This window comes from Thermoflavimicrobium daqui (assembly GCF_003313465.1).
Classification (GTDB): domain Bacteria; phylum Bacillota; class Bacilli; order Thermoactinomycetales; family Thermoactinomycetaceae; genus Thermoflavimicrobium; species Thermoflavimicrobium daqui.
On record NZ_KZ845663.1, the window covers coordinates 1 to 115,343 of the forward strand.

At 38.4% G+C, this 115,343-nt stretch carries 113 protein-coding genes, 11 tRNA genes, 1 rRNA gene, 1 pseudogene and 2 riboswitches (1 of these 128 running past the window's edge); of the genes and pseudogenes, 23 read left to right on the forward strand and 103 right to left on the reverse strand.

Annotated features, from left to right (window positions below; translation table 11 throughout):
• Positions 1-437: ribosomal RNA gene (locus tag DL897_RS00005) — 16S ribosomal RNA — on the reverse strand; the annotation flags it as partial.
• 478 nt (positions 438-915) lie between these two features.
• Here DL897_RS00005 and DL897_RS00010 point away from each other — a divergent pair.
• The 5 genes from DL897_RS00010 to DL897_RS00030 all read left to right on the forward strand — a co-directional run bounded on the left by DL897_RS00010 (position 916) and on the right by DL897_RS00030 (position 5,546).
• Entirely contained in the window at positions 916-1,368 is a 453-nt protein-coding gene (locus tag DL897_RS00010) for a MarR family winged helix-turn-helix transcriptional regulator (protein WP_113657098.1), read from the forward strand.
• 144 nt (positions 1,369-1,512) lie between these two features.
• Entirely contained in the window at positions 1,513-3,216 is a 1,704-nt protein-coding gene (locus DL897_RS00015; RefSeq protein ID WP_420824094.1) for an MDR family MFS transporter, read from the forward strand.
• A 192-nt stretch (positions 3,217-3,408) separates the two neighbouring features.
• On the forward strand, positions 3,409-3,741 hold the full coding sequence (locus tag DL897_RS00020) for a hypothetical protein (RefSeq protein ID WP_113657099.1): 333 nt from the start codon (positions 3,409-3,411) through the stop codon (positions 3,739-3,741).
• Between the two features lie 25 nt (positions 3,742-3,766).
• On the forward strand, positions 3,767-4,612 hold the full coding sequence (locus DL897_RS00025) for a YtnP family quorum-quenching lactonase (protein ID WP_113657100.1): 846 nt from the start codon (positions 3,767-3,769) through the stop codon (positions 4,610-4,612).
• A 229-nt stretch (positions 4,613-4,841) separates the two neighbouring features.
• Complete coding sequence (locus tag DL897_RS00030; RefSeq protein ID WP_113657101.1) at positions 4,842-5,546, forward strand: hypothetical protein; 705 nt, start codon at positions 4,842-4,844, stop codon at positions 5,544-5,546.
• 451 nt (positions 5,547-5,997) lie between these two features.
• Here DL897_RS00030 and DL897_RS00035 read toward each other — a convergent pair.
• From DL897_RS00035 to lysA, 20 genes are all read right to left on the reverse strand, one after another.
• Positions 5,998-6,072 (reverse strand) — tRNA-Gly (locus DL897_RS00035).
• 16 nt (positions 6,073-6,088) lie between these two features.
• A tRNA-Asp gene (locus DL897_RS00040) sits at positions 6,089-6,165 on the reverse strand.
• A gap of 7 nt (positions 6,166-6,172) precedes the next feature.
• Positions 6,173-6,248 (reverse strand) — tRNA-Val (locus DL897_RS00045).
• A gap of 36 nt (positions 6,249-6,284) precedes the next feature.
• A tRNA-Glu gene (locus DL897_RS00050) sits at positions 6,285-6,360 on the reverse strand.
• Positions 6,361-6,363: 3 nt separating this feature from the next.
• A tRNA-Thr gene (locus tag DL897_RS00055) sits at positions 6,364-6,439 on the reverse strand.
• Between the two features lies 1 nt (position 6,440).
• Positions 6,441-6,515, reverse strand: a tRNA-Asn gene (locus tag DL897_RS00060).
• 4 nt (positions 6,516-6,519) lie between these two features.
• Positions 6,520-6,593 (reverse strand) — tRNA-Gly (locus tag DL897_RS00065).
• Between the two features lie 9 nt (positions 6,594-6,602).
• Positions 6,603-6,678, reverse strand: a tRNA-Lys gene (locus DL897_RS00070).
• Positions 6,679-6,685: 7 nt separating this feature from the next.
• Positions 6,686-6,760 (reverse strand) — tRNA-Gln (locus DL897_RS00075).
• Positions 6,761-6,769: 9 nt separating this feature from the next.
• Positions 6,770-6,854 (reverse strand) — tRNA-Tyr (locus tag DL897_RS00080).
• Positions 6,855-6,861: 7 nt separating this feature from the next.
• A tRNA-Ala gene (locus tag DL897_RS00085) sits at positions 6,862-6,937 on the reverse strand.
• A gap of 216 nt (positions 6,938-7,153) precedes the next feature.
• Positions 7,154-8,089: an alpha/beta hydrolase gene (locus DL897_RS00090; RefSeq protein ID WP_113657693.1), complete on the reverse strand. Its 936-nt coding sequence runs from the start codon at positions 8,087-8,089 to the stop codon at positions 7,154-7,156.
• A 257-nt stretch (positions 8,090-8,346) separates the two neighbouring features.
• Positions 8,347-8,982 (reverse strand): SMC-Scp complex subunit ScpB, encoded by a 636-nt coding sequence (gene scpB / locus DL897_RS00095; protein WP_113657102.1) that lies wholly within the window; start codon positions 8,980-8,982, stop codon positions 8,347-8,349.
• A complete protein-coding gene (locus tag DL897_RS00100) occupies positions 8,972-9,739 on the reverse strand; it encodes a segregation and condensation protein A (RefSeq protein ID WP_113657103.1) in 768 nt (255 codons plus the stop codon). The genes scpB and DL897_RS00100 overlap by 11 nt, the downstream gene beginning before the upstream one ends.
• A 372-nt stretch (positions 9,740-10,111) precedes the next feature.
• The gene (ribH, locus tag DL897_RS00105) at positions 10,112-10,585 is read right to left on the reverse strand and encodes a 6,7-dimethyl-8-ribityllumazine synthase (protein ID WP_145962176.1); all 474 of its coding nucleotides are present in this window, start codon (positions 10,583-10,585) and stop codon (positions 10,112-10,114) included.
• A gap of 12 nt (positions 10,586-10,597) precedes the next feature.
• On the reverse strand, positions 10,598-11,791 hold the full coding sequence (locus DL897_RS00110) for a bifunctional 3,4-dihydroxy-2-butanone-4-phosphate synthase/GTP cyclohydrolase II (RefSeq protein WP_113657104.1): 1,194 nt from the start codon (positions 11,789-11,791) through the stop codon (positions 10,598-10,600).
• Between the two features lie 186 nt (positions 11,792-11,977).
• Positions 11,978-12,622, reverse strand: a complete 645-nt coding sequence (locus DL897_RS00115) for a riboflavin synthase (RefSeq protein ID WP_113657105.1) — start codon at positions 12,620-12,622, stop codon at positions 11,978-11,980.
• Between the two features lie 57 nt (positions 12,623-12,679).
• Positions 12,680-13,765: a bifunctional diaminohydroxyphosphoribosylaminopyrimidine deaminase/5-amino-6-(5-phosphoribosylamino)uracil reductase RibD gene (gene ribD / locus DL897_RS00120; RefSeq protein ID WP_113657106.1), complete on the reverse strand. Its 1,086-nt coding sequence runs from the start codon at positions 13,763-13,765 to the stop codon at positions 12,680-12,682.
• A 339-nt stretch (positions 13,766-14,104) separates the two neighbouring features.
• Positions 14,105-14,243: riboswitch (FMN riboswitch) on the reverse strand.
• A 61-nt stretch (positions 14,244-14,304) separates the two neighbouring features.
• Complete coding sequence (locus tag DL897_RS00125; RefSeq protein WP_113657107.1) at positions 14,305-15,294, reverse strand: COX15/CtaA family protein; 990 nt, start codon at positions 15,292-15,294, stop codon at positions 14,305-14,307.
• Positions 15,295-15,457: 163 nt separating this feature from the next.
• Positions 15,458-16,792, reverse strand: a complete 1,335-nt coding sequence (gene lysA / locus DL897_RS00130) for a diaminopimelate decarboxylase (RefSeq protein ID WP_113657108.1) — start codon at positions 16,790-16,792, stop codon at positions 15,458-15,460.
• Between the two features lie 202 nt (positions 16,793-16,994).
• Positions 16,995-17,181, reverse strand: a riboswitch (Lysine riboswitch).
• Positions 17,182-17,347: 166 nt separating this feature from the next.
• On the opposite strand from lysA, the gene DL897_RS00135 reads away from it, so the two are divergent.
• The gene (locus DL897_RS00135; RefSeq protein WP_113657109.1) at positions 17,348-17,821 is read left to right on the forward strand and encodes a hypothetical protein; all 474 of its coding nucleotides are present in this window, start codon (positions 17,348-17,350) and stop codon (positions 17,819-17,821) included.
• A 190-nt stretch (positions 17,822-18,011) separates the two neighbouring features.
• Here the strand turns inward: DL897_RS00135 and DL897_RS00140 are convergent, their stop codons facing one another.
• The 24 genes from DL897_RS00140 to spoIIM form a co-directional block, all read right to left on the reverse strand.
• Positions 18,012-18,752 (reverse strand): YqjF family protein, encoded by a 741-nt coding sequence (locus DL897_RS00140; RefSeq protein WP_113657110.1) that lies wholly within the window; start codon positions 18,750-18,752, stop codon positions 18,012-18,014.
• 21 nt (positions 18,753-18,773) lie between these two features.
• Positions 18,774-19,334 (reverse strand): stage V sporulation protein SpoVABEA, encoded by a 561-nt coding sequence (gene spoVAEA, locus DL897_RS00145; protein WP_113657111.1) that lies wholly within the window; start codon positions 19,332-19,334, stop codon positions 18,774-18,776.
• A gap of 84 nt (positions 19,335-19,418) precedes the next feature.
• Positions 19,419-19,841, reverse strand: a complete 423-nt coding sequence (locus DL897_RS00150; RefSeq protein ID WP_113657112.1) for a stage V sporulation protein AB — start codon at positions 19,839-19,841, stop codon at positions 19,419-19,421.
• Positions 19,828-20,448, reverse strand: a complete 621-nt coding sequence (locus tag DL897_RS00155; protein WP_240627220.1) for a stage V sporulation protein AA — start codon at positions 20,446-20,448, stop codon at positions 19,828-19,830. Before DL897_RS00155 ends, DL897_RS00150 begins: the two co-directional genes overlap by 14 nt.
• A gap of 202 nt (positions 20,449-20,650) precedes the next feature.
• The gene (locus DL897_RS00160; protein WP_113657114.1) at positions 20,651-22,120 is read right to left on the reverse strand and encodes a DnaJ domain-containing protein; all 1,470 of its coding nucleotides are present in this window, start codon (positions 22,118-22,120) and stop codon (positions 20,651-20,653) included.
• Positions 22,121-22,292: 172 nt separating this feature from the next.
• Entirely contained in the window at positions 22,293-22,943 is a 651-nt protein-coding gene (locus DL897_RS00165) for a tetratricopeptide repeat protein (RefSeq protein WP_113657115.1), read from the reverse strand.
• A 167-nt stretch (positions 22,944-23,110) separates the two neighbouring features.
• A complete protein-coding gene (sigF, locus tag DL897_RS00170; protein ID WP_113657116.1) occupies positions 23,111-23,887 on the reverse strand; it encodes an RNA polymerase sporulation sigma factor SigF in 777 nt (258 codons plus the stop codon).
• Between the two features lie 10 nt (positions 23,888-23,897).
• Complete coding sequence (gene spoIIAB / locus DL897_RS00175) at positions 23,898-24,356, reverse strand: anti-sigma F factor (protein WP_113657117.1); 459 nt, start codon at positions 24,354-24,356, stop codon at positions 23,898-23,900.
• A complete protein-coding gene (gene spoIIAA, locus DL897_RS00180; protein WP_113657118.1) occupies positions 24,353-24,706 on the reverse strand; it encodes an anti-sigma F factor antagonist in 354 nt (117 codons plus the stop codon). Before spoIIAA ends, spoIIAB begins: the two co-directional genes overlap by 4 nt.
• Before the next feature lie 163 nt (positions 24,707-24,869).
• On the reverse strand, positions 24,870-26,027 hold the full coding sequence (locus DL897_RS00185; RefSeq protein ID WP_113657119.1) for a D-alanyl-D-alanine carboxypeptidase family protein: 1,158 nt from the start codon (positions 26,025-26,027) through the stop codon (positions 24,870-24,872).
• A gap of 106 nt (positions 26,028-26,133) precedes the next feature.
• Entirely contained in the window at positions 26,134-26,772 is a 639-nt protein-coding gene (locus DL897_RS00190) for a hypothetical protein (protein WP_113657120.1), read from the reverse strand.
• Positions 26,773-26,802: 30 nt separating this feature from the next.
• Positions 26,803-28,446 (reverse strand): gamma-glutamyltransferase, encoded by a 1,644-nt coding sequence (gene ggt / locus DL897_RS00195; RefSeq protein WP_113657121.1) that lies wholly within the window; start codon positions 28,444-28,446, stop codon positions 26,803-26,805.
• The gene (locus DL897_RS00200; protein WP_113657122.1) at positions 28,436-29,608 is read right to left on the reverse strand and encodes a CapA family protein; all 1,173 of its coding nucleotides are present in this window, start codon (positions 29,606-29,608) and stop codon (positions 28,436-28,438) included. The genes ggt and DL897_RS00200 overlap by 11 nt, the downstream gene beginning before the upstream one ends.
• Positions 29,609-29,623: 15 nt before the next feature.
• On the reverse strand, positions 29,624-30,085 hold the full coding sequence (pgsC, locus tag DL897_RS00205) for a poly-gamma-glutamate biosynthesis protein PgsC (RefSeq protein ID WP_113657123.1): 462 nt from the start codon (positions 30,083-30,085) through the stop codon (positions 29,624-29,626).
• A gap of 12 nt (positions 30,086-30,097) precedes the next feature.
• Positions 30,098-31,315 carry a poly-gamma-glutamate synthase PgsB gene (gene pgsB / locus DL897_RS00210; protein ID WP_113657124.1) on the reverse strand — a complete coding sequence of 406 codons (1,218 nt, stop codon included), beginning with the start codon at positions 31,313-31,315 and terminating at the stop codon, positions 30,098-30,100.
• A gap of 563 nt (positions 31,316-31,878) precedes the next feature.
• Complete coding sequence (locus DL897_RS00215) at positions 31,879-34,143, reverse strand: immune inhibitor A domain-containing protein (protein ID WP_113657125.1); 2,265 nt, start codon at positions 34,141-34,143, stop codon at positions 31,879-31,881.
• A gap of 414 nt (positions 34,144-34,557) precedes the next feature.
• Positions 34,558-35,883, reverse strand: coding sequence for a pyrimidine-nucleoside phosphorylase (locus DL897_RS00220; protein WP_113657126.1), 1,326 nt, complete (start codon positions 35,881-35,883; stop codon positions 34,558-34,560).
• 72 nt (positions 35,884-35,955) lie between these two features.
• Positions 35,956-36,777 (reverse strand): purine-nucleoside phosphorylase, encoded by an 822-nt coding sequence (locus DL897_RS00225; protein ID WP_113657127.1) that lies wholly within the window; start codon positions 36,775-36,777, stop codon positions 35,956-35,958.
• Between the two features lie 69 nt (positions 36,778-36,846).
• Positions 36,847-37,653, reverse strand: a complete 807-nt coding sequence (locus tag DL897_RS00230; RefSeq protein ID WP_420824103.1) for a purine-nucleoside phosphorylase — start codon at positions 37,651-37,653, stop codon at positions 36,847-36,849.
• A 34-nt stretch (positions 37,654-37,687) separates the two neighbouring features.
• Positions 37,688-38,869: a phosphopentomutase gene (gene deoB, locus DL897_RS00235; protein ID WP_113657128.1), complete on the reverse strand. Its 1,182-nt coding sequence runs from the start codon at positions 38,867-38,869 to the stop codon at positions 37,688-37,690.
• 156 nt (positions 38,870-39,025) lie between these two features.
• Positions 39,026-39,244, reverse strand: a complete 219-nt coding sequence (locus tag DL897_RS00240; RefSeq protein ID WP_113657129.1) for a DUF4227 family protein — start codon at positions 39,242-39,244, stop codon at positions 39,026-39,028.
• Positions 39,245-39,409: 165 nt separating this feature from the next.
• Entirely contained in the window at positions 39,410-40,534 is a 1,125-nt protein-coding gene (ald, locus tag DL897_RS00245) for an alanine dehydrogenase (protein WP_113657130.1), read from the reverse strand.
• 106 nt (positions 40,535-40,640) lie between these two features.
• Positions 40,641-41,135, reverse strand: coding sequence for a ferric iron uptake transcriptional regulator (gene fur, locus DL897_RS00250; protein WP_113657131.1), 495 nt, complete (start codon positions 41,133-41,135; stop codon positions 40,641-40,643).
• A gap of 163 nt (positions 41,136-41,298) precedes the next feature.
• Positions 41,299-41,967 (reverse strand): stage II sporulation protein M, encoded by a 669-nt coding sequence (spoIIM, locus tag DL897_RS00255; protein ID WP_113657132.1) that lies wholly within the window; start codon positions 41,965-41,967, stop codon positions 41,299-41,301.
• A 163-nt stretch (positions 41,968-42,130) separates the two neighbouring features.
• On the opposite strand from spoIIM, the gene DL897_RS00260 reads away from it, so the two are divergent.
• On the forward strand, positions 42,131-42,670 hold the full coding sequence (locus DL897_RS00260; protein ID WP_113657133.1) for a DUF420 domain-containing protein: 540 nt from the start codon (positions 42,131-42,133) through the stop codon (positions 42,668-42,670).
• 518 nt (positions 42,671-43,188) lie between these two features.
• Positions 43,189-43,938 (forward strand): hypothetical protein, encoded by a 750-nt coding sequence (locus DL897_RS00265; RefSeq protein ID WP_113657134.1) that lies wholly within the window; start codon positions 43,189-43,191, stop codon positions 43,936-43,938.
• A 57-nt stretch (positions 43,939-43,995) separates the two neighbouring features.
• Here the strand turns inward: DL897_RS00265 and DL897_RS00270 are convergent, their stop codons facing one another.
• From DL897_RS00270 to DL897_RS18775, 5 genes and pseudogenes are all read right to left on the reverse strand, one after another.
• On the reverse strand, positions 43,996-45,345 hold the full coding sequence (locus DL897_RS00270; RefSeq protein ID WP_145962177.1) for a hypothetical protein: 1,350 nt from the start codon (positions 45,343-45,345) through the stop codon (positions 43,996-43,998).
• A gap of 155 nt (positions 45,346-45,500) precedes the next feature.
• Positions 45,501-45,614, reverse strand: coding sequence for a hypothetical protein (locus tag DL897_RS18435; RefSeq protein ID WP_206186462.1), 114 nt, complete (start codon positions 45,612-45,614; stop codon positions 45,501-45,503).
• Positions 45,615-45,623: 9 nt separating this feature from the next.
• Positions 45,624-45,977, reverse strand: a complete 354-nt coding sequence (locus tag DL897_RS18535; protein WP_113657136.1) for a type I restriction-modification enzyme R subunit C-terminal domain-containing protein — start codon at positions 45,975-45,977, stop codon at positions 45,624-45,626.
• Between the two features lie 49 nt (positions 45,978-46,026).
• Positions 46,027-46,539 (reverse strand): annotated as a pseudogene (locus tag DL897_RS18540) (DEAD/DEAH box helicase family protein); the annotation flags it as partial.
• A complete protein-coding gene (locus DL897_RS18775; RefSeq protein WP_276308534.1) occupies positions 46,514-46,639 on the reverse strand; it encodes a hypothetical protein in 126 nt (41 codons plus the stop codon). The pseudogene DL897_RS18540 and the gene DL897_RS18775, both read right to left, overlap by 26 nt.
• 380 nt (positions 46,640-47,019) lie before the next feature.
• On the opposite strand from DL897_RS18775, the gene gltX reads away from it, so the two are divergent.
• Positions 47,020-48,468 (forward strand): glutamate--tRNA ligase, encoded by a 1,449-nt coding sequence (gene gltX, locus DL897_RS00290; RefSeq protein ID WP_113657138.1) that lies wholly within the window; start codon positions 47,020-47,022, stop codon positions 48,466-48,468.
• Between the two features lie 595 nt (positions 48,469-49,063).
• Here the strand turns inward: gltX and DL897_RS00295 are convergent.
• The 4 genes from DL897_RS00295 to DL897_RS00310 form a co-directional block, all read right to left on the reverse strand.
• Positions 49,064-52,834 (reverse strand): AAA domain-containing protein, encoded by a 3,771-nt coding sequence (locus DL897_RS00295; protein WP_113657139.1) that lies wholly within the window; start codon positions 52,832-52,834, stop codon positions 49,064-49,066.
• Positions 52,835-53,513: 679 nt separating this feature from the next.
• Positions 53,514-54,710, reverse strand: a complete 1,197-nt coding sequence (locus DL897_RS00300; RefSeq protein ID WP_113657696.1) for a threonine synthase — start codon at positions 54,708-54,710, stop codon at positions 53,514-53,516.
• A 219-nt stretch (positions 54,711-54,929) separates the two neighbouring features.
• A complete protein-coding gene (locus DL897_RS00305) occupies positions 54,930-56,099 on the reverse strand; it encodes an endonuclease Q family protein (RefSeq protein ID WP_113657140.1) in 1,170 nt (389 codons plus the stop codon).
• Positions 56,096-56,641 (reverse strand): NUDIX hydrolase, encoded by a 546-nt coding sequence (locus DL897_RS00310; RefSeq protein WP_113657141.1) that lies wholly within the window; start codon positions 56,639-56,641, stop codon positions 56,096-56,098. The genes DL897_RS00305 and DL897_RS00310 overlap by 4 nt, the downstream gene beginning before the upstream one ends.
• 141 nt (positions 56,642-56,782) lie before the next feature.
• Between DL897_RS00310 and mciZ the strand changes: the two genes are divergently transcribed.
• Positions 56,783-56,941: a Z-ring formation inhibitor MciZ gene (mciZ, locus tag DL897_RS00315; RefSeq protein WP_168188575.1), complete on the forward strand. Its 159-nt coding sequence runs from the start codon at positions 56,783-56,785 to the stop codon at positions 56,939-56,941.
• A 559-nt stretch (positions 56,942-57,500) separates the two neighbouring features.
• Positions 57,501-58,325, forward strand: coding sequence for an EcsC family protein (locus DL897_RS00320; RefSeq protein ID WP_420824095.1), 825 nt, complete (start codon positions 57,501-57,503; stop codon positions 58,323-58,325).
• Positions 58,326-58,389: 64 nt separating this feature from the next.
• On the opposite strand, the gene DL897_RS00325 is transcribed toward DL897_RS00320, so the two are convergent.
• The 6 genes from DL897_RS00325 to DL897_RS00345 form a co-directional block, all read right to left on the reverse strand.
• The gene (locus tag DL897_RS00325) at positions 58,390-59,556 is read right to left on the reverse strand and encodes a M20/M25/M40 family metallo-hydrolase (protein ID WP_113657143.1); all 1,167 of its coding nucleotides are present in this window, start codon (positions 59,554-59,556) and stop codon (positions 58,390-58,392) included.
• Positions 59,557-59,674: 118 nt separating this feature from the next.
• A complete protein-coding gene (locus DL897_RS18060; protein WP_168188576.1) occupies positions 59,675-59,827 on the reverse strand; it encodes a hypothetical protein in 153 nt (50 codons plus the stop codon).
• A 46-nt stretch (positions 59,828-59,873) separates the two neighbouring features.
• Positions 59,874-61,415: an acyl-CoA carboxylase subunit beta gene (locus DL897_RS00330; protein WP_113657699.1), complete on the reverse strand. Its 1,542-nt coding sequence runs from the start codon at positions 61,413-61,415 to the stop codon at positions 59,874-59,876.
• Positions 61,416-61,426: 11 nt separating this feature from the next.
• Positions 61,427-61,852 (reverse strand): methylmalonyl-CoA epimerase, encoded by a 426-nt coding sequence (gene mce / locus DL897_RS00335; protein ID WP_338067062.1) that lies wholly within the window; start codon positions 61,850-61,852, stop codon positions 61,427-61,429.
• Positions 61,849-62,259: a cobalamin B12-binding domain-containing protein gene (locus tag DL897_RS00340; RefSeq protein WP_113657144.1), complete on the reverse strand. Its 411-nt coding sequence runs from the start codon at positions 62,257-62,259 to the stop codon at positions 61,849-61,851. The genes mce and DL897_RS00340 overlap by 4 nt, the downstream gene beginning before the upstream one ends.
• Before the next feature lie 16 nt (positions 62,260-62,275).
• Entirely contained in the window at positions 62,276-63,925 is a 1,650-nt protein-coding gene (locus DL897_RS00345) for an acyl-CoA mutase large subunit family protein (RefSeq protein ID WP_113657145.1), read from the reverse strand.
• Between the two features lie 392 nt (positions 63,926-64,317).
• Between DL897_RS00345 and DL897_RS00350 the strand changes: the two genes are divergently transcribed.
• On the forward strand, positions 64,318-64,503 hold the full coding sequence (locus DL897_RS00350; protein ID WP_113657146.1) for a hypothetical protein: 186 nt from the start codon (positions 64,318-64,320) through the stop codon (positions 64,501-64,503).
• Positions 64,504-64,808: 305 nt separating this feature from the next.
• Here DL897_RS00350 and lipB read toward each other — a convergent pair whose 3' ends face one another.
• The 7 genes from lipB to DL897_RS00385 form a co-directional block, all read right to left on the reverse strand.
• Complete coding sequence (gene lipB / locus DL897_RS00355; RefSeq protein ID WP_113657700.1) at positions 64,809-65,492, reverse strand: lipoyl(octanoyl) transferase LipB; 684 nt, start codon at positions 65,490-65,492, stop codon at positions 64,809-64,811.
• Between the two features lie 37 nt (positions 65,493-65,529).
• A complete protein-coding gene (locus DL897_RS00360; RefSeq protein WP_113657147.1) occupies positions 65,530-66,831 on the reverse strand; it encodes a dihydrolipoamide acetyltransferase family protein in 1,302 nt (433 codons plus the stop codon).
• Between the two features lie 194 nt (positions 66,832-67,025).
• A complete protein-coding gene (locus tag DL897_RS00365) occupies positions 67,026-68,009 on the reverse strand; it encodes an alpha-ketoacid dehydrogenase subunit beta (protein WP_113657148.1) in 984 nt (327 codons plus the stop codon).
• Positions 68,010-68,030: 21 nt separating this feature from the next.
• Positions 68,031-69,020, reverse strand: coding sequence for a thiamine pyrophosphate-dependent dehydrogenase E1 component subunit alpha (locus DL897_RS00370; protein ID WP_113657149.1), 990 nt, complete (start codon positions 69,018-69,020; stop codon positions 68,031-68,033).
• Between the two features lie 14 nt (positions 69,021-69,034).
• Positions 69,035-70,459, reverse strand: a complete 1,425-nt coding sequence (lpdA, locus tag DL897_RS00375) for a dihydrolipoyl dehydrogenase (protein WP_113657150.1) — start codon at positions 70,457-70,459, stop codon at positions 69,035-69,037.
• A gap of 429 nt (positions 70,460-70,888) precedes the next feature.
• Positions 70,889-71,986, reverse strand: a complete 1,098-nt coding sequence (locus DL897_RS00380) for a Glu/Leu/Phe/Val family dehydrogenase (RefSeq protein WP_113657151.1) — start codon at positions 71,984-71,986, stop codon at positions 70,889-70,891.
• 480 nt (positions 71,987-72,466) lie between these two features.
• Positions 72,467-74,512 (reverse strand): sigma 54-interacting transcriptional regulator, encoded by a 2,046-nt coding sequence (locus tag DL897_RS00385; RefSeq protein ID WP_113657152.1) that lies wholly within the window; start codon positions 74,510-74,512, stop codon positions 72,467-72,469.
• A 187-nt stretch (positions 74,513-74,699) separates the two neighbouring features.
• On the opposite strand from DL897_RS00385, the gene DL897_RS00390 reads away from it, so the two are divergent.
• The 3 genes from DL897_RS00390 to DL897_RS00400 all read left to right on the forward strand — a co-directional run bounded on the left by DL897_RS00390 (position 74,700) and on the right by DL897_RS00400 (position 76,772).
• A complete protein-coding gene (locus DL897_RS00390; RefSeq protein WP_113657153.1) occupies positions 74,700-75,044 on the forward strand; it encodes a DUF2627 domain-containing protein in 345 nt (114 codons plus the stop codon).
• Between the two features lie 162 nt (positions 75,045-75,206).
• Positions 75,207-76,175, forward strand: a complete 969-nt coding sequence (locus DL897_RS00395; RefSeq protein WP_113657154.1) for a superoxide dismutase — start codon at positions 75,207-75,209, stop codon at positions 76,173-76,175.
• 360 nt (positions 76,176-76,535) lie between these two features.
• Positions 76,536-76,772, forward strand: a complete 237-nt coding sequence (locus tag DL897_RS00400) for a hypothetical protein (protein WP_113657155.1) — start codon at positions 76,536-76,538, stop codon at positions 76,770-76,772.
• 237 nt (positions 76,773-77,009) lie between these two features.
• Here DL897_RS00400 and spo0A read toward each other — a convergent pair whose 3' ends face one another.
• The 17 genes from spo0A to accB form a co-directional block, all read right to left on the reverse strand.
• A complete protein-coding gene (spo0A, locus tag DL897_RS00405) occupies positions 77,010-77,789 on the reverse strand; it encodes a sporulation transcription factor Spo0A (RefSeq protein ID WP_113657156.1) in 780 nt (259 codons plus the stop codon).
• A gap of 95 nt (positions 77,790-77,884) precedes the next feature.
• Positions 77,885-79,216: a SpoIVB peptidase gene (gene spoIVB / locus DL897_RS00410; protein WP_113657157.1), complete on the reverse strand. Its 1,332-nt coding sequence runs from the start codon at positions 79,214-79,216 to the stop codon at positions 77,885-77,887.
• A gap of 344 nt (positions 79,217-79,560) precedes the next feature.
• Positions 79,561-81,243: a DNA repair protein RecN gene (recN, locus tag DL897_RS00415; RefSeq protein ID WP_113657158.1), complete on the reverse strand. Its 1,683-nt coding sequence runs from the start codon at positions 81,241-81,243 to the stop codon at positions 79,561-79,563.
• Positions 81,244-81,254: 11 nt separating this feature from the next.
• On the reverse strand, positions 81,255-81,701 hold the full coding sequence (gene ahrC / locus DL897_RS00420) for a transcriptional regulator AhrC/ArgR (RefSeq protein ID WP_113657159.1): 447 nt from the start codon (positions 81,699-81,701) through the stop codon (positions 81,255-81,257).
• A 20-nt stretch (positions 81,702-81,721) separates the two neighbouring features.
• Positions 81,722-82,579 carry an NAD(+)/NADH kinase gene (locus DL897_RS00425; protein WP_240627221.1) on the reverse strand — a complete coding sequence of 286 codons (858 nt, stop codon included), beginning with the start codon at positions 82,577-82,579 and terminating at the stop codon, positions 81,722-81,724.
• Between the two features lie 25 nt (positions 82,580-82,604).
• Positions 82,605-83,150 (reverse strand): hypothetical protein, encoded by a 546-nt coding sequence (locus DL897_RS00430; protein ID WP_113657160.1) that lies wholly within the window; start codon positions 83,148-83,150, stop codon positions 82,605-82,607.
• Positions 83,151-83,265: 115 nt separating this feature from the next.
• Positions 83,266-84,078, reverse strand: a complete 813-nt coding sequence (locus DL897_RS00435) for a TlyA family RNA methyltransferase (RefSeq protein ID WP_113657702.1) — start codon at positions 84,076-84,078, stop codon at positions 83,266-83,268.
• Between the two features lie 11 nt (positions 84,079-84,089).
• Entirely contained in the window at positions 84,090-85,982 is a 1,893-nt protein-coding gene (dxs, locus tag DL897_RS00440) for a 1-deoxy-D-xylulose-5-phosphate synthase (RefSeq protein WP_113657161.1), read from the reverse strand.
• A gap of 743 nt (positions 85,983-86,725) precedes the next feature.
• On the reverse strand, positions 86,726-87,616 hold the full coding sequence (locus DL897_RS00445; protein ID WP_113657703.1) for a polyprenyl synthetase family protein: 891 nt from the start codon (positions 87,614-87,616) through the stop codon (positions 86,726-86,728).
• 5 nt (positions 87,617-87,621) lie between these two features.
• A complete protein-coding gene (gene xseB, locus DL897_RS00450) occupies positions 87,622-87,873 on the reverse strand; it encodes an exodeoxyribonuclease VII small subunit (protein WP_113657162.1) in 252 nt (83 codons plus the stop codon).
• Positions 87,866-89,233 (reverse strand): exodeoxyribonuclease VII large subunit, encoded by a 1,368-nt coding sequence (gene xseA / locus DL897_RS00455; RefSeq protein ID WP_113657163.1) that lies wholly within the window; start codon positions 89,231-89,233, stop codon positions 87,866-87,868. Before xseA ends, xseB begins: the two co-directional genes overlap by 8 nt.
• A gap of 220 nt (positions 89,234-89,453) precedes the next feature.
• The gene (nusB, locus tag DL897_RS00460) at positions 89,454-89,900 is read right to left on the reverse strand and encodes a transcription antitermination factor NusB (RefSeq protein ID WP_113657164.1); all 447 of its coding nucleotides are present in this window, start codon (positions 89,898-89,900) and stop codon (positions 89,454-89,456) included.
• A 47-nt stretch (positions 89,901-89,947) separates the two neighbouring features.
• On the reverse strand, positions 89,948-90,178 hold the full coding sequence (locus tag DL897_RS00465; protein ID WP_113657165.1) for a DUF2273 domain-containing protein: 231 nt from the start codon (positions 90,176-90,178) through the stop codon (positions 89,948-89,950).
• 11 nt (positions 90,179-90,189) lie between these two features.
• The gene (gene amaP / locus DL897_RS00470; protein WP_113657166.1) at positions 90,190-90,750 is read right to left on the reverse strand and encodes an alkaline shock response membrane anchor protein AmaP; all 561 of its coding nucleotides are present in this window, start codon (positions 90,748-90,750) and stop codon (positions 90,190-90,192) included.
• Between the two features lie 29 nt (positions 90,751-90,779).
• Positions 90,780-91,190, reverse strand: a complete 411-nt coding sequence (locus DL897_RS00475) for an Asp23/Gls24 family envelope stress response protein (RefSeq protein WP_113657167.1) — start codon at positions 91,188-91,190, stop codon at positions 90,780-90,782.
• Between the two features lie 4 nt (positions 91,191-91,194).
• Entirely contained in the window at positions 91,195-92,550 is a 1,356-nt protein-coding gene (gene accC, locus DL897_RS00480; RefSeq protein ID WP_113657168.1) for an acetyl-CoA carboxylase biotin carboxylase subunit, read from the reverse strand.
• A 20-nt stretch (positions 92,551-92,570) separates the two neighbouring features.
• Positions 92,571-93,098: an acetyl-CoA carboxylase biotin carboxyl carrier protein gene (gene accB, locus DL897_RS00485; protein WP_113657169.1), complete on the reverse strand. Its 528-nt coding sequence runs from the start codon at positions 93,096-93,098 to the stop codon at positions 92,571-92,573.
• A gap of 862 nt (positions 93,099-93,960) precedes the next feature.
• Here accB and DL897_RS00490 point away from each other — a divergent pair.
• Positions 93,961-94,554 carry a TetR/AcrR family transcriptional regulator gene (locus DL897_RS00490; protein ID WP_113657170.1) on the forward strand — a complete coding sequence of 198 codons (594 nt, stop codon included), beginning with the start codon at positions 93,961-93,963 and terminating at the stop codon, positions 94,552-94,554.
• A 54-nt stretch (positions 94,555-94,608) separates the two neighbouring features.
• Positions 94,609-95,814 (forward strand): MFS transporter, encoded by a 1,206-nt coding sequence (locus DL897_RS00495; RefSeq protein ID WP_168188577.1) that lies wholly within the window; start codon positions 94,609-94,611, stop codon positions 95,812-95,814.
• A gap of 89 nt (positions 95,815-95,903) precedes the next feature.
• Here the strand turns inward: DL897_RS00495 and DL897_RS00500 are convergent, their stop codons facing one another.
• The 10 genes from DL897_RS00500 to DL897_RS00545 form a co-directional block, all read right to left on the reverse strand.
• The gene (locus DL897_RS00500; RefSeq protein ID WP_113657172.1) at positions 95,904-96,536 is read right to left on the reverse strand and encodes a C40 family peptidase; all 633 of its coding nucleotides are present in this window, start codon (positions 96,534-96,536) and stop codon (positions 95,904-95,906) included.
• A 243-nt stretch (positions 96,537-96,779) separates the two neighbouring features.
• Positions 96,780-97,343 carry a SpoIIIAH-like family protein gene (locus DL897_RS00505; protein ID WP_113657173.1) on the reverse strand — a complete coding sequence of 188 codons (564 nt, stop codon included), beginning with the start codon at positions 97,341-97,343 and terminating at the stop codon, positions 96,780-96,782.
• A 57-nt stretch (positions 97,344-97,400) separates the two neighbouring features.
• The gene (spoIIIAG, locus tag DL897_RS00510) at positions 97,401-98,021 is read right to left on the reverse strand and encodes a stage III sporulation protein AG (RefSeq protein ID WP_113657174.1); all 621 of its coding nucleotides are present in this window, start codon (positions 98,019-98,021) and stop codon (positions 97,401-97,403) included.
• 16 nt (positions 98,022-98,037) lie between these two features.
• Positions 98,038-98,682, reverse strand: a complete 645-nt coding sequence (spoIIIAF, locus tag DL897_RS00515) for a stage III sporulation protein AF (RefSeq protein ID WP_113657175.1) — start codon at positions 98,680-98,682, stop codon at positions 98,038-98,040.
• A gap of 5 nt (positions 98,683-98,687) precedes the next feature.
• Positions 98,688-99,875: a stage III sporulation protein AE gene (spoIIIAE, locus tag DL897_RS00520; protein ID WP_113657176.1), complete on the reverse strand. Its 1,188-nt coding sequence runs from the start codon at positions 99,873-99,875 to the stop codon at positions 98,688-98,690.
• 12 nt (positions 99,876-99,887) lie between these two features.
• A complete protein-coding gene (gene spoIIIAD, locus DL897_RS00525) occupies positions 99,888-100,277 on the reverse strand; it encodes a stage III sporulation protein AD (protein WP_113657177.1) in 390 nt (129 codons plus the stop codon).
• Positions 100,278-100,292: 15 nt separating this feature from the next.
• Positions 100,293-100,499 carry a stage III sporulation protein AC gene (gene spoIIIAC / locus DL897_RS00530; RefSeq protein ID WP_093229696.1) on the reverse strand — a complete coding sequence of 69 codons (207 nt, stop codon included), beginning with the start codon at positions 100,497-100,499 and terminating at the stop codon, positions 100,293-100,295.
• A gap of 11 nt (positions 100,500-100,510) precedes the next feature.
• Positions 100,511-101,029, reverse strand: a complete 519-nt coding sequence (gene spoIIIAB, locus DL897_RS00535) for a stage III sporulation protein SpoIIIAB (protein WP_113657178.1) — start codon at positions 101,027-101,029, stop codon at positions 100,511-100,513.
• Entirely contained in the window at positions 101,026-102,000 is a 975-nt protein-coding gene (gene spoIIIAA / locus DL897_RS00540; protein ID WP_113657179.1) for a stage III sporulation protein AA, read from the reverse strand. The genes spoIIIAB and spoIIIAA overlap by 4 nt, the downstream gene beginning before the upstream one ends.
• 260 nt (positions 102,001-102,260) lie before the next feature.
• Positions 102,261-102,677, reverse strand: coding sequence for a CD1247 N-terminal domain-containing protein (locus DL897_RS00545; protein ID WP_113657180.1), 417 nt, complete (start codon positions 102,675-102,677; stop codon positions 102,261-102,263).
• A gap of 128 nt (positions 102,678-102,805) precedes the next feature.
• Between DL897_RS00545 and DL897_RS00550 the strand changes: the two genes are divergently transcribed.
• The 3 genes from DL897_RS00550 to DL897_RS00560 all read left to right on the forward strand — a co-directional run bounded on the left by DL897_RS00550 (position 102,806) and on the right by DL897_RS00560 (position 105,763).
• Positions 102,806-104,074, forward strand: a complete 1,269-nt coding sequence (locus DL897_RS00550; protein ID WP_113657181.1) for an MFS transporter — start codon at positions 102,806-102,808, stop codon at positions 104,072-104,074.
• A gap of 328 nt (positions 104,075-104,402) precedes the next feature.
• Complete coding sequence (gene comA / locus DL897_RS00555) at positions 104,403-105,194, forward strand: phosphosulfolactate synthase (RefSeq protein WP_113657182.1); 792 nt, start codon at positions 104,403-104,405, stop codon at positions 105,192-105,194.
• Between the two features lie 113 nt (positions 105,195-105,307).
• A complete protein-coding gene (locus tag DL897_RS00560) occupies positions 105,308-105,763 on the forward strand; it encodes a DUF441 domain-containing protein (RefSeq protein ID WP_113657183.1) in 456 nt (151 codons plus the stop codon).
• 131 nt (positions 105,764-105,894) lie between these two features.
• Here DL897_RS00560 and DL897_RS00565 read toward each other — a convergent pair whose 3' ends face one another.
• The 4 genes from DL897_RS00565 to aroQ all read right to left on the reverse strand — a co-directional run bounded on the left by DL897_RS00565 (position 105,895) and on the right by aroQ (position 109,283).
• Positions 105,895-107,073 carry a conserved virulence factor C family protein gene (locus tag DL897_RS00565; RefSeq protein WP_113657184.1) on the reverse strand — a complete coding sequence of 393 codons (1,179 nt, stop codon included), beginning with the start codon at positions 107,071-107,073 and terminating at the stop codon, positions 105,895-105,897.
• Between the two features lie 89 nt (positions 107,074-107,162).
• Positions 107,163-107,720, reverse strand: coding sequence for an elongation factor P (efp, locus tag DL897_RS00570; protein ID WP_113657185.1), 558 nt, complete (start codon positions 107,718-107,720; stop codon positions 107,163-107,165).
• A gap of 24 nt (positions 107,721-107,744) precedes the next feature.
• Positions 107,745-108,821: a M24 family metallopeptidase gene (locus DL897_RS00575; RefSeq protein ID WP_113657186.1), complete on the reverse strand. Its 1,077-nt coding sequence runs from the start codon at positions 108,819-108,821 to the stop codon at positions 107,745-107,747.
• Positions 108,822-108,833: 12 nt separating this feature from the next.
• A complete protein-coding gene (gene aroQ / locus DL897_RS00580) occupies positions 108,834-109,283 on the reverse strand; it encodes a type II 3-dehydroquinate dehydratase (protein ID WP_206186463.1) in 450 nt (149 codons plus the stop codon).
• Positions 109,284-109,580: 297 nt separating this feature from the next.
• On the opposite strand from aroQ, the gene DL897_RS00585 reads away from it, so the two are divergent.
• Both DL897_RS00585 and DL897_RS00590 read left to right on the forward strand, forming a co-directional pair.
• The gene (locus DL897_RS00585) at positions 109,581-110,525 is read left to right on the forward strand and encodes a DUF1385 domain-containing protein (RefSeq protein WP_113657704.1); all 945 of its coding nucleotides are present in this window, start codon (positions 109,581-109,583) and stop codon (positions 110,523-110,525) included.
• Between the two features lie 39 nt (positions 110,526-110,564).
• Complete coding sequence (locus DL897_RS00590) at positions 110,565-110,918, forward strand: hypothetical protein (RefSeq protein ID WP_113657188.1); 354 nt, start codon at positions 110,565-110,567, stop codon at positions 110,916-110,918.
• 40 nt (positions 110,919-110,958) lie between these two features.
• Here DL897_RS00590 and DL897_RS00595 read toward each other — a convergent pair whose 3' ends face one another.
• The 5 genes from DL897_RS00595 to DL897_RS00615 all read right to left on the reverse strand — a co-directional run bounded on the left by DL897_RS00595 (position 110,959) and on the right by DL897_RS00615 (position 114,218).
• On the reverse strand, positions 110,959-111,312 hold the full coding sequence (locus DL897_RS00595) for a protease complex subunit PrcB family protein (protein ID WP_113657189.1): 354 nt from the start codon (positions 111,310-111,312) through the stop codon (positions 110,959-110,961).
• Between the two features lie 24 nt (positions 111,313-111,336).
• The gene (locus DL897_RS00600) at positions 111,337-112,248 is read right to left on the reverse strand and encodes a patatin-like phospholipase family protein (RefSeq protein WP_113657190.1); all 912 of its coding nucleotides are present in this window, start codon (positions 112,246-112,248) and stop codon (positions 111,337-111,339) included.
• Between the two features lie 82 nt (positions 112,249-112,330).
• A complete protein-coding gene (mntR, locus tag DL897_RS00605; protein ID WP_113657191.1) occupies positions 112,331-112,777 on the reverse strand; it encodes a transcriptional regulator MntR in 447 nt (148 codons plus the stop codon).
• A gap of 77 nt (positions 112,778-112,854) precedes the next feature.
• Complete coding sequence (locus tag DL897_RS00610; RefSeq protein WP_113657192.1) at positions 112,855-113,412, reverse strand: NADPH-dependent FMN reductase; 558 nt, start codon at positions 113,410-113,412, stop codon at positions 112,855-112,857.
• Positions 113,413-113,738: 326 nt separating this feature from the next.
• A complete protein-coding gene (locus tag DL897_RS00615) occupies positions 113,739-114,218 on the reverse strand; it encodes a hypothetical protein (RefSeq protein ID WP_113657193.1) in 480 nt (159 codons plus the stop codon).
• Between the two features lie 312 nt (positions 114,219-114,530).
• On the opposite strand from DL897_RS00615, the gene hutH reads away from it, so the two are divergent.
• Positions 114,531-115,343, forward strand: partial view of a histidine ammonia-lyase gene (hutH, locus tag DL897_RS00620; protein ID WP_113657194.1) — the 5' portion only. Its footprint extends 720 nt past the window's final position; only the first 813 of its 1,533 coding nucleotides appear in the window; its start codon is at positions 114,531-114,533; its stop codon lies off the right edge, out of view.

The following is a 115,343-nucleotide window of genomic DNA, read 5'->3' on the forward strand; positions in this document are numbered from 1 at the left end:
ACAGAGTTTTACAACCCGAAGGCCGTCATCACTCACGCGGCGTTGCTCCGTCAGGCTTTCGCCCATTGCGGAAAATTCCCTACTGCTGCCTCCCGTAGGAGTCTGGGCCGTGTCTCAGTCCCAGTGTGGCCGGTCACCCTCTCAGGTCGGCTACGCATCGTGGCCTTGGTGAGCCGTTACCTCACCAACAAGCTAATGCGCCGCGGGCCCATCCCTAAGTGGTCGAAACCTTTTACGATTCGCTCATGCGAGCGAAAAGATTATCTGGTATTAGCCCCGGTTTCCCGGAGTTATACCAGTCTTAGGGGCAAGTTGCCCACGTGTTACTCACCCGTTCGCCGCTAGGAGTTCTCCCGAAGGAAAACTCCCCGCTCGACTTGCATGTATTAGGCACGCCGCCAGCGTTCATCCTGAGCCAGGATCAAACTCTCAAAAAAGTTCTTAGCGATAGCTTAGTACTTCTTGTCCCGGAATCTACGATTCTGGGGCTACCGCTAGTAGTTTGATTGCTCATCAGAATTAACGAGTCATGTTCACTCTTTAGTTTTCAAGGAACACTTTCTGTTGTTTCACCGCTTTCTTGCGGCGACAATGAATACTTTACTACAAATAAAAAATAAAGTCAACACCTTTTTTTAGGTTTCTATACATTGATTAATTCACTGAACTTCTAACTAAATCAATCTAAAACAAAACACTCTTTTTGCTTTTATTAATTGTTCTATAATCAACAAGTAGGACATGCTCTATATTAACTAAAACTAATCCTTTAAATCATTTGTTAATATCTTTCTACATGATGTGCTACTATAGAGCTAGTTACGTAAACAAAATTTTTACATAAAACGTAAACAACGATATGGAGAATGATCTTTATCTATATAAAGTTGACTAGAAGAAAGGTAGTGAAGAATTATGGGGGAAAATAAAACATGGTTTGATCCACAAATTCAAAAAATTGAACAGATCACGGAAAGAATGGATCAGTATTTGTGTAAGCAATTAGAAAATCCTGAACCTGAGCATAAATTAACACCCAATAAGTTTATTTTATTACGTACCCTCTTATTTAAAGGAAAATGCATGGTTGCTGACTTATCTCGCGAAGTCAATTTAACATCTGGAGCTACAACTATTGCCTTAAATCGTTTAGAACAAGAAGGCTTAATCATTCGAAACCGTGATCACATCGATCGGCGAATTGTTTGGGTAGATTTATCAAATGAAGGAAAACAGCTCGTAAAAAGTATATTAAAAAACCGTCAAAAGTTTATTAAACAAATCCTAAATGTTTTAACTGAGCAAGAGCAGGAAACATTTATCAGTCTATTAAACAAAATCTCTGTTAAACTTTTACAACAAAAATAGCACTTATTTCATATTGAAATTAACATTAATAATTTCTATAATAATTTTTTACAAAAATATCTTTATCACAAAGTTAATTTAGTGTTAAGATATTCGAGTGAAAAAATTTCCAAAGAATTTTACTTACAACAGGAGTGATATGATTTGTCTCAGAAAAGCCTCGCTTCACAGGAAGCAATACCTCACTCGAATAAACAAACAGAACATTCTAAACGAGGGGTTTTAATTGTTGGACTACTCGTTGCTATGTTATTCGCTGCCTTAGATGGAACCATCGTGGGTACAGCTATTCCACGCATCGTTGGTGAATTGGGCGGATTAAGCTTAATGACTTGGCTCACAACAGCTTATATGCTTACTTCTACAACGGTTGTCCCAATCGCGGGAAAACTGGCAGATTTATTGGGACGTAAAGTTGTCTATGTGTCTGGTTTAATGATTTTTATTGCCAGCTCAGCTTTATGTGGAGCTGCTCAGTCTATGGAAGCATTAATCTGGTTTCGTGCTCTTCAAGGTATCGGCGGCGGTATTATGATGCCACTTGCTCTGATTGTGATCGGAGATATCTTCACGGGTAAAGAACGTGCCAAATGGCAAGGAATTTTTGGAGCGATTTTTGGTCTAGCTTCTGTTATTGGTCCGCAGGTTGGTGGATGGATTGTTGATGCAATAAATTGGAGATGGGTATTTTATGTCAATTTACCAGTAGGCATTCTTGCAACCATCCTCATCTTTATCGGGCTAAATGGAAAGAAGACAACCGGTCCTGTCAAAGTGGATATGGGTGGTATTATCACCATGGTAATCGGAGTTGTTAGCCTACTACTCGCACTTTCATTTGGTGGCAAAGATTATGATTGGGACTCTTGGCAGATTATTGGGCTGTTTAGTCTATCCGTCCTCTTTTTAATCTTGTTCTTTATCATCGAATCCAAAGTAGATGAACCCATTCTCCCTCCATACTTATTTAAAAATCGAACCTTTTCCTTAATCAATGCGATTGGCTTTCTAATGACTTTAGGTATGTTTGGAGCCATCACCTTTATACCATTTTATATGCAAGGAGTACTCGGAGTTAGTGCTTCTGATTCCGGAACAGTGATGACTCCAATGATGATTAGTATGATTCTCACGAGTATCTTAGGAGGACAGCTGGTTTATAAAGTGGGGATTCGCTCCCTTATGATCACGGGTATGGCTATTACAACACTCGCATTTGGTCTTCTTACTACACTGGATTTGGATAGTTCCAAATTCTTAGCTATGGGATATTTAGTAGTAATGGGAATAGGCATGGGTTTTGTTATGCCAAATCTTACTCTTGCTTTACAAGAATCCTTTTCTAAAGAGGAACTGGGTGTCGTCACCTCTTCCAGTCAGTTCTTCCGCAATATGGGTGGGACATTCGGTGTAGCAATCCTAGGAACCGTACTCAATGAGAAATCAACCCAGCTATTAAACGAAAAAATGGGTCCTATTTTCGAGCAGATTCCTAAGCAAATGCAAGCGATGATTGAGCCGATCAAGAAAATGATTAATACCGATCCCCAAGGACTCTATTCCATGCTATTCAACTCACAATCGCTACAAAAAATACCTATTACGATGCAGAAAACCATGCTCCCGATTTTAAAAACCAGTCTAGTCAGCTCATTACATGTTGTTTTCTGGTGTAGTCTGGCTTTTGCTGCTGGCGGTTTCCTTATCACTTTCTTCATTGGAAAGATTACTCTGACACAGGAAAATAAAAAAAGGAAGGATAAAAAGGCAAAAGCCGACTTTTCGTCTCCTAAAGATGAAAAGTCGGCTTCTTTTATAAGATGGTTTGGGCATCCTGTATCGTTTTGAGTAAAAGAATGTTATCCTAAAAAATAAAAAATGCTATTCTAGAAATAGAATGGATCAATTGAATATTTTCTTTTAATCCATTTAGAATACGAAGCGGCCTCCTTCTTCTGTCGCTCATCGCTTTTAAGCTCATTCTCAATATTAGGTGCAATTTGGATTTTAGGATATTAACCATCGAGGAGAGAGAATATTATGAGTTTAAGTCAAGAAACACCCACTCAACAACATATTAAAATCATAGTAAACGATCAAGCTGGAAAGCCTTTTTACGGAATGATTCATGTAGATGAAATTTTAGAAGATCATATGATAACTCGTACCAGCATTTATCGATATAATCTAGGTTCTTATCATACAGTGGTGCTTATTGGAGTTCCCTATTTAGTTAGTGTCGAAAACATTGTCTTAGGAGAAATAATGGTTGAACCTCATCAACAATCCGACGAAATCCTCACTTTTACTTATACTATAGAGCAAGACGGTGCAAAACGCAGAAAAGAATGGAGTCATTTCGCCCGTTTCTAATCGAACGCCATAGAGGAGGATACAAATGGAGCAGCTTAAAGTCGGAAAATTTTCATTAACTTGGCTCAATGGAGGTGTCACTCATCTCGATGGAGGCGCTATGTTTGGAGTTGTTCCCAAACCACTCTGGAGCCGTAAATACCCTGTCAATGAGAAAAACCAAATTGAACTTCGAACGGACCCCATTTTGATTCAATATGAGGGAAAGCACTTTCTCGTTGAATCAGGTATTGGTATAAATAAGCTGGACACCAAAAAGAAACGCAACTTTGGTGTAACTGAAGAGTCCCATATCGAACAAAGTTTAGCCGAACTAGGACTGAAGACAAGTGATATTGATGCGGTCTTGATGACTCATTTGCACTTTGACCATGCGAGTGGTTTAACAAAGTGGCAGAATGACAAACTCGTATCCACTTTTACAAACGCGATTATATATGCCTCTAAAGTAGAATGGGAAGAAATGCGAAATCCAAATATCCGTTCACGCAATACCTATTGGAAAGAAAATTGGGAATCCATTCAAAATCAAGTCGAAACCTTTTCAAAAACAAAAGAAATAATCCCAGGACTTCAAATGATTCATACAGGTGGACATAGTGCGGGGCATGCAATCCTCAAACTTGAAAGCGAAGGCGAGAAACTGATACATATGGGTGATCTGATGCCAACCCATGCTCATCAAAATGTCTTATGGGTACTCGCATATGACGATTACCCCATGACCTCGATTGAGCAAAAACAAATCTGGATTCCGAGTGGACTCAAACAAAATGTGTGGTTTTCTTTTTACCATGATGCTTTTTATCGCGCAATCCAATGGGATGAAGAAAGCAGAATCATAAATAGTGTACCACGAACGAGGTCATAATTTCTTGAATTCCATCGTATCATCATTATAGTCCCGCCAAAATCGGCGGGATTTTTCTTTTCTAAAAATCCAAAAAAGCGTAGAAAGAGATAGATAATCTGATGTCCTCTGTCCACTTCTTTATATGTAGTAAATCGACATTACCGACCAAATAATATATATCTATACATTACAAAAATGTAGAAAATTGGTATTTTTGTGATATGATAGTCACTAAGGAGGGGACTAGATGGATAATCAAGATAAATTTGAACTAGTTCTAAAGAAATTGGATGGTTTACAAAAAGACTTTGAGCAATTTAAACAGTCTGCGGCTACAAAAGCAGAGCTACAAACACTACGGGAATCAGCGGCAACAGTGGATGACAAGACGGAAGCAAACTATGTGGTTCTAAAATCTCTCTTGGATGGTATGGAAAACCGAATAAACTCCAAATTCCAGCAAATCGATACTAAGTTCGAGCAAACCGATACTAAATTTGCACAAATCGACGCTAGATTTGAGCAAATCGACGCTAGATTCGAACAAATCGACGCTAGATTTGAGCAAATCGACGCTAGATTCGAACAAATCGACGCTAGATTTGAGCAAATCGACGCTAGATTCGAACAAATCGATGCTAGGTTTGAGCAAATTGATTCTAGGTTTGAGCAAATCGATGCTAAGTTTGAGCAAATTGACACTAGGTTTGAACAAATCGATGCTAAGTTTGAGCAGGTTGATGCTCAGTTTCATATGGTGTTCCAACAGTTAAAACAACTAGATGAAAAAGTCACCAATGGCTTTAACCAAATTAGTCATTGTCTTCAGGATATGCAAAAAGTTCTAATACTTATATCTGAGAGACAAGATCGACAAGATGAACGATTAAACCAGCAAGAAAAAGCCATCTTCATTATCCAACAGAAATTGAGAAAGTTAAGCGGGGAATAGCCCCGCTCTTCTATTTTTCAAAGCATATTTATCGTAAATTCTTAATATTAATTTTTCATTGTTTTTTTATTCTAGTTTTCCTCTTTTTCATTTCCTATAAATGTAAAAAATGATAATTACTATGATATAAACACTCCTATATAACGTTACAAAAGAATCATTTTGTTACCAAATATGTAAACGAGGCATTTCCCGTCCATTAAAAGATGAAGATTTTAACAGGATCGTTTAGTAAAACACTATTTACAAAAGACAGACTACAAATGTTGGAAAGGATATTCGTATTTTGTACAGGAAGTTTAAGCATGACACATTCATATTCATCTTGAACATTGGTTATAGATAACCTTGAATTTACTAGAGAGATGATACCAAAATTGCTCGTCGTTCCCTTCAACCCCTATATATAGCAAAAACTACTATCCTCACGTAAGATAGTAGTTTTTATATCTGGAGCGGAAGACGGGATTCGAACCCGCGACCCTCGCCTTGGCAAGGCGATGCTCTACCCCTGAGCCACTTCCGCATATCTTATTATATTATGGCGGAGCTGACGGGATTCGAACCCGCGATCTCCTGCGTGACAGGCAGGCATGTTAGGCCTCTACACCACAGCTCCTTAGGTATGGTGGACGGTGACGGGATCGAACCGCCGACCCCCTGCTTGTAAGGCAGGTGCTCTCCCAGCTGAGCTAACCGTCCATATAACAGGCTAGAGATCATCTAGCCAAATAAATTTGGTGACCCGTAGGGGATTCGAACCCCTGCATGCCAGCGTGAAAGGCTGGTGTGTTGACCGCTTCACCAACGGGCCAAGTGGAGCTTCCAACCAGGCTCGAACTGGTGACCTCTTCCTTACCATGGAAGCGCTCTGCCGACTGAGCTATGGAAGCATGGCTCCCCAGGCAGGACTCGAACCTGCAACCTACCGGTTAACAGCCGGGCGCTCTACCATTGAGCTACTGAGGAACAGTGGAGCGGGTGAAGGGAATCGAACCCTCGCATTCGGCTTGGAAGGCCGATGTTCTACCACTGAACTACACCCGCATCTTCTATTGGTGAGCCATGAAGGACTCGAACCTTCGACCCTCTGATTAAAAGTCAGATGCTCTACCAACTGAGCTAATGGCTCTAACACTTGGCTGGGGAGGTAGGGATCGAACCTACGCATCACGGAGTCAAAGTCCGTTGCCTTACCACTTGGCTACTCCCCATTGCAGTTTTGGTGGAGGGAGTAGGATTCGAACCTACGAAGGCGATGCCAGCGGATTTACAGTCCGCCCCAGTTGGCCACTTTGGTATCCCTCCATATTTTTGGTGGAGCTAAGCGGGATCGAACCGCTGACCTCCTGCTTGCAAGGCAGGCGCTCTCCCAGCTGAGCTATAGCCCCATGTCTCGCAGCCGTTCGTAAAATCAACTGCTGACGATTACATACTATATCATGCTTATGAAAAAAATGCAACCCCATTTATAGATAAAAGTCTATTGATATGATTAACAATAGTTTGATTATTATCCCAAGCCTACTTCTACAAGAATTCAGTAGTGTTCATTAAGCAACAGTATGATTTAAAATCAACACTACTGATAGAAGTAGGCTTCATTTTCATATTTTTATACCCGATCGAACATGTTGATTGAGCCAACGAACAATATCATGGTATACCTCATCCCGATTTAACTCATTTAAAATTTCATGTCTACCATCTTTATAAAACTTATAATTTAAGTCTTCCATTCCAATCTCTTTATAACTGTAATAAGCTTGAAGCACTCCTTTGGTATACTCTCCAACCGGATCCTTTTCTCCTGAGATTAAAAAAATGGGTAAGTCTTTTGGAATTCGTTTCATCTCATCCCGTTGTTCCATCAATTTCATTCCTGTTAATAAATCATAAAAAAAGCCAACCGTTGCAATTTCACCACAATAAGGATCTTTAATAAATTGATCTACTTCTTCTTCATCTCGCGTTAACCAATCAAATTCAGTTCGATTAGGTCTAAATATCTGGTTATATCGGCCAAAGGACAATTGATAAAAGAGCTTACTTTTCTTGGTTTTTCCGCTATATCTCATGAACAATTTAGCTAAGGCACGTCCCATATTACCTAATGCACCAGGATCTCTGCCCGTTCCTGATAAGATCAATCCACTTAACTCTTTGCCATATTTTTGAATATATCTTCTTGATAAAAATGAGCCCATACTATGCCCGAACAGAAATATCGGAAGATCAGATTGTTCCTTTTTAATTAGCCCAGTAAGCACATACAAATCATCGACAACAAGCTCCCAACCATTTTCATTGGCAAAATGACCTAGCTTTTCTTTACAGCCTGCCGTGGAGCCATGACCACGATGATCATTTGCATAAACAATATATCCTTCACTATTTAAGAAGTTTGCAAAATGATGATACCGCTTTGCATGTTCTGCCATTCCATGTGCAATTTGCACAATGCCTTTTGCTTCTTTATTATTTATCCACTTATATGCAGCGATGTGGGTCCCATCAATAGAAGGATAAGAAAATGAAATCATCTCCACTTTCTTTAAATCCCCTTCCTAACTTAAAGTACTAGTCATATTTATACCTATTATTTGTTCCCTTTAGCAAAAAACATTCTATTTATAAGATAAACGAATTGGAAATAACTGTCCAAGGTTTCTATTTAGAATAAATTCAAAAATAATTTATGCCATTCGTCTAGGTCTTTTTAAACCTTTGGATCAAACGATGCGACATACTCTAACATATTTAAGCCCAGCATTCTATAAGAGAATTGCTAGGCACTCTTCTAAACTTCTACCTCTTCTTTCAAGTCAGTTTCCTCACTTCTCGTTGTCATTTCACTTGACATATCAACACCCAACCGCTTAAATAAATCTTGCCGGTCTTCTTCCCATTCTCGCCAATTGAAAATAGAATCAGCTGGCGGTAACTCAGCAATATGATTCAAACCGAAGTATTCCAAAAACTCTTTCGTGGTTCCATATAAAATCGGTCTTCCTGCTCCTTCTGCTCGACCTACTTCGCGTACTAATCCCTTACGTTGTAACACTTGAACAGTACGATCACTTTTTACCCCACGGATTTCTTCGATCTCCATCCGTGTGACAGGCTGTCTGTAAGCAATAATCGCTAGTGTTTCTATAGCTGCCCGTGATAATTGTGATCTTGTAGGTGCTTGTGCTAATTTTTCCAAATAAGGAGCATGCTCAGGGAGTGTTGTTAATTGATAAATCTGTGCTACTTTCGTAATTTGTATCCCCCGGCGTTCTAGCTTCCATTCGACTTGCATTTCATTAATAAGTAAACGGATTTCATCTTTGGCTAAACCGATGACATCAGCAATCTCCTTTAAACTTAATCCTTCTTCTCCAGCGGCAAATAACAGCCCTTCGATAACTTGTTTCTTCTCTTCAGCTACCAATGGCTTCTCTCTCCTCTTCTACTTGAAACGACTCGATAAAAATCTCACCAAATAGTTGGTCTTGATAACAGATGACACGTTTCAATTTCATTAATTCCAGAATCGCTAAAAAGGTTGTAATAACACGTTCTTTGTTTACTTCATCCCAACATAATAATTTGGAAAAAATCAACTTCCCTTCTAGTCTTAATTGTCGATCAATCTCATCCATACGAGCGCTAACCGATATTTCTTCTCGTTCTACTTTAGTTATGGGTTCTGCTCGTTTCTGTGTTTTTAATACCTCCACAAGTGCTTGAAATAAATCATCAACCGTTAGACCATAAACTGGATTGACCTCTTTTGTATAAGGGGACAAGTCCATGGGCGCACGAGTATATACCTTGCTCCGTTCGATCTCTTTTTCTTTTAGTACTTCGCCTAAACGCTTATATCTTTTATACTCTAATAAGCGGTCTACCAATTCTTCACGTGGATCAATAAACCACTCTTCTTCCGCTCCTATCTGCTCTTCATCCAATATATCTTGTTTCGGTAATAACATTCGACTCTTGATAGCTAAGAGTGTAGCAGCCATTACCAAAAATTCACTAGCTACTTCCAGTTGCCATTCTTGTGCTTCTTTTATAACCTGCATATATTGTTCGGTTATTTTCGCTATGGGTATCTCATAAATATCTACTTCTGCTTTCTCAATTAGATGAAGTAACAGATCGAGTGGACCTTCAAACATTTCTAACTTAATCTGAATATCCACCGTTTTCGCTCACGACTTTCTATCTCTATTTCGAAGTTGCCAAAAGCCCATCACAATGCTTTGAGCTTATTGCCTTAGCTACTGATTAGGCATTTCAACAGCATTTCGCTCTATATATAGGGTATAAGAAGTTTATGTATCAATGAATTAACATGCTCTATTTTATCATTACTTCATTTATTCGTGAATCATAGCATTTGCTGGCTCAATTTATAAACAAAATTTCTACCTATAAAGTGGTTTTCCTTTTCCGTTTCACTCTCGTTGCTTAAAACCCAAGCAAAAGTCGTTCAACTAGAAAAGGAAAACCATTTTGTTAATCATTTTGTAAGATCGATTTTACAAATATCTTTCTCGTTTTTTCTAACTTTTTTACTTTGCTAACTCTCTTTGTAAGTTAGCCATTTCTATCGCACTAACCGCTGCTTCCCAGCCCTTATTTCCAGCTTTTGTTCCAGCGCGTTCAATGGCTTGTTCGATATTTTCAACGGTAATTACACCAAAAATCACCGGAACTCGATTTCGTACACTTGCAGCAGCTATCCCTTTAGCCGCTTCATTACAAACATAATCATAGTGACTAGTAGCTCCGCGAATAACCGCTCCAAGTGTGATAATCGCATCATATTTTCCTGATGCTGCTAACTGATCTGCCATATAAGGAATCTCAAAAGCTCCAGGTACCCAAACAAGATCAACAGTCTCTTCATCTGCTCCATGACGTTTTAAAGCATCTTTGGCTCCTTCAAGCAATTTTGTTGTAATAAAATCATTAAATCGACTGATTACCACTGCAAACTTGAGCCCTGACGCAACCAATTTACCTTCATATACTTTTCGGATCATTTTTTGTCCTCCCTATAAATGTAGTAAATGTCCAAGCTTCTCTTTTTTGGTCATCATATAGTTACGATTGGTCTCATGAATCGGTAACTGTATAGGGACTACTTCTACCACTTCTAAGCCATATCCCTTTAATCCTGTGATTTTTCGTGGATTATTTGTAAGTAAACGCAGTTTGCGTACTCCTAAATCCTGAAGAATCTGTGCACCAATCCCATACTCTCGTAAATCATCACGAAAACCTAATTTTAAATTGGCTTCAACTGTATCTAAGCCTTCTTCTTGGAGTTTATATGCTTTAAGCTTATTGAGTAAACCAATACCACGACCTTCTTGACGCATATACAGTAATACTCCGCTGCCTTCCTCATCAATCTGCTTTAATGCCGCATGCAATTGTGGTCCACAATCGCATCGTTTGGAACCAAAAACATCTCCCGTTAAGCATTCAGAGTGAACTCGAACCAAAACAGGTTTATCTGGATGAATGTCTCCTTTTATACATGCAACATGTTCTTTTTTATCGATCTGATTCGAGTAACCAATCATTTGAAATTCACCAAACTCGGTTGGCATCTGAACAGATACCACGCGCTCGATCAGTTTCTCCTTACGATTTCGATATCGAATTAGGTCTTGAATGGTAATTAATTTTAACTGAAATTGTTCTGACATTTTTATTAAATCAGGGACTCTTGCCATGGTTCCATCTTCTTTAATCACTTCACATATCACACCAGCTGGATAGGCTCCACATAAGCGAGCCAAATCCACCGCTGCCTCAGTATGCCCTGCTCGACGCAGCACACCACCGGTTCGAGATACCAGCGGAAAAACATGACCGGGTCGTCGGAAATCTTGTGGCTTCTTAGTTGGATCGATTAATTGTTGGATTGTTTCGGCACGTTCATATGCTGAAATTCCCGTCGTGGTACTTTCTGCATCGACGGATACAGTAAACGCTGTGCCATGACGATCTGTATTATGATGAACCATTAAAGGCAAATCCAATTCCGCAACCCTCTCTTCAGTGAGAGGCATGCATACAAGACCACGACCATATGTAATCATAAAGTTGATCACCTCTGGTGTTGCCTTCTCAGCTAAAGCGACCAAGTCACCTTCATTTTCACGGTCTTCATCATCTACCACAATGACCATTTTTCCTTGTTTCAAATCTTCCAGTGCTTCCTCAATCATATGAAACATTACGTTTTCTCCCACCTTTCTTTAGAGATTGCTTGCTGTATCACTTCATCATTCGTATAAACTTGACTCTTCCATAGCAGCTCTCCTGAAAAGACATTCTTCTCTCTTTAAAAGGGAAAGTTGATCCTACAATAATGATTCCCTCAGAGTTCATAGGTTTGAACGAATTTTGCAACATACACTTCTTTACATAAAGCCACTATTTTTTAGCATTTCTGTTGTTAGAGGCTGAGAGATTCTTGTTTCTTTTCCTGCCCATTTCGCTAAATATTTGGCAATCATATCACATTCGATATTGACTAGATCACCTGGTTTTCCAAAGTAAAGCTGAGTATGAGTAAGCGTGTGTGGAATGATCGAGACACTAAAAGAGTTCGAATCTACACTTACTAAAGTCAAACTAATCCCATTAACAGCAATAGACCCTTTCTCTACCATCCAATGTGTAAGCTCAGGTGCTACTCGGAAACGAAATAATACCGCATTTTCATTTGGTTTACGTTCGAGTAAAGTACCAACACCATCTACATGTCCTTGTACAAAATGCCCTCCCATCCGCTGCCCCGCTGCAATCGCCCGTTCCAAATTCACAGGTGAAGATGCTTGCAGCATATGAAGCTGTGTCCTTTTGACAGTTTCAGGCATCACATCTGCACTAAATGAATGATCATCTAGCTCTGTGACAGTTAAACACACACCATTTACAGCAATACTGTCGCCAATCTGCGTTCCTTCTAATACCTTTCTACAAGAAATCGTTAACTGAAGAGTCATGCCTGAGTGACTTAATCGCTTTACTGTACCTACTTCTTCAATCAATCCAGTAAACAATCATCCCACTCCTTTCTACTCGAAATTATGTTACATGGTTTAATTATCAACGGATGTTTAAATATAACCGATGATACAAAGATCATCGCCGAATCGCTCAATTGTTATATCCTTTAACTCTTTCGATTCTTTCATCTTCTCTGGATTTTCTCCCTCAATCGAGGTGGGACTATTTCTCCCTCCAAGCAGCTTTGGGGCAATAAAGGCGATTACTTTTTGTACATGATTTCCATGTAAAAAAGATGCATTGACTTCTCCGCCACCCTCAACCAATAAAGATAAAATGCCATGATCACCTAAAGTCTGTAATACAACCTCTAGATCTACTTGGGATCCTGCTCCTGTCGATATCACTTTGACTCCTTTTGCTATAAGCTCCTGCTCTTTTTGTTGATCCTTTGCATCCGTTGTAAAAATCCAAGTCTTTGCTTCTGTTACATCGGTTATATTCGAATCGATAGGAGTACGCAAATGGCTATCTACAACTACCCGAATGGGCTGAATTCCTCCTACTTCTAGCCGAGCAGTTAAACGCGGATTATCTGCTAAGACTGTGCCCACTCCCACTAAAATCGCATCATGTTGATGACGTAGTTGATGAACTTTTTGCCGAGATTTCTCATTGGTAATCCACTGACTGTCTCCAACATGCGTCGCAATTTTACCATCTAATGTCATGGCAGTTTTTAGTGTGACAAATGGATATCCAGTATGTCGATGATGAAAATATGCTTCATTCAATCGAATACATGCTTCTTCGTATACAGGTTGTATAACCTCGATTCCTGCCTCTTGTAGACGTTGTATTCCTTTTCCCGCCACCAATGGATCGGGGTCCAATGAACCTACAACAACCCGCTTAACACCACTTGTTATAATTTTTTCTGTACATGGAGGTGTACGGCCATAGTGATTACAAGGTTCTAATGTCACATAAAGAGTAGATCCTTGTGCCTTTTCTTGAGCCATATTCAAAGCATGAACTTCAGCATGAGCGGTTCCTGCTTGGAGATGACTACCTAAGCCGACCAAACGACCATCTTTCACAACACAAGCTCCAACCATCGGATTTGGTGCTGTTTGACCTGCTGTTGACTTAGCCAATTGCCATGCTAAATGCATCCAGTCTTCATGAGTTTGCATGAATAACCCCCTTTTTATTTCGGGTACGAAAAAAGCCCTGATACAAAATATCAGGGCTTGGTTGATCGATGGGAAAATTAGACATAGCTAAATAAACACTCAACTCTCATTTTTTAAATGAATAGATCTACATAGAATGCTACCATTTCCCACTCGAATTTACACTTAGAGGGGGAACCTTATCAAAGGTATGGCGAATAAAAGCACTCATTCATCTTATTACCAATAAAGTAACAAGATGGGTTTTGTGCCCATTTTGTTAAAGCATTCACAAAGATTATTTATAAACATTCTATGCACCTTATCCAATTAAAAAATAACAAGTGTGCTAGCCTAATCAACATCCTTCTCCCATCCAGACTTTTACTGTCGGCTCCGGAGTTTCACCGAATCCACCGCTACAAGCGGGTCACGGGCTAAGACAATAAAGATTGTCATCACCGCCGGTCGGGATTTGCACCCAGCCCCGAAGGATGATTCATGAATAAATCTTTCAGTTTGAGTATATCTTATCTTAATCTTTGATGAATGTCTATATTTTATGACTGCAAAACAGGTGTTTCTTTGTCAAGTGATTTCGTTTTTCTAGATTTAGTCCATCCTGCTTGCATACACAGATAGCAAAGAATGGAGAAATAGATGGATATGATCGTGGTGTGTAATAGTGCTAGTAGCACTTGTCCTCCAGAGAATACAGTCATAATACCGCTTGCTGCTTGCAGTGAGATAAAGATAAAAGCAAGCCAAGCTCCTTTGTGCAAATCTTCACGATGTCGATAATAGCGAATGATCCCCCATAGCAGAACAAGAGTTAAAAACCATAGAGAAATTCCAGCATACCGATGTAACATATGAATTCCTTCTAAGTTCCCTAAACTAGGGAAATATTGCTTTCCACAAGTGGGAAATTCGAACCCACAAGCCATCGTAGCTTGCATGTGTCGAACAAATGCCCCTGTATAAACGACAACATATGAGTAAATAGCTAATCCCCAAACTGCGTATTGAAAACGATGCGATACAGGTTTTTCAGATTTGATTTTGGCTGTCTCTGCTTCTGGTTTTTTACCATGTTTTAATTGAAATAGATGAACAGCTAGCAAAACGACACTAGCAAAACAAATAAGCGAAAAACCAAAGTGCAAAGATAAGGCTGCTTTTTTAGCAAATGCCCCACGAAAGACAACTGTTAATGCTCCTAAGGCACCTTGTAAAAGTACAAAAAAGACACTCATGAATCCAAAGATTTTTACTCGTTTACTTCTTGGAAATGATCGCCATGCCCAAATAGTCAAAATGACTATCAAGAGTCCTACTCCTCCTGAAACAATCCGATGACTATATTCAATGATGGTTTCCATCGGAAAAGAGTTAGGAATGAGTGCACCATGACAGAAAGGCCAAGAGTTTCCACAGCCTTCTCCTGAGCCAGTTTTGGTTACAACAGCTCCAACAATTAACATCAGATACGAACCTATTGCTGTCAATACAGCAAAGATCCTAAGTGCACGATGCTTATTCGTGACCATAACATATCTCCCTTCTATCAGGGTAATCTTCGTTACTCATGATAACACATTCCCAAATTAAAATCCTACACAGCCTTCAAATGGCACAAAAATGTGACAAAAAATAAACCCCTATTTAAGAGATAGAGGTTTAAGAGGAATTTAGATTAATGAAAAATCTTTTTTAAATCGTTACTTTTTCTTTCTTAGGGATCAATCGTTCCGGAATATGATCATGTGAAATAATATCTTGAAGTGTCTCACGCTTAACCACAATCTCAGCTGTTCCTTCTTTAACAAACACCACCGCTGGTTTCTGAACACGATTATAGTTACTAGCCATCGAATAATTATAAGCACCCGTACAATTTACTGCCATAATATCTCCTGACTGAACTCCTGGAAGTGGTATATCCCATATTAAAATATCGCCTTCTTCGCAAGCTTTTCCAGCAATGGTCACCATTTCAGTTGCAGGCTCTGTAGCGCGATTGGCTATTAACGCTTCATATTTTGCTTGATACAAGGCGGGGCGAAGATTATCAGACATTCCTCCGTCAACTGCAATATATTTACGGATACCCGGAACCTCTTTAACCGTTCCAATTGTGTATAAAGTAGTTCCTGCTTCTCCTACGATATAACGTCCCGGCTCTACCCAAATTTCTGGGATTAGTGGCAAATCACTTAAGTATGTTCTTACTGTACTAGCAATTACTTGTACATAATCTTGGGGTGACTTCGGAGTATCTTCATCTATATATCGAATTCCGAACCCGCCGCCTGTATTAAATATTTGAGTGAGGACTCCCCACCGCTCATAACTCGTTTTAATCAATTGACTCATTTTAACAATAGTTGCAGAAAAAGCATTTGTTTCAAAAATTTGCGAACCAATATGACAATGAAAGCCCATAAAATCTAGTTGACTACATGTTAAGGCTAGTTCTACCCCTTTCAATGCTTGACCACTCTCCAAGCCAAAGCCAAACTTTGAGTCTTCTTTTCCCGTTTGAATATATTGATGTGTATGTGCTTCTACTCCTGGTGTAATACGTAGAATCACACGTGCTCTTTTTTGTTTTTCCTTTGCAATCGCTTGAAGCAACATTAACTCATCAAAATTATCTACCACAAATAGATAAATTTCTGCATCGAGTGCAAATTCTATCTCTTGTGGTGTTTTATTATTTCCATGAAAATAAATACGTTCAGCAGGAAATCCGGCTGATAAAGCGGTAAATATTTCTCCTTGAGAAACGACGTCTAACATCAATCCTTCTTCATCTACGATTCGACACATAGCCATTGTAGAAAATGCTTTGCTGGCATATGCAACTCGAAACCGCAATCCCGTATTTTGAAACGCACATACAAATTGACGCATTCGATCACGAATTAAAGTCTCATCCATCACATAGAGAGGGGTTCCATACTTTTGTGCTAAGTCAACAGTATCACAACCACCAATTTCTAAATGACCAAGCTTGTTGATCCGGCTTGTTCCGTGTAAGTACATTTCATTCACCCTGTCCTTATCATAGTTTCTAGTCACCCAATAATCGATAATCGCCCTATATTACAGATAATCAACAAACTGCCAATATATAAATCATTCATTTAATAAAATAAATAAAAAGATTCCATTTACATTTAATAAATAAAAAATACTCTCCGAAAATATGGACAGTATTTTACATAAAACCATTTCCCATATTTTCGTTGAAGATAGCGCTTCACGATCCATCTGTATCGTGACAGTTCTGCTCCTTTTCGGAAACAGACCCAGTTTGTCTATACAGAGAATATGGACAAACTTCGGCGACTTTTCCTTTCTTCAAACCCTCATTGATCCTCTCTGTATCTCCGATTTGAATACTCATAAAAGCCGCAACCTCCACTTCAGCGAAAGAGGTTTCATATATCAAATTATTAGTAAGAGTCTATCTGATCTTCTTCAGAAAGTCAATCTTTTTTCATTAAAAAGAGAAGAAATATCCCTAAAAAAAGGAAAATAACACTTTACCTCGAATGTAAAAAATAGGTGTCAATTTAAAGTTCGGGGTGATCAAGTATGTCAGAAATTAAAGCAATGTTATCGGCTTTATTACATGGACAGGAGTTAATCCATGCAAAATTAGAAGGAATGCAAAAAGAGACTGACGACAAATTCAATAGTATGCAAAAACAGTTTGATGATAGATTTAACAGTATGCAAAAGCAATTTGATGATAGATTCAACAGTATGCAAAAGCAGTTTGATGATAGATTCAATAGTATGCAAAAGCAGTTTGATGATAGATTCAATAGTATGGAAAAGGATATCCACAGAATTAAAGGAGACATTTATACCCTACAAAAAGACATCCAAGAGATCAAAGGGGATGTTAACGAATTAAAAAGCAGTGTATCCAAACTCGAACAAAACATGGAGCAAGTAAAAAAACATATGGTTACACAAGATGAATTAGATGCTGTTAAACTAGTAACTGCTGTGGGATTAAGACAAACCGCTACCACATTGGATAATATTCCAAAGAAAAAGTAAAGAACAAGGAATGATGATCCTTCGTGTATAAGATCACCTACTTAATCCGTACCTCATCGTTTTTGAGCTTTCGTCTTCAAATATCAGTCTATCGAACATCTTATAGATTAGCACTTAAAAACCATTGTTACTTTTTGAAAAAAGTCGATCCTTCAGCTTGATCTAAGAGCGATCTATAATTTTGGTCGAACTACCCATGATATTTATCCACTTTTTTTAAAGGCCAGAACCATACCTTTTGTTGATCACTGTAGTGGGCTAATGTATACGAATCAGATATCCAAAACTTAGGCAAAAGCTGCTGCTGAATCGTCTTTACTTTCACTTGTTGAAGCTGCCACGGCTGGTGATGGATCTCCGCCCGGTATAGATTGAGCCCTTTACAACTATAAAAGCAATAGCGTTCAATCAACCAATGATCAAGTGTTCCTTGTTTTGCCACCCAAAAGCCAGAACTAGGTTGATAGTGTACACACAGCTTTGCCTCTTCTGAGCTCTTTTCTTGCCGATGTGAGCTAAAAATATATTCATTTCCTTGCTTCTGCAAGCTCATCTTTGCAAAATAATAAGGTAAATGTGCCAAATGCTTAGCTAATAAAACGATTAACTTCCGACTAGCATCACAGCTAAAGAAGTATACACCTGGTTTTTTCCCTTGATCCGTTACATAAGTTCTGACATTGATTTGTGGAAAACGCGTATAAGAAAAAGTAGGCAATCCTCTAGGACGTATTTGCCCCATCCAAAAAGGAACGATCGTTAACCAAGCTTGTCCATTCCAACAATCTAACTCCAACGAGTCAGGAATATACTTCATCATTCGTTCAGGTAAGATTGGATAATGTAGGAATAAAACTTTCTCCCACTCTTGTGTCATGATCCAGATTCCTTTGGATAATGGCCAAGGTCGATGATCCGTTTGCTGAAACATGTTCCACTTCCTTATCCATATTCATCTATACATGTTTAAAATGAGCTGAACCGCCTTCGTTGTAATAGGAGCTCCATAACGAGTTAAATCCTTTCTTTTCATTTTTCCTATATCACCAATTCCTATCACAACAGGCACTTGTATTCGATTTAAAACCTCGACTGTATCACCATAAATTCGGCGCGGTCGTTCACGCTCAACCTCTCCTCTTTTATTTACACAATAACTAACAACATTTCCATTAGAGTCTACAGACATATGGATTGGAGTACCTAAGCCTTTCATACAGTCAGAAGCGACCGCTAATACACCTAATACTTGAATTTCAGGATGGGTGGCTACATAACGTAATGCTTTTTCACCATGCCCCTCTTTATCATTACCACAATCATCAAACATCACAATCACTGGATCATGAACAGCTTGTTTGATAAGTGCTACCAAAGTATCTCCAGATAACGGTGTCGGATTACCTGATGATAACGATATACAGCGTCCTCCTATTTGACGAGCCACTTCCTCTAATGTCTCTTTTGCAATTTGGTCTCCATCTGTAACTAAAATAACTTTTCTCTTACCCATATCCTCCGTCCTTTAACCCCTTACATTTTGATCCAAACTCGAGTCACATTAAGCCTAGGCGTAATAAAGGTATTTTTATATATTCTACCAAACATAGAACCAGAGCCATTGAAATAGGGAACCCACAATTTTTCCAAATGCCATAGCCATTAATAAATAAAGCAAATAATTTTGCATATGTAAGCGCTTAGCTAAAATAGGTATCACATTTAATACTTCTGTTAAAGCTGCTGCTAACATTCCAATAAAAATTCCCATCAACAAACCCACAAGAACCATAAACAAGCTTGGTACAGTAAGGTTCCAATCTCTTAAATCAAACCAAGTAAATGCCAGAACACCACAAATTACAGCATACTCATAAGAATGGATTTTTGATGCTGTCTTTGTCAGTTGTATAAGACGTGGGATAATATCAAGTACCGTTATAAAGGCTACAAAGCCACTGCCAACCGCAAATCCCCAAGCTAATCCCAAAAAAAGAATGAATATATTATGAAGAAGCATCATGATCCCTGCGTTCTAATTTTTGTTTTTCATCCTCAATCACAAATTGATCAATCGCTTCCTGATACAAAAACATTTCTAACTCCATCGGACTTGGCTCTTCATTAAAGCGGCGTTTAAATAGATGATTAAAAAAGATAATCATCCCCAACCCAATACCAATTGAATAAGAAATTTGTAATAGTAAAGGACTAGGGTTATGTATTCCTGTAACCAAATAATAAATGCGCTCATGAACTTCTTTCATACTAACATCTGTATGAAAATTCATGATTGCAAGCCCTGATCCAGTAAACAAAAAGATCCAAACTAAAATGACCGTAAATATTTTTGGAATCCGACTTGGAGTTATTACTTCGATAATGGTTTGTTGGGGACCAATATTTTGTAAATATACATCTGGAACTTGTTTATGAATTAACTGAATCACATCTTTTAATTCGATTAAAGAATAGTTTCCGTGAGATAAATCTACAGTACATATAGGAATTCGTAGTAAATGTTTAAAAGAATCATCTACTACCAAATACGCAATATCCTGCAAAAGGAGCTGTTGCCCAGACTGTACCTGAACTTTTTTCTTTAGTCGCAGATAAATGGTTTCCACGGGCAACCTCCTTCCTATTAGTTTAATTAGGTATAGTATGTACAAAAATCATGCATATAAATAATCATCCCTTTAACAAGAAATCTTTTCTTTATTTCACTTTTTAAAAATAAAAAAGTGGCTCAAAAATCGTTAGCCACTTTTCAGTTATTTAATTTCATTTCTAATATTCAGTTATTGGATACACCCTACTTTTTCACAATTAGATTCTCCCATTTGAGGTATTTTCCGCTTTATCTGCAACCTGAGATGGTGGCTGATTGGATGGAGTAGGGTTTGGATTTGAACCGGGAGCTTGACCCGTTTGGTCGCCACCTGAGTTACCTCCAGGTGGCGGATCAGTCGGGTCGGGATCACCAGAGTTGGGATCACCGGGGTTAGGATCACCGGGCTTGGGATCACCGGGCTTGGGATCACCGGGCTTGGGGTCACCGGGTTTGGGATCACCAGGCTTAGGGTCACCGGGCTTGGGATCACCGGAGTTGGGATCACCGGGCTTGGAGTCATCTGATTGAGAATCATCCGGCTTAGAGCTCCCCGGATTTTGTACAGATCCGTTATTACCTCCATTATTCCCGATATCATGATAATCTGGGTTAGAGTTTTTGATAGGTTCTTCTTTCTTTTCTTCCTCAGAATCTCCCGTGTTATTTCCATTTTGTTGTGGAATATAAATCTTCTCTGTTTTCGTTGGTGACTTATTGATTACACCATAATAAATAACAGTCAAAGTTAAAAGTCCCATGAGTATCAGTGAAGTTTTATACCACCACGTTTTTATCTTTTTATTTTCTGGCTCTACCTTATCAACAGTCGGTTGTACTTGGATCTTTGGTTTAGTTTCTTGAGCATGAGAAAGCCGTTCGTTTAGAATCCTTTTTGCTCTCTCACTACCTTGATCAGCAGCTTGAACAAGCCATCCAACACCTTCTGTCGAATTTTTTTGCAGGATATCTCCATCGATTAGCCTTCTGCCGAGTTCAACCATAGCTGGAGTATATTTACTTTCTGCTGCCTGTCTTAACCAATGCTCTCCTTCTTTTCTATCAAATGGTAAAACAGTCCCTTCAAGAAAATACACCGCAAGCTGAAACATAGCAGCATGATATCCTTGTTTTGCGGCTTTAATTAGCCACTCAATTCCCTTTATCTGATTGACCTCGCCAGTATCTCCTTCAATTAACTTGACACCAAGTTGATACATTTCTTTTGGATCCAGTTCTTTTATTTCCGTATTTGTTTCTTCATGATCTATTTTTGTTTGTTCTATGGGTTGCTTTTGTTCTCCATGATTCTCTTTCTCTTCTAATAAATCTTTTTCTGTTTGATTTATATCTTGACCTTTCTCAGACTCAAGATCTTTCTGTACTTCGTTTTTCTGGATTTTATCCTTCGGATCCTCTAGCTTCCCTTCTTCTTTCTCTATATCTTCATTTAAAACAATAGATAGGGAAGTTAATTTTTTATCGTAAAGCTTCCGCTTTTCTTCATCCAACAATTGATCTTGTATATTTTCTAGTAAACGCAGCATTCGCTCTGCTTCTACTCTCCGTTCAAAATCTGGAGAATTAATGCGCTGGTGCCAAATACGTTGCTGCTTGTAGATAGATTCCTGAATTTCCTCTTTGGATGCCGAAGGAGATATCTCTAAAATATGATAGTAGTTTTCCATTTGGTACTTCCCCTTCAGTTATTCATAATCGTTCCAATGATATATTACCAAAAAAATTACGCTTGTATAGCTTTTAACTATATTCTTTCTTGATATTCCCGAAAACAGTCAATCTCAAGCCGATTATGTTACTATAACTTGTAAAACATCAATCTGCAATACTTCTTTTAGCTTAATCTAAAAAAAATCGAATTATTTCCATGTCAAAATAAACTCCCATTACTAAAAATAATATCATCATACCAACTATTAACAAAATAACTTTAATGATACTCCATTTCTCACTTTTATTCAAAATAGAGTTGGACTTTACCATCAGCTTTTCCTCTACCCTGCTTTCTTGTATATCTTTTGACTTTTCTCCTCGACTCTCCAACTCCTTTATCGCTTGAGTATATCCATTTTCCGCAGCACGCCTTAACCACTTTTCTCCCTCTTCGGGATCATAAACAAGTAGATTTCCTTGGAAAAAGCAACTGCTTAAGCGATACATCGCTCTACCATCTCCGAGCTTAGCTGCACGAATAATCCAGCCAATAGCATCCGCAGGCGATGGATCCATTTGCTTACCATCAAGTAAGCGACAACCTAATTGACTCATCGCCTCGATATGTCCTCCTCGAGCAGCTAACCAAAGCCATCTTTCTCCTTCATTCCATTTTTTTGCTTGATTCACTTGGGAAAAATAGTACTGAGATAGTGCAAACATCGACTCGACATCTCCTCTAATCGCTAGCATGAGTAATTTTTGTTCTTCTGCAAATGGATCTATCTGTAAACATGACTCTTTAGACATTCTAGCTTTTTCACTTTCTTGGGTCATGATAAAATATTCCACCTATCTATAAAATAGTTATATGCCCAAAAAATTCACTATACAAAAACAGTTATTTCCTTCTAGCTACTTTTAGAACTAGCCGTTTGGCATATCCATATCATATGATTTTCCCATAAAAAGCTTGAAAACAAAAAACACCTCATAAAGAGGCGTTACGAAGAATCTTGTGTCATATCTAGCTCCAGTTCCTGACGCATACGTGAAATAATCTTTTTTTCTAAACGTGAGACTTGAACTTGTGACACCCCTAACCTTTCTGCTACTTCTGCTTGGGTTTGATCTTTATAAAAACGCAAATATACAATTAAACGTTCTCGATCGTTTAAACGATGAATCGCATCCTTTAGAGCAATTCTATCAAACCAAGAGGTTTCAGATTCATCAGCGATTTGATCCATTAATGTAATAGGATCACCATCATTTTCGTATACATTTTCATAGATCGATGTAGGTGCTCGATTGGCTTCTTGAGCGAATACAATTTCTTCCGGATCTACTCCTAATTCTTCTGCTATCTCATGAATGGTTGGTATGCGATCTAAGCGCTTTGAAAGCTCATCTCTGATTTTTTTGATACGATTTGCCATTTCTTTAAGCGATCGACTTACTTTCACGATTCCATCGTCACGTAAAAAGCGCTGAATCTCTCCAATAATCATAGGCACAGCATATGTAGAAAACTTCACGTCAAAAGAAAGATCAAACTTATCTATCGCTTTTATCAGACCAATACACCCGATTTGAAACAAGTCTTCCGCCTCATACCCACGATTCAAAAAGCGCTGTACGACCGACCATACTAACCGAATGTTGTGATGAACTAGGCGATCACGAGCTTCCAAATTTCCTGATTGACTTGCTTTGATTAAATTACGTACTTCTTCATCAGACAAGTGATGGAGTTTATTGTTACGTACATCAGCATCCATGACGAATCCCTCAATTCGCCATCTTTTGTTGCTGATGGCTTTTCAAAAATTTCACCATATAAATGGTTGTACCTTTTCCCGGCTTTGAGTGAATTGTTACTTCATCCATAAAGTTCTCCATGATGGTAAACCCCATCCCAGATCTCTCCAATTCAGGTTTGGAAGTATATAAAGGTTGTCGTGCTTCACTTACATCCATGATACCAGTCCCTTGGTCCGTTATTTGGATGCTGATACGTGATCCGTCAATTTCGGCACGAATATAAATCATGCCTTCCTGATTCTCATATCCATGAATGACGGCATTGGTCACTGCTTCAGAGACAACGGTTTTAATATCGGTCAGCTCTTCCATCGTAGGGTCAAGTTGCGAAACAAATGAGGCTACAGCAACACGTGCAAAAGCTTCATTTTCTGAACGACTTGGAAATTTAAGTTCCATAAAATTCTTATGTACATTTTGTTTCATGATGCCACCCCACATGCCGAAACTGCAGTTTGCTCATCTTCAAATGTAGGTAATATCTTAAATAGTCCAGACATTTCCATCAGTCGATATACAGAAGGTTGAATGGAACAAAGCACCATTTTCCCTCCTAATTGTGATACTTTTTTATATCTTCCCAAGATCATACCTAGACCTGAGCTATCCATAAAGTCTAAATTCTTTAGATTAAGTACCAAGTGAAAGTAACGATCTTTTCCCAGCTCATCCTCAATCTGATATCGTACCTGTTCTGCAGTATGATGATCAAGTTCTCCATTTAATCTAACAACAAGCACATTGCGACTATGCTTCATTTCAAGATTGAGACTCATATCAGCAGCTCTCCTTTCCATCTATTCCAACCTAATATTTCTATAAATATCCTTTTCTTTCCTTCTTAAACATTTGAATATTGAGATGGACCTTTAATAAATGTCCTATCATCGTACGATCCAAAAAAGCCTACCACTATTTATTATGGTAGGCAAATGAAGATCAAGAAATGAAAAAGATTTTACGTAAGGTCTTTTTAAAGTTTGACCAGAAAGTAGCTTCCTGAATATCTTGTACAGAGACAAGCTCCCATTCTGTTACGACCCGCCCTTCTTTACTGATCTGTACCTTACCAAGGACTTGACCTTTTTTAATCGGGGCAGATACCTCTTGCCAAATGATTTTCTTATGATAAGCTTTTGGGTCTTCTCCCTTACGAATTAAAATACCCATCGGCTGATTAGCACGGAATTCAACCCATTCAGGGTCTCCTTTAGGAATTTGTCTTTGTGCAATCAGATCCCCTTTTTTATAAACAGTAAAATGGGTATATTGATTAAAAGCATAGTCTAGCATTTGTGATACTTCTTTATTTCTGATTTTTGCATTAGGCTCTCCCAAAACCACGGCAATTGCTCGCATTTGATCTCGCTGTGCTGTTGCTGTAAGGCAAAAGCGTGCTTCAGAAGTAAAGCCTGTTTTAAGCCCATCTACTCCTAGATAAAACCGAACTAGTTTATTGGTATTAACCAACCAAAATGGCTTTGGTGAATCTTTTCGCAAATAGTCTTGATAAACCCCTGTAAACTTCGTTATCTCTGGATGTTTAAGTAGCTCTCGAGACATAACCGCAATATCATAAGCAGAGGAAAAATGGTTATCCGCAGGTAAACCATTGCTATTTGCAAAATGGGTATCTTTCATTCCAAGCTCACGGGCTCGCTTATTCATTAATTCAACAAAATGTTCCTCAGTTCCAGCGATATACTCAGCTATGGCCACAGAAGCATCATTAGCGGAAGCGACAGCAATCCCTTTTAGCAAATCTGTGACACTCATCTGTTCGCCTGGTTGCAAGAAAATTTGTGATCCTCCCATGGATGCAGCCTTTTCGCTAACTCGTACTTGATCCTGCCATTTGATTTTCCCTTGGTCAATCGCTTCCATGACTAATAACATAGTCATTACTTTAGTAATACTAGCTGGTGATAATTTTTCATGACTATTTTTTTCAAATAGAATCTTTCCGGAGTGAGCATCCATTAATACTGCTGACCGAGCCTCAGTAGCAAGCATAGGACTAGGCTCTGCAAATGCAGTATTGTTACATAACGAGAAAATAGTTAACAACGTCCATATCATTATGCCAAAGCGTTTCATCCCTATTCCTCCTATCCATGTGTCCATAGTCTGATCTAGAAATAGGGATATTATTCCAATTAACATAAAAACCCTTGGTTATATTACCAAGGGTTTTTTATTTCTATTATTTCGTTTGCGGAGCATTCTCAGTATTAGAAGGTTGTTCCTTTACTAATTTAATTCCTTTTTTCTTCATAAGCTGAACTGTTTTGGGATTTCCCCACTGACGTTCACCATCAAGTATATGCTCTACGAATACCAAAGAAGCTAGGTCATCTAAAATATCATGAGAATCCCGCTTGCCAAAGTTTTTTTTAGCTAAAGCAATATCATCTTTTAACGATTGAATAAATTCACGTCCATCAGGGGTCTTCGAGTATTCAGGTTTATTAATAATTGCTTCAACTTTAGCAAACTCCTGATTGGTATTATTAATTTTATAACCCCATTCTGGTCCAAATACAAGAAAGTTTGCATATTCATGAAGACGCTCCATCGACTTCATAATCGTATTAAAATCAGCTTGAGTAAAAAGTCCCTCGCTTTTATCAACAAGTGTCCCTTGTACTAACTTTTGCTTATATGCTTCAATCGCCTTGATCTCTTCTGGACCTAACGTTTCAACATCACGAAAGTTAGTTAAAAAAATAAGGAGACCAGCGACAATTAAACTAGGAATGATTATACCTAGTATTTGTTTACGGGTTAGTTCCCTTTTTATCTTTTTTTGTTTACGCAGTCGTTCAGCTCTTGTTAAATCCATTTATCTATTCTTTGACCTCCCTTCATCATCTCAATCAGAAACTTTATAAGCTCCTCCACGTCGGAGATCATATCCACCATCCACAACACCGACATTCGGATCAATTCGGATTCCCTGAACTCCACCATAAAAGTTACCTATATTTTTATATTCAAAAGAATAGCCCATTTTCTGCAACTTTGCTTTTTCAGCTACTGGAATATCTTTCTCTAAAAATACCGTTTTCCCATCAACCATAAAACGTGGCTGGTTAATCGCTTGTTGCATAGGCTGCTTAAACTCGATTAAGCGAACGATAACCTCTGTAAGTATAGGGGTAATACGCTGCCCACCTGCACTTCCGATCGCAAGGACTGGCTTGTTATTTTTAACTAAAATAGTAGGTGCTGTATAGCTCAATGGCTTCTTACCGAGTTGAGCGCTATTCGGGCTTTTCTTATTCGTACTAAAATTAGCTAGCTGATTATTTAAAAAGAAACCATCCACATAAATTCCGGAGCCAAAAAAGTTACTTAAGGTATTGGTAGCTGATACGACTGTTCCTTCTTGGTCTACTACAACCAAATGCGTGGTATTATCATGATCTTCTTTATCTGCAATCGTATCCGTCTCTACCTTGTATTTCTCAGAGATTTGGGTTCGGTTAATCGAAGAAGATAGTCTTTGGATATATCCATCAGTAGTCATATCTTTAACAGGAACATTAACAAAGTTTGGATCACCTAGATATTTGATACGAGAAGAGTTGGCTCGTTTATTCACTTCACCCATCAAATGAATAAAGTCAGCCGACATATCCTTTACCGTATGGATCTTTAAATCCTCTGTCATTCGTAAAGATTGGAATAACATAATGCCACCACTAGGTGGACCGGGAGTATAAATTTTATAATCTTTATATTTGTGTACAAAAGGCTCTTTTTCTGTAGGTTGATATTTTTGTAGATCTGTAAGTTTTACCCCTTTAGTTTGTTGCTCAATCTTCTTAGCAAGTGCTCCACTGTAAAAAGCCTGGGCTCCACCGTCTCTAATCAGCTTCAAAGTCTCCGCTAACTGTTTTTGTTGTAATAACTGCTTAGGAGCAATCGGACGCCCCCCTGGATATAGATGAGGTATCTGCGCTACAGGCATGCGGGCCTGAGCTCCTTGTAAGCGATATGTGAGTTGTGAAGAAACTTCAAATCCTTTCTCAGCCAAATCAATGGATGGTTGAATTAATTGTTTCAAAGGAAGTTTACCATATTTCTTATGAGCCATTTCCATTCCTTTGACAAACCCGGGAATACCCACACTATTTTCAGGGATCTCTCCTGTGAAAGGAGCATGTTCACGGTAGTCCAAAATAGCAGGTTTATGCTTCTTATTTGCTGGATAAACTAGCATTGTCCCCCCACCACCAATACCGGAACCATATAACTCTACCACACCAAGAGCATAAGAAACAGCTATCGCTGCATCTACGGCATTACCACCTTGCTCAAGAACTTCCATGCCAATTCGTACCGCTTCAGGGTGCCCAGCCGCTACTCCATATTTCTTGGTACCTTTTTTTTGAATGGTTTTTTCAAAGGCAGCTGATTGATCTTGATAGGTGTACTTTTGATAAAAAAAGGCTCCCACTAAACCAATGGTAACAATGATGGAGAGAATCACGTGAAAACGTTTATTTGGCATGCTTGTTCCCTCCAGTCGCTAATTTTACATGACCAATTTCCCTTATAATTTTATCTCCTTCTCGTTTCCAAACTTGATTCCATTTATTGGTATACATCATTTCATCCGTAATCTGAGCGAAAATCTTTTCACGGCGATATACATTGGTCCAACCGGTTACAGGTCGTGGACGCCCCTCACGGATATACATAGGATGTATTTCGATCCGCGCTTTTCCATCTCGTCCAATTTTGTATTGGGCTAACACCGATTCACGTGTACGTGACCATCCTTGGTCAAAGATAAAATTACCGAGACTATAGAAGATAACTCCATTTTTATATACTTCAACTGATTCCAATACATGGGGATGGTGTCCTACGATAATGTCTGCCCCTGCATCAATAAGTGCATGTGCCAAATCTTTTTGTCGCGGATGATAGCTACTATCATATTCCAATCCCCAATGTACATGCACAATAACTAAATCAGCATTTTTCTTTGCTTTTGCAACTAAAGGAAAGAAAATAGATGGTTTTGCAAGAGCGATTCCTGAACGATTCTTCTGTGCCCCAAATCCTTTCGGTAATACATCTGAGATTCCTAGGGTAGCAATTTTTACTCCATTTTTAGTCTTATAAGAAATTTTTGTTGCATTACCTAAATCACTTCCAGCTCCGACTGTATCTACATCCACTTTGTTAAAGGTTTTAATTGTATCAACCAATCCTTGTTTCCCGAAATCTTTCATATGGTTATTCGCTAAGCTGACCACTGAAATGCCAGCTTTTTTAACCGCTGTCGCCGCTTCGGGTTTTGTATTTAAGTGGATATACTTATCGGCTTTGGGATAATTCTCCCCCAAAGTAATTGGGTTTTCAAAGTTAGCAGTCACAAAATCAGACACCTTAAAAAATGGAGTTGCATATTCAAATAGATAATCATAGCCTTTATTTGGTATAACAACATCTTGTATATTTCGTCCAAACATCATGTCTCCCACCAGTGATACGGTTAACTGATCTTGAGGATTTTTCTTCACTTGAATCGCCTCTGGCTGATCCAACATATTAAGTAAAATAATTCCAACAAACGTAATCACTGCTGCGATACTTGTATGTAAAACCGCCTTCTTTTTATGCCTTTTATTAAAGCGAAGCATCCGTTGTTTCCAAGTTAACATCCATACAATTCCTTTCTAGAACATATGGTAAACGAACATAATCAAAAATGTACAAGCACTAAGCAACAATGTGCTCCACATCGTTGGAACGAGCCCTTGCTTTTGAATGGTATTGGCAATAAGTCCTGGAACAATAATTCCAATTCCTCTAAATTCAGCAAGCTCAAAGGGGAACAGAGGGAATACTTTAGCAACCAATAAGTCAAATATTAATTTCAGCACAATTCCTACCGATAACATTGCTGTAAACTTTCTTCGACCATAGAGAATGGTAAAGCGACTTACTACTTTCGTTACAATTAGAAAAGTAAGGTAAGAAAGGAGTAAAACTGTTCCAATAAAGATAGGTTGATCAAATACCAATCCCATATATCCTGGAACAATCAAGCCAGCTGGTACAACACCTGTCTTTTCTGCATAGAGAAGACTAAGGACTACCCCGATGATTAGAGAGATATATAAGTCTGAACCAAACAATCCATTTTCCTCCTAACCGACATATTTCGTACTCTTTCTTTGTCGATTTTTTAGTTCTTTTACTTTTTTATTGGCTTCTTCAAATAGTTCACATAACGGCTCTGCTGCACCGTGAATATTACCAACACCATAGATCATCCGCCCAGCCATTCTTTCTTTTATCGCCTGATATATTACCTTTGTCGGTTGGTCTTCCAAATCAAGAACTTCACGTGCTTTGATTTTTCCAGCTTTATACGCTTCTACAATAGGTGATGTTGTCGTACCGATCACCATCAAACAGTCAATTTGCATATGAGGGAGTACATCGTTTGCAAACTGCTCTGTTCGGTCAACACGGTCAGGACGACAGTTCATAATCACAATGGGATCCTGCGTCGGATAACCAAGCATTCCTACACGTTCCCAAATATTTAAAGTGGATGTCGCGTCATTTGCAGCAAATCCATTAACAAAATAAGATGGATTCTCTGTCATATCTAAGGTAAGAATACGCATTGCCCCTGGATCTGGATGGGCATTTAACATACCATTAAAAGCAGTTTCTTCATCAATTCCCAAAGCTTCCGCCACAGCTAAAGCTAAAGATGCATTTTCAGGGAAAATCATATAATCAAATTGACGTAAGTACTCCTCAGAAATTCGAGAATTATCAGCAACATAGACTCGTGTTCTTCGTTTTTTTGCTAATTTTTTATAATATTCTACATAAGGACCGTTATTAATAATTAAGTGTCCTTTGTATGGAATAGTAGCGGTAAAAGCTTCTGCAACTTCGTCTAAAGTAGGGCCCATGACATCCATATGATCCTCCAACACATTAACAATCACACCAACAGTAGCTTGAATCATATTTTCTTGAAAAATAATTTGGTAGTCGGGATTGACAGCCATACATTCACTAACAAGGCACTCTGCTTTTAACTTGGCTGCTTCAGCTACTACCACTTTTTGCTCTCGGATGTTCGGTCCTTCTAATCTTCTTATAATCGGCTTTTCTTCTTCCTTAAACCAATAAATCATACGGGCTGAAGTTCCCGTCGTTTTCCCCACTGTGCGATATCCGGCTTCCACCATAATTCCCGTAATCAAACGAGTGACTGTCGATTTGCCTCGAATTCCATTGACATTAATTCGAATGGGAATCGAGTTAATATTCTTTTGATGTTTTCGCTTTTCTAATATTCCTAGTACGAAAAGAACCCCTAAAAATAGGGGAATGATCCACATAACCGATTCATCTCCTATCTATTTCATTCATCCTTTAACAAAAACCACTGCACTATAGAGCATGTTGCATAAATGGAACCAAAACCTAGATCATTCCTAGATGAAGCCGCAAATCGTTTTTGTGTAGGATCGACTTTTGCGCCAAACCTTTAGCGGGAGTGAGTGGGGAAACGATGAGCGGCTGATTAAGAGGGCAACCTCCACTATCAATATAATTCGATTAGGGAGAAGTAATCTTCAGACAAAGATACAAAAATATAAAAATGGCTAATCGAATGAAATTATTATACCAACCCTTATATAGTATAGATTTATATCTATCTCTAATCTATGTCTGATTTTCGAAAATTGATTTGTAAATTTATAACAAAATAATATATATTACTATATACAAAAGAATATTAGTATGCTATACTATTTAATTGGAAAATTTACCCATTAAGGTTTATTTTCATTATTTATTCCATATTTAAGTATTTAAAAATCCTAAAAAAACCCGTACCACTATAAGAATGATACGGGCCTTGTATGACACTCTACCTTTTAAGGTAGACCTATATGACTTATTTCGTTTTTGAAACAGTGATTAAAGCACTATTAAAAATCTTTTCTAGCTTCACATCCATTTTCAAACCAACTTTAGGTAGAATTTTTCCACCACTCGGGTTATAAGGAGTAGAATAGTCATTTTTATCATCAAAACGAGTAATCCCTGGCAACCCTGGATAGTTTAAAGTATTTCCATTTTGAGAGAGTGTTAGTGGAGCTGTTTTAAATCGACTAAATGCTGCGTCTTTAATTTGGACTCGAGTAGTACCAGCAGCTTTATTACTCCAGAATATACCTTGTTGATGAGCATCTACCACTCCTAAGAAACCTTCTCCAGGATGTTCTCCAGTCCGGTTATCGGTTCCATATCGTCCATCATAATACCAGATAACTACTCCAGGATCATAGGAGATTTTTTGTCCTGCAAAACCAACATTTTTTAGTCCCTTGTCCACTCCATTATGTGTGCGATACTCTACTAAATAATAACTTGGGAAGTAAGTAGGAGAGCCATCAAAAACGGTAAACCCTTTTAATTCAAATTTTGCTTCTCCTTCAACATCATCAACCAATACTTCTTGGCCATTCACTTTCACAGCGATGTTATCAATATAAGCTGCATCCATAGCGAGACCAGGATCCGTTGCATAATGGAATTCAACGCGAACCTTTTTCCCCTTAAATTCGGAAAGATCCAATTCCTGTTTTTCCCATTCTTTTTTCACATCGGAATATGCTTTTATTTGTTTAGGTTCATTACTATTTTCTTCATATACATTCACATATAAATAGTCATAGTTTTCCTCAATCGCTCTCCAAAGATCGAATGAAATGGTTGCAGTATTTGCTTGGGTTAAATCAATAACTGGAGAGATCAAGCGGTTATTTAAGGCATCTCCTTTTCCAGAGAAATACGCCTTTTTACCTAATGGTTTTACAGGTGGTGCTAGTGGCTGATCAGGTAAGTCAATTTTCAAAATCTTACCTTTTGATGAATTTTTAACCGCTTCATTTAGTGTGAATGCTTTCGTTCCTTTTAAATCTTCATATTTTATCGTTTTTGCAGATGGCCAGTTTCCACCATATGTATTATAGAAATACAATTTGGCCCAAGGACTAAAACCGGTAGGCTCTGATCCGGGAATTTTTCCTGCCCAACTACCATGAGACATGATCGACCAATCTTCAATTGGCGAGCCTGTCCCAGTATAGCCTGTATCATATTCATCAGGTAGCCCTAAGTTATGACCATATTCATGAGCAAAGACACCGATTGCTCCATCTTCAGGTTGAATAATATAATCAAATGCTTTTAAATTGGTGCCTGGAATGGTTGTAGGTGCTGGTAAGGTCCAACGGTGAGACCAAATTGCGTCATCTCCTTGAGCGCCGCCCCCCGCTTCTTCACCCATACCAGCATGGATAACAAATAAGTTATCAAGCATACCGTCTGGTTCCATCACATTTCCATCTTGGTCTAAATCATAAGGATCACGTTGATCATATTTCGCTTCATTTCCAGCGATTTGTTTCCCAATTGTTTCTAATGTTTCCTTAACTAACTCACGTGGTCTTGCATCATTGTCACCATTCAAATGCCCACCATAATATTTAGCAGTCTCTTTGGCTGAAATCCATGGGGTTACAGTTCCATCAAGATGCCAATAGCCTGCAGATTGCTGTAAATAATATTGTTTAACTGTATCCCCTTTTTTTCCATTTGGAAGTGTAATGCCATTATTGCCAAAAATTAGATCTTGGAAATGTTTCTGATTATAATCGGTATACCAGTTATCGGTTTCGTCTTTTTTAATTTGATTATGTTTTACATCACTAAACTCGATCAGAGCAACGACACTATTATCTACAAATTGTTTTTTCCTTGAACTAATCCGATCCTCATCAGGAGTACGTGTAATTTTATTAGCTGTTCGCTTTTGCAAAGCCTTTTTTGTCTTCTGTGCTTTTTTACCGAAAGATGTCTTAGTATCAATTCCACCCGTTGATGCTCCGGGAACTTTGCCGCGATTCACATAAGCTTTGATTGCTTTTTCGACTTCTTTCGGTGTGGCATCTTTTTTTAATTTTCCTTTTTTAATAAGACTTTTAATAAGTGCATCTTCATTTACGATACCCCAGTCAATCGCATTCTCTTTTGGCATGTGGGAACTCGTTGGTTCCGAACTTGGAGTATTAGCAGATGCTGATATAGGAACTGTAACCATGGTTCCTATCACAAAGGAAGTTGAAAGTAAACTTGCAAGCGCTTTCCTTTTCAACTTATTTCCCCCTTATATATTAAATTAAAATAATAGGATTATTTTTATTATAGGGAACTGAAATTATTTGTCAATATAATTAATTATCTATATATACATTAAATAACAATTTATGGTGTAAATTATTATATTTAAATAAATTGGATAGCCTAAGTATTAGAATACAAGATAAATAGAACTTTGGATAAAAAATCTCTTACTTTCGACTCAATCACCATTCTACTGTTTTTAGATATCCTGCTGCAAAGTGGCTTATGATGTGGTAGGCATCAAATAAAAAAATCCATCACAGTAAAAACCATGATGGATCAATAAAGAAAAAAGTATCCAATGCCCACATAACAGAAAAAAACAAAAAAGCAATCATCTTCTACAATAAGAAGGAGATTGCTTTTATTTTTCCATCCTTCATTATTATAGTTTAGTCATTCCACTTGCTGTTACAATACAGCGGATGAGTTTAGGTGGAGTGACAGGCTGGTTATTAATTTTGACAGCTTGTAATAAGCGTTTTGTAACTTCAGGAACTTCTTCAACACGATTCACATGTAAGGTAGCAATTGGCTCTCCTTTTTTAACTGCATCTCCTACTTTTTTATGTACGACTACCCCTACAGCATGATCAATTTGATCATCTTTCGTTTCTCTACCTGCTCCTAATTTCATCGCACAGAGCCCGATTTCTTCTGCCTCAATTTGCTGAATAAATCCATCTTCCTCAGCTAGGACAGCAATCTGTTCTCTGGCTTGGGGTAATAACTCAGGATGATCAATCTGAGCAGGATTACCGTGTTGACCTTGGATCATCTCTTTTAATTTTTCCAGTGCACTTCCATCTTCGATACATTGTTCTAAGAGTGCCCGAGCTTCTTCAACAGTTTGGCAACGACCCGCTAACAGTAGCATTTGACTTCCTAACACTAAAGTTAGCTCTGTTAAATCAGCTGGTCCAACACCTTTTAATGTATCAATCGCCTCGATCACTTCTAAAGCATTTCCAACAGCATGCCCTAGCGGTTGGCTCATATCGCTAATAACTGCAATCGTATTTCGGCCGACAAGCTGACCGATCTCAACCATCGCCTTTGCTAGCTTAATCGCATCTTCTTCCTCTTTCATGAATGCTCCGTCTCCAGTTTTCACATCCAGTACGATTGCATCCGCTCCTGTCGCTATCTTTTTACTCATGACAGAGCTTGCAATGAGCGGAATGGATTCAACCGTTGCCGTCACATCGCGTAACGCGTATAGCTTTTTATCAGCAGGAGTTAGATTGGCTGTCTGCCCACCCACAGCCAATTTTTTTTCATTGACCAGTGCCAGAAATTCTTCTGTAGTTAGCTCTGTCGAAAACCCTTCGATCGATTCCAATTTATCGATCGTTCCACCTGTATGTCCTAAGCCACGTCCGGACATTTTCGCCACAGGAACACCTGCTGCAGCTACAAGGGGGCCTAATATCAATGTAGTGGTATCACCCACGCCACCCGTACTATGTTTGTCCACTTTAATTCCTTTGATCGCAGATAAATCGATTTGATCGCCTGATTGAACCATCGCCATCGTAAGATTAGCTGTTTCTTGAGGGTTCATCCCTTGAAAACATATAGCCATTGCCCAGGCAGCTATTTGATAGTCTGGTATAGATCCGTTGGTATATCCTTGGATAAGATATTCAATTTCCTCTTTACTTAAACTTTGTCCATCTCTTTTTTTATGAATAATCTCTATGGTATTCATCATTGAAAACTCCCTAACTTAAATGGATAGAAGGGGACTTGAAAAGTAACACCCTATCCATTTTGATTTAATCTATTCAAATTCTTGGATAATACCTTTTAATAAGCTTTTAAAACGGGGTTTTACCCGATTAGCCACTTCGACAACTTGTTCATGAGTAAGTACTTCTAACTCTTCACCGATTGCCATATCCGTAATGCAAGAAATACCTAAAACTTTCATACCCATATGGCGAGCAGCAATCACTTCTGGGGCTGTTGACATACCAATCGCATCCCCACCAACTTCTCTCATCATGATCAGTTCGGCTGGAGTTAGATAGGTTGGACCACTTGCTGCCACATAGACTCCTTGTTGAATGTTACATCCTTGTATATCAGCTACTTTTTTGGCTAAGTCAATTAATTCTGGAGTATAAGTTGTAGACATATCCGGGAAGCGTGGACCAAGCTTAGCATCATTCGGTCCAATCAAAGGGTTAGAGCCTGTCATGTTGATATGATCTTCAATCAGCATAAGATCTCCTGCTTGAAAACTTTTATTCATTCCACCAGCTGCATTGGTAGCAATAAGCGTATGTGCTCCTAAAGATTGCATCACATACACAGGAAAAACCACTTCTTGTAACGAGTACCCTTCATAAAAATGAAACCTTCCCTGCATAGCTACGACTGCTTTACCACTAAGATTGCCGATTACTAGCTGTCCTGCATGCCCCTCCACGGTTGAGATCGGAAAATGAGGAATTTCTCCATAAGGAATCGCCACACGATTTTCAATTTCCTCACCAAGCTCTCCTAGTCCTGATCCTAAAATCAATCCAACTTCTGGAGAAAGCGGAGTAAGACTTTGAATCTTCGCTCGGGCTTCTTCTATTTTTTGTTTTAAAGTCAAGAACAACTCACTCCCATTGATTAACCGTTTTTATGAATTAGAAGTCATAGGTTCATCCTTTTATCATGCTTATAAGCTTTTTAAAATACCGCGAACCAAGCCAATAAACTTCTCTTTCACCTGCTCTGCCGTTTCCATCACTTCTTCATGACTTAAAGGTTGTGGTAAAATTCCTGCTGCCATATTGCTAATACAAGAAATTCCTAACACGCGGATTCCTGCGTGACGAGCCACAATTACTTCTGGAACAGTAGACATCCCAACTGCATCTCCGCCTATCTTACGTACCATGCGTATTTCGGCAGGGGTTTCGTAAGTTGGACCTAAAAAGCCAGCATAAACCCCCTCTTGAATCGAGATACCTTGCTGTACTGCCACTTGCTTAGCCAGTTCGCGCAGCTTTGGATCATAAGCTTGTGACATATCAGGAAAACGTGGACCTAATTCAGGATCATTAGGGCCGATGAGTGGATTTCTAAACATGAGATTAATATGGTCGCGAATAATCATTAAATCTCCAGGTTCAAAAGACTCGTTTACCCCACCTGCTGCATTGGTAACTAAAATCGTTTCTACACCAAGTTCTTTCATCACACGAATGGGAAACGTGACCGATGATAACTCATGTCCTTCATACAGATGAAAGCGTCCTTGCATAACAACCACGGATTGACCTTCTAATTTCCCCAATACCAGCTGCCCTACATGTCCTTCCACAGTTGAGACCGGAAAATGCGGGATTTCTTCATAAGGAATTTTCACTGGTTCTTGAATCTCTTCTGCCAGCACTCCTAAGCCTGATCCCAAAATCAAACCAACACGAGGTGTCACTTTACTTTTGCTTTCAATTGCCTTAGCAGCTTCTTTGATCTGCATACGAGTAATTTGCATCTGCTCTTCCCCCATTTTTTTATTTTAAATGTGATAAAAAACTTTCCCCGATTTTAGGAGCTTGTACACTGAAATTTTCAGCAATAGTAGCACCCAAATCAGCAAAGGTACGACGAATTCCCAAGCTTTGGCCAATCGGTGATAGACTGCGTCCATAGATTAATAGTGGTGTATATTCTCTCGTATGATCTGTTCCATGATGGGTAGGATCATTTCCATGATCCGCAGTAATGATTAATAAATCATTCTCTTGTAGAGCTGCGAGTATTTCTGGAACACGTGTATCAAACTCTTCTAGAGCTTTAGCATATCCTACTGGATCACGACGATGACCGTATTTCGAATCAAAATCAACTAAATTGATAAATGCAAGACCATGAAATGGTTCTGCTAAAGTATCAAGCAATTTATCGACACCATCCATATTTGATTGGGTGTGAATGGCACGAGTAATCCCACTGCCAGCAAAAATATCGGAAATTTTCCCGATCGCGATTACATCTTTTTTAGCTTCCGCCAGACGATTTAAAACGGTTTTCTCTGGAGGCTCCACGGAATAATCCCGACGATTTGCTGTGCGTGTAAAATGACCCGGCTTACCTACAAATGGGCGGGCAATGACCCGGATGACGGAATACTTTTCATCTAATGTTAATTCTCTAGCTACTTCACAGATATGGTACAACTCTTCTAAAGGAACAATTTCTTCATGAGCAGCAATTTGAAACACACTGTCAGCAGAAGTGTAAACAATCACTGCTCCTGTTTTCATATGTTCTTCGCCTAGTTCATCGATAATTTCAGTACCTGAGGCTACCTTATTACCTAACACCTTACGTCCGATACGCTTTTCGAATTCCTGAATTAGTTCTTTTGGAAACCCTTCTGGGTAAGTTTTAAAAGGGATTTCAGTAAAAATACCCATCATTTCCCAGTGACCTGTGGTTGTATCTTTTCCTTTTGAAATCTCAGCCATTTTACCAAAATAAGCCTGTGGTTCAGCTACAGGCTCCAAGCCCTGAATCGGCTCAATATTAGCCAAACCCAATTTCATCATATTTGGCATCGAAAGACCATTTTGATGCTCGGCAATGTGCCCTAATGTATGTACTCCTTTATCATTAAACTTCTCTGCATCAGGTAAGGCTCCAATTCCTACACTATCTAGCACGATTAGCGCAATGCGAGAAAAGTGTTGCATTAGCATCTCCTCCTTTAATCATAAAAAAACGAACAGCATTTAGTCAGATTTGTTAAAATGCACATTGAGTCTCTAGTCTAATTCCTGACCTCAGGTTCGTTTTATTAGTCTTTCATATCTTATTTTATTTAATCAAGGTGAAAATTAAAATGGATTTCATTCCCCAAGTAAATAAAATAGCTCTAAGCGTTGCTGAACATCTTCTAATTCTTTTTTAGCAAATACTCGAATCGCATCCTCTTGTATTTTTTTATTAGGTTGAGTTGCATCAAAATAAGTAGAAATGAATGAAATAATTTGATAGAATAATAAAGTAAATAGTATAAATAAGATAAAAAATTTGATCCATTCTTTCAATCGTGTTGAAAATATCATAGGCTACTCGTCCCCACTTTTTTCTTGATGTATCCATATGAAAAAATGGGGCGAAATATGATTCGTTAAAAAGGATCATCTTTTCGGAAGTGGGTGTTGAGAAAGGTACCGAAAAAATGATCCTAAACAAATTGTGATTGACTTGGATGAATGAGAATTTCCGATTTATAGCTCTGCAATCACTTGCTCAAATGGAATATAAGGTAAGTTTAGACTTTCAGCCACTGCTTGATAAGTTACTTTTCCATTTAATACGTTAACACCACGGGAAAGCGGTTTGTTATCCGTTAGAGATTGTTTTAAACCTTTGGTTGCAATTTCTACAGCATAAGGGATCGTCACATTGGTAAGTGCAATCGTAGCAGTTCTTGGGACAGCTCCTGGAATGTTTGGTACAGCATAATGAACTACACCATGTTTGACATAAGTTGGTTCACTATGGGAAGTTACACGGTCGACTGTTTCAATGGAACCACCTTGGTCAATCGCTACGTCAACAATGACAGACCCTGGGGTCATCGCTTTGACCATTTCTTCTGTGACCAAGCGAGGAGCTCGTCTGCCAGGAATAAGTACTGCACCCACTAATAAGTCTGCCTTCTTAACTGCTTCAGCAATATTATAACTATTGGACATCAAAGTTCTCAAACGTCCACCAAACTGGTCATCGAGTTGGCGGAGACGGTCAGGATTTACATCCAAAATGGTTACATTCGCTCCAAGACCGAGTGCCATTTTTGCAGCGTTTGTTCCAACAACTCCTCCTCCGATAATTACTACTTCACCAGGTAATACTCCTGGAACACCTCCAAGTAGTACGCCTTTACCTCCGTGAGGCTTTTCCAAAAATTGAGCACCAATTTGAACAGACATACGACCAGCCACTTCACTCATAGGTGTGAGAAGAGGCAGAGATTTATTATCCAGTTGGATTGTCTCATAAGCAATCGCTGCCACTTTATTATCCATCAGCGCCTGGGTCAGCTCTGGTTCTGGAGCCAAATGTAAGTATGTAAAGAGAATCAGATTTTCACGGAAATATTGGTATTCACTTGGTAATGGCTCTTTGACCTTCATAATCATTTCCGCTTGAGCCCAAACTTCTTTAGCAGTCGGTAAAATTTTCGCACCATGTTTTACATAATCTTCATCCGTAAAACCGCTTCCATTTCCAGCACCAGCTTGAATAATCACTTCATGACCAGCACGAACTAAGGCATCAACGCCAGCAGGAGTCATAGCAACACGATTTTCGTTGTTTTTAATCTCGGTAGGTACACCAATGATCATTAAAAAAACTCCTTTACTACATAAAATATTTTTTATAATTTACAAAAACTATTCTACTCCATTTAGTAATAGTTTGCAAAGAAAACATGAGACCTATACAACGATCTCATGTTACCTTTGTTCCTATTATCTTCTTTTTTGAATCGGTTACTTTGTTTTTTACTTGATCTTTACACCGAAAACATATGCCATGAAAGGTCAAATGGTGATCAATAATGTGAAAATCAAATTCTTTTTCCACCCTATTTTCAATTGGGGTTAACAAGTCTTCCATAATTTCATCTACAGCGCCACAATTTAAACACAGTAAGTGGTGATGATGATGTTCTGCTCCTTCTTGCCGAAACTCATAACGAGTGACACCATCACCAAAATTTAACTTATGAATAATTTGCAAGTCGCTAAGTAGCTCCAGTGTCCGATAAACCGTAGCCAATCCGATTTCTGGAGCCTTATCCTTCACCAACAGGTAGACATCTTCCGCGCTTAAATGAGCTTCTTCATTTTCCAAAAGTACACGGACAGTCGCTTCCCGTTGGGGGGTTAATTTGTAGTTATGGGCGGATAACTGCTGTTTGATTTGCTTCACCCGTTCTTCCACATTCACACCCCCCTATACTTCTCACTCCATTATATTGGAGAAAAGATAGGGAAGTCAAATAGACAAGACAAACTATAAAGTAATAATCATTATAATCACAAAGACCAACTTCTAAACCTGCCCATACATTCAGTGATTACTAAAAGTCATCATCACTTGATCCTTACGAGCCGTTCGGTACCGTGATCCAGCTAACTTGTGGAATCATCTCTTTCATCATCCACGGCGAAGCATAAGCTTCTATACCCGCAGCTATGATCAACAAAAGTCCCATTCCTGTAGCAAGAAATGAAAAAGAGATAAACTGTGGATAGATCGTGCCACGATGTTGAATCAAACGGTTACGTACTAGAAGTAAAGAAAAGCTAATTCCTGCTACTGAAACAATAATTAGCGCAGGAACCGCTAATAAATTTTGGGGAGCTACTGAAACACAAGCAAACCATAATCCATCCCAAGATAGCTGGTTAACTAAAAAACCGACTGTAAATCCAATCACCAAGCCTTTGATGAATATCAAAATCAATATGACAGGAATTCCAATAACGGATAGCCCTAAAATCCAAATTAGACCTACTGTTTTTAAATAATCCCCAACAGCATGCTGAAATGCAATAGATGGCTCGGCAATACTATTTTCTTTCAACTGCCGAAAAAAATAACCTAGATAATTAATCAATCCATTTTTTTGATTCAGATCTAATGTATTTACAATGATCGCTCCAAAAATGACTCCCATCATAAAAAGAACAGAGACAAATATATAAAGTGATTTTTGATTTTGCATATGGCACTGAATCGTTTGACTCCACCAACTCTTATTTTTGAGCATCTTGATCGATCCTCCCTACTGACCTCTTTCTCCAAATCTATGATCAGTAGACAAAAAATAGACTTAACTGATAGAGAAAGAAACGTTCCGTGACAAATTCATGAAATAGTGGATTTAGACTCCCTTTCTTATGTAAACTATGTGAAGAAAGGGTGAAAAAAATATGAATGAACAACTTCCAAAACAACGAAATTATACTCCTTGGGTTGTAGGACTAACCATTTTAATTAATGCCATCGTAGCTATATTAATGGTCATACCTAAAGCACAAGGGTTTGATCACTTCGATTTAACGATCTTACCCATGTTAAATGCCATATTTAATAGTTTTACCACTGTCTTTTTGCTAGCTGCACTCTACTTTATTAAACAGAAAAATATCACCATGCATCGCCGTTTTATTTTTGCTGCTTTTTCTACCACTGCTCTTTTCCTAGTTACTTATTTGATTTATCATGCTTTGGCTCCCTCAACATCTTATGGCGGTACAGGTCCACTGAAGTACTTTTATTACTTTGTGTTAATTACTCATATCGTCTTAGCAGTTCCAACCGTATTTCTTGCCCTCATGACCACAGCTCGCGGACTGAATATGCAAAAAGAAAAACATCGTAAGATTGCTCGCTGGACGATGCCAATTTGGCTATATGTAAGTATCACAGGTGTATTGGTCTATATCCTTATTTCTCCTTATTATGGTTAAAGTTTGATGGATAAAATAGGCTTCTTATGCTACTAAAACAGCATAAGAAGCCTATTTTTATAGAGATTGACCTACAAATCATCCCCTCATATTCATTTTTTCGTTCATATACAATTTATTTTTTATTTTTTATATAATGAAGATAAAATATGATTAGTATCTCATTGATGTGCATATTGCATAACTTGATTCCAAACCTAGATCATTTCTAGATGAAGCCGCGAATCGCTTTGGAGTAGGATCGACTTTTTCCCACAGGGACAAGAAGCTACTAAAAGATTTGCTCTTGAGACAAATCTATGGGCTGATTAAGGCTACGAGAATGAATGGGGAAGCGATAAGAAGGCCCCTCATTTATCTATCCTTTTTAGAATATTACCTACCTATGTTATATATTTCATTAAAAAATCTAGTTTATTTCCTAGGTAAAAAGCGAATCATTTTTATAGTTCAACTTTTTATTCGATGTTAAATTGATCATGTACCTTAGTTTTAATGCAAAGGAGTGCCCATTTTTCATGCAAAATAGCTCGAGATTTTTTGGAATTATCGGAGGATTATTAGGAGTCTTTCTTACCTTTCTGTGGTTTCCATTCTTAGTCAAAATCCTAGGATTAAAAGAAGCAATTCATTCCACTTCCTATCAGCTTATGTGGATGCTTGGAGGATGGCGTTATATTATTATGGATATTTCTATTTTAGGATTACTACTCGCAACATTATCCATCATTTGCATATGGATTAGTTGGCGAAAACAAAAAAGTAAAAACCTGCAAATCGTGATATTAGCAACGACAGCAGTGATCGGACTGCTCCCATTATTTTATATTTGGTTAATTCCATTTATCTTGCTAGGTCTTGGGGCTCTCTTTACGAAGTTAGAACGAGTTGCCCTAAGCAAAGGCTGTTCGCTTCTCGGCGGAATTACAGGGCTTTATCTTGGCATTTATTGGCCTATCTTTCTTGACAAAGATCAAACCAATCTTTTTAACCATATGTTTCTCTTAGGTGGATGGAAACATTTCGTATTTCCCATGACAGTCATAGAAATTGGAATCCTTGCTCTAACTTTCCTTTGCTTATTTATCTTGCTCAAAGAAAAAGAAATCACGTTGTTTCATTATAGTATGATATTTGGCACGGGGATTATTGGTCTTATTTTTCTTACCTACCTTTGGATTTTACCATTTATTTGCTTCCTTCTCTCATTCTTTTTTGCTCGAAAAACACAAAAAGCAGATGAAATTTATTACAAACGATATCATTGATCATCCAATGGGAATCAGTTTTACTACGAGTACGAGGTGAATGTAAAGCTGATTCCATTATTTCTGTTTTAATGTCATTAACAACTGATTAACCTCCTCGATACTCGGAGCCAATTTCATTCGTTGGAGTTGCTTAGGCCACTTTGTTTGGAGTGGTAGGCGGGCTACATACACCTTTCCATTCGTTTTCTTAATCACTCGAAAATTCGTACCTACTTCTCGATAACTCTTCTCCGCTTGCATCCAGTCTTTCTCACGAAACACATCCAATCCAAGTACAAATAACGGGTGAACAGAAAAATGCACATCGTGATAAAACAGATCCATTTGACTTAGTTCCCGACGTATTTCTGTATGTGTCAAATAAATCTTGTCAAACCACTTTTTTGGAAAATGAAATCGATAATGGAATAAAGGATCAGTCACACTTTGACTAACGAGCTTTACCTGATTATTCTTATCCACCTGAATCCAAGAATCAATCAAAACTTCGTCCTTCAATGGTAGAGGCGATTCCTTCTCTCCATACTTCGCTTGATGCTGAGCCAAAATTTCAACGATTCCCTCTTGGTTTATATCATGATATCCTATTATATACTTTTGTTTTAAAGATCTTTTTGTCGATAGAATCGGATTCAAATTTTTCAGTTTTCCTTTTTCCAAAGTTAAAATGTCTAGTTTCCCCTTCTGCATTCCCTTCGATAAAGGAATAAACACAGCAGTTCGCTTCTCATCTAAACGACCAAAAATCAGGTTCTTTACTTGAGCCGGTTCAAGTGACAAGCTCATTCGATCAAATTCTAACAGTTGATCAGATAATCCTTGATAGAGACTAGCGACTAGTTTTTGTTTGTGTCCTTGTGCAAGTAAAACCATATCAACCAATTCATCACCATCTAAATCTCCAAAAGATACCGCATGAAACGCTTTCTTTAGCAAAAGACGTTTATTCTCATCCAAAGGATTTGTATATACCGATACCATTTTATCCTTTTGCTTCGGGAGACTCACCGTACATAAAATAAGTTCCAATGTTTGATTTCCTGTTAGATTCTTCATCTCCACATGGTCTAGAAAATCACCTTCTTCAACCATCTGGACTCTTTTCCACTTGCCACCTTCCTTTTTCTGAATGATTAAAATCCCAATTTGTTTCGGATGCATGGGCTCTTTGAAAAAAACAACCCCCTCCCTAGCCCCATCTTGATTGATATCCACTCTCCACAACTTATTTTTAAATCGGCGCTTCGTTGGCTGAATCTTCTTCGCACCTTGGGGTAAATACTTAAGCACCTGCTGTTCTATCTCTAAGTCCGTAGGATCAGGGATGCTCTCACCAAATAAAGTCTGACAGCCTGTTAATAGTAAGGGAAGAAATAGACAGACTATACTCAACCGTTTCATCATTGATTCAGCTCCCATTCGTTACTTCTTCATTCACTCCATTCTTCTCAAAAAGATTTAATCTAAATACTAGTATAGTTCTCGGATTAATGTAAAACTCCTGTCTCCACCTCACATACAAAAAAGCCCCTTTTCAAAAGTGAAAAAGGGGATTCTGGCTAATCGGATATTTGCATCCATACCTGTTCCTTTTCCGCTTTGATACTCGCTCTACCACCAATTGGAAAAGGAAACATAGGATATGTATGTCCAAAGTCTGCCTGAGCAATCACTGGAACACCTCACAGTTGATCCTTTGTATCGATGATCACACATAGGTCATCAAGTGAATCTTCTTTAGTCCCTAACTCATTCCAAAGAATTTCCTCTAATGTTTTCAAATCTTGTATCGTTAGTTTCTTGTTATTTCGCAGTTTATAAATGGCAATTTGATCACGATGCTTATGAAGGTATTGATTAACCTTTTTCTTATAACTTTGTAGGTCATTTGCATGATAAATTGGACCACTTTCTTGTACAGTAAGAACTTGGTCTTTAAAGTTCGTGTAATAAATTTTTTGGGTTTCCTTTTCCAAGAATTTAATTAAGTCACGCAAAGCCTCGCGGACAGCTTCAAGTTCGATGAGGTCTGCCATTTCCCAAAATTCAACCGTCAGCACTTTTTCAATGATATATTTTTGTTCAAATCGAAATAGCGGTACATGTTTTCCCCGTTCCGGTTGCCACCACGAGTAGTGACTTACGTTGCTTCTTTTCTAGTGCCTCACAAACAGCTAAAATCGCGTCTTTTTGATAGTAGAGATTGGTGATCTGATCACTGATGACAACATTTTGCAAAGGACGCATCAGTGTCCGTCGATCCATCAGTAAGGATAATTCTTCTTGATTATAAAAACCGGAGACTTTTCGAGCAGGATAAGAAACATCGTCCCATAGATAGATTTCGAAACCATTGGTATAGAAAATCACAGGTCGCTGACCATACCTTCGCTCTAAACAATCAGCATATAGCTTCTCCTGCTGCTTTCCTTTGCTTGGATCTGTACTCGTCCGTTTCGCTTCCACCACCGCAAGTGGCTTCCCATTCTTACCAATCAATACGTAATCGACAAAGCCTATTCCTTATTGATTCGGCATTCCTTCCACTTGGAATTCTTCGGTGATGTCTTGTTTAAACTCCCAACCTGCTAGCTTTATAAAACAATTGTTCGATCACCGATAAAGGATTGGTAATTCCTCTGTACCAAAACACTTCCCAAATCTTCTCCACTTTATTTTTTAAATCTCCTATAATCATCCAAGCGCCTCCTTCTTATCAGCATATTTATTATACTTTTTCGGTGGATAAGTGGTTTCTGCATTCTGACAGTCTATTAATATGATGTTCAAAGTGTACACTGAGGTTGCCCTCTTAATCAGCCGCTTATCGTTTCCCCACTCACTCCCGCCTAACGATCCTACACAAAAACGATTCGCGGCTTCATCTAGGAATGATCTAGGTTTTGGTTCCAATTATGCAACATGCTCGAATTGTCTATTTTTCCTAATAAACATGTTTTTAATTTATCACTTGATCTCTCTCTAAATCATCGATATATTAAAATAATTATTCTAGAATGTTATACTTAATTCAACTCAAATTGGCAACACTTTTTATATAGAAGGAAGGGATATAAAATGACAGTACGTGTACGTTTTGCGCCAAGTCCTACAGGACATTTACATTTTGGTGGTGCCAGAACTGCTCTATTTAATTATCTATTTGCAAAAAAACATAAAGGAACCTATATTTTACGGATCGAGGATACTGATACAACCAGAAATAAAGAAAATGCTGAAGAACGATTGATTGAAGCATTTAAATGGTTAGAACTAACATGGGACGAAGGGCCTGATATAGGCGGAAATTTTGGACCCTATCGCAGTATGGAACGTTTAGATATATATCACAAGTATATTCATCAGCTTTTAGCCACCAAACAAGCATATCCTTGTTATTGTACAAGAGAAGAGCTGGAAGCAGAGCGAGAACACATGATTTCACAAGGCAAAATGCCACGTTATTCTGGTAAATGCCGGCACTTAACCGAATCCGATCGAAAAACCTATGAATTAGAAGGCCGTTCTTTCACCATCCGGTTTAAAGTACCCTCACAAAAAACCCTTACATTTAAAGATATGATTAGAGGGGCAGTTACTTTTGAATCTGAGGATATTGAGGATTTTGTTATCCTCAAATCAGATGGAATACCTACCTATCACTTTGCTGTAACCGTTGACGATGCCCTCATGAAAATTACTCATGTCATACGTGGAGAAGAACATTTATCTAATACACCAAAACATCTACTTCTTTTTGGAGCCTTCGGATTCCAACTACCCGAATTTGGACATATCCCTTTGATTCTTAACGAAAGCGGAAAAAAGCTTTCTAAACGGGATGAATCGATCTTACAATTTATCGAACAATATAGAGACCTAGGATATTTACCCAAGGCTGTGATCAATTACCTAACACTACTCGGATGGTCACCAGGTGGTGAGTTTAGTGAACAAGAAATTTTCTCCAAAGATCAACTTACTGAGCTTTTCTCCATGGATCGAGTTAGTAAAGCAGGAGCCATATTTGATCCCGACAAGCTCGCTTGGATGAATGGACAATATATTAAAACTGCTGATCCGAAGAAGATTGTAGAATTAGCTATTCCTTATTTAAAAAATGATGGACTATTCAATGAGGATAAACCAGTAACATGGTATGAAGAACTAGTAACTCTGTATCAAGATCGAATGAATTGTATAAGCGAAATCACTCAACTAGCAAGGATCTTCTTTGATAAAGATATGAACTACAATCAGGATGCTAAAGAAATCTTAACTACAGAATCAAGCCTCATCGTTCTGAAGAAAGTCAAAGAACTAATTAGTACGATGGATGAATATACCCCCAATACCATCAAGAAATTATTAAAGGACGTACAAAAAGCGACTGGATTCAAAGGAAAAAAGCTATTTATGCCTGTCCGCGTTGCAACCACAGGAGCAGTCCAAGGTCCCGATTTAAATACGGTGCTATATTTGTTAGGGAAAGAAACAGTGGTAGATCGGATAGAACAGGTTATTTAATAATAAAATCTCCATCCCTCAGATTTGAGGAATGGAGATTTTATTCTGCACTCAGTTTTTTTACTAAACAAATTTATATTTACCATGTATGTCCACAATTGTTACATTCCCAATGACCTAGCTCGTCATGAGTATCATCACTTTTACAATTTGGACAAGACTCATACAATCTCGGTTCCCATTTTAATTCCATTTACTTTCCCACCTCACTTTAGTAGATCCAATTAATAACTAGATCATTGAAAACTAATTACTTTATCACATAAACCTGAGATATCTATCAATATAACTATTGTTCTATATTCATTATAGACATATAATTATGAATATTCAATTTATATATTCCCGAATATGTTCAATTAAAAAGTCTAAGAAATTTCTAGACAAAAAAGGCGAGAAGATGATTTCAAAAGCAACCTTATCTTCAAATTAACTCGAAAAAAATTGTTGGTAATACTGATTTATAAAATAAAGCTACAGACAAAAGGAGGTTTTCTTCTGTGACAGCCTCTAGTTACACATTGTTTGTATAACCTATAAGAAAAATCCCACCTTCTCATTGGTGGGATTCCAAATGGTTCTCCACACTTAATCTCTAACTAATAGACACCTTCTCCTGATGCTCCTCTTTTTGTAATAAATCCTTAACCATTCGATCGATCTTCTCTATTTCTATACTCGGATTTCTCCACCAGTTTCGGCTCCAGATTCTCCCTATTTTCCAACCTCTGGCCTCTAAGAATTCCTGACGGTATAAGTCTCGCTCTTTGGCATAGGGTGAACTATGATAGGCAGCTCCGTCACATTCGATTCCCAATATATAACGACTGGGGTCTTTTGGATGAACAATTCCTAGATCAATGCGATAGCCTGAGACTCCGATTTGTGTATCCACTTGATAGCCAATACTGCGTAATGCTTCACATACTTCTACTTCAAATGGAGAGTCAAACTGATCATGATGATATTGTTTTTTTGTATCTGTTTGTGGATTGACTCTATTTAAGATATGAAGGATTTGTTCTTTGTTTCCATTCGATACAGCTTTGGCATATTCTAGGTAATGACGAAATAACCTCGGTCCTTCATGTTTACTACCAGCTACATTTAATTCATGCGGTTCAATACTAGCAACAACATAAATTTTTTCTTTCGCTCGGGTGATCGCTACATTTAAGCGATTCTCTCCTCCCTGTTGATTGAGGAGACCAAATCGATTATAGATTCTTCCTTCTTCATTCGGGGCATAGCCGATCGAAAAGATAACCACATCCCGTTCATCCCCTTGCACATTTTCAATATTTTTGACAAAGATGCGCTCATCTAATTCTCGTTTCATCGTTGCTTCATATAATGCTGAGAAATGGGGATTATCCTTCGCTCGTTGGTCTATGATTTGCAAGATTTTATCCTGTTGTTTCGCATTAAATGTGATGATTCCGATCGTCTGCTGGGGCTCTTTTTCTAATTGTTGCTGTAGGAGGTCAACAACAGCGATGGCTTCCCGCTCATTACATTGATTAATCCAGCGTCCATCGACCTTCATCCAATGAATAGCAGGAGTCGAGTGATCCGATGATACATTGGGGGCTACCTGCATCAAACCATTATAAAATGCATGATTGGAGAAATGAATCAATTCTTCAAATTTTGAACGATAATGGTATTGTAGCATACGGACTGGGTAAATGCGTTTAGCTAGATTAAGCAAGCTAGGTGACTCTTCCATTCCAACATCATTTTCATCATCATCGTCATCTGATAGAGAGACTCTAAACTGTTCAAATGGCTGCAATTGCTTTTCATCCCCTGCTATAACCACCTGCTTCCCCCGATAAATCGATGGTAAGCCACTTTCCACTGTACACTGAGAGGCTTCGTCGAAAATAACGATGTCAAATAGTCCAGCAGTTAGAGGAAACATGGATGAAACCATTTCAGGTGAAGCTAGCCATACCGGTAAAATATCCAACAAACCCTTTTCTGAGAAATGATTGACCAACTTTCTTACAGGCCAAATCTGCCGCTTCTTTCCGGTTTGATGTCTTAACTCTCGAAATGCTCGAGTATGGTTTTGCAATGAATGATTCATATTACTGATGATCCGCTCTTCTAGGACTTGTACCGCTAATTTTCTTTTATCGCTAATGAGCTTAGCGAAATCATCACGAATCTGTTGGAACTCATCCGTAGATACTTTGGTTAAATGTGGATGCTTCCGTTCGATTTCATCAATCCAAAATAGATAGAAAGATTGAAGCAAAGTATCTACCCATTGTTCTGATAACGAGGAATCTTGATTCATCTCTTTATCTTTTAATCTTTGTAATAGTTTTTGTACCACTACCTTAGACTCGTAGAAGCAGCGATCCATTGCCCTTAGATCATCAAAATCATGAGCCATCGCTTCGCGAATTTGTAGAATCGTCTGGTATGGAATCATTCCTTCTGATAATTCGCTTCGTATCTGTTTGAAAAACTCCTCATCTAAAAATTCTTCAAGCAAGTGCAGATGCTGATCCAATTTAGAGGTAATCTGGGCTATTTCGTACATTAAGCGTAAACATTCTTGAATTTTGGGCCATTCAGCTGACGAAATCCCTTTAAATTTTTGCCCGTGTAATAATTCCTCGATAATCTTCTTTCCGGTAAAAGAGGTCCACCACCAAATTCTTAGTTTTTGTAGTGTTTTTTTCTCTTTCGAATCAAGGTCGTCATAGATTTTAGCTAGGCGGTCACTAATTAACCATAAATAAGCGGGTGTCATTTTTTCATGATCCAATTGATGAAGTTGTTGAATGGCTTGCTCTGCTTTTTCTAAAGCAAGTTCCAACTGCTCAATCAATCTAGTTTGATCCTTTAACTCCAAATGAGCTAATGATTTTCTTCTTTTTAAAATATAATCATCTCTACCGAAGCGTTGATAGTATGATCCATATAAAGAAATCGTCGTAAAGATATCTTCGAGATCATCCCGATGCAAATCAGCTGCTAAATCAGATACGGAGATAGTCTGAATCACATCATCCCGTTTTTTCGCTCGTCCATATAACTCATACGCACTAAAGCCAAATGGCTGCCGCTCGTGCAATCCTTTATAAATCGCATTTAATTTCTGTTCTCGCTCTTCGATTCTTTTACATAAATGTTGAAATGACGATTCTCTGCCTTGAATCGGGATACTCATCTCAGGGATTTGGTTATTGATTTTATGATATAAAGCTTTACGATCCTGCTTTTCATCATGGATAAGGGCACTATAAGGAGTCAAACCAAGACTATCTAATCGTTGATAAACCACATCAAGAGCTGCCCTCTTTTGGCAGACTACAAGAACTTTCTTTCCATTAGCTAAGGCATCGGTAATGAGGTTGACAATCACTTGTGATTTCCCTGTACCTGGAGGACCATGAACGACCAAACCTTTTGCTCCTCGCATGGCTTGAAGGATCGTCTCTTGGGAGTAATCAGAAGGCAACAGAAAGAATTGCTCTTCTTCCTTTAGACTTGAATGTTCCACATCCACTTCATTATATGTTTCTGGCATGGGATCATAATGACTCTCTTCATCTAAATGAATGAGTTCTTGTAAAAAGGGTAACTTTTGATCCGTTGATAAAGTAATCAATTCATCATAATCCCGGATCAAAGAAGAGCTTCCTTGTGGAAAACTCCCTAATATAAAGAAAGGCTCCAGTGTTAATGGCGCTTTTTGCGGAATCGTTTCCCTCGTATAAGTACAAAACGGCTTTATGTTTCCATCGGTATATGTAACTTTAATATGGTTCTCATTTAGCCACTCGGCCCATGAAGATAAATTCGTTTTATCAATTGACTTCCATTGTTCACTATCTTCAAAAATACTCTCTTCAAAAGCGGATTGGTGAAATCTTTTTAATCCTAAAAATAAAGTTCGATTTAACTGAGGCTCTGCATCTGGAAAAAATTCTAATTCCCAATTGAGATTACTAGAGTCTTTGCGAATCAAGCGAACAGGATATAAGTAGAGTGGGGCTTGAATAAAAGAACCATCTCTTAAATTTCCTGTAAGAAAGGGGTAACCAATATATAAATCATATAATCCCGTTTCATCTTCGATTGCTTTCATATTACGATATAAATGAGTCAAGCTCTGACCGATCGTTTGTAACTTTCTCTCGGGTAGAGAGGAGTGTGTCAAACGAAATTTCTTCTTCCCTGAAATAATCTCATGTAACATCTTAGCTGCTCGAGATGATCCCACTTCGTTATCGATCTCCGTTAAGTCGAAAGTCCATTTGCTTGGTAGTTTAAGCAGCCTTAGAGACCGATTTCTACGACTTAGGTCACTTAACCGATCTTTCAGTCGTATGAGTTTTTGCTCCATTTTTTAACACCTACTCTTAAGTGATTACCGGTTAGGATTGGCAACGTCTCTTTTGGAATGTAGCTTGATGGTAACCAAATCTATGTTAATGAAATATCTATCCTTGATTTTTTATACTAACATAGAAACCAAACTTAAAAGTTAAAAAGTCCTGATAATTAGTTGAATTTCTCCGTTATATTTATACTTTTCTTCTACTTATAAACAACATATTAATTTTGAAATAAAATATGATAGCTCTTCTTTCCAGAATAATATGCGTCCAATCCTTGCACAATCTCATTTACATTTTTCATATACGACCCTCGCTATTTATATATGATTAAATATAGACAATTTCATTTGTTATTTTAAGATAAATTAAAATAGATTGTAGATTCTTTACTATATTTATGTCAATAGCAAAATACTTTAAGAAGAATATAAAAAAAAGCACTTGCAACCATGCACCGAAACAAGGTTGTACAAGTGCACATTGAGTGTCTCATCCAGACAATAGAAGTCAGAGAGATAGTATGGATCTTGCACCTTATCATCGGACACATCAAAGCGGTGGATATGAATAATATTATAAGGAGCAAAAGTAAAATCTAAGTAAAATAATACAAAATTTAAAGTTATATCTGCTTAGGAACACATAGATTAGGAGGATTATATTTTCGCTATTCATTAAGTAAAGTCAGTCTTCTAAAAGAACCGGAGTATCTATTTGAACAGTATTCGGATATTTTAGTCCTAGCCCAGTATTTAAAGCAACTACCGTTTCTTGTTCCTGAATCCAACCATTTTCTCTTAATACACGGGCAGCTGCAATGGTAGCAGCACCTTCCGGACAGATAAACAACCCTTCTAAACTCGCGACTCGCTTTTGTTCTTGCAGCATCATGTCATCATCTACTGCCACCGCACAACCATCGGTTTGATAGATTGCTTCTAATACCAGAAAATCGCCAAGAGCCTTAGGAACATTGATACCAAAAGCAACCGTAGTGGAGTTCGTACAAAACTCCGAGCTGTTTTTCTTTTCTTTCCATGCCTTCACAATCGGAGCACAACCTGTTGATTGCACCGCTACAAGTCGAGGGAGTCTACCTTGAATCCATCCAAGATTTTGGAGTTCCTTAAATGATTTATATATTCCGATTAATCCAACCCCACCCCCTGTAGGATAAAGGATCACATCTGGTAACTTCCAATTAAACTGCTCAGCTATTTCAATTCCCATCGTCTTTTTTCCTTCAATCCGATAAGGCTCTTTTAATGTAGAAACATCATAAATTCCTTTTTCAGCAACCATTTGAGCTACGATTTTACCTGCATCACTAATTCGCCCATGAATCAAATGAAGCTTGGCACCAGAAATAGAGCATTCGGCTCGTGTTATGGTTGGAGCATCGACTGGTAGTACTATGGTAGCCTTCATATCCGCACGAGCTGCATAGAGAGCCCATGCAGCACCTGCATTACCATTGGTCGGCATGGCGAGCTCTCGTATTCCCAGTTCCTTCGCTTTAGAAATCCCAACAGCGGCACCACGCGCTTTAAATGATCCGGTCGGAATAGTTCCTTCATCTTTGATATATAAGTTAGGGATCGATAGGTTTCTTCCCAATTTGGGTGTAGGAATTAGTGGTGTCATCCCTTCACCCAACGACACGATATGATCAGCAGATTTGATCGGTAACAATTCATGATAACGCCAGAGGCTCGGCTCCCTTTCCCCTATATCCGTTGGGGACAAGTTTTTCTTTAATTCCTCTAGCTGATATTCAACTAGTAAAGGAGAGCCACAGAAACACAATTGCTGCTTTTTCCGGACGGAATAAGTCCGTTTGCATTTTGGACAAGTTAAATGAGACACATAACTAAAAGGCATAATCCACATCTCACTTTCGGATTGATCATGATATCAGTTACCCCTTCATTATTAAATGGTAATTGCTCACAATTTGGCACAAGATAAATCGATCCCATAGCAAGGAAATCAAAGTAAATCATGGAGATACATTTTTTTGTATAAACAAAAAGGGGATTGGATAGACCAAAACATTCAGCCTATCCAATACCCTTTCCTCTTGAATCCCGATTGAGAACCTTACGACGGTTTAACCTTCCCGTAGGTTCCTCCGCCACCTTCCTCAAACTCTAAGTTTCCCACACGCGCTAAACGAATATGTTCAGCAATGGATGGACTAGCTATCTTGGCAATATCTTCAATCTCCGCATGATGAAGAATATCCATTTCTGTCCCGAAGTGGGCTAGTAGCTTTTCTAATGTTTTCTTCCCGAGTTTAGGAATGTATTCAAGTGGCACTTGATGGATATAGGGTGGGCGATGAGATGGATGTTCCATTTTTTGATCTGCTAACTCAGAAATCCGATCTCGTACCCCTTTCACTTTCTTAACGCTTCCACAATAGGGACATCGATCCGACTGGTCTGATGGCCATAGTTCTTCGCAGTTTAAACAACGTGTACGATAATATTTTCCTAATCGTGGATTTAAACCATAATTAGCGATTACTTTTCTCCCTTGCTCCCGCTGAAGAGCAAGCTTGAACTCTTGAAAGCTAGCTTCTTTCACCAGTAATTGATTATATTCTCGTCCTATTTTCGGAATAGAGTGGGCATCCGAATTGGTGACAAATGTTAAATGCTGTAGTTCGGATAGACGATCCGCAAGTGAACTATCAGAGCTAAGCCCCAACTCAACTCCTGCTAGTTGATCAATATCAAATAGGTCTCGCATACGATCTGCAGCACTTCCATATACACTCTTAAACGGAGTAAACACATGGGCTGGAATCATCATTCCCTCTAGTTCGGCAACCTTTTCTTGAAGTGCAGAGATCGGTTGATATAAACGCTGGGTACTTAGCTGTACATTTTTCATATGTTTTGCCAACCACTTACTGAGTAAAGTCATCTGCGAGAGGGTAGGCATATATACGAGAACATGGCATGCCCCTCTTCCCTCACGCACTTCAATCTCAGCACCTAAAATACAAGTAGTATCTTGGTAAACAATTCCACCGTCTGGATGCTCACGAAAAACTCCGGTTGCTATACCATCGCGAATATCATCTTGGACAGGAGGTGAATGGGCATCAATAATTCCGATCATCTGAATACCCTTACGATGGTATGATTCGCGGACAATCTTATCAAAGGTCATACTTCGAGCTGCCGTAATTTTGACCGGCAAATTACTGTTAGTACGTCCAATATGAATATGTAAATCAGCAAAAATCGTTGTTCCTGTCATCGATCCTTCCACTCTCGCATCTGCCAAAGGTATACGGCCGTAACCGTCTTCGCATCACAGATCTCTCCGCTTGCGATCCGTTCATTACACTCACTTAAGCTTAGTTCGACCAACTCGACAAATTCATCGGAATCAGGTTGCATACTTCCCGTAGTGAGCCCTTTGGCCTCATAAAGATGAATGATTTCATTAGCAAAACCTGGAGATGTATAGTATGAAACCACATGATTCATTGAATCTGCTTGGTAACCGGTCTCTTCGGCTAGCTCGCGAAAAGCACATGTCTGTGGATCTTCATCTGGCTCTAGTTTTCCAGCTGGAATCTCTAAGATCGTTTTTTCAAGTGGCTTTCGAAATTGTCGTACCAGTACCAACTTATTATCTGGTGTAATAGCAATGACTCCAACTGCTCCTGGATGTTTAACTAGCTCTCTTTTTCCTCGTTCACCATTCGGTAATTTAACCTGATCAACTTGAACAGAAATAATTTTCCCCTCATAAATTTTCTCTGTTGTAATCGTTTTTTCGGTAAGGTCTCGCATTTTCTCCACTCCTTGTATTTATCTATCGATTATACTTCTCTTTTCAGTAAAAAATAATGGAGCATATTTCTTTGAATCTTAACGTATCTAATTCATTAGAAAAGAAAAACTATGACTAATGATTATTAAGGAGGGATCTCATTGGAAGTCAACTTAAGCTCTTCTGGTTTTCGGCTGTGTGGGAAAGCGTGGCAAATTCGCGCCTATTTACGCCACTTATCTAGGCATTCTCTTACCGTGCAAGAGTTTGTCACCCGTCAGGTTCATCCTATATCAAATAAAAATAGAACACTAGTATAATATCAATCATTCATTTCAATAACTTAAAGCCATGACTAACAATGATGAGGTCTCCTTATTACTAGCATAACAATTATCCCATTGATATATACTTTCATATTTATAAACAGCATGTTGCATCATTCGAGCCTAAAACCTAGATCTTTCCTAGATGAAGCCGCGAATCGTTTTTGCGTAGGATCGCCTTTCCCCCAAAGGAAGAGCTGTCTCAAGAGTAAAGCTCTAAGAAACGCTGCGAACCGATTAAGGCAATGGAAGTGAGCGACTGATTAAGAGGGCAATCTCTATAATGATAACACTTATACCAAGTAATGAATAGAAACACAAAAACTGCACGCCAAAACATAATAGTAGACAAATTATTGACATGATTCGTTGACAGAAAATATGTCATAATGAATTGAGAACTTAGACTTATCTCATACAGAGATCATCAGTTATAGGATAAAAAGATGTCCCTGAACCATCCCCATATGACGCGAAACAACAATACTGAGTATGAGAGTGAATCATATATAGTCAACAGCTGTTTCAAAAATAACTTCTAAATAGAATACAGGTGATCAAACTGTTACCCGAAAAAGCCCTACAGCTACACCATGAACTGCAGAAAATAGAAGAATGGGAACAAGAACAAAAAGACCTATGGTTCTGGGAAAAGCTAGGAAGGATTCCATTTGCTATCCTTGATAAAATTACACCTCAATTGATACATAATCTCATTGGCAAATTTCTCGATGAATTGGGGAGCTATATTCAAACTGGAGGGCAATATTTAATTCATGAGAAAAATGTTTATACGCAACTAGCCAAAGCAGTCAACGTACCGGTTTCTGATTTAACCCTTCAAGATATTGCCAGCCTTCCAATATCGCTTATGAATCAAGTATCAGAGCAACTAAAAAAATCACATATCGATATAGCCACAGTTCAAGGAGCTACCACAGGAATTGGAGGAGTTTTCACTTTAGCTATCGATATTCCAGCATTACTAGGCCTATCTCTTAAAGTATTACAAGAAATGGCTATGGTTCATGGTTATCCCCCCCATGAGAAAAAAGAGCGGATTTTCATTGTGAAATGTCTGCAATTTTCTTCGGCTGATTTCGTAGGAAAACAATCCATTTTAAAAGATTTATCCTCTTTTGATGAACCCAATATGGAACGCGAAGTGATTTCACAAATTCACGGTTGGCGAGAAGTATTTGAAAATTATCGGGATAACTACGGCTGGAAAAAATTATTTCAAATGATTCCGATTATAGGTATTCTATTTGGCGCATGGATTAATCGCTCAACCATTGAAGAAGTAGCTGCGGCTGGGCAAATGCTTTATCGGAAAAGAAGAATCCTGCAAAGGCTATCTACTATTGAAGGGTATTGATTTAAACAGGCATACAAAAAACGACACCCTATTTATTCACGGTGTCGTTTTTTTATTTTGATCTCTAAAAAGCTGCTTCTAATTCACGCACAGGGGTCGTATGATGTGTAGATGTTTTCGCACACTCTTCCACAATCGCTACGACGAGCTCAGCCGCCTTATATAGCTCAGAAATCGGCATTCGTTCACTTGTTGTATGTATATTTTCATATCCGATTCCTAAGTTGACGGTAGGAATACCATAGCCTGCCATGACGTTGGCATCACTCCCACCACCACTTGAGCCTATTTTTGGCTTGCGCCCTATTTTTTTAACTGCAGCAATCGCTTTTTGTACGACAACTTCAGACTCAGCAAATTGGAAACCCGAATACATTTTTTCTGCTTCTACCACTGCAGTACCACCTAGTTCTTCTGCTGCCTCTTTAAAGGCTTGTGTCATCCGCTCGACTTGTACCTCGAGCTTCTGATTATTACGGCTCCGCGCTTCTGCAAGGATTTCAGCATAATCAGGAACAATATTGGTAGCTGCTCCTCCATGAAAACGACCGATATTTGCTGTCGTTTCTCTATCGATTCGACCCAGAGGCATTTTAGAAATCGCCCGACTTGCAATTTGAATAGCACTAACTCCATCTTCCGGATTAACACCAGCATGAGCAGACTTCCCATAGATCGAAGCACGAATTTTTGCTTGAGAAGGGGTACTTGTAATAATTTCACCCACTAGTCCATCCGAGTCAAAAGCATATCCAAATTCCGCTTGTACCAAGGAAGTATCTAGATGACGTGCTCCTTTTAATCCTGATTCTTCTCCAACAGTTAGAACCAGCTGAATGGTGCCATGTGGAATTTGCTTTTCCTGAATCATTCTAATTCCTTCAAGGAGTGCAGCTAGTCCCGCTTTATCATCGCTACCGAGAATGGTTGTACCATCTGAAATGATATAACCATCTTGTATCGAAGGCTTTATACCAACACCAGGAGTAACAGTGTCCATATGAGAAGTAAAATAAATGGTGGGAGCACCACTTACATTACCTGGTAGTGTTGCAACAATATTGCCTGCACCATGTCCGGTAGCTACAGCTGAATCATCTTCAACTACGGTCAAGCCGAGATCTATTAATTTTGCTTTAAGTAAATCGCATATTTCACGTTCATAACCTGTCTCACTGTCTGTTTGTACCAGCTCTAAAAATTCATCAAGTATCCTTTGTTTATTAATCATGATGATTCCTCCATATATCACCAACATATATCTATATATTCTACTACTATATTAGGTAACTGTTCAATTGCTATCGTTTCTCGTCTTTTGGCATAGAGCGGTCTATTTTCTAATTTTTTCAACCTCTATATAAGTATTTCCAACATTTTCGCTTCCAATCTTCCTTATTCCACTGTTTCCGCTGGTTTTGGAGTAATTGTTTACGCCCTTCTTCTCTCCATGTCGAATAGTCTTGGGATCCTCGAATAAAAAAAATCACCTTCTTTTCCATCTCTTTCCTCCCATACTCCAAAAATACGAGTCCCTAACATTTTTACCTATAAAGGAATATTACCATGCTTCTTAGGGGGGCGTGTCTCACGTTTATTTCGTAACATGTCGAGTGCATTTTTTAAGTACTTTCTAGTTTCACGGGGATCTATTACATCATCCACCATTCCCATGGCTGCCGCTATATATGGATTAGCAAACTTTTCTTTGTACTCTTTAATCTTTTCCTTTCTTGTCTGTTCAGGATCCTCACTCTCTTCGATTTCTCTACGAAAAATGATATTAGCTGCTCCTTCTGGACCCATTACAGCAATTTCGGCATTCGGCCATGCAAATACTTGATCTGCTCCAATGGCCTTGCTATTTAAAGCAACATAAGCTCCTCCAAACGCTTTACGTGTAATCACGGTAATTTTAGGTACAGTTGCTTCTGAATAAGCATATAAGATTTTCGCTCCATGGCGAATAATTCCATTATGTTCTTGTTTCACACCAGGTAAGAAGCCAGTCACATCTTCAAAGGTGACCAAAGGAACATTAAAGCAGTCACAAAAACGAATAAAACGGCTTAATTTATCAGATGAATCAATATCGAGTACACCTGCAGTAACTTTAGGTTGATTAGCTATAATGCCAACCGTATGACCATCAATACGACCAAAACCTACAACGATATTCTTGGCAAACTTCGCATGGACTTCCATAAATTCACCTTGATCAACAATCAATTGAATCACTTTATGAACATCATATACTTTTGTTCCTTCAACCGGAACTACTTCGGCTAATTCTTCAATCCAATCTCCTTCATCTTTCGTATAAACACGGGGTGGATCTTCTGTATTATTTTGTGGCAAATAACTCAGTAAACGACGTACTTCTTCCAGAATTTCTGGCTCAGATGGTGCTGTGAAATGAGCATTCCCACTGATACTGGAGTGAACATCTGCTCCCCCTAAATCTTCAGCCGAAATTTTTTCTCGGGTAACTGTTTCGATTACCTTGGGCCCAGTAATAAACATCTGACTTGTTTTTTCTACCATGAATACAAAGTCCGTAATCGCTGGCGAATAAACGGCTCCTCCAGCACATGGTCCCATAATGACAGAAATTTGTGGTATAACCCCCGAATAAATGGAATTCCGATAAAAAACATGACCATAGCCGTCTAAGGAAACAACACCTTCTTGAATTCGTGCACCACCAGAATCGTTTAGTCCAATGATCGGAGCTCCATTTTTAGCTGCTAAATCCATGAGTCGTGCGATTTTTAATGCATGCATCTCGCCAAGTGCTCCACCAAAGACGGTAAAGTCTTGTGCAAAAACATAGACAAGCCGCCCATGTACCTTACCATATCCAGTCACTACCCCTTCACCTGGAGCTTCGACCTGATCCATTCCAAAATGAACGGCTCGATGTTCAATAAAAGGATTGAGTTCAACAAAGCTATCCTCATCAAGTAAAATGTCAATTCTTTCTCGCGCTGTTAGCTTTCCACGCCCATGCTGTGCACGGATCCGGAGCTCTCCACCCCCTAGCTCTACTTTTTCTCTTTTTCGTCTGAGTTCCTCAATTTTATCCATCATTTCCATTTGACCTACTCCTTTGCCTCTTTGATTGGTTCGCATAATTCTAACAGTACTCCACCCGTTGACTTGGGATGAAGAAAAGCGATGTCCATTTGATGTGCTCCACGTTTGGGTTGCTCATGAATTAAGCGAATACCGTGTTCTTTTAAGAAACGTAATCGTTCCTGTAAATTTTCGACTTCTAAAGCGATATGGTGAATTCCTTCCCCTCTTTTTTCGAGGAAGCGAGCAATCGGGCTATCCCCATCGGTTGGCTCTAACAGTTCTATTCGGCTTTCTCCGATCCGTAAAAAGGCAACCCGCACTTTTTCACTTTCTACAATCTCGATGCCTTCAAATTGGAGTCCAAGTGTGTCTCGATACCAACAGATCGCCTCATTTAAATGGTGAACAGCAATACCAATATGACTAATCTTTTTGGGGTGAATACTCACTTTTTCTCTCCCCTTTTCTCAACCGCTTCCCGAATAAATTCAGCCGTTTCCTTCATGGTGGTTCCTGGAGTGAAGATCGCTTGAACTCCATGTTTTTTTAGAAACGAAATATCTTCTTGTGGGATAATGCCACCACCGATAACTATTACATCATCAGCTTGTTGCTCTTTTAAAAGACGCATGACCTCTGGAAAAAGTTCATTATGCGCTCCGGAAAGACAAGATAGTCCAATAACATCAACGTCTTCCTGAATCGCTGTAGCAACGATTTGAGCTGGGGTTTGCCGCAGTCCTGTATAAATCACTTCCATACCTTCATCACGGAGTGCTTGAGCAATAATCAGTGCTCCCCGATCATGACCATCTAATCCCGGCTTGGCAATTAATACTCGGATGGGTCGCTTCATATTCTTTCTCTCCCTACTATACTGGCTGATATTCTCCAAAAACTTCACGTAAGGCATTGGATATTTCTCCTACGGTTGCATACGCTTTCACAGCTTCTAACAAAAAGGGCATTAGGTTTTCCGTTCCTGCTGCAGCTCTCTTTAGTCGATGAATACTGTCCCGAACTGCTTCTGAATTACGGCTCGCCCGAAGTTTCTGTAATCGTTCGATCTGCTCTTTGGCTAAATGAGGATCTACTCGCAGCAATGGTGGAGGAGATTCTTCTTCTATTTGATATCGATTCATCCCTACAACTACTTCTGTACCCGCTTCGATTCGTCGCTGTGTTTCCAGTGCTACACGGTGAATTTCTCTTTGCATAAAGCCCTGATCGACTGCATGAACAGCTCCCCCCATTTCATCAATTTGCTGAATGTATTTCATCGCCTCTTGCTCAATTTGATTCGTTAATTCCTCGATATAATAGGAGCCACCTAATGGATCTACTGTATCTGCAACCCCACTTTCATTTGCTATGATTTGTTGTGTTCGAAGAGCTATCCGTGCAGACTCTTCAGTTGGCAATGCTAACGCTTCATCGCGAGCATTGGTATGTAGACTTTGTGTACCTCCTAATACTGCTGCCAAAGCTTGTAGGGTTACTCTAACAATATTGTTATCAGGCTGCTGTGCTGTTAGTGTAGAACCTCCGGTTTGTGTATGAAAACGTAATTGCATCGAGCGTTCATCTTTCGCATGAAATCGTTCTTTCATGATTTTGGCCCATAGCCTTCGTGCTGCTCTAAACTTGGCAATTTCTTCAAAGAAATGATTATGAGCATTAAAGAAAAAAGAGAGTCGTGGTGCAAATTGATCAACATCGAGTCCCACTTGGATGGCGGCTTCTACATAAGCAATCCCATTCGCCAGCGTAAATGCTACCTCTTGTACTGCTGTAGAGCCTGCCTCGCGAATATGATATCCACTAATACTGATGGTGTTCCATTTGGGAACATGCTGGCTGCAATACGCAAAAACATCAGTAATTAAACGCATCGATGGTTTGGGAGGGAAAATATAAGTTCCCCTAGCAATATATTCCTTTAAGATATCATTTTGAATGGTTCCCGCAATTTGCTTCGACGAAACACCTTGCTTCTCGGCTACAGCAATATACATCGCAAGTAGAATAGCTGCAGGTGCGTTAATTGTCATCGAGGTACTAACCTGATCCAAGGGTATTTTGGCAAATAAACGCTCCATATCTTCTAGAGAATCGATGGCAACTCCGACTTTTCCCACCTCACCTAAAGACATGGCATCATCAGAGTCATAGCCAATCTGTGTGGGTAAGTCAAAAGCTACACTTAACCCAGTCTGTCCTTGCGATAACAAATAGCGAAAGCGTCGATTGGTTTCACTCGCTGAACCAAAGCCAGCATATTGTCGCATTGTCCAGTAACGCCCACGATACATCGTCGGTCGAATTCCACGAGTAAATGGATATTCTCCAGGTAGTCCAATTTCTTTTAAACTTAGATCATCCATTGATTTCGGGGCATAAAGACGATTTACTTGGATCCCTGAAGATGTTTCAAACTGCTGCTTTCTCTCTGGAAATTTTTTTAACAATTGCTCTGTCTTTTCTTCCCACTTCTTCCATCGTTTTTCCCAAGATGATTTCATGGAAAAAGATCCTCCTATTGAATAAAATACTTTCACTTCCTAATATAACAAATGATGAGCTTTTTGCGTCTTTTGATTCTAGTAAATTATTCCCTTACAAAATGTGCCAATCACCACTCATTTTCAAAAATGGACATGGTTTATCTATAGACAAACCATCTCTATCTTTATTAAAATGTTTGGTTGAGGTGAGCCATCTTGAAGCCAAAATGGATAAAAATCGTCATTTTTGTGGTTCTACTTACGTTTTTATTTACTTCCCTGATTAGTGGTGCCGCTTTTATGTTACAATAATGATGAGGACTGCTGTTTTTTCTTTTAAAAATGGATTATACTGTTTAATGGAGTTTGTGAAATCCTAGACAAATTTCGAAAAATGGAGGGTTAAGGTCATGATTGAACTCGCTCATTATATGGAACCTATTCTCCTGCTTTGTACCATCTTAGCGATATGGGGAACACTCAAAAACAAAAAAAGCGGAAACAAACCTGGCTTTATTATCGGTGGATTACTTACTTTAGGTATGATTGGCATTACCGGGCTGGCTCTATTTGATCTCTTATTTGGTCTACAGTAAGGATATAACTAAATATGTTTTTTCCTTACATAATTGTCACTAAAAGCAAAGGAATGGCTTGAGCAACCTTAGTCCTAAACAGCATAGGACTAGGGTTATTTTATTATACTGGCGATGAATTTATAAACGAAACTTAAGAGCAAAAAATCAGAGTACAATGTTTTATGATTCAAAAACCTCTAAAGAGCAACCTTAGCCCTTTTAGGGAACCAAGGTTGCGTAATCGAACGGTCACGCCCTTTTTCATATTCATCTATTAGATAGAAAGAGTGCATGTATCCATCTATTTTTAATCAATCCATTTCTTATTCAGCATACTTTTTCTCCATATCACTTATCGCTTTCGAGTCAAAAACCGTTTCAAATCCTCTAATAATATGCTTCATTACTTGTTCCATCTCTACTTTTTCCCCTAGTACCTGCTCGATCGAAGTCACTCCATACTCTGAAATACCACAGGGAATAATGGTTTGAAAATAGCTTAAATCCGTATTGACATTCAAAGCAAAGCCATGACTGGTGATATAACCTCGTCGCACACGTCCACGATTAAATTTCACACCAATCGCAGCAATTTTGACATGATTGACCCAAACACCAGTATATCCCTCTTTTCTAGCCCCTTGGATACCCCACTCTTTTAATGCTTGAATAATTACTTCCTCTAAATCCCGCAAATATTGGTGTGCATCATTCCCACGGTCACTTAAATGGAATAAGGGATATCCGACTAACTGACCTGGACCATGATAAGTCACATCCCCACCGCGATCAATCTCTACGACTTCGATTTCCCTTTTTTGATACTGATCCTCACGGAGCAAGAGATTTTCTTGATGAGACCCCCGCCCTAAAGTAACCGTATGAGGATGCTCCAAAAGAAGCAGTTGATCAGAATAGGACTCTCGATCAATCTTCTGTATCATCTCTTTTTGAAGATCCCAAGCAGCTTGATAAGGAACCAAACCTAACTTTTTCACGACAAACATCGAACCACTCCAAACAAAAAGCATCCAAAAAGGATGCTTAAATTTGTACATCTGGATGATAAGACTCTAGACGTTCTTTCACCCGACTTAAAAATTTCCCAGCTAAATACCCATCTAAAATCCGATGGTCAATGGACATACATAAGTTCATCATATCACGAATCGCAATGGCGTCATTTTGTACCATGGGGCGTTTAGCAATGGATTCAAATGATAAAATGGCCGCCTGTGGGTGATTGATGATCGGACCGGAAGCAATTGAACCGAATGAACCTGTATTATTTACGGTAAATGTTCCACCTTGCATATCAGACAATTCTAGTTTTCCAGACCGTGCTTTCTGAGCTAGACGATGGACATCTTTAGCTAATCCTAGAATACTCTTTTCATCAGCATCATGAATCACAGGCACAAATAGTGACTCTTCTGTAGAAACGGCGATGGAGATATTGATACGTTTCTTTAAAATAATTTTATCGTTTGCCCAAACAGAATTCAATTGGGGGTATTCTTTCAAAGAATCAACAACCGCTTTGATAAAAAAGGGCACAAAAGATAATGGGACACCTTCACGCTGTAAAAATTCCCCTTTTAGGCGATTTCGAAGCGATACAAGACCCGTTACATCAGCCTCCATCATTAACCATGCATGAGGTGCTTCGTGCACGCTCATGACCATTCGATTGGCAATGGTTCGACGTACGGCTGTGACCGGAACTTCTATATCACCATTTTCCAGTGCTAATGTGCTCGGCTTCGTACCTTTTCTCTGTGCAATCGAAGGATTTTCTTCTTTCCGTTCAGGTGCTTTGCTTTCTTTATGTAAAGTGATTGGAGATTCTACATCTGGAGTAGATACCGCTTCAGGCTGACTGTTCCCTTGTTCAATAACACGCATTACATCTTTTCTGGTAATCCGTCCTCCTGCCCCTGAACCTTTAATCTGCGCCAAATCGATTTGATGTTCTTGGGCTAAACGTAATACAGCTGGAGAATATCGATGCTTCATCGAATCTTCTTTTTCTTGTACTGCATCTTCTTTCTTCTTTGTTTCAGATGGTGAAGAGATCATCTGTACTTCCTGTTCACTATTTACTTGACCCACTTCCCCAATTCGGGCAATCAGTGTACCTACCTCTACCGTTTCTCCCTCACTTACTACGATCTCTTTTAAGACACCTTCCACTACAGCTGGTACTTCAGCAACAACTTTATCCGTTTCTACTTCACAGATGGGTTCATACTTAGATATGGTATCACCCGGTTGCTTTAGCCATCTTGAGATCGTTCCCTCTGTAACGCTTTCCCCAAGCTGTGGCATTAGGATATCCGTTGCCATAAAAAAACCTCCTCTTATTTTTGCAGTGAAGAATGTAAGGCTAATGACTAGAGGAATTGTTATCCCATTTCACTATTTCAAAAGCTTTAACGGGGGATCATTTTTTGCCTAATACAACGCTCATTACCCGAAATGATCCCTCGACCAGCTTACTTACAAAGTCTGTTTATATGGTAGTCTTATTTTACTTAGATCTAAAATTCAGCTAGCTCACGAATGGCTGTTGCAATTTTTTCGGGGGTTAGCATAAACTCTTTTTCTAAAATAGGGCTATAAGGCATCGCAGGTACGTCTGGTCCACATAAACGTCGAATGGGGGCATCGAGTTCAAAAAATGCTTCTTCTGCAATGACAGAAGCTACTTCACCAGCAAAGCCACCTGTTTTATTATCCTCGTGAATAATTAATACTTTCCCTGTTTTCGCTGTGGCTTCTAAAATAGCTTCTTTATCCAAAGGAACTAATGTACGTAAGTCCAAAACATGGACATCGATTCCTTCTTGTTCCAAACTCTTTGCTGCCTCTAGTGAATAGTGTAAGGTCAAGCCATAAGAGATGACAGTGACATCAGTTCCTTCACGCTTGACTGCTGCCTTACCGATCGGCACTGTGTAATCTTCTAAAGGAACTTCTTCTTTAATTGCCCGATAGCAGCGTTTATGCTCAAAAAAGAGAACAGGATCATTATCACGAATAGCAGCTTTTAATAACCCCTTCACATCATAGGGAGAAGCAGGCATCACAATTTTTAACCCAGGGACACCTGTAAAGATCTTTTCTACACTCTGTGAATGGTATAATGCCCCATGAACTCCACCACCGTAAGGTGCACGAATAACTAATGGACACTCCCAATTACCATTGGATCGATAGCGCAACTTTGATGCCTCGCTAATGATCTGATTGACAGCGGGCATGATAAAGTCAGCAAATTGCATTTCAGCAACAGGGCGTAAGCCATACGCAGCAGCTCCAATCGCAACACCTACAATCGCCGATTCGGTGAGTGGTGTATCTAACACGCGGTCTTCCCCAAATTGCTCATATAGTCCGACTGTAGCACGAAACACCCCACCACGTACGCCTACATCTTCTCCCAATACAAATACCTTGGAATCTCTCTCCATCTCTTCTTTTAATGCTAAAGTAACCGCATCAATATAACTCATTACTGGCATCCAACAGTTCCCCCTTCTCTACTAGGCATAAACATGTTTATACAAATCTTCTGGGGCTGGATACGAAGCTTTTTCGGCATATTCAGTTGCTTCATTGATCTCCTGCATAATCTTCGCTACTATTTCTTGATCTTTTTCTTCTGTTAGCAACTCGTGATCCATCAAGTACTTTTTAAATACCACCAGAGAATCAACTTTACGTGCTTCCTCTACTTCTTCGGAGGAGCGATAGGTTCGATCATCATCATCACTCGAATGTGGAACTAACCGATATGAAACAGCTTCAATCAAAGTCGGGCCTTGTCCAGAGCGAGCTCGCTCTGCAGCTTCCTTCACTGCTTGGTAAACTTCCAGTGGGTTATTTCCATCCACTTTAACTCCTGGAAAACCATATCCTTTTGCACGGGCAGCAATATCTCCGCCTGCAACTTGTTTGGTCAAAGGGACGGAGATCGCATATTTATTATTTTCCACCATAAATATAACAGGTAAGTTATGCACACCTGCAAAGTTACAAGCTTCATGCCAATCTCCCTGATTACTAGATCCTTCTCCACAAGTGGTTAGAACAACATGATCTTTCTTTTCTAACTTACCAGCATAAGCAATGCCGACGGCATGAAGTACTTGGGTAGTAACAGGACTAGAGCCACTTAGAATACGATATCGATGATCACCATAGTGTCCGGGCATTTGTCTCCCACCGCTATTCGGATCTTCTTTTTTAGCAAAGGCTGAAAGCATATTATCACGAGCTGTTTGACCAAATGCTAATACCATGCCGAGGTCACGGTAATAAGGGCATAGCCAATCTTTCTCACGATCCAAAGCAAAGGCTGCTCCTACTTGAATCCCTTCTTGCCCCTGACATGAAATCACAAAAGGAATTTTCCCCGCTCGATTCAAAAGCCACATACGCTCATCAATTTTACGAGCTAACAACATATATCGATACATTTCTAGAACTTGATCATCAGTAAGTCCTAAAGCAGTATGTTTTAATTCGCTCATACAAACTCCCCCTTTTAGCCATGAATCGGTTTGCCATCAACAGCCAAAGCCGCTTCTGCAAAAGCTTCCGATAAAGTCGGATGTGGATGAATGGTTTGGGCAATTTCCCACGCTGTGGCATCTAATACTTTTGCTAAGCCTGCTTCTGATATCAAATCAGTTGCATGAGGTCCAATCACATGTACCCCTAATAAATCATCTGTCTTCTTATCGGCAATTATTTTAATAAAACCATCGATTTTTCCATATACCAGTGATTTGCCCACACCACGGAATGGGAATTTTCCCACTTTTACTTCATATCCTTGCGATCTAGCTTCAGATTCAGTCAATCCAATGCTCCCAATTTCCGGACGGCTATATGTACAACGTGGGATCGTAAGTGGATCTATCGGTTTTACCTCTAGACCAGCCATATGCTCTACTGCAAGTATTCCTTCATGGGATGCTACATGCGCAAGTTGATAACCCCCAATTACATCGCCAATTGCGTAAATATGAGACTCAGCAGTCTGCATAAATTCATTTACTTGAATAACATCCTTCTCAACTTTAATAGAAGTATTATGCAAACCGATATCTTCGATATTTGCTTGTCTACCTACAGATACCAGCACTTTCTGTGCAGAGAATGTCAATGAATCTTGATTTTTCTCGGCTTGTAAAGTAACTTGATCATTTTCAATGGAAACAGTTTCAGGCAGAACTTTTGCACCTGTTATTACTTTTATTTTTCTTTTCTTTAATAAACGTGTCATCTCTTTACTTACATCTTCGTCTTCGAAAGGCAGGATCCGATCTGCATATTCAAGAATCGTTACGTCTACTCCAAAATCATTTAATAATGAAGCCCATTCAATACCAATAACTCCTCCACCGATGATAAGTATGGAGTTAGGCAAAGAACGTAGATCAAGCGCATGATCTGAAGTCATAATAAAGTCGCCATCGATGTTTAGTCCAGGTAATGTTCGTGGTCTAGACCCTGTTGCAATTAAAACATATTGTGGAGTAAGCATATCTGATTCACTACCATCCACTTTTTCTACCGAAATGGTTCCAGGCCGTGGAGAAAAAATGGAGGATCCCAAGATTCTGCCTGTTCCATAGTAAATATCGATTTTATTTTTTTTCAATAACTGATCTACTGATTTATATAGTTGTGTTACTATCTTTTGTTTCCGTTCTTGCACCAAATACATATCTAATTGAATATCCCCTACTTGGATACCATAATCTGTACTTCTTTTTAAGTCATGATATACTTCCGCACTTCGTAGTAAAGATTTACTCGGGATACACCCTTTATGCAGACATACTCCACCTACTTTTTCCTTTTCTACGATCGCCACTTTCATTCCAAGATGAGCAGCACGTACTGCTGCGACATATCCCCCAGGACCTGCGCCTAAAACAACTAAATCGTAATTTTCGGCCATTGCTTACACTTCCTCTTGTTTAAGTTCTTCTTACGCAAGGCATTATCTTCGTTCTTTCATATATCAAATCGAATATAAATAATTTGGCTGAAGAGTCATTGCTATCCTCTAACCTTCTTCTCTTATATAGATAACAATAAAGTCGAATATCACGTTTAAAGTATGTATATTTATTTGGGCAAAGATCTAAACTTTTTTAACATGATAATAAAAAAGCGGAAATGAAAAGAACTATCACGAGATACACAGCTATTCATTGTTACATTCACAACTTAGCCACATGATTCGTCTACTTCATATTCCGCCTACGTCATCTTTGCTTTATAAGTTTTGACCACTTCCTATCAAAAAAGCTAGAAGCTATGAATCGTTAACTTTGGATATAGATCACTAAGGGTTCCCGTATAACAGCTACTCTCCAATTCATTCTTACCGGTGATCGAAATGAAGGATACTACGTTCATTACTTAAAAATGTACTACGTGACTTACGTACTGACTCAATTCTCTCTTCAGCCATACGATCTGCAGCTTTGTAGCTTGGAATACCATCACGTTTTGAAATTTCAAATACCTTTAATATACTATCATAAATTCCTTCAACTTTCTTCATAGCCCGTTCGCGATTATAGCCATATAATTCATCAGCCACATTAATCACACCACCTGCATTAATTACATAGTCTGGTGCATAAAGAATGCCTTTTTGCTCTAACATATCCCCATGTCGATCTTCTTTGAGTTGGTTATTTGCTGCCCCAGCAATTACTTTACACTTTAATCGATCAATTGTCTCATCATTAATGGTAGCTCCTAAGGCACATGGAGCAAAAATATCACAATCTACATCATATATTTCATTTGGGCTAATGGACTCAGCATCAAAAGCTTGAACCGCACGTTTTACAGAGTCGGCATTAATATCCGTAACGACCAACTCAGCTCCTTCTTCATGTAAAAGTCTACATAAATTAAATGCTACGTTTCCAACACCTTGAACAGCTACACGTTTGCCTTTCAAGGAATCTTCCCCAAATGCTACTTTTGCAGTAGCCTTCATCCCACGATATACACCATAAGCTGTAACAGGAGAAGGATTTCCACTCGCCCCAAAAGCGTCAGAAACTCCAGTCACATACTTGGTTTCCATAAAAATATGATCCATATCCTCTACAGCAGTTCCTACATCTTCTGCTGTAATATAACGACCGTTTAACCCTTGAATAAAACGGCCAAACGCTCTAAACAACTCTTCACTCTTATGTTTTTTGGGATCACCAATAATAACTGATTTTCCTCCACCCAAGTTTAGTCCTGCTGCCGCATTCTTATAAGTCATACCTCGGGATAATCTTAGTGCATCAATGATCGCTTCTTCTTCCGATGCATAATTCCACATGCGACACCCGCCTAATGCAGGTCCCAGTGTTGTATCATGAATAGCAATAATAGCTTTTAAGCCTGAATTCTCGTCCTGACAAAAAACCAATTGTTCATAATCATATTTTGCCATCTCTTTAAAAATCATAAGAATTTACCTCCACTATCATCTCATAAAATTTAAGTTCAAGTGTAAATACAAGCGAGTTAATAAACAAGACATTCTGTCCTTAATACTAACACACCCACAGAGCAACCTCCAAAATATACCATAAATTTCTATAAAAAGTGATTTACTCTAATCAGTTGCTCATGTTGATCCTATATAAAAGATGCGCTTCTATACTAGGAGTGATCTAGCTTTTTGATCGAATGGTGCAATATACTCCACATATAAGTCACTAAAGTATGCGCTTTCTTTTTTATCACCAGCTCCATGATTAATAGAACTATTTGTGTAGATTTTCTTGGATAGTTTTTGCATTTTATCAAGCACCATACTAAAAATGCAAAAATCATGCCATGGTGAAACTTTAAAGAAACATTCGTATAATCTTATACAAAAACGAATAACATCTGCAAAACAATGCAGACTAAACGAAGTAAATTGCCTGCAAAAAATTGCATTTCAAATCATACCATATTTTTCCAATTTATAATATAAACTCCTTACAGAAATATTTAAACGGCGAGCGGTTTCTGTTTTATTTTTACCACAATCCATATAAACTTCGGTTATGTATTCTTTTTCTACATCAGCTAGTATTTGTTTTAAAGACTTATCATATATCCTTGTATTTTTTTGTGGACGATAGTGGGAAGAAGATAGCTCTAAGGTAGGAAGATGTATACATTGAATCACCTTTTCATTTAGAGCCATATGAATAATAGCTCGTCCAAGTACGTTTTCCAATTCTCGCACATTTCCAGGCCAAGTATATTCAGCTAACATCCCAAGTGCTTCCATAGCAATGTCTTCAACACTACGTCCATATTCCTGATTTAACTTTTTTATCAAGTAAATGGATAGCTCATATAAATCATCTAATCGTAAGCGTAGAGGTGGAATATGAATCGGAACCACGTTAAGTCGATAATATAAATCTTCACGGAAGCGCTTTTCTTGAATTGCTTTTTCCAAGTAAACATTTGTAGCGGCTATAATACGAACATCTACTGAGATCGATTTCGTACCCCCAACACGTGTTACCTCTTTCTCTTGAAGTACTCTAAGCAATTTCGCTTGAATACTTGGCTTTAATTCACCAATTTCATCTAAGAAAAGGGTTCCACCATTGGCTTCTTCAAAAAGTCCTTTTTTCCCACCACGCTTTGCTCCTGTAAAAGCCCCTTCTTCATAACCAAAAAGCTCACTTTCAAGTAAGGACTCGGAAATAGCAGCACAGTTTACCCGGACAAATTGATTATATTTTCGGCTACTTGCATTATGAATGGCATGAGCAAACAGCTCTTTCCCAGTCCCCGATTCACCACGAAGCAACACAGTGGCACGTGTTGTAGCAGCTTGTTTCGCTAAGTCAATTGCCATTTTCATATTTTCACTTACCGCTACAATATCATCAAATGTATATTTTGCCTCCAATGTCCGGATAATCCGTCTAGCTTTTTCTAAATCACGATATAGCTGTTTGATCTCTGAAGTATCATGCAAAATACCTACGCTACCTTTCAGCTCATGGTTAATCACAATCGGTGCAACATTAACTACTACTTCCTTCCGATGAGGTCCCACTTTAAGCTGCACTCCACGCACTGGTTTTTTTGTCTTCAATACTTGCATATGCATGCTTTCACCTTCGGAGATATCTACATCTGCTGGCTTTCCGATTACCTCTTCAGCACTTAAACCGGTTAAGCGCGTATAAGCTGGATTAATTAAGATCCCTTTTCCTTCGGCATCTACTACGGATATGGCATCATCTGAAGAGTCGATAATCGCTTGCAATAAACTTTTCATATCTTCCAGATCGGTCAATTGTTCGGTTAAATGTTGCAATTCGCTAACATCGCGAAAGACAGACACAGCTCCACTTACCTTCCCTGTTCGATCTTTTACAGGAACACGATTTGTAACAATAGCTCTTCCACCGGGAATCTCTAATTTCTTATTAAGATCAGAAATTCCATTTTTTAATACCACATCTAAACGAGTATAGGGTATCATTTGATTTACATTTTTCCCTAATACATCTTTTGCCTTTAATCCTAGCAATCTTTCGGCTGCTCGATTAAATATGGTAATTTCGCCAGCTTGATTCACCGCCAACATACCATCATGAGTTGAATTAATAATCGCTTCTACTTCACGATGTCTTTGACGTAAAGCTTGAAAAAGTTTTTCATTCTCCTTAACTAAGCGAGCTAATAAATCGATGACCGTTCCCGATAAGACAGTGATTTTCCCATTCTGCTGTTCTAATAGAGCATTTATAGTTGGATCATTCGATGTATCTAAAATAATATCGGGGTTTAATGTCAAAAAGGAGAGCAAATCCGTTCCTGTGGCTATTTTTTGTCGAGAAGCTTCTTGAATAGCCGGGGCATCTTTTTGGTGATCAATAACCCCAAGCACCTGAACTTCTTTAATAGTGAGCAGCATTCTAAGTAACACAGCTCCATTTTGCCCACCACCAATCATTAATATTTTTTGCATAAAACCTCTCCCTTTTTTCTTTTAATATTTAACATACTCTAGTAAAATTTTCTCAGTTACAGTTGCTTATTATTATCGTTCTAAATACAAGAATGAACGACAATCTTGATCCAAAAATACACACCTATATCCTAGGGCTAGCATTTATATCACAAATCAGTTACCATATGGATGGGAGTGAAAAGATATGTCAAATCCGAATTTAAAGCCAGTATATCAGCGCATTTTAGCTATCCTTATTCTTTGTATACCCGGAGCACTTGGTATTTATGGATGGACAATCATACGGGACGTATTATTTAATTATTTTGCGAACCAAGGTTTTGCTTGGCTTCCCTTTTTAGGTGGAACTCTTCTCCTTCTGATAGCATTATATTTCTTAGGTGGGTTCATTTTTTATAGGGATAAAAAGAATAATCGTATTCAACCCAAATTGCTAAGTAAAGAAGAACAAGAAAAATTAGCTGAACTAAAAAAATCAGGTCAAATCAAAAAAGATAATGATAAATATAGTTATTATAAAAAATTATAATACTTTATCATAAACAAAAGAAACATCCTTTTAATGGATGTTTTTCTTTTTGAGCCCCATTTACCTCATTCGGTCAAAAAGTAATCCAACAATCCCAAAGGTAACTTCTTTTATCATGCATGAAAGAGGATGATCATATATTAAACCAAAGGAGGGATTTCTATGTACCCTACATGGGAATACTCACTATTTAAAAAATCGATTTTAAACTCTATCGACCTATGTCAAAAATGGATTCAGCAACAGCAAAATCACATTTCAGATGAATCTACATTATCCGAGCTTAATCAATTAGCTACTCAACTTCAACAAATCGAATCAATGGCTGCCTCTCCAATTAGCTATCCGGCACAACTGTATAATTGGCTAGATGAAACAATTCGATTACAGAAACGTGTTAAAAAATGGATTCAACAAGAAGCTATGCCTGCTACTACTCTTATCGCTTCTGAACAAACTGAGGATCATCCAGACTCGTCCTCCTCTTTACATCAAAAGAGCAAACGCGTACCGATCGGTCAGCATCAACTTCCACCGCTTCCATATCCATATGATGCACTTGAGCCCTATATCGATGAAAAAACCATGCGACTACATCACGACGAACATCATCGCTCTTATGTAGAAGGATTAAATCAGGCCGAAAAAATGCTTGAACGTGCTAGACAATCCGGCAATTTTAAATTAGTGAAGCATTGGGCGCGTGAACTTGCTTTCCATGGAGCAGGTCACTATTTACATACCCTTTTTTGGGAGACCATGAATCCCAAAGGTGGTGGAAAACCAACAGGACCTCTGTTAAAACAAATAGAGTGTGATTTTGGTAGTTTCCCTGCTTTCCAAAAGCATTTTACAGAGGCCGCTGATAAAGTAGAAGGGGGCGGATGGGCTATTCTAGTATGGAGCCCTCGCTCACATCGATTAGAAATTTTACAAGCCGAAAAACACCAAAACTTATCTCAATGGGACGTGATTCCACTTTTACCACTTGATGTTTGGGAACATGCCTATTATCTAAAATATCCCAACAAACGCAAACAATATATTAATGCTTGGTGGCATATTGTTTACTGGCCTAAAGTACAAAAGCGTTGGGAAGTCGCACGTCACGTCCTTTGGAAACCTTTTTAATCTCCAAGATTTCCTCAAGTAAATATCAATCATAAAAGTACATACAAAAAACCCTATCCACTTATATAAAATGATAAAATGTAAATAGTAAAATATATTTTATTATTCAGTTAATAATATCAGCTTTTTTCTTAATATCTTCTATAAGCAAAGGTTAAAAGCTCTTTGGACTCATGTTGAAATACCAGTGAGTGAGGAAGCAATGAGCGTCAAGTTAAAATGGAGCTAATTTACACCTAGGTATCATTACTTGAAGTATAAAAAAAGAGAGGTGAAAAGTCTGCTGCTATAAAAGTAAAAGTTATTTAGTAAGAGATATCTAAGAAATCATTATACCAATTTTAGTAGCAGACGATTGGTATGGCTAAGAAGAAAAGAAGTCGTGAAAAACAAAAGAATAAACCAACTAAGTTGAAATATACACTGATTGCTCACCAGTTTCATAAAGAAACGATTGCTCCTCTAGTCAAACAATATCGTAGAGCTATGTGTTTAAAAAATTATGATGCTGCCCGAGATTTTTTTCAACAGCTTACAGAGGCTCGCCAACATCATCGCTTACTTCTTCATCGCAAAGAAAAAGTGCGAATAAAATAAAAACGGCTGTCTCCTTACCTTAAAAGATACTTTGTATATCATCCAGCAGTTCGTTATCCTTTTTGATCACGAACTGCTGGATGTTCGTTTCTCCCCAGTTCATAATGTTACAAAAAAATACCGCTCTATGAAATATCTCCATAGTCGCGGTATGATTCTAAATCTTACTATCAATCAAATAGAATAGAAATCTAAAAGATAAGTCCAAAAACATAAACATAATAACCCTTTCTATATTTATACGACGCGATGCTCAATACGTAACTTATCTGCTACCATCGCAATAAATTCACTGTTCGTCGGCTTCGCTTTGGTTACATTAATAGTATAACCAAAAAGACTACGAATCGACTCCATATTCCCTCGACTCCATGCAACCTCAATCGCATGTCGAATAGCTCGTTCAACCCGGCTCGGTGTTGTATTAAATTTTTCCGCAATACGAGGATATAATGACTTTGTAATGGATCCAAGTAAGTCTACTTCGTAATATACCATAGTAATTGCTTCACGAAGATAAAGATATCCCTTGATATGAGCAGGTACACCAATCTCATGAATAACATTCGTAATATTGGCATCTAAATGATTTGAGCGATGGGTTTGTGTATTCAATGTAATTTTACGAGAAGGTGTAGAAGTTACCCCTTGCATTTGACGAATACGGTGGGTAAGTACTTCCATATCAAAAGGTTTCAATATATAATATGAGGCTCCTAATTCTACTGCACGCTGAGTAATATTCTCGTGACCAAAAGCTGTAAGCATAATAATCTTTGGAATCGGTTGAATATTTAGCTCCTGTACTTGCTCAAGTACACCCAAACCATCTAAATGAGGCATAATAATATCCAAAACTAATACATCAGGTACCCGCTCTTTCAATAAATCAATGACTTCTCCTCCATTATAAGCAACGCCAATCACTTCTATATCGGATTGGCTGGATAAATACTCTTTTAATAATTCGGCAAATTCTCGATTGTCATCTGCCAAAGCTACTCGAATTTTCTCCACAGAACCCCTCCTCCGTCGTCCGATAAAAAGTCCTCATTTAACTTTTCGACATTACCTCATATGTTCCTGCTTAATAGCAATTTTTTCCATGAGAATTATGCGACAGCGGACCCTTGTAATAGATCCGCTGTCGAATTAATTACTCCTGCATCATGTAACATCCATTCTATAAAAGTACCATAACCTGCTTTCGGATCATTGACAAATACATGTGTGACCGCACCCACCAACTTACCATCTTGAATAATCGGACTCCCACTCATTCCTTGTACAATTCCGCCTGTTTTTTCCAATAAACGAGAGTCTGTTACTTTAATAATCATTCCTTTAGTTGCAGGGAATTTTTGTTTCATCACATGTGAAATTTGAATATCAAACGCTTCTACCTTCTGCCCTTCCACGACTGTTAAAATTTTTGCAGGCCCTTCTTTCACTTGTTCGGCAAGTGCAATAGGAATAGGTTTTGTATAAATCCCCTGATTAGGTGATTCGGGCATCTGACCAAAAATACCAAATGGCGTATTTTTGGTAATGTTACCTAAAACTTGTTCTTCATGAAAGAAGATTGCTCGCTTTTCACCAGGCTCTCCTGATTCCCCTTTTTGAATTGATGTAACATTGGAGTGAAGAATTTTACCACTACCTACTCGAATCGGTTGTCCTGTATCCATATCAGTTATGACATGTCCTAATGCACCATAAACTTTTTTTTGGGGATGATAAAAAGTAAGCGTCCCTACCCCTGCTGCTGAATCCCGAATATACATTCCTAAACGATAAGCTTGATCCTTTTCATCATAAATAGGGTGGAGCTGTACCTTTTTTTCTTTCCCATTACGATATAGATGAATGATGAGTGCTTTTTTGTTCTTTCCAGCTTCTTCAACGGCTTTTGATACATCTCCCACATGATGAATAGATACATCGTTAATCTTAATTAAATAATCACCGATTCGAATATCTGCTCTTTCAGCTGGAGAAATACTACTTTGTTGGTTTTTTATAAAATGATGTCCAACAACTAAAGCGCCTGATGACTTCAACTTGACTCCAATGGATTGTCCACCTGGAACGACACGAATATCAGGTAATACACTCACATTAACCCGCTTAATAGGTAACATGCCAAACAACTTTACCGTAAGCAAAGTTTTTCCTATATCATGGGATGATAAGATAAAAGGATGTCTTAAATCAATGGGAATCAGATGTCGGCTTAACCCATTCACTTGAATAACTTGTGGGTTAGAAACATTTGCTGTAGCTGAAACAGGCATATCTAATCGTAACTTCTGAAGCTGACCCTTCATTAAACGGATTTCCACTGGAAAATGGGTAAAGTGCCGAAATACTGTGCTTGTACTGCCCAAAAGCAAAAGAAGCACCAGGAGAACTCCAAACCATTTTTCTTTATATCTTTTTTGCAAAATCCACCACTCTCCTGAGCCTCCTGCCTAACCTTCACTAAGAGCTCTTTGTAAGCTTAAGATGTCCGATCTAACCTTCTTTTATGTTCACAAATGTTACCTTGACTGCCTTCTCAATTCGATACCCATCATTTTCTCATTCATGATTCATAAGACAATCTAGTCCTTTTCAAAAGAAAAAGTTTCTTCTGCACAAATAATTTGTTATATAATATAATTTTTCAATCAATAAATAATATGCAACCGCTCTGATCCTATAAATGACAAAGTTTATGATTGAATGATACAACGTACCTCATATATAAAAAAGCATACCCGTTCGAGTATGCTTGTGGATTTGACATTTAGACTTTCTTCCTAACAAGTTCTGCCATCCGTAGCATTTCTGTAGCATGTTGATGTGTGGTTTGGGTTAACACAGCTCCTCCCAGCATACGAGCCAGCTCATTTGTTCTCCCTTCAAAATCCAAAAGATTTACTTGTGTTCGTGTTTTTCCTGCTTGTGTTTCTTTGGAAATATAAAAATGATGGTCTGCCATACATGCCACTTGAGGTAGATGGGTTACACATAGTACTTGATTATGTTTGGAGACAACAGCAATTTTTTCGGCAATTGCTTGGGCTGCTCTACCACTTACACCTGTATCAATTTCATCAAACACGAGTGTATGGATCTGATTAATATCTGTAAAAATACACTTTAAAGCAAGCATAATTCGAGAAAGCTCACCACCTGAGGCAACTTTTGCCAATGGACGAAGTGGTTCACCTGGATTAGGAGCGATCTGAAATTCAATCTGGTCTTGTCCTATTGAAGAAAGAGTAGATGATGATTCAAAAGCTACATGAAAAATGGTTGATCTCATATTTAAGTCGGCTAATTCCTGTTCGACTCTGTTCTCTAATTGACTTGCTGCTTTTTTTCGTAAAGCTGTTAACTGATCTGCCAATTCTAATAGCTGCTTTTTAAGCTGCTCACTTTTTTTTAATAATTGATCTTCAACCCATTCTCGTTCGGTTAGCTCTTCTATTTCTTGCTCCACTTTAGCTTGAAAGGCTAAAATGTCTTCAATCGATGATCCGTACTTTCGTTTGAGCTGCTTAATCAAATGCATTCGCTCTTCGATTTCACCTAGTCTTTTTGGATCAAATTCCAATTCATCACGATATTTTCCTATCTGGTGAATGGATTCTTCCAATTGGTAGTAAGATGACTGCATTAATTCATATACCGAGGCTAAACGCTCATCCAATGAAAGGATATCCTCGATATGAAATAATGCTTTTTGAATTAAATCCAGCCCTTGATGATCTCCATACAATAAGTGATAGGCTCGAGATGCATTGTTCAACAGTTTTTCAGCATATGATAAACGGTTTCGTTCTTGTTCTAATTCAAGGTCTTCTCCTTCAACCAGATTCGCTTGTTCGATTTCTTCTTTTTGAAATGCAAGCAAATCCAACCGGTGTTCTAACTCCTGTTGATTGGTACGGAAGCGTGCTAACTCTTTTTCAACTTGCTGATACTCTGCAAAAATTTGACTATACTGATGGCGAATGGTTAATAATTCAGTCCCTGCAAACGAGTCCAGCCATTCAACATGTTCATCGTTATCGAGTAATGATTGATGTTCATGCTGACCGTGAATGTCTATTAACTTTTTACCAATTTGCCGAAGCATAAATAAGGTGACGATTCGCCCATTGATCCGGCAAATACTTTTACCACTCGCTGCTATCTCACGCCGAATCAACAATGTTTCATCACATTCTAAACCCCATTCGATTAAAAGCGGATGTACTGGGTGAGTAGGTGAGAGTTCAAATAAGGCTTCAATTTCTGCTTTATCGGCACCATAGCGAACAAACTCAGATGAAGCTCGTCCTCCCAAAATTAATCCTAATGCATCAATGAGAATGGACTTTCCCGCACCGGTTTCCCCTGTAAGTACATGAAACCCATCTGAAAATGATAAATGAACCTCTTCCATAATAGCAAATTGGTGTATAGACAACTCCCGTAACATCGTATCTACTCCTAAAGCATATCAATAAAGCGTTGTGATATATCTGCTGTAATTTCTTTACTTCGGCATACAACTAAAATCGCATCGTCACCTGCAAGTGTGCCTATAATTTCATCCCAATCCAAATTATCGATTAGAGCAGCAACTGCATGTGCATTTCCAGGCAAGGTTTTAATAACAATTTGATTTTCTGCATGATTTAATCCAACAAATGATTCTTGTAACATGCGTTTCAATTTTTGAAGTGGATTAAAGCGCCGATCCGCTGGAAGAGAATATTTATAAGTACCATGGTTTGTAGGCACTTTAACTAAATGCAATTCTTTAATATCCCGAGAAACAGTAGCCTGCGTCACATTATATCCGGCCTGTTTTAACTCATCAACTAGTTCATCCTGTGTTTCAATATCTTTACTGGTAATAATCTCACGAATTTTTATATGTCGTTGAGCTTTCATCTTAAAATCATCTCTCCTTTCTATTTATTTTCTCCGTGCAGCTTTTTTCTTACTACTTCAAAGAACGAGCGTTCTTTCCACTTAATTAACTGTGTATTATAAGAAGACGCTTGTACGCGAATAATGTCTTCTGATTGTAATGAAAAACCAACTTGTCCATCAATGGTTAAGCTCATCTCATTATGTTTTGCAGACACTTGAACTTCAAGAGTACAATCTTTGGGTAAAACCATCGGTCTTGATGTTAGGGTATGCGGGCAGATCGGTGTTAGCAATATCGTTTGTATTCCAGGCCAAACAATGGGGCCACCACAAGAAAGCGAGTAAGCGGTAGATCCTGTAGGTGTAGATATGATCACACCATCCCCAGAGTAGGCTCCTAAGTATAGCCCATCCATGTAGACTGTACAAGTTACCATTCGACTAAAGGAACCTTTGGCAATCCCTACATCATTTAACGCGATTCCTCTTTCAATCACTTTACCATTACGCAATAATTCAGCTTGAAGCATCAAACGCTTTTCAATACAATAATCTTCTTTTAAAATCCTATCAACCGCAGTGGATAAGTCACTCGGTTCCGCTTCAGATAAAAAACCCAAATTCCCGACGTTAATACCTAAAATAGGCAAGTCATATTTTGCTAGTTTGCGTGCAATTCCAAGTAAGGTCCCATCTCCTCCTAAAACGAAGACAACATCCACTTTATCCGAAAACTCAGAAAGCGGTATGCTAGCATCCGTGTGGCCAAGTTGCTCAGCCATCCGCTGTTCAAGGAAAAACGGAACTTCTTTTTTCTGAAGCAACTGAATTAAGTGGCAAGCGGCTGAGTAAGCATGAAGCTTACTTAAATTCATGGTAATACCAACTGTTTTCAAGTAAGTCCCACCTCATTATGACTTGTCATCCTATTTGATAGATCAATAGGCCTAATACTATCCCTACCATTCCAGCAAATACATAGCCAGAAATTGGCTTCGATTTTTTTTGGCATTTCATCGTCGGTACGACAAAATCAATCAATTTGATACTACCTTTTTCTTTATCAACATACAAGATACCAGCAGGTTCAAATAATAAGTAGTATATCAAAAAATAGTCTCGTAAGGCTGCTCCAGACATTCGCAGAGGCTTTCTTTCCCTAGCAATTAAGACGAGGTAAATATCTTCTTCGTCACATGCAAGATAATCCACGTATAGTCTACTTTGATATAACTCCCCGTCCGCTCCGATTTCGAGTGGTACTTTTATCTTTTCGTCCATAACTTCATAACCATGACTCCGTAAAATATCGGCTACTTTTCCAGTAATAGGAATCGATTCTGATTCTTCATTTTTAGGAGATAGTCTTTCCTTCAAACGTGAAAAAGGGAATACTTTCCGCAACATGAAATAAATGATGACTCCGATTAATAGATAAAGAACTAAGGTATCTCCTAGCTGAGACATCCTTCTCCCTCCTTTTATCTATTTATTCGCAGTCATACATAAGAAACCTTTTTACTTGGAAGTTGCCCTCTTATCCGCTATTTATCGTTTCCTTACTCACACCGACTTTATATAATTACTTAAAACGAGCATGAGCATCCTGAACCACTTGTGGAATTTTTAGTTTCCAATCAACTTGACTTGGCTCTCCTAAAAGTAAATAGCTTAAAAACTCAATATTTCCTTCTCCTCCTTGTATAGGTGAAGGTGCAAGTGCTTGTAAGCCAAAACCTTGGTCACTCGCTAACTCCACAAAACGCTCAAGTACTTGCTGATGAACCGATGGATCTTTGACAATCCCTTTCTTCCCTACTTGTTCCTTTCCCGCTTCAAACTGCGGTTTTATAAGCGCAACCACTTCTCCCCCTGCTATGAGTAGCTTTTTTAATGTAGGAAGAATATGGGATAAAGAGATAAAAGACACATCAATTGTCGCTATATTTGGCATTTCCCCAGAGAGATTTTCTGGCTCCAAATAACGAAAGTTAGTCCGTTCCATCACCACAACACGATCATCTTGGCGTAACTTCCATGCAAGCTGTCCATAGCCGACATCAATGGCGTAAACTTGCTTAACCCCATGTTGCAATGCACAATCTGTAAAGCCTCCTGTAGAAGCTCCAATATCTAACATGATCTTTCCCTGTAGATTCACGTCAAACACTTTAATAGCTTCTTCGAGTTTCAAACCGCCACGGCTAACATAGGGATGAAGTTTACCTTTTACTTCAATCGAAGCGCTCAACAGAACTTTCGTTCCAGCTTTGTCTATACGCTCTTGATTCACAAAAACTAACCCTGCCATAATAGAACGCCGGGCTTGCTCCCGGCTTGTAAAATAACCTTTATTTACTAATAAAACATCTAATCTTTCTTTCTCCACAGTCATCCACTTTCCCATTATAAGACTTCGACTTTGGATCGGGCTAAGGACTCCATCACTGATTCAGCGATCTTTTCTGGAGTAAGTCCTACTTCATTACGTTGTTCATCAATGGATCCATGTTCAACAAAATAATCAGGAATTCCAAGTAACCTTACATTCATATCTGAAATTCCGTGTCCAGCATAAAATTCCAAAACAGCGCTGCCAAAGCCACCTTTCATACTTCCTTCTTCAATCGTAAATATAGGTAATTTTTCTTGGCTTAATTTAAATAACATTTCTTCATCCAATGGCTTAACAAAGCGCATGTTGACGACACGTGCATCAATCCCTTGCTTTGCCAGAATTTCTGCTGCTAATTGTGAAGTATGAACCATCGTTCCCAAAGCTAACAATACAACATCATTTCCTGAACGGATTATTTCAGATTTTCCAAGGGGAAGCAAGTGAAAATCAGAGTCCATCTCTACACCCAAACCTGCACTTTTGGAGTAACGCAGTGCGATAGGACCTTGATCGTATTGAATTGCCGTATATAACATATGTTGCAACTCATTTTCATCTTTTGGCATCATTACAACCATATTCGGTTGGGCACGTAAAAAACCAATATCAAAAACTCCTTGGTGAGTTTCACCATCATCTCCAACAAAGCCAGCTCGATCAACTGCAAATACGACATTTAAGTTTTGACGACATACATCATGAACCAATTGGTCATATCCACGTTGTAAAAAAGTTGAATAAATAGCGAGCACTGGCTTAACTCCTTGTGTAGCTAACCCCGCAGCAAAGGTTGTAGCATGTTGCTCTGCTATGCCTACATCAAAACAGCGATCTGGAAACTTTTCTTGAAACTTTTCGAGTTTTGATCCAGTAATCATCGCTGGAGTAATTGCTACAATTCGTGAGTCTTCTTCAGCTAGACGTACAAGTGTATTTCCAAAAACTGCTGGATAGGTTGGGGCAGTGTTTGCCTTCTTCTTAAACGCACCGGACTCGATTTTATAAGTGCCTACACCATGATAAACAACAGAGTCTTCCTCTGCTGGCTTATAGCCTTGCCCTTTTCTGGTTACAGCATGAACTAACACAGGTCCTTTCGTTCTACCAGCTTGGCGTAAACTCTTTAAGAGTTCAGGAATATTATGCCCATCGATAGGCCCTAAATAAGTAAAACCTAGAGTTTCAAAGAATACTCCCGAAACCAATAAAAACTTGATACTGTCTTTTACACGCTCAAGTGTTTTGGCAAAAGGCTCACCTAAAGCAGGAATTTTCTTTAATAGCTGTTCTATTTCCTCTTTCATCTTATGATAATGACGATGTGTGCGGAGACGCCCCAAATAATTATGAAGAGCTCCCACGTTCGGGCTAATAGACATTTCATTATCATTTAGAACTACGATCAGATCCTTTTTTTCTTCACCAATATGATTTAACGCTTCTAGGGCCATTCCTCCAGTAAGAGCTCCATCTCCAATAATGGCGATCACCTTATGGTCTTCACCTAAAAGGTCACGTGCCGCAGCCATTCCCATGGCTCCTGATAGTGACGTACTGCTATGGCCTGTTTCCCAACAATCATGTTCACTTTCACTTCGCTTTGGAAACCCACACAGGCCTTTATACTGTCGAAGAGTTGGAAAAAGATGGCGACGACCTGTTAATATTTTATGCACATAAGCTTGATGACCTACATCCCACAAAAACTTATCTCTTGGGCTATTGAATAAATAATGTAAAGCAATAGTTAATTCTACAACCCCTAGGTTCGATGCTAAATGACCACCTGTTACCGAAAGGCTTTCTATTAAAAATGTACGAATTTCTTCAGACAGCTTCGGGAGCTCTTCTGTTGATAACTTCTTCAAATCATCTGGAGAGTTAATCTGCTCGAGGAGCACCAAGACCGCCTCGCTTTCTTTTTCTTTTTTTTACCGGAAACAACTATGTTTTGTCTATTATATACAAAGTCATAAATCTTTACTGCTTTGATCTATTCATTCGAAAACAAACCATCATTTCCATCCTTTGAACTACGATTTTCACAACTTTCATCACATCGTTACAAAAATTCGCAAATTACCTTTCCCATTTTTCAAATTTGCAAAATTTGCATGATGAGTATAACTGAAAACTTCATGTGTGTAAAAAATATCTCTTTAACAAAAATCAGGATACCAAATAATCCAATGATAAAAGTTATATCATTTGTAATAAATAAATGGTAAATCGAATTATGAGCTGCACGGTTAAAATAATATCATAGTCTGTATTTATCTCAATGACTTTCGTTAAATTTGCTCCTATGTAATTTCTTCTTTTTAAACAGAAGGTTTCATCAGAAAAATGCCGGTCAAATCTGACCGGTAGACTGCTTTGATCGGCTATGTAATTCCTTCGTAACAACCAAGACTGAGTGATCCAACAAATAAAGTTCATTTCTAACCATTCTTAAATAATAATAGTGAAGTTTCCTTAACCATCATTTAGCATAATAACTATACGATTAGGGAAATTTTTTAGATAAAAATAAATAAAGCAGTCATATTCATAACGAAATCCTTATTTGTTCCTCATTTTAAGAAGGGATCTATAAAAAGTAATTTTATTATAGCATAACCGTATTATATTATATACAAATAACTTATCTATCTCTTAAAATGAGATAATCTGCAATTTCTAACAGTCTTTGGGGCTTTAGCTCAGGAAATCCTATGATTTTCTCCTTCGCTTCCTTAATACATAATGATAGTTTCTGCTTTGCCTCTTCAAGTCCAAGTAGTACAGGATAAGTTGACTTATGATTTTCTTGATCACTACCTACAGGCTTCCCTAGTTTTGATTGGTCTCCAATCACATCTAAAATATCATCTTGAATTTGAAACGCCAGCCCTAAGCCATACCCGAACTCAGTTAATCCCTGTAAAGTAGACTGATTCGCACCAGCAATATAAGCACCCATTCGTATAGCATAAACCATTAGATCGCCTGTTTTCAAACGATGAATATTTTCTAATTCAGACAAAGAAATTTTTTGATTTTCACTCTGCAAATCATATACCTGACCCGCAATCATCCCTCTGGCTCCCGCAAACCTTGCGCCTTCTTCAATCATCGTTAAAGCGATCGCTGCTGAAAGCTGTGTTTCTTTCGCCCCTTTTGCTATTAAACCGAATGCCTCTGTTAATAAAGCATCTCCAGCCAAAATTGCCGTACCTTCACTAAATTTTTTATGATTTGTCAATTTGCCACGTCGATAATCATCATTATCCATACTAGGTAAATCATCATGGATTAAGGAATACGTATGAATCATTTCAATCGCACAAGCAAAAGGAAACGCTTTTTCTGTATCTCCATTTAATGCTTCGACAGTGGCCAAAACTAAAACAGGACGAATTCTTTTACCTCCCGCCAATAATGAGTACTTCATGGATTCACGAAGAAGAACAGGCACTCCTGCTAATTGATCAATAACCTGTTCTAGTTTTTCATCAATCTGTTTTGCTTTTTCTTTAATATAATCTAACGTCATCTGCACTACTCAAGTTCCTCCTCAGATAAAAATGGCTTTCTAATCCATTCACCATTTTCTTGTACCAGCATCTCAATTTGCTGCTCTGCCCATTCTAGCTTTTGATTGCAAGCTCCTGCTAATTTCATTCCTTCATCGAATAAGCGAATCGCTTCTTCCAGAGGGACATCTCCTTTTTCAAGCAGACGAACTACCTCTTCAAGTCTTTCTATCGCTTTTTCAAAAGGAAGAGATTCTATTTGATTTTGATCACTCATCTTTGTCCTCCTTTGCTCCCCATATTTGACACTTGAGCTGCCCATCAGATAAACGTACACGAATTAAATCCCCTGGTTGTACTTGCTTAACTGACTGAATCAACTCATCTTGCTTAAAACGATATACCAATGAATAGCCTCGCTGCATCACTTTTAGAGGACTTAGCGCGTCAAGCTGATCAATTAATCGCAGATGTTTCCCTTGTTTTTCTTCAACTTGTCGATAGATCGCGCGAAACAAGTCTTTCTGTAAATAGGTGAGCCGCTCACGTTGTTTTGATAAAGTGACCTGTGGTTGATAACGTTGTAACTGCTCTCCTAAACGTTCTAGTAGATGCTGATGAGTCTTTAGTCTTTTTTCTATCGCTTTAGTTAAATCACTGTGTAGATAGTCAATCCGCTGTGTATATTGCTCTAAGCGTGCACGAGGCTGCTGAAAGATCGGACGGCTTAATAATTGTCTTACACGATCTCTCCATAAGCTTATCATAGTCGTTTGTATATGAATTAGCCTTTTTTGTAAAGAGGTAACCTTTTCTTTTAATTCTTCCAGATGAGGGACAGCCAATTCAGCAGCGGCAGTAGGGGTTGCTGCACGAAGATCAGCCACAAAGTCGCTTAAGGTAAAATCGGTTTCATGTCCAACTGCTGAAATAACAGGGATTTCTGATTCGAAAATACTGCGAACCACAATTTCTTCGTTGAAAGCCCACAGTTCTTCCATTGAGCCCCCACCACGTCCTACAATGAGAACTTCAGCCTCTTTCAATTGATTCATCATCGCAATGGCCTTCGCTACCTCTTTAGCGGCAGTTTTCCCTTGGACAGAAACAGGGAAAAGAAGTACATGAACCAAAGGATAACGTCTTTTTATTGTGGTGATAATATCGCGAATCGCTGCTCCACTTGCAGAAGTAATTACACCAATTTTATACGGGTAGCTAGGTAATTCCTTCTTTTTTGTTGGATCAAAGAGACCTTCTTCCTCCAATTGCTCTTTAAGACGTGCAAAAGCAACATATAAATCACCTACACCATGTAGGCTAAGATCATGAATATATAATTGGACTTGACCATCTCTTTCATAAACCGATAGCTTTCCTTTTGCCACCACACGATCACCATTTTTCGGTGTAAAGCGTAGTCGCCGATTATAACCAGCAAACATGACTGCTTTCAGTTGTGTTTGTTCGTCCTTTAAAGAAAAATACATATGGCCACTTCGTATGTGATGAGTGAAGTTTGTAATTTCTCCTTCTACCCAAACTTTTTGTAATTGATCATCCAACTCTAACGTACCACGAAGATAGTTAACCAGTTTCGATACAGACCAAGGTTCTCTCTCTATATCTATATTCATTCTTTTTACTTGTTCCCTTCAGTCTAATATTTATCAATGTATTTACAATCCCACAATGGCTAATGATACGCAAGTGAAAAATTAACTCCATATATCCATTCATTCCGATTTCGATCACATTTATACCTTACCCTCTTATCACTAAAACACTTCCAGCTTTTCTGGTTATCTACAAAAAAAGGTGGGAAAATCAAAGATATTTTCGCCACCCCTTACATTTTCACTCTGTTTTATCGCTTAGTCTTTCGCCGATGTCTTTGACAATATTTCCTAATACACCATTGACAAAACGACTAGACTCTACTCCACTATAGATCTTAGCCAAATCGACAGCTTCATTGATCACCACACCTTTTGGTGTTCTCACTTCATAAAGCAATTCATAAATGGCAATTTGTAATATAGCTCGATCCACAACAGATATACGATCTACTGACCAACCACTTTTTAAATAACGTTTGATCAAATCATTGATTTGTGACTGATGCTCTTTAATCCCTTCTATCATTCGCAAATAAAATTGGTGAAAAGATCCTGTCAGCTTTTCGCCTCTCTCTTGAATGACCAGTTCGATATTATCTGGATGAAACTCCAACTGATATAAAGCTTGCAAAACACATTCTCTAACTAAACGGGGACTCATTTCTTCCATTAATTCGCTTTTCATCGACTCTTTCCTCCAAAAAGAAACCCGAGCCAAAGACGGCCCGGTCTCTATTTACGCATCCATTTTTCCAAAATAATAGTATCAATCACTTCTTTTAAATCTTCTTTGCGATCAAACTGTCTGCCTAAAAAATAACCTAATCCAGCCAGTAGAGCAAAAAAGAGCATTTTCCAGAAACCGACAAAGAGGTAAACGAGACCAAGGGCAATACCTATAAAAGAGCCTACAATACGTCCTCCATATTGTAACCAGACTCCCTTAAGAAAATGTTTATCCATGTTGCACCGCCTTACTCAACACGAATTTTTGCTCTATTGGCTTGAATGGTTTTTGCCACATATACTGGAACTTGGTCAACATGGACACCGGCAATTGTTTCAACTTGGTCCTTTACAGTACGCTGTAGTTGCTCGGATACTTCTTGGATAGGAATTTCACCATCCACAATAATTTTAAGTCCAATATCTACGGTTGAAGTTTTGGCATCATGGCGAATTCGTGCGGTTAAATCACGAACCCCTCTAACTCGTCTGGCAGACTTTACCGCAACATTTTCAATTGTCTCTAAAGAAATACGAATATTTCCGATCTCTGTAACACGGTCTACACCCGCATCTTTAGATATTTTTAGTAATCCAAATCCCAAAAAACGAAGACTCACTAATAACACAAATATACTTACACCAATAACAGAAATGTTAAGTGCTAAGTCTTTATCTAATAATAAAATAGCTTGGCTCGCTTCTTGTGGACTAATAAAAAGGTGAAATCCGGTTAAGATGGTGGTTATTGCTAAAGCGGCAATACCTAAGCTATATATAAATAAGAGTAGCCGATCCCATAAACCCATCCTTGGTCCCTCCCTCTCTATCTAATAAATTACTTCACCCTCTTATTTCCTTTATTTCCTATATCATCTTTACTTTTTTCTATGCTCGGAACCTTGATTCCTTCTACACGAACGACAACTTTTTCCACAGTTAAACCAGTCATCGTTTCAACCGCTGACTTGACTTTCTCTTGTACTTCCTTACCAACTTCGATGATTTGGTAACCATACTCTACAACCATAGCTATCTCAATACTCGTTTGTTCAGCAATCTCAACTTGTGTTCCTTGGCGAACATTTTTACGACCAATCAATCGGTTGAGATCACCCACAACTCCGCCTTTTAACTCTGCGACTCCGTCGATTTGGGAGGTAGTTAAACCAGCGATCGTTTGAATGACTTCAGGAGCAATCTCTATTTTTCCAAGCACATTTTGCTCTTCATATACGATATGATCCATTACACTATTCACTCTCCTCTTCCCAATTTTCCTGTTCCAAGAACTGAATATGGAAATCACCCTGTACAAACTTTGGGTGACTTAATAATTTCAAATGAAATGGAATCGTTGTATAGACTCCGTCAATAGCAAACTCTTTTAATGCTCGTGTCATACGGTCTAGAGCTTCCTGACGATCCTTACCCCATACGATTAACTTCGCCACCATAGAATCATAAAAAGGAGAAATGCGATATCCTGGGTAACATGCACTATCTATACGTACTCCCATTCCACCTGGAGGAGCATAAAATTGAATAGTACCTGGAGATGGCATAAAGTTTTTATCAGGTCGTTCTGCGTTGATACGGCATTCGATTGACCATCCATTGAAAACGATATCTTCTTGATTAACAGAAAGCTGTTCACCTGCAGCAACTCGAATTTGTTCCTTAACTAAGTCGATCCCAGTAATACTTTCGGTTACTGGATGTTCTACCTGAATTCTTGTATTCATTTCCATGAAATAAAAGTTGTGATCTCGGTCTAATAAAAATTCTACTGTGCCTGCACCTGAATAATCTACCGATTTCGCTGCTTGAATTGCTGCTTGTCCCATCTTCTCACGAAGCTCTGGAGTTAGTGCAGGAGAAGGTGCTTCTTCGATTAGTTTTTGATACCGACGCTGAATGGAACAATCCCGTTCACCTAAATGGATGACATTGCCATGTTTATCCGCTAAAACTTGAATCTCAATGTGCCGTGGCTTAACTAAAAATTTCTCGAGGTATACACCTGGATTCCCAAAATTTGCTTCTGCTTCTTTTTGAGCAAGTGCTACTGCATTTCTTAATTCCTCTTCGGAATGAACGATACGCATTCCTTTTCCACCGCCACCTGCAGTTGCTTTTACGATGACTGGATATCCAATACCATTTGCTGTTTTAGCGGCTTCTTCGATATCTTCAATAATTCCTTCTGTTCCCGGTACAACAGGAACACCAGCTTGTTTCATTGTTTCCCGAGCCGTTGTTTTATCTCCCATTTTAAGGATTGCTTCAGGATGAGGTCCGATAAATTGAATTCCGCATGCTTCACATAGCTCAGCAAAATCGGCATTTTCCGCAAGGAATCCATAACCAGGATGTATAGCATCGGCTCCCACGAGCGTTGCTGTGCTCATTAAATTCGTCATATTTAAGTAGCTATCTCGGGCGAGTGCGGGTCCAATACAATAAGCTTCATCTGCAATCTGTACATGTAAAGCATCACGGTCTGGCTCTGAATAAACAGCTACTGTACTAATTCCTAATTCACGACATGCACGAATCACACGTACTGCAATTTCGCCACGATTAGCCACTAATACCTTCTTAAACATATTCTTCTCCTCCCGCAGGATTAGCTAGTTTTTACTAAGAATAGTGGCTGTCCATATTCAACTAACTGTCCATTTTCTACCAAAATTTTCACGATCGTTCCGCGGGTTTCTGCCTCAATTTCATTCATCAATTTCATGGCTTCAACAATACAAACAACCTTTTTCTCATCAACAGTGTCTCCTTCTTGAACATATGGATCTGCATCGGGAGCAGGAGCCCGGTAGAAGGTTCCAACCATTGGAGATACGATTTTATGTAGGTTAGCATCATCTGCGACTCCTAGATCTTGCTCTTGCACGGGTGGATTAATCGGCTCTGTGGCTGGAGTAGCTGGTACTGCTGGAGCCGGTGGCGTGACTACTGGAGCTACTGTTTGAACAGGGACAGCGCTCGACACTTGTGGAACAGGAGTTGGTACAACTTGGGCACGTTCAGCCACTTTTTTGATCACTATTTTTTCTTCACCATGAGCCCATTCAAACTCTTCGAGCTTAGACTCATCCATTAAACGAATCAATTCACGGATTTCATGCATTTTAAAAGCCATGCATAACTCTCCTCTCAAGCAACTCTGCGTTTTATTTTTGATATGAAAATAGCTCACGATTGCTTTTTCTATTAACGGTTTTTATGATATAGTTTTTTCTGTCTTTTGACCAGCCCTTACCACTCTCAACTCATGGCTTCATATTAGTTTTACCATAAAAAAACAAGAAAAGTACATGATCTATATTAAGATTTGCGAAACTATCTTTGATCATTCAACATACGTTTGATGTTGTCTATCAAATGTTAATTGGCCACTTTACACAGCTAACCAAATCCATATGATCAACAATCGAAGCAAGCTTCTTTCTAGTTTTTGCTGGTCGAATATTCACATATGAATCATAATACTTTCTTAGAAGTTTATGATGGTTTAGTATGTGTTTTTGTTGCTCTGGGTTTGATGACGAATCATGAAGCCTTATAATCCAACCATGACAATGTTTAAGAGTTTCAAAGGCCCTTTGAAGAGTATGTGTATTCTATTTCCCAATCACTTCTACTCCTATAGACAGATGATACCATTTTATGTTTAAGGACGAAATGTTACATAAGGCTCCGCAAAATCCGACTGTAGCCTGTACAATCTTAGAACTAATTCCATCATCCATGTAGCAAACTACCAATCTTATATTGCAATATCCTTCATACCCCTTTCTAATTTCGAAAGCTTCCGACTTATCTGTTGCTATTTTAGCATCAATTAGCTTTTTTGGCTAATCATACTCATGATATTGAAAATAATGAGGGAAGTAAATTACATAACAATCTCTTAATAAAATTATTTAATGTTGACAAGATTAAAGTAGCTTCAGTATCTTATAATTAGAACGAACGGTCGGTTTAATGAAAGGAGCTGTTTCATGCGAAAAAGACGTAACGATGGAGAGCAAACCAAAAAACTCATCATCAAAAAAGCCAAAGAGATATTTTGTCAGAAAGGCTATACAGCGACATCCATCGAAGACATCTGTACAGCAACTGGGGTTAGTAAAGGTAGCTTATATTATCATTTTAAAAACAAAGAAGATCTCTTTCTCTCCTTCGTTGAAGATCATTTTGCTAGTTGGAATCAAGAATGTGAGCGTATTATCCGACAAGTAAGTAGTGCTACTGATAAACTCTATATGATCGCCGAGCATTTTGCTCGAGATTTTGAACATCCTCTTTATAAGGTAGTTGAAGAGTTCGTTGCTAATACGATCAGTCATAATGAGGATATAGTTAAACAACTAAACTCCTCCATCCATCAATCATATTCTCTCTATCGACACATTATCAAAGAAGGAATAGACCAAGGAGATTTTAAACAGAATGATTTGGATGAGATAGCTAAAACGTTCATGGGATTGCTTGCTGGACTTAGCATATTTCAGCAAGAACTCGATTCATCTTCATTAATTACGCTATATCAGAAAGCGACATCCATCTTTTTACATGGAATAGCCAAAAACTAATTTTTTTGTTTCTTAATTATACCGGACGTTCGGTTTTTAATTAGGAGGGAAATGATGAATAAGCGTATCTTGTGGATAATCACCGGAAAATGTCTATTAGAGAATATAGCCATTTGGATTCGTAATATGGCCATTCTTTACTTTATTATGGAACAGACAAAGAATGACCCTACTGCAGTTTCGATGATTCAAGTATCTGAGTATTTACCCATTTTTCTTATCGCATTTATCGGAGGAACACTGGCTGATCGATGGCGCCCTAAGAGAACCATGATCATTAGCGATTGTTTGAGTGCAGCTTCTATGATTCTTATTATTGGTTTACTTGACTTTGGTTTTTGGCCAGCGATCTACTTAGCTACACTCCTTTCAGCTATTTTCAGCCAGTTTACACAACCATCTGCCGTAGTAATGCTTAAGCAACATCTAACGGATCAAGAACTATCACAGGCAATCAGCTTGATCCAAGGTCTCACTCCGATCTTTGTCATCATTGGTCCTTTTATAGGAACAGGAATCTATGGCTGGCTCGGTATTGAAGCCTCATTATATTTCTTTGGTGGAGCTTTCCTTTTTTCTGCGTTTTTGGTAAGTTTTTTACCTTCTTCTAAGAAAGATGTAAGTCAAACCTCATCTGTTTGGCAAGATATGAAACAAGGATTCCTTTATTTAAAACAGCAACAGACCTTAAAAACACTGACAATTATGGATTTTTTCATCGCCATTGGACTTGGGATTATTCAGCCACTTGAAGTATTTATTATCACCCAACGTTTAGAATTGGCAAAGGAATCTCTGCAGTGGTTTTTGATGATTGGCGGAATCGGATCTTTAATTGGTGCGATCATTACTTCTCATTTACTCACTCGATTAAAAATAAAGCCAACTATGTCTATTTGTCTAGGAGTCCTCTCCTTATGTGTTTTTTTAGAAGCCTTATCCACTTGGATACCAATTACAGCAAGTATTCGTTTTATCGTTGGTTTAACTTCTACTTTTTTAATCGTTACTTTAAACACTTTAGTCCTACAAATCGTGGACAAAGACTATGTAGGGCGAGTTAGCGGGATTATGAATCCTATTTTTACAGGAGGTACCTTAATTGGGATCGCCATTTTTTCACCCTTATTTAAAGGAACATCAATCATCGTAACCGCTGGTATTGCTTCTTTAGTCATACTTGTATCTGTTCTTTATAGCTTACGGGTACATATACCCGAGAAAAATCAAGCTGTTCCTCCAGCTTCCATTTCACGATAATTAAAAACAGAGAACCTAGTCTGATTAATGCCTAGGTTCTTTGTTTTGGGGAAGAAATACGATTTATATAATTTGTTATTTATATTTTACTAAAAAAGGCGACGACCTTCAGCAAAACGTGGCTTCCAGTAGACATTATTTACATCTGCAATACTTACTCCTGTTTTGCTAGATGCTGCGTGGATCATCTTACCATTTCCCATATAAATGGCTACATGAAATACTCGCCCATTTTCTTTAAAGACCATAAGATCGCCTTTACGTAAGTTACTTAAGCTTTTACCAGTCGATTTCCCTCTTTTCGCTTGATCAGATGAGACGCGTGGTAAACTGTATCCAATCGAGTTTTTATATACATATTGAGTAAAACCGGAGCAATCAAATGAGCTTGGACCCGTTCCACCATAGCGATATTTTTTACCCACATGCTTTTTGGCTTCGTTTATGACTTTATCAGCTTTCACAGACCAAGAACTTTGTGAGCTAGAAGAACCGTTTGAACCTTTCTGATCAGGTACCGTTAGCTTTTGACCAACTCGAATCGTGGTACTATTTAGTTTATTTAACTTTTGTAGCTCTGATACACTTGTATTATACTTTTTAGAAATACTATATAATGTATCTCCTTTTTGGACGGTGTAAGTTGCAGCAAATGCTTGTCCAACACTTAAAAAGCTTGTAACGATTAATGTTCCTAAAGCTAAAATACACTTTTTCTTCAAACAGATCCTCTCCCTTGATGTTTAAAAGTCATGAAACTGCCTTTTGAAGAAACCGAAATTTCTTAATAAATCAGGGCCTCTGCCTGCCCAGACAGATGATTTCATTCTAGCAAACAATAAAAATATGAAAAGCTCTTTTGCCAAACGGCTACATATTGTTCAATTTTCCCGCTTCATTTTTGTCACAATTATGATCTACGACAAAGAAACCAGCCTATCCGAGGAAGGCTGGTTTCTCTTTTTTTATTTAACATATGCTACCGAAATTTGATTGGCAGCCATATTCATTTGTTGCTTTACAAGACTAATAAGTTCTACAGCTTGTGCTTTTGTGAGATTATCACACTGGACAATCACATCAATATGCTCATCATTTGTAATGACGACAGCATCTCGATACCCTTTTTTACGAATAAGTTCTTCAAGTACATTTTCCTGTTTATCGACTTGGGATAATTGATTTAACTTTGCTTCTGCCTCTTTAATCGCTTGCTTAGAAGAATTCGGATTAGACAAGACCTTCATGTACTCTTCAGTCATTTTGCCACGCAATGTATTTCGTTGTAATTGATATGCTACAAAGTAGTCACTTTCACTTTTTCCTTTCAAATCTTCCTTCTCTTTATTTGTGGACGCAGGTTGATCTAGAGCTTTGATGTCCACTTGAATCTGATTGTTTTTCATATCCAAATCTTTGGCAATTTTCTCTGCTGGTTCAACAGGCCCTGTTGCAATATAGTAAGCTGAGAGTACAACCATCAGAGTTAACATGGTAACCAACCAAACTGTTTGTTTATTGACTTGCATAATGAATCCTCCTCTAATAGCTTGTCTATATGGTTTTCCATGGTGGTATGTGGTATCTCATGATCCTTTAGGTAGTACGGAAATTCGATGCATAGGAAGATCAAGTGTGCGCTGAATTGCCTCGATGACTGCTGCTTTAACCTGTAAATTTTCAATTCCACGTGCCACAACCAGAACACCACGAACTTTCGGCTTTAAACGCTTGATGACAACGGGTTGTTCACCATCATCTGCACGATAAGTCGCTGTTTTTTTTTCATTATTTGTTTGTTGAATTGTACGATTACCACCTTTGGGATCAGCTTCATTGGTCACTTGCGAAGCTTCTCTTGTTTCTACATGAACAACTTCTTCTTCCGTTGAATCAAGGTTGACCATAACGGATACATCATCAACACCGACAATTTTGCTTAAGACATCTGCCAGTTGGCTTTCATACTTTTTTTCATAATCCTCCATACTCATCTCTTTATGTGGAACCGGGCCCGTATTATCTTCCTTGAACGAAGGAGCCGAGAACCGTCTTGGTACTCCATCTTCTTCTTCAACTTGCAAAAAGGAAGAAAGTAACATTACTCCAGCTCCAATACACCCGAGAATAAGAATGAAACGAAAAGTATTTCTCTTTGTACCACCACCTAGTTTTTGTTCTAATTTTTGTAGCCACTTTAAAAACACAACACATCCCCCATCCTTAACGAGGTGCTTCAATAAGGATATGAATCTGCTCAGTCGTAACTTGCCAGCTCTGCTTTAAATATTCTGTAATTTCTTTAGCTAAGGATTTATCCACTTGGTTAGATGGTTTTATTATTGTAGGAGTTATTTCTACATGGACTGGAGCTACAGGTTCCATGGACTTTGTCTTAGTAGGTGACTTTTGATTGATAGATTTAGTACGTGTAACCACTTCAATCTGTTTAATTTCAAGAACATGATTGCGATTTAACTCTGTTTTTACCTTGGCCTGAACCACCTCCACACCAAATTTTGTTTGAATATTTTGTTTGATGATCTTTTCCATGGATTTCTCTGTTTGCTTTTGAATGAGCTGATCTTGGTTTTTTTGTAGTTTATCGGCATTTTCCTTTATATCTCTAATCGGTGACATTTCTTTCATATTCCATTTATGCTGGATAGTCGTAGCTAAATTGGCCAAATTCAGATCATTTTTAATCAGCTTAAATATGGGAGAAAGAATAGCCATGATGATAATAAGCCCCATAACCAATTTTACATATCTTTCCATAGAATGATTCGGAAGGAGTAAATCCAAAAAGGTAGCAATTAAAACCAGCAGTATAATCTGTTTAATCCAATCTGTTAACCATTCCACCATTTCACCTACCTCATCATCATCGAAATGTTTCCAGAAGCGATGATGATTGACACCGCTAAGAAAAACATCAATCCTACTGTTGCCAATGCAGCAAAGATATAGATAAACGTTTTTCCGATCGTTGATAAACTTTCGATAATCGGACTATTTCCTAGTGGCTGCATAATTGCTGCTGAAAACTGGTAGATAAAAGCCAAAGAAAGAATCTTGATAGCTGGAAAAGCACTAATCAAAAGTAATAGAATCACTCCGGCTAACCCAACTGTATTTTTCACAAGCAAGGATGCACCTACAACTGTATCTGCTGCCTCCGATATCGTCCGTCCTACTACAGGTACAAAATTCCCAGTAATATACTTGGCAGTTCGTATCGTTACACCATCTGTAACAGCAGCTGTCGCACCTTGTACCGAAAGAATTCCCAAAAAAATGGTAAGCATTCCACCTAGGGTAGTCATTCCTATCTTTTGTAGTAAATTAGCCAGTTGATTTACCTTATACTTTTCCGATAAACAGCTAACAACACTTAAAATAGTAGAGAGGAAAAACAAAGGAAAAATAAAGAAATAAATCACTGTACCAATCATGTTGATCATAAAAATAATCAATGGATGAAAGAGCGTCACTGAGCCAAAGCTCCCTGTCATTCCAAGTAAAGTTAGCATCAAGGGAATTAATGCTAACATACAGTCAATCATGTACTGTATAGCTGACTTAGCAGAGCTTACAGCAATGTAAAAGCTATCAATGGCTAAAATAATAATGACCATAAATACGATAGCATAAGCTACTTGACTTACTTGACGTGTTTCAAAGGCTGTTTGCAATGTTTGCAAAATCATACTAAAGACAGCTAAGACAATGATTGTGCCTAGTAGCTTCCCGTTATATAGTATTTCATGGAAAAAATAACGCCCAAGTGCAGCGAGCACATCCTTTGTACTTAAGCTTTTGTTTGAAAGTAGTAAGTCAAATAAACTAGGCTCATTTTTATCATCAAAGAAACGCCCATACTCTGTTTGTAAGTACTGCCAAAATGATTCGACTTCTTTCACTTGAAGTTGATTTAATTGTGAGCGGATAAGCTCATTTGTAATCGATCGATCGTTATTTTCCTCCCCCTCAGCATAGACAGCGTGGGGAAAACACCAACATATCCATATACTAAGTAGAAGCCAACAGATCCGCTTCATATCCTTCACCTTTTAAGCAGGTAAAATTTGAATCACTGTTTCGATAATGACTGTAATAATTGGAATAGCCATTACCATAATTAAAAGTTTCCCTGCCAGCTCTATTTTTGAAGCAATGGACCCTTGTCCTGCATCGCGTGTCACTTGTGCACCAAATTCAGCGATATAAGCAATACCGACAATTTTCAAAATGGTCTCAAAAAAGAGGTTATTCACTCGTGCTTGTGTTGCTAAATGTTCCAACACCCGGATCACTTCGGCGATCTTCCCAGCTAGAGCAATAAAAATAACAATTCCAGTAAAAGTTGCTAGCAAAAAGGCGAACACGGGTTTTTGTTCTTTAATAACTAGTACTAGAAAAGTAGCGATAATCCCAATGCCTACCACCTGGATAATTTCCAAGCGGATCTCCTCCTATCAAGAACGAAAGAGGAACACATTTTTAATCGTCTGAAACAGATCCTGAATCAACATGGCAATCATAAATAAAACAACTCCAAATCCAAACAAGGTTACCCAATGTGCAAAATCCTCTTTTCCCATCTGCTTAAGTACGGTATGTATCATTGCCACAATAATTCCAATCCCAGCGATTTGAAAAACAGCATCTACATTGTATGGCATAAAACCCTCCCCTAATACAACAAGATGATAATGAATACTCCACAGAGGATGCCAACAGTCCTATACATTTTTTCATATTGAACTTGTTCATCTCGTGCTTTTCTTTCTTCTACATCCAAATTGGCTTGTGCCATTGCCACATGCTGTAATTGATCTTGACGATCTGAAACACCCAATGTTTGACTAAACTGAAGGAACACCTGTTTTTCGGGTTTTTTCATCGCTGTTTTAGGCCACTGCTCTTCAATCGCTTGGCGAAAACACTCATACGTCGATGCACCATCCATCTGTTTTAAGTTTTCTGCACATTGCCTGAAGATCGTGGCAATTACACCATCTACTCTAAGAGAAATCTGTTCACAGGCTTGGATTAAAGGCCTTGTTCCATAACCTATTTCAGTTTCTAGCAGAGATAAGGCCGAGCGTAACTGTCGAATATGTCGCGGTCGCTCTCTGTAACTCCTTGCTAAAAAAAACCCTGCCCAAGTAGCAGCTAAAAATACCAGACAAGCTCCCATCAATTTAATCATCGTGTATAAACCACCTTTTGACTTGGTAAAGGTACCGGTTGCAAAGACTCATTATAAATCCCTTCAATGGTTCCTGGACCTCGTCTACGGCTTAACAAAACAATTCGTGAGAAAATCCCTTCATGAATTAATCCAGATAAAATGGGACGATGACAAATTTCTTCAAGTGAGCTACCATGTGCTGTTGTGAACAGGTGAACACCTGAATAGACGGCCTCATGAACAGCTAGACTATCTTCTTGCCTTCCAATTTCGTCAACTACTAATATTTCAGGAGACATTGACCGAATCATCATCATCATTCCCTCAGCTTTAGGACAAGCATCTAACACATCCGTTCTTGGTCCAACATCGTGCTGAGGAACCCCATCTACACATCCAGCAATCTCTGAACGTTCATCGACTATTCCAACTTTCCGTGATCGAAACAATCTTCCACCTGTACTAGCTAATCGCGCTAAATCACGAATTAAAGTCGTTTTTCCACACTGAGGAGGTGAGACTAAAAGGAGATTTTCAACATCTTCACCTGAAATTAGATAAGAAATAAGTCCCTCGCCTACCCCCATGACTTGCCGAGCAACCCGAATATTAAATCCCGTGACTTCTCGAATATGTTTGACTTTCCCTTTCTCAACCACGACTTTACCTACCAGTCCGATCCGATGTCCTCCTTCAACGGTTACATATCCCTGACGTAGCTCTTCCTCCATTGTGTATAAAGAGTGGTTACTAATTAGGTTAAGCATTTTCTGACAGTCTTCTTTGTTTGGAAACATGCTATCTTTCGGTTTCATACTTAATTGACATGATTTACTTACAAACCAAGACTGCTCTGATGTAATGATTTCTAAGGGACGGCCTTGCCTCACTCGAATTTCTTCCAAACATCCAAGGATTGTTCGTGGTAGAGATTGTATTAACTCTCGGATGGACAAGGGAAGAATTTGATAGATCGGTTTTAGAGACATAGAGGCACCTCCTGTCCACACTTTTTCTTTTTTATCTCATTCTTATGGGAAGTTCATTTCAAATATGACAAGCATAGTGAAATTAGAAGAGTGCTATGTAAAGGCAAAAAAATGGATGCCCATAAGTGTTTGGCATCCATTTAACAATGGTCGTTCTTTATACATAAAAAGTTTCAATGATTTATTAAGCAAAATCATAGTTAATTGCTATCTTGTATCTTTATATGCAAACATCGATTTATCGATCCGACTATAATCATTTAAGTTAAACTTTCATTGACACCGCTACGCCGTGGTTCAATGTCTGTAGCATCTTCAACAACTAAAACAGTATTACATTTCGGGCAAAGTACCTCTACTTCCGCATCGTCTAAATCCTCTTCATCAACCAAAACTTCCTCACCACATTCTGGACAAACAATCTCTACAAACCCTTCTAAATCTTCATCATACTCATCTGTGTCTTCATATACAGCTAATTCTAACTCATTAAGATCATCATCAATTTCTTCCACATAATCTTCGAGCTCACGTAGACGCGCTTCTACATGCTGGGTTGCTTCTAATAACTCATCAAGAACATCGACGAGACGAAAAAGGGACTTACGGTCTACTGTATTATTTCCTTCTAACAACCCACGAACATAAGATATCTCTCTTCTCAAACGTTCATACATGTCAGCTCACCTTCTTTCCTCATGTTATCAAGTAGTCTCACCTAAAAAAATGACTCCCATACTTTTCAATAATTGGGAGCAATCAGGGCAAGCTAACAAGGACATAATTTAACCTAGAGGTGACATGCATGACATCTTCAACCCAGAAAAATACCCCTACCACTGCTGCTTTAATTACACTCAGTTTGATACCACTGATGATGGTGTTAGGGAATTCCATGATTATACCTGCTTTACCTTTAATCGAAAAATCTTTAGACATTTCTTCATTCCAAGTCAGTTTACTTATCACTCTTTTTTCTATTCCTGCTGGCATCGTCATACCTGTGACAGGTATCTTAGCAGATCGGATCGGTCGGAAAAAAGTGATCTTTGTAAGCTTACTTATTTATGGCTTAGGTGGATTACTTGCTGGTATTTCTGCTTTTTGGAATAATGGCTCCTATCCGTTTCTTCTAGGTGCTCGTATATTACAAGGAATCGGAGCCGCAGGAACCTCACCGATCGCAATGGTATTAATTAGTGATTTATATCAAAAAGAAGAACGGAGTAAAGTACTAGGAATCAATGAAGCATCTAATGCTTTTGGAAAAGTGTTAAGCCCCATTCTTGGATCTTTATTGATGTTAATTACTTGGTATACCATGTTTTTTGTCTTTCCTTTGCTTTGTATTCCCGTAGCTATAGCACTTTGGAAGGTGATTAAAGAACCTTCAGCCAAACAAGATCCTATCCCCTTAAAACAATATGGAACTGACATTCGCAAAATCTTTCAACGTCAGGGAAAGTGGTTGATTATCGCTTTTTTAGCAGGTGCAATCACTCTTTTAACCTTATTTGGTGTCCTATTTTATTTATCAGACACCCTAGAAAAAAGCCACCACATTGCTGGTGTAAAAAAGGGATTTATTTTAGCTATTCCACTTTCCTCACTCTGTATAGTTTCATATTGGGCTGGAAGTCATGTCAAAAATAAAACCAGTCAAATGAAAAAGTTTATTTTAATTGGCTTAGGGATTATGGCTGTATTTAGTGCAATTCTGCCTTGGGTATCTCAAATAATCTTACTGATCTCTGTATCATTTTGCCTAGGGATTGGTGCTGGGCTTATCCTCCCATGTCTCAATACCTTGATTACATCAGCTATCGGCATGCAAGAACGAGGAATCATTACTTCGCTTTATGGTAGTGTACGTTTTTTTGGGGTCGCTTTTGGTCCCCCGATCTTTGAAAGACTATCTTCCCAGCCATTTTTGTTATATTACGGACTGACAGCCTTATTTATCCTAATTGGTATAGGCGCTGCTGTCTTTATCCATCGTCCACAACGTCTTCGTGGCAAAGATGGACGATCTCGCTTACTGATCCGCAAAAAGAAATTTCAACCTTCCAGTTAGCTCCTATTCTAAAGGTAATCCCTTTCAATTCCAGCTGTTATTGGTTACATGATCTGTCTTTAGAAAGTTTAATGTTCTTTTCTTGCTACTTACAATGGGTTTCTCCAACTATGTACCAACTTAGAACATCTTAGAGAAACCCTATTTCTTTTAAGTTCGATTTATTTCAACGCATCCTTTCATGAGTAGCAGTTTTACAATCCTATTTTTAGGCATACAATAGGATATAACTGTTTATTTAAGCGAATTTTTAGAATATACTAAACATAGGAAATGAATTTCGATTCCAGATGTAATTAATGATGACTTTCATTAGCGAGGTGATTGAATGGAGCCAATATTTCTCCAAGATTGGAATCCTGCGTGGTTGGATCGTTCTCAAACTCGGAACAAAAAACCTCGAATTACAGGGATAACCAGTCTAATTGATCGCGGGATGGGTCTTTATTCATTTGAAGAATTGTTACAATTGGCAGGTGACTATATCGATTTTATTAAGTTAGGCTTTGGGACTGCAGCTATTACTCCTACCGACATCCTACAAAAAAAAATAGCATTAGCTAGGCAGTATCAAGTTGATCTTTACCCAGGCGGAACCTTTTTTGAAGTAGCTTGTGAGCATGGAAATGTTACTACTTATTTTAAAACCGTAAAACACTTTGGATTTAGATGGGTTGAGATATCTGATGGTACCATAGAGATCACTTTACAAAAACGTAGTTGGATGATTCAACAAGCCATTTCACATGGACTCAAAGTCATTACCGAAATCGGGAAGAAAAAAGCAAATTCATTCTTACCTCTCTCCGAATTCCTTTCCTTATATGAACACGATCTAGAGCAAGGTGCTTCATATGTAATAATTGAAGGTAGAGAAGATGGAAAAAATGTAGGATTATATGATGAACAAGGACAAATGGATGCTGATTATGTACAACAATTGATTAAATATGTCAATCTCAACCAAGTTATATGGGAAGCTCCGCAAAAAAAACAACACATTCAATTGATTAAATGGATCGGTAATGATGTTAACCTAGGTAATATCCCACCGTCTGAAGTCATGTCTCTTGAAACACTCCGTCGCGGGCTAAGATCTGATACTTTCTACTTTTGGTAAGGCGTTAGCTTATCGTTTCAGACTAAAAAACAATAATCAATTGTTTATTAATATTTTGTGATGCTTGGACATACAGTGTAAAAAAACACTGTGTGGACAGGAGCGGCGCAAAAATGAAAGGCGATATCTTTTTAGTTGTTCTGATCTTAATCGGCATTATTGGACGCTCCCCTTTGATTACAACAGCAGCAAGCTTTTTACTTATTCTAAAAATGCTACACTTTGAGCGTTTTTTCCCAACCGTTGAACGACGTGGGCTTGAACTGGGATTACTATTTTTAACAATCTCCGTTCTAGTTCCCTTCGCAGCCGGAAGGATTTCACATAAAGATTTTATTACCGTTTTTGTTTCTGTCTCTGGAATCTTGGCTTTGCTTGGTGGAGCATTGGCTACGTATATGAACGGAAAAGGGTTAGATGTGCTAAAAATGGATCCACAATTAATTGTAGGAATGATGATCGGGTCCATTTTTGGTATTCTCTTTTTACGTGGAATCCCAGTCGGACCTCTAATGGCCGCAGCACTTACAGCCCTCTTTCTCAAAATTTTTCGTTTTTTATTTAAGTAAGCTACCCACAAGCTAACTGACTATGCCAAGTCTAATTCAGCTCAACTATCTCGTTTATCCCTATTTTTCTACCACAAAAAAAGAATCACTTTACGAATGAAGAAAGTGATTCCAATCTGATAAACTGATCTTTATTCTTTATCTTCTTTCTCTTGAGATAACCCACGGGTCATTTGTTGCCAAACAGTCCCACTGGCTTCTTCCCCTTTTTCGATACGCTCTACAGCCATTTGCACTTGCATTCGCACTTCAAACTCTGGCTCATTCATCGCTTGTTTAAGAGCGGTAAGTGCTGTATCATCTCCAACCTCATAAAGAAAGCGTGCTGCACGCCAGCGAACCAATTTATTCGGATCACGAAGGGCTTCGCTCATAGCTGGAATTGCATCCGGATCGCCTAGATCGGATAAACTATCCCCAGCAGTACGCCGTACAATAGCTGATGAATCTCGTAGCCCTTTATATAAATAGGGTAAGACTTCTTTACCACCAATCATTCCCAAATACACAACCGCTAAACGACGGATCGCAGGTTTCGGGTCACTCAAGGCTTGATCTAGAAGGTCTAAATGACTAGCTGTTGGCTCCCATCTTTCTAAAGCTGCATAACGTTTTTCCCACTCGGCTTCCTTTAATGCTTGTCGAACTTGTTCAGCAGTTACTGATTGCGATTGAATCAACACTTCACCATCATCGATTACTTGCTGTACTAACTCATCGAGACGTTTCTGATCATAAGCAGCACAAATCTCTTCTAATACTTGTGCTCCAACATCTTTCATTTCTCCATACCGTGGACTTTGTTCCACCCATTTTCGTTCTAAAATCAAATTAGAAGTCCCCGCTTGTGCTTTCATCACTGCTTCTTTAAAACGATCAGGCAATCCGACACGTTCTTCCAGTCCTTCTTTCACAAGCTTAATTTGCATAGGGATACCCCGTAGCTGTTGAATAGATACAATCACTTCACCAAAGGATTGGGGGGACTTACTCTCTTCACTTTCCTGTTTGGTATCAGCTGGGGAAAGCTGTTCTTTAACTCCTATGTGACCAGCTTCTCCTAAAACTACTCTTGCTTTTGATAAGACAGTCTGCCAATCCGCTTTCGGATGTCTTTCTATTGAGATAAAGTCAAGCACCTGAAAAACACCTGTAACTCCATCAATGTTTAATAACTCAATGATATACTTCGGAGCATTTTCCTTCTTTTTTAAAGTAAAATTATAGCTGGTACCTGTTGGCAAACTCTCATCTAAGTTTAATTTCATCACATTTGGACTCGGAGTAGGTTCAATGGAGATAATTTTCACTTCAAACACCTCACCTTATGAGTAAAAAGAAAGCCTCTGCCAGTAACAGAGACTTTCTCATTTTTAGGTAAAATAGATTCTAAACCTCGTTAAGCACGGGATACATATTCACCACTACGTGTATCAATAATTAGGCGATCTCCTTCATTGATAAAGAGAGGGACTTGCACTACAAAACCGGTCGAAAGCTTAGCTGGTTTACTAGCACCTGAGACCGTATCCCCTTTGATTCCTGGTTCAGTTTCAACAACTTCTAGTTCAACTGTATTGGGCAATTGAACTCCAATGGTCTCACCTTTAAATATCACTAAGTTTACATTCATATTTTCTTGTAAGAAGTTTAGCTCATATTTTAAACGCTCTTCAGGTAATGTAATTTGATCATAGGTTTCATTATCCATAAAAGTATATTCCCCACCACTCTCATAAAGATACTGCATTTGGCGAGTTTCTACTAATGCTTTTTGTACTTTCTCTCCAGCTCGGAAGGTACGCTCTTGAATATTTCCATTTCTTAAATTGCGTAATTTTGAACGAACAAAAGCTGCTCCTTTTCCTGGTTTCACATGTTGAAATTCAATAACCTGCCAAACATCTCCATCGAGTTCAATCGTTAATCCGGTACGAAAATCGTTCACACTTATCATGTTTCTTCCTCCTACTACTTAAACTCAATCAATGATAATAAGTTCTTTCTTGCTTTGGGTTAAGACTTCATAACCTGACTCAGTTACTAGAACATCGTCCTCGATTCTTACGCCCCCGAGTTCTGGAATATAAATTCCAGGCTCTACAGTTACTACCATACCAGGAGCTAACACATCTTCACTTTGAGTGGATAAGGTTGGTCCTTCATGAACTTCCAAGCCAATACCATGACCTAGCCCATGTCCAAAATAGTTACCATAACCACAAGCCGTAATGTAGTCTCGAGAAGCTGCATCGACTTCGACACCAGAGATACCCGGACGAATCGACTGAATACCTCGCATTTCTGCCTCTAATACAATATCATAAATTTGCTTTTGTTTCTCGCTGGGTTTTCCTATCATAATGGTTCGAGTCATATCGGATATATACCCTTGGTAAAGTGCACCAAAGTCTAGAGTGATTAGGTCACCTTTTTCAATCACTTTGTCACTCGCGACTCCGTGTGGTAAAGCTGAGCGTTTTCCTGAGGCTATAATCATATCAAATGATGAAGAGGTGGCTCCATACTCACGCATTAAAAACTCGAGACGCGTTGCAACTTGTACTTCAGTCATTCCTGGTTTGATCTCTTTAAGAATTTGTGCAAAAGCGCGATCGACAATAGCGACTGCCTGACGTATGGTTGCTATTTCGGACTCATCCTTTATCATTCGTAGCTTATCAACATACTGATTTACAGGTTTAAGTTGTAATCCTGCTAATCCTTTTTGTAAAGCTTGATATTCAGCAAATGAAACTGCTTCAGCTTCAAATGCGACTTCGGTTACTCCTAAGTGATTACATTCTTTTGCAATGGTTGGAATGCGATCAGGATGACGTTTATATTCAATCGTCTTAAAATTAGGTGCTTGTGATTTGGCTTGTACCGTGTAACGTGTATCTACAAAAAGAAACATTTCTGTTTGAGTTACAAGTACAGTTCCTGCCGAGCCGGTAAACCCCGAAATATAGCGGCGATTGGGAGGACGCGTGATCAAAATGGCTTCTATTCCATCTTTATTCATCTGGTTACGTAGCTTCTTTAATCGCTTTTCCATGCTTTCCACTCCTTATACATCTGTAGCTTCATTCAATTTCTGTTGAATCGAAATTAATGCAAGTTCATAGCTCATTAAACCGAAACCTACAATCTGTCCTTGGCTGACAGGAGCAGTTACCGATGTAGTCCGAAAAGCTTCACGAGCATGTATATTCGATAGATGTACTTCAATCACAGGGATATCGATCGAAGCAATCGCATCACGAATCGCATAACTGTAATGAGTATAGGCACCTGGATTCAATATAATATAATCAAATTTCTCACTTGCAAAATGGAGGTGATTAATCAGATCACCTTCCATATTAGATTGGTAACAAGTTACGTCTAAGTCTAGCTTTGTACCTAACTCAATTAAGCGACGATTTAACTCATCTAGTGTGGCTATTCCATATACATCTGGCTCTCTTTTGCCCAAAAGATTTAAATTCGGACCGTGTAGGACAAGCACATTTGCCACGAGATCATCTCCTGATATGGTATAAATCTTATGTAAAATTCCATTTCTACATAAAAACGAATCGTTTTTATGCCCGATGATATAAGAGTTCTCACTCGATTTAAAATTCATGTTTATAATTAATTATTGTCCCATGATTTTTGTATTTTGTCCAATGTTTCATCGCTCGAAAACATTCAAGGCCAAGCATCTTTATGATAAAATAAAGATACTAACGAAAAAAATAAAGGTGGTGCAGTACGAAACGTGGCTGAAAAACCTGTACTATATGGTGGACAAGCTGTAGTCGAAGGAGTGATGTTCGGCGGCCGTTACACTCAAGTTACAGCAATCCGACGCAAAAATGGAGAAATCGAAACACACGAATTATATAAAAAAGAAAACCCCACCCTTTCTATCTTCAAAAAAATCCCCTTAATTCGTGGCATTGTCTCATTGATTGAATCCAGTGCCTCTGGAGCGAAGCATCTTCAGCATGCCACAGAAGTATACGATCTAGATTTAGAAGAAGATAATGACCGTGCTCAAGATACTTCCTCAACAAATAAAACTTCCTCTTCTTGGAGTTTTGGTGTGGTATTAAGTGTAGCTGTAATAGGTGTTTTATCATTTATTATTGGAAAAGTTATCTTTACTGCACTACCTGCTTTTTTATCTAGTATTTTATTTGATCGTTTTACCAAAAATCCATTGATACAAAGTGTAATTGAAGGCGGTATCAAAACACTCTTACTCTTAGGGTACTTATGGGCTATTTCTCAAACTCCTTTGATTAAACGCTTATTTCAATATCACGGCGCAGAGCATAAAGTGATAAGTACTTATGAGCTCGGTCAAGAGTTAACTATAAAAAACGTGCAAAAACAATCCACTCTACATTATCGATGTGGTAGTAGCTTTATCATTCTTACTGTGATTGTTGGGGTTATCGTCTATTCTTTCTTTCAGTATGATACGATTTGGGATCGCATCTGGACTCGGCTTCTACTTCTTCCCATCGTGATTGGTTTATCTTATGAAGTGTTACGGTTTACCAATGCCGTACGTGATATCCCAGTTCTTAGATATCTTGGATATCCTGGCTTATGGTTACAAAAACTAACTACAAAAGAACCTACTGACGATCAAGTAGAAGTTGCTATTGCAGCGTTTAACCGTATGCGCGAACTTGATGCAGAAGTAGCAAGCAATAAATATTCGAAACACTCAGCTCCAACCCATCTTTCTTCTTCCACGTCTTAAAACTTGGCATACTTTAGCCAATGATGAAAGGGTGGTTGCATGACTCATCCTCGACCGTCCACTTTAAAAGGATGGCGTATTATCATTTTTGCGTTGGTTGCTCTCGGCTTTGGACATAAAGTTTGGAACTCCTTATCCACATTATGGATATTTCTCCTAAATATCCTGATACCTATCGGCTTAATTGGTATCGTTATTTATTTATATAAGTATCCACCTAAGTGGCTACGAAAAATGAGCCTTTCACATCGACCACCCTATACGCGTCAGCGCAAAAAAGGGAATAAAGATATCAAAGATAAAAAAACACGTCCACTTCGAGCGATTAGCAATCAAAAGAAAAAAGACCATCCTTTTCGAGTTATTGATGGTAATAAAAAGAAATCACTTTAAATATCTACTCCCTCTATAAAATATAGAGGGTTTCTTTTTTCTAACGAAATCGTACAACTTGTCGATCAGGTTGTACTAGCCAGACACGTATGGAGCCACTGACTACAGCCAATACAAATGGATAAACAACAACTTGTGGATAAAATTTATCCTTATCCGGGAAAATCTCTTCAATGAAAACATCCGTTTCTTTTTCATCACCTTCTACATTTATTACTTCTATACGATATCCTGGATTTGGACGCATCCCGAGTGTAATTAGTAAATAGTTCTCATCCTTCCATGTAAACACATGAATCCCTTTCTCTTTTTTTTGTTGCAAAAACCAATCCACTACCTCCTGCGGAAGCTGTTGAATTTCCTCTAGTGAAATCTCTTTAAAACCAATTGACATCGGTATTTCCTCCAAGTATCATTTTTATTTTTTTCCACGCAACTGAAGATATTGATCAAAGGACCAATCTTTGAAAAATTCTTCTGCTTTTTGCTGCCCTGCACGAAATAATTCCTCTTTCTTTTCACGACTGATAGAAAAGTCAGTCAGTTTCACATCAAGTGGTGGAACCATTACCGTTCGTAATGCATCTTGTCCTTCAATTGCTCGATTATCATGTGCCTCTAACATCGTAAAGAAGATCGATAAAAACATACTAAAAGGTCCTGCAATTTCATGCACATGTTTAGCATTAGATTGAAAGCAAAAACCAAATGTGGGCCATCGTGGTTCATCTCGATCAAACAACCAAACGGGGAAATTACTTAATACACCTCCATCTACAATATAGCTCGTCTTTTTCGTAGTCTGATGTTTTATTTTGACCGGCTCAAAAAAATAAGGGATACTACTGCTCATGCGAACAGCTCGTGCAATGGATAGTTTTTCTCTAGAAATACCGTATTCCTCAATGTCATCTGGTAAAACTAATAGCCGGCTACGACTAATATCTGAAGCAATTACAAATAATTCCCTACCGTTTTGCAAATCTCCAAAAGTATACACACCTTTTACTCTTAATAAATCATCTATCCATTTTTCGATTGCATCCCCAGGGTACATCCCTTTTTTCAACCAAAGACGGAAGGCAGGTCCGATATATGGAACTTGATTAAACCAGGTTGGAGCTAACAAATCCATAAAATTTTTCTCTAACAAAATGGGATATAATTCCTCGGTTGTATATCCAGCAGCGATGAGCGAGGCAATTAAGGCACCAGCTGATGTTCCTGCCAATCGTTTAAAACGAAATCCTTTTTTTTCTGCAACTGATAAGGCACCGACTAATCCAATCCCTTTAACCCCTCCACCTTCAAACACAACATCCGCCCACATAACAGATTTCCCCCAATCTTTTGATCCTTTAACATCATTCTATGAAAGAGAAAACAAAAAAACCCAAGGATTGTTCCATGGGTTAGAGTGACTGTACATCTTCCGTTTCTTCCTGCGTCTCTTTTTCCTTAAGTACATGTAAATGTTCAACAATCGCCGAATTCTTTTCCAAAAAAGCAACTAAATTTTCGATACACGTAATGGAATCCCAACTTAGGTGATGTTCAATTCCTTCAACATCTTCATAAATCTGTTCTTCGCTTACACCAATGAGTCTTAGAAAGTGCTCTAATAAATGATGTCGGTCAACTAGACGTTTTCCAATCTTTTTTCCCTTTGCGGTTAGCACGAGTCCTCGATACTTCTCATAAACTAAGTACTTATTTTGATCCAGCTTTTGTACCATCTTCGTTACTGACGAGGGGTGTACTTCCAACGCTTCGGCAATATCAGAAACTCTGGCATATCCTTTCTGTTCAATCAACTTATAGATATTTTCCAAGTAATCTTCCATGCTTGGCGTTGGCATAGTAAACCCCTCCTACATAACTATCTGATAATTTTATTTTATCACACTTATTAATCATAAAACATCCAATTTCCGTGTTAAATTTTACGTACTTCTTTACCCATGATTTCAATGGCTTCCACCAAACTTTTTCCTAAATCCTCTAAACGTTGTTGTATTTTTTCATCTTTCAGCGAGCCATCTGGGTTAAATGCCATGTATGAACGTGGAACAGAAACCATGGACGGCAAAGGCCAAGCATGTAAAGTACGGCAAATAATACTCAATGTATTTAAAGTATTGGTAGCTCCCATTGCACCACCTGCAGTGGCTACTAAAGCAACAAGCTTTCCTTCTAGTTCGCGTGCACCTATGAAGTCAAGGGCATTTTTCAAGACACCAGAGATACTACCATGATATTCAGGAGATCCGAAGATAAATCCATCAGCTTCTAACATTTTCGCTTTAAAACGTTGGACTGATTCAGGATAAGTTGAATCATCGGAACGGTTATCATAAATCGGAAGTGGTTTTTCTCTAAAATCGAACAGTTCTACCTCTGCTCCATACTTTTGGGCTGCTTCCATTACAATCTTAACAGATTGCTTTGTAGTCGAACCCGGATTCATGCTACCCGCAATAGCAAGGATTTTCAATACCAAACACTCCCTCTAAAGTATGTAGAATCCAAGTAGCGGCAATTTCTGTTGACAAACTACTAGTAGAATCGATTTCTCATGGGGGGAAGAGAAATTCTCATTCAACTTTTGGATATGCACGATTCAGTATACAAGATTTACTTTCGATTTTCTACCATTACAATAAGAATTTAGCCATTTCTTCATCGATTAAGAGACATATCGTCAGAAAACATTAGAAATACATATATATTTTGACATCTTCTTTTTCTTATAAAGATAAGAACTTCGAAGAGCTGGGCTCTAAGAAGTTCCATTAAAATATAATGGATATACAACCACTTCTAATGTGTTGAAATATCATGAGCAGCTAAGCGAATGTAATCTACATATACCCGACCTTGAGGAAGGAAAAAAGATACACTAATTGAATGAGTTTCTTTAGGAGGAGAAGGAACAATAACAAAATAAGGAGAAAAACGTCTGTTTTTTGCTTGTGGTAATGTAATCATCAGTGGTGTTGTCCGAAGTGTATTACCTCGTCTGTCTAAATAAACGACTGTTGCAAAAAGTTGGACTTTGATACGGATCGGACTGTCATTATATACCCGAAAATATAAATAATAGGCGCATTGATGCTCAAATACAGAAGTCTGTATTTTTTGTTTAACTACACTTCGTGTAAACGGTGAGATACCCATCAACATCGAAGCATCCCCTTGATAAATAGGGTTACGAACACGGTTACTATTTTGTATCACCCATGGCGCTAATCCACGACGAAATCCACCATTTAATAATATATTTCTGTTAGAACAAGTCACCTCTCGCCCTCCTGTTAATCAAAATTTACTATTCATTTCCTAATTTATGTCGAGTTCGAAAGTTCGGTTGGGCAAAAGAAAAGTTGGACTTTCAGTTCAATTGCACAGTATAATGAAAATAGATTTTAATTTATAAAGAGTAGTTAAGATTGGCATATTCCCTGAGGTGATGGTATGAAAAAATTCATTTACAAACTAAAATCGATACCAATCATAAAATGTCAATATCCGGCCAGTAAAAGGGAGGGCTAGGTTTATACCTAACCCTCCCTTTTACTTGTTCTTTGACTTAATAAAGGAGGAAAGTACTCTATGACAACAGACAAAACGATTGATATTCATGGAGACGAGCTAACACTAGAACAATATTCTGCTGTGGTACACGATCGAGTTCCTGTTCAATTAAGTCCCAAAGCCATTCAAAAAATGAGCTCTTCCAAAGCTCATGTAGACCATTTAGTTAAAGAAGAACAGACCGTCTACGGAGTTACGACCGGTTTTGGAAAATTTAGCGATCACTTCATCACAAGTGAACAATCTCATGAATTACAATTAAATTTAATTAAAAGTCACGCTTGTGGGGTTGGAGAACCACTTCCAGAAGAGATTGTACGAGGTATGATGCTACTTCGAGTTAATGCACTCGCCAAAGGTTATTCGGGAATTTCCCCTCGAACAGTTCAAGCACTTATTTCTTTACTTAATCAGCAAATTCATCCGATCATTCCTTCTCAAGGTTCATTAGGAGCGAGTGGGGACTTAGCTCCTCTTGCTCACATGTGTTTACCTCTACTTGGTTTAGGTGAGGTAAGCTTTCGTGGACAAATTAGACCCTCTATCCAAGTATTAAATGAAGTCGGTTTAGAACCCATTCAATTAGAACCAAAAGAAGGACTCGCTTTAATTAATGGTACACAAATGATGTGTAGTTTACTTACAGAGGCTATCATTCAAGCACGAACTCTATTATTATCAGCAGACATTATTTCTGCTTTGACACTTGAAGCCTTACAAGGAATCCCACATGCTTTTCATCCTCTACTTCAACAAGTACGAGGTCATCAAGGACAAATAACGACTGCCAAAAATATGCTCGCTCTACTCGATGGTAGTGAATTAACTACA

Excerpts from the sequence above, each read along its gene's own strand:
- DL897_RS00010 (WP_113657098.1), top strand. The coding sequence starts at position 916 with ATGGGGGAAAATAAAACATGGTTTGATCCACAAATTCAAAAAATTGAA.
- DL897_RS00020 (WP_113657099.1), top strand. The coding sequence starts at position 3,409 with ATGAGTTTAAGTCAAGAAACACCCACTCAACAACATATTAAAATCATA.
- DL897_RS00025 (WP_113657100.1), top strand. The coding sequence starts at position 3,767 with ATGGAGCAGCTTAAAGTCGGAAAATTTTCATTAACTTGGCTCAATGGA.
- DL897_RS00030 (WP_113657101.1), top strand. The coding sequence starts at position 4,842 with ATGGATAATCAAGATAAATTTGAACTAGTTCTAAAGAAATTGGATGGT.
- DL897_RS00090 (WP_113657693.1), bottom strand. The coding sequence starts at position 8,089 with ATGATTTCATTTTCTTATCCTTCTATTGATGGGACCCACATCGCTGCA.
- ribH (WP_145962176.1), bottom strand. The coding sequence starts at position 10,585 with ATGATCCGAAAAGTATATGAAGGTAAATTGGTTGCGTCAGGGCTCAAG.
- DL897_RS00110 (WP_113657104.1), bottom strand. The coding sequence starts at position 11,791 with ATGTTTCATATGATTGAGGAAGCACTGGAAGATTTGAAACAAGGAAAA.
- ribD (WP_113657106.1), bottom strand. The coding sequence starts at position 13,765 with ATGCAAACTCATGAAGACTGGATGCATTTAGCATGGCAATTGGCTAAG.
- DL897_RS00125 (WP_113657107.1), bottom strand. The coding sequence starts at position 15,294 with ATGGTCACGAATAAGCATCGTGCACTTAGGATCTTTGCTGTATTGACA.
- lysA (WP_113657108.1), bottom strand. The coding sequence starts at position 16,792 with ATGTACTTACACGGAACAAGCCGGATCAACAAGCTTGGTCATTTAGAA.
- DL897_RS00135 (WP_113657109.1), top strand. The coding sequence starts at position 17,348 with ATGTCAGAAATTAAAGCAATGTTATCGGCTTTATTACATGGACAGGAG.
- DL897_RS00140 (WP_113657110.1), bottom strand. The coding sequence starts at position 18,752 with ATGTTTCAGCAAACGGATCATCGACCTTGGCCATTATCCAAAGGAATC.
- spoVAEA (WP_113657111.1), bottom strand. The coding sequence starts at position 19,334 with ATGGGTAAGAGAAAAGTTATTTTAGTTACAGATGGAGACCAAATTGCA.
- DL897_RS00150 (WP_113657112.1), bottom strand. The coding sequence starts at position 19,841 with ATGCTTCTTCATAATATATTCATTCTTTTTTTGGGATTAGCTTGGGGA.
- DL897_RS00160 (WP_113657114.1), bottom strand. The coding sequence starts at position 22,120 with ATGGAAAACTACTATCATATTTTAGAGATATCTCCTTCGGCATCCAAA.
- DL897_RS00165 (WP_113657115.1), bottom strand. The coding sequence starts at position 22,943 with ATGACCCAAGAAAGTGAAAAAGCTAGAATGTCTAAAGAGTCATGTTTA.
- sigF (WP_113657116.1), bottom strand. The coding sequence starts at position 23,887 with ATGGATGCTGATGTACGTAACAATAAACTCCATCACTTGTCTGATGAA.
- spoIIAB (WP_113657117.1), bottom strand. The coding sequence starts at position 24,356 with ATGAAACAAAATGTACATAAGAATTTTATGGAACTTAAATTTCCAAGT.
- spoIIAA (WP_113657118.1), bottom strand. The coding sequence starts at position 24,706 with ATGAGTCTCAATCTTGAAATGAAGCATAGTCGCAATGTGCTTGTTGTT.
- DL897_RS00185 (WP_113657119.1), bottom strand. The coding sequence starts at position 26,027 with ATGAAACGCTTTGGCATAATGATATGGACGTTGTTAACTATTTTCTCG.
- DL897_RS00190 (WP_113657120.1), bottom strand. The coding sequence starts at position 26,772 with ATGGATTTAACAAGAGCTGAACGACTGCGTAAACAAAAAAAGATAAAA.
- ggt (WP_113657121.1), bottom strand. The coding sequence starts at position 28,446 with ATGCCAAATAAACGTTTTCACGTGATTCTCTCCATCATTGTTACCATT.
- DL897_RS00200 (WP_113657122.1), bottom strand. The coding sequence starts at position 29,608 with ATGTTAACTTGGAAACAACGGATGCTTCGCTTTAATAAAAGGCATAAA.
- pgsB (WP_113657124.1), bottom strand. The coding sequence starts at position 31,315 with ATGTGGATCATTCCCCTATTTTTAGGGGTTCTTTTCGTACTAGGAATA.
- DL897_RS00220 (WP_113657126.1), bottom strand. The coding sequence starts at position 35,883 with ATGAATACCATAGAGATTATTCATAAAAAAAGAGATGGACAAAGTTTA.
- DL897_RS00230 (WP_420824103.1), bottom strand. The coding sequence starts at position 37,653 with ATGCAGATCAAAGAAGCTGCTAAGGCAATTGAAAGCAAAAGTAAAGTG.
- deoB (WP_113657128.1), bottom strand. The coding sequence starts at position 38,869 with ATGCAACACTTTTCTCGCATTGCGCTAATCGTGCTAGATAGTGTAGGA.
- DL897_RS00240 (WP_113657129.1), bottom strand. The coding sequence starts at position 39,244 with ATGATATTTTCAACACGATTGAAAGAATGGATCAAATTTTTTATCTTA.
- ald (WP_113657130.1), bottom strand. The coding sequence starts at position 40,534 with ATGATCATTGGTGTACCTACCGAGATTAAAAACAACGAAAATCGTGTT.
- spoIIM (WP_113657132.1), bottom strand. The coding sequence starts at position 41,967 with ATGCTCAAAAATAAGAGTTGGTGGAGTCAAACGATTCAGTGCCATATG.
- DL897_RS00260 (WP_113657133.1), top strand. The coding sequence starts at position 42,131 with ATGAATGAACAACTTCCAAAACAACGAAATTATACTCCTTGGGTTGTA.
- DL897_RS00265 (WP_113657134.1), top strand. The coding sequence starts at position 43,189 with ATGCAAAATAGCTCGAGATTTTTTGGAATTATCGGAGGATTATTAGGA.
- DL897_RS00270 (WP_145962177.1), bottom strand. The coding sequence starts at position 45,345 with ATGATGAAACGGTTGAGTATAGTCTGTCTATTTCTTCCCTTACTATTA.
- DL897_RS18535 (WP_113657136.1), bottom strand. The coding sequence starts at position 45,977 with ATGGCAGACCTCATCGAACTTGAAGCTGTCCGCGAGGCTTTGCGTGAC.
- DL897_RS18775 (WP_276308534.1), bottom strand. The coding sequence starts at position 46,639 with ATGATTATAGGAGATTTAAAAAATAAAGTGGAGAAGATTTGGGAAGTG.
- gltX (WP_113657138.1), top strand. The coding sequence starts at position 47,020 with ATGACAGTACGTGTACGTTTTGCGCCAAGTCCTACAGGACATTTACAT.
- DL897_RS00295 (WP_113657139.1), bottom strand. The coding sequence starts at position 52,834 with ATGGAGCAAAAACTCATACGACTGAAAGATCGGTTAAGTGACCTAAGT.
- DL897_RS00300 (WP_113657696.1), bottom strand. The coding sequence starts at position 54,710 with ATGCCTTTTAGTTATGTGTCTCATTTAACTTGTCCAAAATGCAAACGG.
- DL897_RS00305 (WP_113657140.1), bottom strand. The coding sequence starts at position 56,099 with ATGACAGGAACAACGATTTTTGCTGATTTACATATTCATATTGGACGT.
- DL897_RS00310 (WP_113657141.1), bottom strand. The coding sequence starts at position 56,641 with ATGCGAGACCTTACCGAAAAAACGATTACAACAGAGAAAATTTATGAG.
- DL897_RS00325 (WP_113657143.1), bottom strand. The coding sequence starts at position 59,556 with ATGATTAATAAACAAAGGATACTTGATGAATTTTTAGAGCTGGTACAA.
- DL897_RS18060 (WP_168188576.1), bottom strand. The coding sequence starts at position 59,827 with ATGGAAAAGAAGGTGATTTTTTTTATTCGAGGATCCCAAGACTATTCG.
- DL897_RS00330 (WP_113657699.1), bottom strand. The coding sequence starts at position 61,415 with ATGATGGATAAAATTGAGGAACTCAGACGAAAAAGAGAAAAAGTAGAG.
- DL897_RS00340 (WP_113657144.1), bottom strand. The coding sequence starts at position 62,259 with ATGAAGCGACCCATCCGAGTATTAATTGCCAAGCCGGGATTAGATGGT.
- DL897_RS00345 (WP_113657145.1), bottom strand. The coding sequence starts at position 63,925 with ATGAAATCATCTTGGGAAAAACGATGGAAGAAGTGGGAAGAAAAGACA.
- DL897_RS00350 (WP_113657146.1), top strand. The coding sequence starts at position 64,318 with ATGATTGAACTCGCTCATTATATGGAACCTATTCTCCTGCTTTGTACC.
- lipB (WP_113657700.1), bottom strand. The coding sequence starts at position 65,492 with ATGTTTGTCGTGAAAAAGTTAGGTTTGGTTCCTTATCAAGCTGCTTGG.
- DL897_RS00360 (WP_113657147.1), bottom strand. The coding sequence starts at position 66,831 with ATGGCAACGGATATCCTAATGCCACAGCTTGGGGAAAGCGTTACAGAG.
- DL897_RS00365 (WP_113657148.1), bottom strand. The coding sequence starts at position 68,009 with ATGCCAGTAATGAGTTATATTGATGCGGTTACTTTAGCATTAAAAGAA.
- DL897_RS00370 (WP_113657149.1), bottom strand. The coding sequence starts at position 69,020 with ATGAGCGAATTAAAACATACTGCTTTAGGACTTACTGATGATCAAGTT.
- lpdA (WP_113657150.1), bottom strand. The coding sequence starts at position 70,459 with ATGGCCGAAAATTACGATTTAGTTGTTTTAGGCGCAGGTCCTGGGGGA.
- DL897_RS00380 (WP_113657151.1), bottom strand. The coding sequence starts at position 71,986 with ATGATTTTTAAAGAGATGGCAAAATATGATTATGAACAATTGGTTTTT.
- DL897_RS00385 (WP_113657152.1), bottom strand. The coding sequence starts at position 74,512 with ATGCAAAAAATATTAATGATTGGTGGTGGGCAAAATGGAGCTGTGTTA.
- DL897_RS00390 (WP_113657153.1), top strand. The coding sequence starts at position 74,700 with ATGTCAAATCCGAATTTAAAGCCAGTATATCAGCGCATTTTAGCTATC.
- DL897_RS00395 (WP_113657154.1), top strand. The coding sequence starts at position 75,207 with ATGTACCCTACATGGGAATACTCACTATTTAAAAAATCGATTTTAAAC.
- DL897_RS00400 (WP_113657155.1), top strand. The coding sequence starts at position 76,536 with ATGGCTAAGAAGAAAAGAAGTCGTGAAAAACAAAAGAATAAACCAACT.
- recN (WP_113657158.1), bottom strand. The coding sequence starts at position 81,243 with ATGTTACGGGAGTTGTCTATACACCAATTTGCTATTATGGAAGAGGTT.
- ahrC (WP_113657159.1), bottom strand. The coding sequence starts at position 81,701 with ATGAAAGCTCAACGACATATAAAAATTCGTGAGATTATTACCAGTAAA.
- DL897_RS00430 (WP_113657160.1), bottom strand. The coding sequence starts at position 83,150 with ATGTCTCAGCTAGGAGATACCTTAGTTCTTTATCTATTAATCGGAGTC.
- DL897_RS00435 (WP_113657702.1), bottom strand. The coding sequence starts at position 84,078 with ATGACTGTGGAGAAAGAAAGATTAGATGTTTTATTAGTAAATAAAGGT.
- DL897_RS00445 (WP_113657703.1), bottom strand. The coding sequence starts at position 87,616 with ATGACGTTAGATTATATTAAAGAAAAAGCAAAACAGATTGATGAAAAA.
- xseB (WP_113657162.1), bottom strand. The coding sequence starts at position 87,873 with ATGAGTGATCAAAATCAAATAGAATCTCTTCCTTTTGAAAAAGCGATA.
- xseA (WP_113657163.1), bottom strand. The coding sequence starts at position 89,233 with ATGAATATAGATATAGAGAGAGAACCTTGGTCTGTATCGAAACTGGTT.
- nusB (WP_113657164.1), bottom strand. The coding sequence starts at position 89,900 with ATGAAAAGCGAATTAATGGAAGAAATGAGTCCCCGTTTAGTTAGAGAA.
- DL897_RS00465 (WP_113657165.1), bottom strand. The coding sequence starts at position 90,178 with ATGGATAAACATTTTCTTAAGGGAGTCTGGTTACAATATGGAGGACGT.
- amaP (WP_113657166.1), bottom strand. The coding sequence starts at position 90,750 with ATGGGTTTATGGGATCGGCTACTCTTATTTATATATAGCTTAGGTATT.
- DL897_RS00475 (WP_113657167.1), bottom strand. The coding sequence starts at position 91,190 with ATGGATCATATCGTATATGAAGAGCAAAATGTGCTTGGAAAAATAGAG.
- accC (WP_113657168.1), bottom strand. The coding sequence starts at position 92,550 with ATGTTTAAGAAGGTATTAGTGGCTAATCGTGGCGAAATTGCAGTACGT.
- accB (WP_113657169.1), bottom strand. The coding sequence starts at position 93,098 with ATGGCTTTTAAAATGCATGAAATCCGTGAATTGATTCGTTTAATGGAT.
- DL897_RS00490 (WP_113657170.1), top strand. The coding sequence starts at position 93,961 with ATGCGAAAAAGACGTAACGATGGAGAGCAAACCAAAAAACTCATCATC.
- DL897_RS00495 (WP_168188577.1), top strand. The coding sequence starts at position 94,609 with ATGAATAAGCGTATCTTGTGGATAATCACCGGAAAATGTCTATTAGAG.
- DL897_RS00505 (WP_113657173.1), bottom strand. The coding sequence starts at position 97,343 with ATGCAAGTCAATAAACAAACAGTTTGGTTGGTTACCATGTTAACTCTG.
- spoIIIAF (WP_113657175.1), bottom strand. The coding sequence starts at position 98,682 with ATGGTGGAATGGTTAACAGATTGGATTAAACAGATTATACTGCTGGTT.
- spoIIIAE (WP_113657176.1), bottom strand. The coding sequence starts at position 99,875 with ATGAAGCGGATCTGTTGGCTTCTACTTAGTATATGGATATGTTGGTGT.
- spoIIIAC (WP_093229696.1), bottom strand. The coding sequence starts at position 100,499 with ATGCCATACAATGTAGATGCTGTTTTTCAAATCGCTGGGATTGGAATT.
- spoIIIAB (WP_113657178.1), bottom strand. The coding sequence starts at position 101,029 with ATGATTAAATTGATGGGAGCTTGTCTGGTATTTTTAGCTGCTACTTGG.
- spoIIIAA (WP_113657179.1), bottom strand. The coding sequence starts at position 102,000 with ATGTCTCTAAAACCGATCTATCAAATTCTTCCCTTGTCCATCCGAGAG.
- DL897_RS00545 (WP_113657180.1), bottom strand. The coding sequence starts at position 102,677 with ATGTATGAACGTTTGAGAAGAGAGATATCTTATGTTCGTGGGTTGTTA.
- DL897_RS00550 (WP_113657181.1), top strand. The coding sequence starts at position 102,806 with ATGACATCTTCAACCCAGAAAAATACCCCTACCACTGCTGCTTTAATT.
- comA (WP_113657182.1), top strand. The coding sequence starts at position 104,403 with ATGGAGCCAATATTTCTCCAAGATTGGAATCCTGCGTGGTTGGATCGT.
- DL897_RS00560 (WP_113657183.1), top strand. The coding sequence starts at position 105,308 with ATGAAAGGCGATATCTTTTTAGTTGTTCTGATCTTAATCGGCATTATT.
- efp (WP_113657185.1), bottom strand. The coding sequence starts at position 107,720 with ATGATAAGTGTGAACGATTTTCGTACCGGATTAACGATTGAACTCGAT.
- DL897_RS00575 (WP_113657186.1), bottom strand. The coding sequence starts at position 108,821 with ATGGAAAAGCGATTAAAGAAGCTACGTAACCAGATGAATAAAGATGGA.
- DL897_RS00585 (WP_113657704.1), top strand. The coding sequence starts at position 109,581 with ATGTTCGGCGGCCGTTACACTCAAGTTACAGCAATCCGACGCAAAAAT.
- DL897_RS00590 (WP_113657188.1), top strand. The coding sequence starts at position 110,565 with ATGACTCATCCTCGACCGTCCACTTTAAAAGGATGGCGTATTATCATT.
- DL897_RS00595 (WP_113657189.1), bottom strand. The coding sequence starts at position 111,312 with ATGTCAATTGGTTTTAAAGAGATTTCACTAGAGGAAATTCAACAGCTT.
- DL897_RS00600 (WP_113657190.1), bottom strand. The coding sequence starts at position 112,248 with ATGTGGGCGGATGTTGTGTTTGAAGGTGGAGGGGTTAAAGGGATTGGA.
- mntR (WP_113657191.1), bottom strand. The coding sequence starts at position 112,777 with ATGCCAACGCCAAGCATGGAAGATTACTTGGAAAATATCTATAAGTTG.